The organism is Glycocaulis albus (genome assembly GCF_014639075.1).
Taxonomy (GTDB): domain Bacteria; phylum Pseudomonadota; class Alphaproteobacteria; order Caulobacterales; family Maricaulaceae; genus Glycocaulis; species Glycocaulis albus.
Genome location: NZ_BMFS01000011.1, coordinates 1 through 106,567 on the forward strand (window position 1 = coordinate 1; position 106,567 = coordinate 106,567).

Consider the following 106,567-nt stretch of genomic DNA (forward strand, 5'->3'; position numbering starts at 1 on the left):
TTCCTGGCCGCCATCGCACTCGCATCAGCAAGACTCTGGGTCAGAGCTTATGAGTCCACGCCCTAGCCCTAAACCCGCTTCAGCGCTTCCTCGACCACACGCTCAGCCGTGATGCCGAAATGCTCATAGAGGTCTTCGGCGGGCGCCGAGGCGCCAAAGCCCGTCATGCCGACAAAGCCGCCATCGCGCCCGATAATCGCATCCCAGCCCCAGCGGATCGCCGCTTCCACAGCGACGCAAGGGACGCCTTCGGACAGGACCGAGCTGCGATAGACCGCATCCTGCTTCAGGAAACGCTCGACGCACGGCATGGAAACCACACGCGCGGCAACGCCCTTTTCTTTCAGCATGTCACGCGCCTTCACGGCGAGTTCCACCTCGGTACCCGTGGCGATCAGCACGATCTGCGGCGCACCGCCTTCGGCCTCGCGCAGCACATAGGCGCCGCGCGCGGAGAGGTTTTGCGAGCCATCATCCTCGCGCAAATGCGGCACGCCCTGACGCGACAGGGCAAGAATGGCCGGGCCATCATTGCGCTCCAGCGCGCAGGCCCAGCTTTCGGCTGTCTCCAGCGCGTCGCAGGGCCGCCAGGTCTCGGCGCCCGGAATGGCACGCAAAGCGGAGAGATGTTCCACCGGCTGGTGGGTCGGCCCGTCTTCGCCCAGCCCGATGGAATCATGGGTCAGCACATAGATAACCCTCTGGTTCATCAGTGCAGACAGGCGGATGGCCGGGCGGCAATAATCAGAAAAGATCAGGAAGGTGCCGCCATAGGGCGTGACACCGCCATGCAGGCTCATCCCGTTCATGGCCGCGGCCATGCCATGCTCGCGCACGCCGTAATGGATATAGCCGCCGGAGAAATCGTCAGACCTGATGATGGCCTGCAAGCTCGCTTTGGTAAGGTTCGAGCCGGTAAGGTCTGCCGAGCCGCCAATAAGGGCCGGATAGTCCGCTGCAATCGCTTCGAGCACCTTGCCCGAAGCGGCGCGCGTGGCGAGCTTGGGCTTGTCCTCGACGACTTTGGCAATGTGCGCGTTCAGTGCGTCCTGCGCAGCCTTCGGCACACCGCCAGCCATGCGCGCCATGAAGGCTTCACGCACGCTTGATGCCGCGAGCCGTTCATTCCACGCCTTGCGGGCGGCCGCGCTGCGCTCCGCCATCTCCTGCCAGTCGGCATAGATATCGTCCGGCACTTCGAACGGGCCGTGCTCCCAGCCAAGCGCCTTCCTTGCGCCCTCGATCTCCTCAGCCCCCAGCGGCGAACCGTGGGAACCGGCAGTACCGGCCTTTTTCGGCGCACCGAAACCGATCGTGGTGCGGCAGGCGATCAGGACCGGCCGGTCACTGGCCTTTGCCCGTGTCAGCGCCGCATCGACAGCGGCCGCATCATGGCCGTCAACGCTGAGCGTCTCCCAGCCGGCCGCCTCGAACCGCCTCTTGTGGTCCACCGTGTCCGACAGCTCGGTCGAGCCATCAATGGAGATGGAATTGTCATCCCACAGCACGATGAGGCGGTTGAGTTTGAGATGGCCGGCGAGCGAGATCGCCTCCTGGCTGATACCCTCCTGCAGGTCGCCGTCAGAGGCGATCACCCAGGTATGGTGATCGACCAGTGCATCACCAAAATGCGCATTGAGGATGCGCTCGGCCAGCGCCATGCCGACGGCGGTAGAGATGCCCTGCCCCAGCGGGCCGGTCGTCGTCTCGACGCCAGGCGTGTGGCCAAACTCGGGGTGGCCAGGGGTTTTCGAGCCCAGCTGGCGGAAATTCTTCAGCTCGTCCATCGTCACGCCCTCCACACCGATCAGGTGGAGGATCGAATAGATGAGCATGGAGCCATGACCGGCCGACAGCACGAAACGATCCCGGTCCGGCCATTGCGGATCAGCCGGATCGAACTTCATGTGCTTGGCCCAGAGCACCGCCGCAGCATCGGCCATGCCCATCGGCATGCCCGGATGGCCGGATTTGGCCTTCTCGACGGCGTCCATGGCGAGGGCCCGGACCGCGTTGGCCATCGGACGGATACGGTCAAGATCGGGAGCGGTCATGGAACGGGCCTCTGGCGGGGTTCACGGATATGGCGGGGTCAAAGCCTGAATGCGCGGGCAAGGTCAAGACTGGCAGGGTCAAACCGGCTGTGATTGCCCTTCAGGAGGTCATTGGTCAGCAGCTTGCCGAGCTCGACCCCCCACTGGTCGAACGGGTTGAGCCCATAGACCAGCCCTTCGCAGAACACCTTGTGCTCGTGAACGGCAATCAGCGCGCCCAGCCCTTCAGGGTCCAGACGCTCAAGTGTGATGACCGAGCTGGCGCGCCCGCCGGGCAGCGTCTTGTGGGCGGCGAGCTCGCCCTCACCCTCATGGCCGTCGAGCAATGCGGCCGTCTGCGCAACCAGATTGGCGCCAAGCGCCTTCGCACGGTCATCGCCGCTGGCATAGAGCGCTTTTATGGCAATGAAATCGACCGGCACCTCGTCCACGCCCTGATGGAGCCACTGGAAGAAGGAGTGCTGGATGTCCGAGCCCTTGCCGCCCCAGACCAGCTGGCCGCCGGAATGCGCGGGGAGAGCGGAGCCATCAAGGCGTACCGGCTTGCCAAGGCTCTCCATCTCCAGCTGTTGCAGATAGGCGGGCAATAGCTCCAGCCGGGTGGAATAGGCAGCCACGCACCGTGCCAGCAGGCCCCGCCCGGCGCGATTCCATACATCAATCAGCGCCTTGGCGAGCGGCAGATTCTCGTGTGCCGGGGCGCTGGCAAAATGCGCATCGATCTGGCGCGCGCCCTCGAGAATGCGGGCAAAAACTTCCGGCCCCAGCGCGATCTCGAGGCACAGCCCGGCCGCTGACCAGAAGGAATAGCGGCCGCCAACCCCTTCCTCGAACGGGAAGATGCGCGCCGGCGCTATGCCAAAGCTTTCCGCCTTGTCCGGCGCAGCAGTGGCAGCGGCCATGCGCGCATTGGCGCCGTCCTCCCCCAGGCTTGCCGCCAGCCAGGCCTTGGCTGCGCGGGCATTCATCAGCGTTTCGGACGTGGTGAAGGATTTGGAGGTCACACAGACCAGCGTCGTTTCCGGGTCCGCACCCTCGATCGCGTCCTCCAGGTCAGCCGGGTCCAGATTCGACACGAAGCGCAGCTCCACGCCCTCGCGGCGGAAGGCCTTCAGCGCAGAATAGACCAGGCGCGGCCCCAGATCAGACCCGCCAATGCCGATATTGATGAGGCGCGTGACCGGCTTGCCGCCCGGAGCGCCTTCGCCCTGACAGGCACGGGCAAACGCCGCCGTGCGCGCGCGCGCATCCTCGATGCGCCGGGCAAGCTTACGATCCTTCAGTGCCGAGGCATCACGCAGCGCCGCATGCAGGGCAGGACGCGCTTCGGTCGGGTTGACGATGTCACCAGCCAGCAGAGCCTTGCGAGCCTTGTCGAACCCGGCCGCTTCGGCCAGCGCGAACAGCGCGTCCAGCGCCGGCGCATCAAGACGCTGATGGCGGGCGTCCAGTACCACCGGCCCGGCCCGCCATTGCAGTGCGTCGCGCTCCTTGCCGCCCTCGCGTACCAGCTCGCCGAGCGTCCGTCCGGCAAGGCGTTTCACATGCGGCTGAAGCGGCGATTCGTTATCCATCAGCTATCTCTCACTCCTTGATCGCGGCGCAAATCAGCACGGTCAGCCCGCCATTGCCCCTGCCTGCCTCAAGCGGCTCAATGCTCACGGCTCTGAGACCGGCGCCTTCCAGCCAGCCGCGCAGCGTCTCCGGCTCGAAGCCGAGATGTTCATGATGGTATTCCGCGCGGAAATCTTCAAAGTCGTGCGTCTGAAAGTCCGCCAGCAACAATAGCCCGCCCGGCGCGAGCACCCGCGCCCACTCAGTCAGCGCCCTTTGCGGCTGCGCAATATAGTGCAGGACCTGGTGGACCGTGATGAGGTCTGCCGCCCCGGTCTCTAGCGGCAGGGCGGTGGCATCGGCCTGACGCACCAGCCGGTTGGCAAGTCCGGCCTCGCTCATCTTGGAGCGGGCCACGGTGAGCATTTCGCGGCTGAGATCCACGCCGATGCCGTCTTCCGCCCGGTCGGCGAAAATTTCCAGCATGCGGCCTGTTCCGGTGCCCACATCCAGATGCAGGCGGAATTTCCGGTCACCGGCAGCCTTCAGCATGGCCGCCTCGACAGCCTCTTCGGAGAAGTGCAGGCCCCTTATGCGCGCCCATTGCTCCGCGGCCACCTCGAAATATTTCTGCGCCGTCTCGGCGCGCAGACGGCGCACCTCGTTCAGGCGCGCCAGATCCCGCGCAACTTCCGCATCATCGCTGCGCTCCATCTCTTTGAGCAGGGCGGCCAGGCGTTCGCCGACGCGTGATCGCGCCAGCCGGTAAAACACCCATCCCCCTTCCGGGTAGCGCTCGCAAAGCCCTGCATCGGCCAGCAGTTTGAGATGGCGGCTGACACGCGGCTGGCTCTGCCCCAGCACCTGCATGATTTCGCTGACCGTCAGCTCCCCGCGCAGCAGCAGGGTGACGATTCGCAGCCGGGTCGGTTCGCCCAGTGCCTTCAGCTTGGTCAGCAACTCTGCGTGCATCGGCACCCTGTCAGTTGGAAAGACTCATCCGTCCACCGGCCATAGCCAGTCTCGCATGAAAAGTCGATTCAGCCACCCGCGCCCAGGGCTGTCATGGCCGCGATATTGGCGGCCATGTGCTCTGAGCGGGTGGTGGTCATCACCACGCAGTCAGCCAGCCCGTCAAGGACAGGGTCAGCCAGCGCACCGGGCATGGCCACGCGCGGACTGTCCGCCGCACCCGCCCTCAGTCGACGGGCAAGCGTATAGAGATCGGATGGTTTGCGCGGCATTCGAAGCGGCGGCGGACCATTGCCGGCCGCCTCGATCCCCATCACGGCCATACCGCTGGCACGGGCCGCGCGCAGGCGCGCTTGCGCCGCATCACCGACAAAGGGATGGACGGGCGCCATCAGGATTGCGAACGCGCAGGTTTCCAGCGCCGCATCCAGCTCTGCGCCACGCCCTGCCACGCCGAGATGAAGGAAGGCTCCGGCTGCTCTCATATCTGACAGACGCGCAAGCAGGGCCGGGGTCAGCTCGGAAGGTGCCGGGCCATGCAGGATTAGCCCGTCCACGCCCTCCACACCAAGCCGGGCGAGGCTGCCGCGTAGCGAGCGCTCAATACCATCAGGTGAAAAATCACGGATGCGCCGCGCAAGACCGGTACTGGAGACGCCTGCCTTGGTGGTCACGAAGACGTCGCTGCGCGGCAGGCAAGCCAGCGCGCGGCCCAGCCGCTTTTCGGCTTTGCCCGCACCGTAGGCAGGGGCGGTATCGAAAACACGCACCCCGCCCTCGAATGCCTTCTCCACGAGCAGGCGTGTCGCGCGCGCGGGCATCAGCAAGGTGCCATGCGCACCGGACACGCCTAATGCCAGGGGGGAAGTAAACAGGGGTGGGGGCGCCTGGCTCATGGCAATTGGCTATAACGGCGCAAGCGCTCTGCCAACCGGAATTGACTAGCGCGCGCCTTCCACGATGGCGATAGCCGCCCGGATCGCCTCGCCCTCGTCCATATCGGTCGTATCGAGCTCGACAGCGTCCTCGGCCTTCATCAGCGGCGCGTCGGGGCGGGACGCGTCGCGGCCATCGCGTTCGGCCAGCTGGCTCATGATCTGCTCCAGCGTGACCGTCTCGCCCCGGCTGACCAGCTCGCTCCAGCGCCGCGAGGCACGCACCTCCGCGCTTGCTGTCACGAACAGTTTCACATCGGCGTGGGGGGCTATGACGGTGCCGATATCGCGCCCGTCCAGCACCGCGCCGCCCGGCGTGCGTGCAAAATCCTGCTGCACCGCCTTGAGGGCAGCGCGGACGCCGGGATGTGCCGATACGATGGAGGCGGCTGCGCCCGCCCCGGCAGTGCGGATCCTGGTCTCGTCAATGTGCGCCGGATCGAGCGAGCGCGCCGCCGCTTCGGCGGCCCCGGCATCGGCCGGATCATCCCCGGCTTCCAGCACGGCGACAGCAACTGCACGATACAGCGTGCCGGTATCGAGATGGGGAAGGCCGAAGCGCGCCGACAGCGCCCGCGCAATCGTGCCCTTGCCCGAGGCCAGAGGTCCATCAACGGCAATCAGCATGGAATGAAGACCTTCCTCGGGCGCACGGTCACGATGCGAGCTTGCTCATCTCATCGTCGGAAATGTCGAAATTGGCATAGACATTCGACACATCGTCCAGGTCTTCCAGCGCTTCCATCAGCTTCATCAGCGTCGCGGCCTTGTCGCCATCAACCTCGATCAGGTTTTGCGGCCGCCAGATGATATTGGCTGACTTCGCCTCGCCAAAGCGCGTCTGCAACGCCTCGCTTACTTCGGCCAGATCCTCGCGGGCGCAATAGATGACGTGTTCGCCCTCTTCGTCCTCATTGCCCTCTTCCTGCGTCACATCCTCGGCCCCGGCCTCGATGGCAGCTTCAAGCACGGCTTCCTCATCGCCAATGGACAACGGAAAGCGTATCTCGCCCACCTGATCGAACATGAAAGAGACCGAGCCGGTCTCGCCCATATTGCCGCCATTCTTGGAGAAAGCGGAACGCACGTCGGATGCGGCGCGGTTCTTGTTGTCAGTGGAGGCTTCGACGATCAGGCCGACACCAGCCGGGCCAAAGCCCTCATAGCGGATCTCGAAATACTCCTCGACATCCCCGCCCTGACCCTTCTTGATCGCCCGCTCGATATTGTCCTTGGGCATGGACTGGCCCTTGGCGTTGGCGACGGCCAGGCGCAGGCGCGGGTTCATGTCCGGGTCCGGGCCACCCATTTTCGACGCGATTGTGATTTCCTTGGACAGCTTGGAAAACAGCTTGGCGCGCGCCTTGTCCTGACGGCCCTTGCGGTGCTGGATATTGGCCCATTTGGAATGCCCGGCCATGGGGAACCTCCTGCAAACATATCTGCCCGCCAGAGCGGGGAGCGCGCCTTCTATCGCATAGGCTGGGCAGGAGCAAACCCGCTGCTGGCAGCGGGGCAAAAAAGCGTGGTTTAACTTGCCCGACGCCGCTTTCCCCGGCTATGCGTTTGTCGGGCTTATGAAAGGCTTTCCCATGCGCATCTGGTTGAAGCGCCTGCAATCCCGGCTGCAGGACCCCCGCCAGTTTTCCGTCCCCAAGATGAAACGCGAATGCCCTATCTGCGGGTATGAAGGCGTGTTCCTCGCGCTGGGTACACCCCCGCGCTGGGACGGGCGGTGCCCGAACTGCTCCTCGCGGGAACGCCACCGGCTGATCCATCTGTTTCTCGAACGCGAAAAGATTGATCTGAGCCAGCTGGGCACCATCCTGCATTTCGCGCCGGAAAAGCACGTCAAGCGCATGCTGTCTGGCCATGTCGGCTACAAGGCCGCCGATATCGTGCCCGGCAAGGCCGATCTGACCATGGATATTGCCGATATCACCCTGCCGGACGGCTCGGTGGACATGGTGGTCGCCAACCATGTGCTCGAGCATGTGCCCGACGACCGCAAGGCGATGGCCGGCATCGGCCGTTGCCTGGCACCGGGCGGCATGGCGATCATCACCGTGCCGCAGAACTGGGCGCGTGAAGAGACATTCGAGGCCGGAGCCGATATCAGCGAAGCCGAGCGCTTTGCCCATTACGACGATACCGGCCATGTGCGCTATTACGGGCGTGATTTCGCGCAGCGCTTTGCCGATGCCAGCGGGCTGGATGTCGAGGTGTGGCGTCTGCCGCCGGAGGAGGAACCGCGCTGGGGGCTCTATCGCGGCGATGTTCTTTACATCGGGCGCAAGCCACAGGCGTCCGCAGCCGCATGAGCGTGATCGCCGTCATACCGGCCCGCTTTGGCTCGACGCGCTTTCCCGGCAAGCCCCTGCACCCCATCGCAGGCGTCGCGATGGTGGAGCGGGTGCGCCGTCTGGCGCTGGCGGCAGATAGCGTGGACCGCGTTATCGTCGCGACCGATGACACGCGCATACTGGACGCGGTAACCGCAGCCGGCGGTGAGGCCGTGATGACGCCGGAAACCTGCCGCAACGGCACCGAGCGTGCCTATGAGGCCGTGAACGGCTTTGCCACCCCGGACGATGTCATCATCAATCTGCAAGGTGATGCGCCCCTGACGCCGCCCTGGGTGATCGAGGCTGTAGCCGCTCAAATGGCGGCAAACCGGGAGCTTGCCATGGCCACGCCCGCCGTGGCGTTGTCAGATGACGCCTACGCCAAAATGGCCGGGGCCAAGGCGAAGGGCGAGGTGGGCGGCACCACGGTCGTCTTCGACCGCAAGATGAACGCGCTGTATTTCTCCAAGGCGGTCATCCCCTTCCAGCGCGAAAAGAGCGCGGGCACGCCCGTCTACAAACATATCGGGCTTTATGCCTACCGCTTCGATACCCTTGCCCGGCTGGTTGCGCTGGAGCCCACGCCGCTGGAGAAAGCCGAAAGCCTGGAACAGTTGCGCGCGCTGGAAAACGGTATCCCGATCCGCATCGTGCTGACCGATTATCGCGGGCGTACGCCCTGGTCTGTCGACAGCCCGCGTGATGCCGAGATCGCCGCCGGGATTATCGAACGCGAAGGCGAGATTGTCTGATGCGCCTGATCCTCGCCCGCCACGGCAATACTTTCGGCCCCGGCGATACGCCGGTCTGGGTCGGCGCGCGCGAGGACCTTCCCCTGACAGACAAGGGACGGGTGCAGTCCATCCAGTTCGGCCTGGCCCTGAAAGAGGCTGGCATCACCCCGGCACGCATCATCGCCGGCCCCTTGCAGCGTACAGCCACCGGCGCGCAGCTCGCGGCAGCCGAGTGTGGCTTTGATGGCGGGATCGAGATCGACACCCGGCTGCGCGAGATCGACTATGGCAGCTGGGGCGGGCGCAGCGATGCGGAGATCACCGCCGAATGGGGCGAGAAGGCCATCGAGGACTGGCGCGAACGCTCCATCGTTCCACCGGGCGCTGGCTGGTCGCCCTCGCCGGAGACTATCGCGGCCAACGCTTCGGCGATCCTTCAGGACATCAACGCCGCCGCAAAGCCCGCAGACACGGTTCTGCTGATCTCGTCGAACGGTATTCTGCGCTATTTTCATGCCTTGCTGGGCGGTGACCCGCAGCGGCCTGAAGAATCCAAGATGCGCACCGGACACTGGAGTATCGCCATCGCCAGCCCCTCGGGCTGGCAGCTCCAGACATGGAATGTGCTGCCCCACCCGGACGCATTGGGAGGGGCAGGCTGATGCGCCCGGACATGCGCGCCGTTTTGAGCGAGGAAGGCCGCGCCTTGTGGGCGTGGCTTGGCGCGATGCTGCTGACGGCCCTCTTCGTCCCGGCTGGCGGGCTGGGACTGGCCGCGGCTGCGGGCCTGTTCGCCCTGTTTGCCCTTCCTGCGCGAACACTGGCGGCGCATCTGCGCGCGCCGGCGCTTACGACCATACTGGCAGGCATAACGCTCGCCTGGTTCACCGTGAGTTATGCATGGTCTCCCAACCGGGATCCGGAGGAAGTGCTGAAGCTGGCACTTCTGACGCCGCTTTTCATCATGGTGCCGGTTGCCGCAGCCCGGTTGTCAGGCTCAGGCCAGAAGCTTGCGCGCGCCGCCTTTATCGCAGCTTTAGCCTTCATCCTGTGTGTGATGGCCGTCGAGGCACTGACGGGCGGCGACATGTCGCGCAGCTACAAGCTGGCCGTCGAAGGATATGACGACGGCCGCACCGATCTGGCCATACGCGTCAATACCGTCCTCAGCCGCGGCGCGACACCGGCCATCATGCTAGCCGGTGTCGCCATCATCCTGCTCTGGATGCAGCCGAGCCGCGGCGCCCGCAGCCTTGCTGTCGGTGCCGGCCTCATCACCATTGCCATCGCGCTCGATTTCGGTGCGCAGGCAAACGCAATCGCGCTGGGCACGGCTCTTGCCGCCGCCGCCCTGGCATGGCGCTGGCCTGCCGGAACGCTCAGACTCCTCCTGACCGGACTGGCTGTTTTCATCCTTGCCGGTCCGCTTGTATTCCTCGCGCTGCTTGCCCTCATCAGCCCGGAGACGAGCGCGGCCATGCCCATGTCATGGGAGTGGCGGCTGGAGATCTGGCGCTTCGCACTGGAAAAGATCGGCGAGGCTCCGCTCGCAGGACACGGGATTGGCGCCGCGCGCGTGCTCGACGGTTCGATGGAGCTGCGCGGCTATGAGATAGACCTTTTGCCGCTGCACGCCCACAACGCCTCCCTGACCCTGTGGCTGGAAACCGGGCTGGTGGGCGCAGCGCTGTGCTCGGCGACCCTCATCGCCCTCGCCCGCGCGTTGCCGTCTGAAGACACCCTGACCCGGCCGGTAATCATGATGATCGTGTTTGCCGTCACGGTCTGGGCCGTGAATGTCGTCCTCAGCTATGGCATCTGGCAGGAATGGCATCACGGTGCACTGGCGCTGGCCATTGCGGCCGCCTTTGTCGCCCGCAACCGCCCTCATCCCTGACCGGCAGGATTCTTGCGTCTCCGCCTCTCTCATCCGGTGCAGAACGCGCCGGACCGCCCGGGAGGCCGTGATGGCGTATCAATATGGATCAGAAGGCACCTTGAACGCAGCCGGCGAGGTGCACGCGGGCAAGCTTCTGCGTCCCGTCCTGCGCCGCACCAACGTGCTGCGCGCCTTCGGTTTCAGCGACCTGCTGGCGTTTACCCTATGCCTGTGCATCACCATGCCGCTGGCCTCTCCCCAGCAAGACGATTTGCAGATGCTGCGCCATGCCGGGGCCAGCTTCGGCCTGTTTGGCGCGGTCATGCTCTGGTTGCGCTCGCGTGGTCATTACCGGGCCCGGCAGGGCCTCGCCAACCAGATCCGCCCGGTCCTTGCCGCATCCGCGCTCGCCCTTCTCGGCGCCGGGACGATCCACATGATGAGCGGCGAACCGGGCCTGAGAACGGCAACTCTCACATTGTGGGGCGCGCTTCCCGTCGCGATTATGGCCTTGCGCTTTGCTACCCGCGCTGCCCTTGAAGCATCCGGCGAGTGGGAACAGCCCGTGACCCTGCTGACCGCGGCCGCACAGCGCGCCGAACAGCTCAACATCCTGAAACGCAATGCCGATCACGGGCTTTGCGCCGCCACCGTGATACCCCTTGAAACCCTCAGCGGCCTCGATGATGGCGCGCTTGCGCGCTGGCTGGACACGCTGGACGGCATGCCGGTTTTCCTGGCGCCGGACGAGGCGGCCCAGGGCGTTGCGAACCGCATTGCGAGCCTTCTCAGCGCGCGCGGCGAATGCTTCTACTATCAGCCCGCGATTGGCCGCATCCCCACGCAGAATATCGACCTGATCGACTATCCTCCGGCGGACGGGTTCGTCTTCCGTATCGGCGACAGCCTCGACCGCCCGCTGGCCCAGCGCGCCAAACGCCTCTTCGACCTTGCCGCCAGTGCCGCGGCACTATTGCTGCTGGCTCCGTTCATGCTTGCCTTTGCGTGGGCCATACGCCGCGATGGCGGTCCGGCCCTGTTTGTGCAGCCGCGGGTCGGCAAGGACGGGCGCACCTTTGGCTGTTTGAAATTCCGCACCATGTGGGTGGACGCCGAGGACAAGCTCGCCAGCGTTCTGGCGCAGGACCCTGAGCGCGCCGCGCAATGGGAGACGTTCAAGAAGCTCGACGATGATCCGCGCATCACGCGGGTGGGACACTGGCTGCGCAAGTTCAGCCTGGACGAGCTGCCACAGCTCATCAACGTGCTGAAGGGTGATATGAGCCTCGTCGGACCGCGCCCGATGACGCTGGACCAGCAGGCCGATTACGGCCCGTCCTTGAGCGCCTATGTGCGCATGCGCCCTGGCATCACCGGGCTCTGGCAGGTCAATGGGCGCAATGCCACAAGCTTCGCCGAACGCGCGCGCCTCGACGACTGGTATGCCCGCAACTGGTCTCTCTGGCGCGATACCGTGATCCTGGTGCGCACATTGCGGGAAATCGTGATCCCCTCAGGGCGGTGACAAGGCGGACCGGCCATGCCAAAAGGACGCCAGCTGACCCCGCAACATTGACACCCAGCCCTGCCCGGGAGGCAGTTCCGGCAATATGATGTCCAGGCTCGCCACACTTGGCCGGATCAACATTCCAGACGGGGTGTTCTATCCGTCAGCCGCCGCCCTTGCGGCCTTGCTGGTTGCCATTGCCCTGCTGATGCAGCCGCGCAATGCCAGCGCGGTGATAACCGAACGCGAGCTGGTATTTCAGGGCGCAGCGCTGGCTGATCTCGTGAACGGTCCAGGCACCAATGTCCGCTTCGATCCGGGTCATGGCGATGGTCCGGTCGCGCGCGCCTCGTCGGTGGCAAGCTTCGAGATGGCCGGCAACATGTCTGCTGGCGTGGCCGCCTTTGTACCCGACGAGTTCGAAACCCGCATTTCGGGACGGCGCGTAAGGGTCGAATTTGAAGTGCGCGCTGCGGGCTCTGGCGGCCCGGACACGGTCCGGATCGGGTATTTCACGACCGGATACGGCGATAGCGGATGGCGCGAACTGCCGGTATCTCCGCAATACTCGACCATTTCCTTTGAATGGGATGCGCCGGTCTATGACGGTCAGGAATTTAACGAGGCCGTAGGCATCTGGCCGGACCCGCAAGGGGAGAACCGGGAAATCCTGATCCGGCGGATACGCGTCTTCCTTCTTCCTGACAACTCCTAGCTTTCCGGCACCGAACTCATGCAGCTTTTCCTCGATACCGCAGACATTTCGCAAATCACCGACCGCACGGGCAGCGGGCTGGTGGACGGCATCACGACCAATCCCTCGCTGATCGCGAAATCCGGCGCCGACATTTTCGAGCGCATTGCAGAGATTTGCGCCGTGGTGACCGGTCCGGTATCGGCCGAAGTGGTCGCCACCGATCTTGACGGGATGCTTGAGGAGGGCCGCCGGCTGCGCGCCATCGCGGACAATGTCGTGGTGAAATTGCCGCTGACAACCGATGGGCTGAAAGCCTGCCGGACCTTTGCCGATGAAGGCATACCCACGAATGTGACGCTGTGCTTCTCACTCAATCAGGCCCTGCTCGCGGCCAAGGCCGGCGCCACTTTCGTATCGCCCTTCGTCGGCAGGATCGACGATATGGGCGGGGACGGCCCGGGGCTTCTGGAGGCCATTCGCGAGGTCTATGACCGGTACGGTTTCGAAACGGGAATTCTTGCAGCCTCCCTGCGGTCTGTTACACATGTCGAGATGGCGGCCCGGATTGGCTGCGATGCGGCCACGCTGCCGCCGGGGATATTCGATTCATTGATTGCTCATCCGCTGACCGATAGCGGTTTGAAGGCATTTCTTGACGACTGGAAAAAGACAGGGCGCAACGGGTTGAGCCAGGGGTAGGCATCCATGATCAAACGGTATTTCGGCACAGACGGCGTCCGCGGCACGACCAACAAGTCGGTGATGACCGCCGAGACAGCCCTTCGCCTGGGCATGGCTGCCGCGCGTTATTTCAAGCGTGAGAACGGCCGCCGGCATACAGTCGTGATCGGCAAGGACACGCGCCTGTCGGGCTATATGATCGAGTCTGCACTGGTCGCAGGGTTCACCTCGGCCGGCATGGATGTCTACCAGTTCGGCCCCGTTCCCACCCCCGCCACTGCCATGCTGACCCGCTCCCTGCGGGCGGATATGGGCGTGATGATCACCGCCTCCCACAATCTCTACGAGGATAACGGCATCAAGCTGTTCGGGCCGGACGGCTACAAGCTGGACGATGCCGCCGAACTGGAAATCGAGCGCATGATGGACGCCGATACGGCAGACCATCTCGTGGCGCCGCGTCATATCGGCCGCGCCAAGCGCATTGATGATGCCGAGGCACGCTACATGGAAATCGCCAAGGCAACCCTGCCGCGTTCCATGCGCCTTGCCGGCCTTCGCATCGTGGTCGATTGTGCCAATGGCGCAGCCTACAAGGTGGCCCCCAAAGTCCTGTGGGAGCTGGGCGCGGACGTGATTCCGCTGCACAACAACCCCAACGGCTTCAACATCAACGAGGATTGCGGCGCCACCGCACCCCAGGATCTCGCCGAAAACGTGAAGCGTTACCGCGCCGATCTGGGTATTGCGCTCGATGGCGATGCCGACCGCGTCGTGCTGTGCGACGAGAAGGGCAAGCTCGTTGATGGCGACCAGATCATCGGGCTTCTGGCGACAGCCTGGAAAGCCAGCGGCAAGCTGGCCGGCGACACCGTCGTGACCACGCAGATGTCCAATCTCGGTCTGGAACAATATCTCGAGAAGCAGAAGATCAATCTTCAGCGCACACAGGTCGGCGACCGCTATGTGGTCGAGGCCATGCGGGCCTCGGGCGCCAATCTGGGCGGGGAGCAGTCCGGACACGTGGTCCTGAGTGACTTTGCCACCACAGGCGATGGCCTGATCGCGGCGCTTCAGATCCTCTCCCTGCTCATTGAATCGGGCAAGCCCGCCAGCCAGCTGCTGAAAGTCTTCACGCCCGCGCCGCAAATCCTGAAGAATGTCCGCTATACCAATGGCGCCCTGCCGCTGGAAAATGCGAGGGTGAAGGACGCCATCTCCGAAGGCGAGACGCGCCTTAACGGCAAGGGCCGCCTGCTGGTGCGCAAATCGGGTACCGAGCCGCTGATCCGCGTCATGGCCGAAGGCGACCGCAAGGTGATCGAAGCGGTGGTCACCGATATCTGCAACGCGCTGGAGAATACGAACGGGGCTTGAGGTTTCCGTATGCCGCAGCCCATCCGGGCTGCGATGTTCCGCGAAAAGTCGCGGGCGCGAAGGCCTGTCCCCGGCTTGATCGGGGATTGCCCGCAGCGACGCGCGGATGCGCGGAGCATCAAAAAAAGATGGCTCAAACCACCGGCATAGCTTCCGACAGCACGCCGCCAAAGCGGATAGGCTCCACGCGCACCGCAAGCCCGGTGCGGTCATCGGTTTCCACATAGACACCGCAGGCCGTGGCCGGGCCGCTGGCCGCCTGCATGCGCCCCGAGCGCATATGGGTGGTGAAGCGGCGCAGTGGCTCTTCCTTGTCCATGCCGATAACCGAGTCATAGCTGCCGCACATGCCCGCATCGGTCTGGTAGGCCGTACCGCCAGCCAGAATCTGGTGGTCAGCGGTCGGAATATGGGTGTGGGTGCCGACGACCAGACTTGCCCGCCCGTCGCAGAAATGGCCCATGGCGTGCTTTTCGCTCGTCGCCTCGCCATGCGCATCAACGATGATGGCATCGGCCACCTGCCCCAGCGGCGAGGCCGACAACGCCTCGTCCACGCAGGCAAACGGATCGTCCAGCGGCTGCATGTAGAGGCGCAGGAGCACATTCATCACCATGACACGCGCACCTGATTTCGTCTCGTATAGGCCAGTGCCCCGCCCCGGCGCGGTACCTGTGGGGTAGTTGGCCGGGCGGAGCAGGCGTGGCTCGCGTTCGATATAGGTCAGAGCTTCTGACTGGTCCCAGGAATGGTTGCCAAGGGTGAGCACATCCGCGCCCGCATCAAAGAGCTCGATCGCGCAGCGCTCGGTAATACCGAAACCGCCTGCCGCATTCTCCGCATTGACCACCACGAAATCGAGTTTCAGCCGGTCGCGGAAGGCGCCGAGTTCCTCCGCCAGCACATCACGGCCCGACTTGCCGACCACATCTCCGAAAAACGCCAGTCGCATTGAGATGTCCTAACCCACAAACGCCTTTTCGACCACAAATGCGCCGGGGCGGGCATTGGAGCCCTCCTCCAGCCCGGCCGCTTCCACGCGCGCCTTGCAGTCATTGATCATGTCGATCGAACCGCAGATCATCACCCGGTCGGTGGCGGGATCAAGCGGCCCGCCCGTCTCTGCCCATAGCTGGCCGGAATCCATCAGCGCGGTAATGCGGCCTGTGCGCGGATGGTCTTCGCGCGTCAGCGAGGTGTAGTGAATGAGCTTTCCGGCGTGTTCACCGACCAGCGGGTCGTCTTTCAGTGACGCCACCAGTTCCTCGCCATAGGCGAGGTCCGCTGCCTCCCGGCAAGTATGGGTCAGGATCACCTGTTCGAAGCGCTCATAGGTTTCCGGATCGCGGATAATGCTGGCGAAGGGCGCAATGCCGGTGCCCGTGGAAAGCAGGTAAAGCCGCCTTCCGGGCAGCAGAGCATCATGCACCAGCGTGCCGACGGACTTGGCCCCCAGCAGTATGGTGTCACCTTCCCTGATGGCTTGCAGGCGCGAGGTCAGCGGGCCGTCAGCCACCTTGATCGAGAAGAAATCGAGCCCGTCATCCCAGGCCGGGCTGGCGATGGAATAAGCGCGCAGAAGCGGTTTGCCATCCACTTTCAACCCCAGCATTACGAACTCGCCGGAGCGGAAGCGGAAGCTCGCCGGGCGCTCCACCCGGAAGGAGAAAAGACTGCCGGTCCAGTGGCGCACGGAAAGCACGCGCTGTTCGCTGAAAGCTGCCATGAAGGAAAACGTCTCGTATCAGAAATTGCCAATCCGGGCGGGATGTAGCGGCTCGGACCGGCTTCGCCAATGCCCCGCGGTGTGATCGGGCACGATCAGCTATCCGCGCGATAGCAACCCGCCTCGGTGACGACATAGTCCAGCGCCACGTCATGGCGCCCGGCCGGCACTTTCGAGATGCGCTGGCCTTCATAGGCAAGCCCGACAGTCACAACCGGGCGCTGGGCGCGCAACGCGCTCAAGCTGCGGTCATAGAAGCCCGCGCCATAGCCGATCCGGTGGCAGCGCGCGTCGAACGCAACCAGCGGCACCAGCAACAGCGAAGGCGTCAGCACGGGTCTCTTCTCACCGGGCACGTCGATACCGAACGCGCCCGGCTCCAGCGCGTCGTCCGGGTGCCAGGCCCGGAACTGCAAGGGCGCATCCTTCGCCACTACCACCGGCAGGGCGAGCTGTGCCTGTTCAAGCAGGAAGGTTTCCATCAGCGGACGTGGATCGATTTCCCCGCGCACCGGCCAGTAGCCCGCCACGACCGCGTTCACGGACGGCCAAGCCTCATCAGGAAAATGACCGGCCAGCAAGCGCCCGGCATCGGACTGCGTTTTTACCAGCGCCGTCCGGCGCGACAGTGCCTTGCGCCGCAGGCGGTTCTTTTGCCAGCCGCTCAGCATGGGCAGATTCCGGCAGGAGGAAGTGTGGCGGCACCAGACGGACCGTTGGCTATGTAACAACCCTGATGACCCGGACTACCAGGTGGGCGCCGCGTGATGGAGGCCACGGCCAGCATCAGAGGCAGCTCCCGTTCAGAGATGTAAGGTCGCCGGGATGTGAGAGCCTGACGAGAACTCCAGTCACCGCCACGAGGGTGAACATGGGCCTTCGCGGGGCTTTGCTCAAGCCTCACTGCCATCTGCTCCGGCAAGCGCCTCCAGGCGCTCGGCGGCCTTCACGATTGCGTCTGCGGCGCGCGCCCTGTCGGCGCGGCGCCGGGCCTCGCCCTGCGAGATGGTGCCCTTGGCATCCAGCAGCTGGGCTTCAAGCGCCTCCACCTTGCCTTGCGCCTCACGCATCTCGTCGGCAACGATGAGCGAGGCCATCAGAAGAAGGCGCAATTCACCAATCTGGCCAACCTTCTCGGCAAGATCGCGCACATGGGTGTCGAGATGTCCGGCTAGCTCTTTCAGATAGGCCTGCTGTCCGTCCTCGCATCCAATGGTGAACGGGCGCCCATTCAGCGAAATGGTGACCTTCGACATCAGCCCCGGTCCCCGGCAAGCAGATCATCCGGTCCGCCATCGGCAAGCCCTGCTCCGGCAATCGCCGCTTTCAGCTCGGTCATGGCGCCGGCCAGTGCAGCGCTGGCTTCCTGGGCAGCCTCCGCGAGTTCCGCCTCGCTGGACCGCGCCGCATCCAGCTGCTCGGCCAGGCGCGCGCGGTCCTCATCGGCATGGCGCGCGGCACGCGCATCACCCTCTGCTTCACCCATGCGGCTGGAGAGCTGGCCCAGCCGGGTCTCCACCGCGCTGATGGCCGCCAGCAACCGGGCCTCGGCCTCGTCTATCGGGTCAGCGCCCGGCGCATCGGAAGGAGGGGTGGTGCTCATGGACGTTAAAATCCGCTCTTAGGCATGAAAGTTCAAGTGTCAGATGAGGCGTGCGCGCGCTTCTATACACCGGGTTTGCAAGCGCGTCCCGGTCCACTAGACAGACACCGCACAGATATGGTCGCTTATTGAAGGGGTTGGGGCGTGAAACGCGAAAATGACGGGCTTGCACAGGCCTTTGCAGATATCTGCCTGAAAGCGGCCATAGAGGTCATGGATGTCTATGACAGCGGCTTTTGCGTTCAGTCCAAGGATGATCGCTCGCCCGTAACCGAGGCCGACACGCGCGCAGAAACCGTCATACTCGAAGCGCTCCAGCACACACTTCCCGGCGTGCCGGTGCTTGCCGAAGAAAGCTTTGCGGCGGGCGTGCGGCCCGACATCAATGGCGACTTTCTTCTGGTTGACCCTGTTGATGGCACCAAGGAGTTCATCAACCGCAATGGCGAGTTCACGATCAATATCGCCCTCATCTCCGGGCGGGTGCCGGTAGCGGGCTGCGTGTATGCGCCCGCGCTGAACCGCATCTTCATCGGCGGACGGTCTGGACTGACAGGCACCGCCGCGCCCGGCAGCCGGCTCGATAAAAGCGCGCTGTCGCCGATGATGGCCCGCGCCATGCCGCAATCGGGCCGCGTCGCGGTGATGAGCCGCTCGCACGCCGATGACAAGACCCGTGCTTTTGCCGCTGCTGAAGGGGTGAGCGAAACCGTCAGCGCAGGCTCATCGCTGAAATTCTGCCTCGTCGCGGAGGGCAGCGCCGACCTCTATCCGCGCTTTGGACCCACCATGGAATGGGATACGGCGGCCGGTCATGCCGTCGTTCTGGCGGCAGGTGGCGACGTCACCTGCCCGGACGGATCACCCTTCCTCTATGGCAAGACAGAGACCGGCTATCTCAATGGCGCGTTTGTCGTGCGCGGGCGTCAACCGGCCTGACCAGAGGCCGCCGGGTCAGAAGGTCAAGCGGGCTATAGGCCATCATGCGGGCAAAATCGGCTGCCGTGACCTTTCGGGCAGACTGGACCTCCCGCCGCTTGGCCCATAGGCCCGGCAGGCCCTTGAACGCATCTTTCAGCGCGCTGCCGAACAAGGTGAAATGCCCGAACCGGGCAGCCGACGCCCATAGCGCCAGCGTCATCGCCGCGTGCAGCGGCGCGGTCAGCACCAGCAGCGGGAAGGGCATGATTTTCAGCCAGGTCCACAACCGGTTGCGCGTGCCATGATACGTCGCAAACACCGAGCGCCGCCCGCTGGACCCGTAGCCGACATGATCGACTATCGCCGCCTGCACATGGATGGCGGTGTGTCCGGCAAGGCGCGCACGCGCGCCCAGGTCCACGTCCTCCACATAGCAGAAATAGTCCTCATCAAACCCGCTAAGGTCCTCGAACACATCGCGGCGGATCATCATGGCGGCAGCACACGGCGCGAATATCTCGCCATCGGCCGGGGAGGCCATCTCGCGGCCATAGGCTCCGCGATAGGGGATGCCGGCAATGTGCCAGACATCGCCCGCACCATCGAGCACGCTGTCATGCCCTGCTGCGCGCTGGGTGGAGCCAAACAGGCTGGCGTGACGATAACGTTCCGCCGCCGCCATCAGCTGTTCCAGCCAGTCCGGCGCGGGGAAGGCATCGGGATTGAGCAGGACCAGCCAGCGCGTATCGGCCATCGCCGCAAGCCGGTTATTGCCGCCCGCAAAGCCCAGATTGGTGTCGGACGTGACCAGCTCGATCCCGTCCGGCACGTCGCCCGGCGTCAGCTTGTGTGTCGGCGAGCCGTTTTCCAGCACAAGAATACGCGCCGGCCGCACGGTTTGAATGGCAAGGGCGGCTTTGAGCCTTTCCCAGTGCTGCGCGCTCTCATAGGCAACGATCAGGACCGTGACGTCCGCAACCATCCCGCTCGCCACCACTACCGCTAGCCCGCCGCCGGGCCGGGAAGCAGGCGCGCGCGTATCGTGCCGTCCAGCGCCCGTATCCGGTCCAGAAAATCTGCCGGCAGGTCGCCTTCAAGGTCCGCAAGCGCATAGCCGATCTCGGCATCGGTCTGAAGGAACTGGGCGGCCACATTCGCGCCCGCCTTTTCGGCTGCATCATTGAGACGGCGCAGGAAACCCGGCGCATTGATATGCGGCACGGCCACACGGGTGCGGCCCGGCTTGATCGGCCCCGGCTCGACCTGCGGGAAATTCACCGCATGGCCGGTAGAGCCCAGATAGAGATATTTCGCGAGCTTGATGGCGCTGTCCTGCCCGATAGCGGCCTGCGCCTCCAGCGTGGAACCACCGATATGCGGTGTCAGGATGACGTTTTTGAACCGCTGCAAGGGCGATTCAAAACGGTCCCCCTTGGCACTGGGCTCCACCGGGAAAACGTCAACCGCCGCGCCCGCTATATGCCCGCTCTCAAGCGCGGCGGCGAGCGCATCGATATCCACCAGATCGCCGCGCGCCTGGTTGATCAGGAAGCTGCCCGGCTTCATGGCACGGATACGCTGCGCATTCATCAGATTGCGGGTCTGCGGGCTGGACGGCACATGCAGCGTGACCACATCACACTCGGCCAGCAGCGCCTCCAGGCTCTCCATCGGCCGGGCATTGCCGTGCGCCAGCTTCGGCTCCACGTCGTAGAAATAGACATGCATGCCCAGCGCCGAGGCCAGAACTGACAACTGGGTGCCGATATTGCCGTAACCGACAATACCGAGCTTCTTCTTGCGCACCTCGTTGGAACCTTCCGCCGTTTTCAGCCAGCCGCCCTCATGGATGGAAAACATTTTTTCCGGTACGCGGCGCATCAGCATGATGATGGAGGCGAGCGTCAGCTCGGCTACCGAACGCGTATTGGCAAAGGGCGCATTGAAGACCGGAATGCCGCGGCGGGCAGCCTCTGCGAGGTCCACCTGGTTGGTCCCGATGCAGAAGCACCCCACAGCCTGAAGGTCCGGCGCCGCGTCGAGAATGCCCGCATCGATATGCGTACGCGAACGGATGCCGAGCACCGAATGGCCTTTCAGCGCATCCTTGAGATCGGCAGGCGCCGGCGAACCGGTCATGCGGGTGATGTCCACCGGGCCATGACCGGTCAGCGCGCTGTCGGCATCAGGGTGGACATTTTCGACGAGAAGGGCACGGAAAGGATGGGTGCTCACGGGAGGAACGGGCCTTCGAACTGAAGTTGCTGCACTGCGGCACGAAGCATGCGCCTGCTGCGCGCCCACTTGCAACACCCTTCGTGGAATTAAGCCGTCAATCCGGGGATACGAACCGTCACCGGCCTGCCGTCCACCGTCACCGGCCCGTCTGCCGCCTCCAGCCGGTCCACCCGGACCAGCGCCAGCGCGAAGCCCGGCCCGCCGGACAATACCTCACCCAGCGGCGTATCGCCCGCCGACACGCCAAGGCCGCTGCCGAACGCGCCGTCGCCGGTCAGATAGACCGTGCGTTTCCTGACGCCGCCCTTGCGGTGCATGCGGCTCGCCACCTCCTGCCCGACAAAGCAGCCTTTGCGGTAATCGATCATGTGCAGAAGATCGTGATTGGCATCGGTGGAGAACACCTCCGCCGGACCATAATCCAGCGGCATTTCGGTAATGAAGGCTGCCGCCTTCGCCGCCAGATAATCCTTCACGTCATCGCTGACATCGGCGCTGGCAGGCATGATTGCGCGAATGCCCAGCCCCGGCCCGCGCGGATCGGGCGCCGCAGCAAGCGCGGCCGCCTCCAGCGCTGCAACGCCGTCACCGCGTGCAGCAGCCACGGCGAGATCATCGCGCAGGGCCAGCGCGGCCTTTGCCCGCAACCGGTAGAGCGTGAAGCGCTTCAAGAGGCTTTCCGCCTCGCTTTGCGGCACATCGACAAACAGCCCGCCCTCGCCGTCATCGATGAAGATGAGATCGGCCAGCACCTTGCCTTGCGGGGTCAGCAATGCAGACGCGGCGGCCCTGCCGGGCACAACACCCTGCGGACCGTTTGTGACGACACGCTGCAGGAAATCGCGCGCATCCGCACCCGTAATATGGATCACGGCACGGTGGGCAAGGCGGGTGAGGAAAGAGGCGTCTGACATGGCTTGGATGTAACCCTGCCGCGCTAAAGCGCAAGGGCGTCACTGGCCTGTCATTTGTGCCCCGCCCGGTTATCGGTAATCATCCTGCTCCGGCATTGGAGGGAGGGGGCAATGTTTGGACGGGGCAAGAACCGCCTGCGCGGAGCGAAGGCCAGTTTTCAGGATGTATTGACAGCACTGCCATACCGGCAGCCGGTCCGGTTTGACCCCGGCCAGCCAGACATTCTCACGCACCAGCTCAAGCATGGCGACTATCTGGCAGGCGTCGGCACAGACAGCCTCGGCTCAGCCATCGCCATCATGAAGAAGTTCCGCGACTGGGCGAGCGTGCGCGCCAGCACCACCCTGCTTCGCAAGATCGAGGCGGTCTGTCCCGACATTCTGTTCGACCTCGAACAGAAGCTCTCTTTCACCAGCAATCTGGTGGAATATTCGCTCAGCTTCATGGATTGGGCACAAAAGGCCTTGCAGGCTGTCGAGGATGCGCAGGCCGCAGGCGACAATGAACGCACCGCCAAAGCGGTAGTGACCCTGATTTCCGGCTTCGCCAGCTATATCAGCCAGGTTGGCAGCTATTTTCATGATTTCCAGAGCTATTTCGGCAAGGGTATTTATGACCGCTACCGGGAGAATCTGAACACGCTGTCCAATGATGACCGGCGGGCCATCCACGCCTTCTACGCGCATTTCGAGGTCGCTGTTGCCAGCATGGCGCGCATCTACCAGCAGGAAATTCCCGCCATCGGCCGCACCGGCGAGATACCGGCACCCTTTGTGATCAAATGGGCCGTGTCGCTCGTCGGTTCGATCCAGAAGCTCTACACCAGCGCGCTCGACCTGCTGCAGCGCTAAGCCGACGCGGCGGCTTGATCTGGCGGGCAGGCCCGCTCTGCGCTAAGCCACGCGCCATGACGCGAATCCTGTTCATCACCGCAACGCGCATTGGCGACGCGATCCTCTCCAGCGGACTGCTGGACCATGTGCTCGGCTCTTACCCCGATCCGCGTGTGACGATTGCCTGCGGGCCGCTGGCTGCGCCACTTTTCCGCGCCGTGCCGGGGCTGGAACGCGTGATCGTGATGACCAAGCAGAAGGGCGGCGGCCACTGGTTTGATCTGTGGCGCAACACTGTCACGCATCGCTGGGACATGGTGATCGATCTGCGCGAAAGCGCGACGAGCTGGTTCCTGCTGGCAGGCAGGCGGCATGTGAAACGCAACTGGCCGGGCGATGGCACACCGGTGCACCGCGTAGAGGAAGCCGCCGCCTTTCTCGGCATAACGCCCCCGCCCTCACCTGTTCTGTGGCTGGATGATCTGGCGCGCGCGCGTGCTCGCGCACTGATGCCCGATGCGCCGGTTCTGGCGCTCGCCCCGGCGGCGGCTGCCCGTTTCAAGGAATGGGCGCCGGAGCGGTTTGCTGCGCTGGCTCTGGCCCTGACCGGGACGGGGGGCGCACTGGCCGGAGCGCATGTGGCGATTTTCGGCGGGCCGGGCGATGAAGCCACCGCGCGCGCCGTCACGGCCCGGCTGGACCGCGGGCGGACGCATGATTTCACCGGCCAGCTGGACCTGCTTGAAACCGGCGCCTGCCTGTCGCGCGCGGCCCTGTTCGTCGGCAATGATAGCGGGCTGATGCATATGGCGGCGGCCGCAGGAGCCCCCACGCTAGGTCTTTTTGGCCCTACCGATGAACGCGTTTATGGTCCGTGGGGCCGGCGCACGGCCTCGGTGAGGGCCGGGGAACAGGTCGATGAGCGCACGCGCGACAAGGTGAAGAGTTCGCGCACCAGCCTGCTGGCCGATCTGGAGCTTGCACCCGTTCTGGCAGCGGCAGACAATCTGATCAAAGCGGAGACAACGCCATGAGCGAAACATTCGACACCCTCATAAAGGGCGGCACGATTGTCAGCCATTCCGGGCGGATCAAGGCCGATGTCGGCATACGCAATGGCCGCTTTGCCGCCATGGGCGATCTCTCCGCCGCCAGCGCAGGCGAGGTGATCGATGCCAAGGGCCTGCATGTCCTGCCGGGCGTGATCGACACCCAGGTGCATTTCCGCGAACCGGGCCTTGAGTGGAAAGAGGATCTGGAGACCGGCAGCCGGGCGGCGGCGCTGGGCGGTGTGGTGTGCGTCTTTGAAATGCCCAATACCAATCCGGCGACCACCACGCCGGAGCTGATGGCCGACAAGGTGAAGCGCGGCCATCACCGCATGCACACCGATTTTGCCTTCTATGCCGGGGCCACCAAGGAAAACGTCCACCTCCTGCGGGAGATGGAGCTGATGGCCGGATGCTGCGGCGTGAAAGTCTTCATGGGCGCGTCAACCGGCGATCTGCTGGTCGATACCGATGAGGGCGTGGCCGCAGTGCTGAACGTGATTGAGCGGCGCGCCGCCTTCCATTCAGAAGACGAGTTCCGCCTGGCGGACCGGCGCGCGCTTGCGCGTCATGGCGACTGGACGAGCCATGTGGAGGTGCGTGACGACATCGCCGCCATGCAGAGCACGCAGCGCCTGGTCCGCCTTGCCCGCGCGGCGGGCAAGCGCATCCATGTGCTCCACATCTCGACCGCTGACGAGATCGACTATCTCCAGCACCACAAGGATATTGCCAGCGTGGAGGTGACGCCCCAGCACCTGACCCTGGCTGCGCCGGAATGCTATGAGCGCCTCGGCGCCTACGCCCAGATGAACCCGCCCATCCGCAATGCGAAACATCGCGAAGGCCTGTGGCGCGGCGTCGATCAGGGCATTGCCGATATTCTGGGCTCCGACCATGCGCCCCATACGGTGGAAGAAAAATCCAAGCCCTACCCGGCCTCGCCGTCGGGCATGCCGGGCGTGCAGACGCTGGTGCCCCTCATGCTCGATCACGTAAACAAGGGAAAGCTGACGCTGGAGCGCTTTGTCGACCTGACCAGCCACGGGCCGCAGCGCGTGTTCGGGCTCGCCAACAAGGGCCGCATCGCGGCCGGCTATGACGCCGATCTGACGCTGGTCGATCTGCACGCAGTGCGCGAGATCAAGGAAAACTGGCTCGCCTCGCGCTGTGGCTGGTCACCCTTTGCCGGCGATACCGTAACCGGCTGGCCGATGGCCACCATCGTGCGCGGCAAGGTCGTGATGCGCGATGACGAGCTGGTCACGCCCTCGGTTGGCGAAGCAGCACGCTTTGTGGAGACGCTGGGGGCGGTTTAGGGATTTCCCCTCGCCCTTAGAGACGCGCTTACGCGCTCCTCAGGGTAAGGGGAATGTGCTGTGGCCCTCAACCGGGTTCCCGGGCTTGACCCGGGATCCATACTTTCAACCGTTACAGGCTACCATGGATCCCGGCTCGGAGGCCGGGACCCCGGCGGAAAAGCCTATTGGCTCTGGGTCCCCCGCATGCGCGGGTGATGACAAGGATAGAGGCCCACAGCGTCAAACCAGCTCAATCACCGCATCGACCTCGACCGCCGCGCCGAGCGGCAGGACTGGACAGGCGACGGCGGAGCGGGCGTGACGGCCCGCATCGCCGAACACCTCCACCATCAGGTCTGAACAGCCATTGATGACTTTGGGAATGTCGGTGAAGGCGGGGTCTGCGGCGACGAAACCGCCAAGGCGCACCACGCGCTTTACCCGGTCCAGATCACCCTCACAGGCAGCGGCAAACTGGGCGACGAGGTTGAGCCCGCACAGGCGTGCAGCGGCCTGCCCTGCCGCCACGTCCATATCCTTGCCGAGCGTGCCCTTCACCAGCCCGTCCGGCCCGATGGAGACCTGCCCGGACACGAACACCAGATCGCCCGAGCGCACGAAAGGCACGTAATTGGCCACCGGCGCGACGGCCTGCGGCAGGGTGATGCCGAGCTCTGCAAGGCGTTTGGCGATCTGGGACATGGGGAGCTCCTTCATTTTCCCTCGTGCTTCGAGCACCACGTGGCCGAAGCATGAGGAGAAAACCAATCAGGCCCTCATCCTGAGGGGCTTCGCAAGAAGCCGTCTCGAAGGACGAGGGCCTGAATTCGTTAAAACCGCTCCACGGCCATCGCCGTGGCTTCGCCGCCACCGATGCAGAGCGATGCGACGCCGCGCTTCTGATCGTGCTTTCCCAGCGCCGAGAGCAGCGTGACGAGGATGCGTGCGCCGGATGCCCCAATCGGGTGGCCGAGCGCGCATGCGCCGCCATGCACGTTGATGACATCGTGTGAGAGGCTCAAGTCCTTCATCGCGATCATCGGCACGCTGGCAAACGCCTCATTGATCTCGAACAGGTCCACATCCTTGGTGGACCAGCCCGCACGCTCCATCACCTTGCGCATGGCCGGCACCGGCGCGGTCATGAAATAGGCCGGCTCATGCGCGTGGGCCGCTGTGGCCACGATTTTCGCAATCGGCTTGAGGCCCCGGCGTTCAGCTTCAGACAGGCGCATCATCACCAGCGCGGCCGCGCCATCGGAGATGGCCGAGGCGTTGGCCGCTGTCACCGTGCCGTCCTTGGTGAAGGCCGCGCGCAGCTCCGGGATTTTCTCAGGGCGTGCCTTGCCGGGCAGCTCGTCATGCTCGACCGTCACATCGCCCTTGCGGGTGGAGATGGTGACGGGGGCAATCTCGCGCTTGAAAGCGCCTTCCTCGGTCGCCTTCTTGGCGCGCGAGAGCGTCTCGATGGCGTAGGCGTCCTGGTCTTCGCGGGTGAACTGGTATTCCTGGGCCACCATATCGGCATAGACGCCCATCGCCTTGTGCTCATAGGCATCTTCGAGGCCATCGAGCGCCATATGGTCTTTCAGCGTGTCATGGCCGTATTTGAAGCCACCGCGATGGGTGGGCAGAAGGTGCGGCGCGTTGGTCATGGACTCCATGCCGCCCGCCACGATTACATCGGCTTCGCCCGACGCGATCATCGCGCGGCCATAGATCGCCGCCTGCATGCCCGAACCGCACACCTTGTTAAGCGTGGTCGCCTGCGCGGATTTCGGCAGGCCCGCCTTGATGGCGGCCTGGCGGGCCGGGGCCTGGCCCTGACCGGCGCTCAGCACATTGCCCATGAAGACCATGTTCACGTCGTCGCCGGCCACGCCGGCTTCGGCCAGAGCCGCCTTGATGGCGATGGAGCCAAGCTCGGGCGCGGCAACCGCCGCCAGATCGCCCAGAAGCCCGCCCATTGGGGTGCGCGCCATGCCCACAATGACGATGGGATCGTCTGCGCTCATGATTGTCTCTCCTGTGTCAGGATGAAAGGGGTATGCGTTTTGAAAACTGGCGCGCATGTGAAGGCCCCGCGCCGCGCCGCGTCAAGGCTTTTCGCAGGTGCAATGTCAGGTGCGGTCCAGCGCCAGCGCGTCTGCCAGTATCGCCGCCAGCCCGTCATCAAGATCATCGGCCCCGTAAATCTTCACATGGCGCATGGCCTTGCCACTGCCTTCCACGCGCACATGGGCGGCCAGCTCCGCGCCCCGGCTGAACTGCAGATTGATGTGCGCCTTGTGAGGCACGATCGCGCATACCAGCGCCCCGCCCTGATACCAGGGATAGCCCCACTTCATTATTTCGCTCAGATGCGGCGCGCGCGCCCTGACCCATTCACGCAGCTGCCGGGCCAGAGGCGCAATGGCCTTCTCCCGATCCAGCCGCTCGAAATAGGCGTCTGCGCTCATGCGGCTTGCACTTCAGACCGGGTGGCGCGAATCCAGCCCCCGCCGAGCACGCGCGAGTCCTCGTCCACGCTGTAGAAGACACACGCCTGACCGGGGGCCACACCTTCCTCACCCGCTGCCAGCGTGACGCTGACTGCGCCGTCTGCACTCACATGCAAAGTGGCCGGGCTGGGCGGGCGCGTGGAGCGCACTTTCACCGCGATCTCCATCCCGTCAGCATCGGCCAGCGCGCCATCCCCAATCCAGTTCACATCGGCAAGCTGGATGGTGCGCACGGCCAGCGCTTCGCGCGGGCCGACAATGACCTGCGCGCTCGCAGCATCCAGCCGGATCACATAGAGCGGCTCGCCGGTGGCAACGCCAAGCCCCCGGCGCTGGCCTACCGTGTAGTGGATCACGCCGTCATGGCGGCCCAGCACCCGGCCATCGGTGTGAACAATCTCGCCCGGCCGGGCGGCATCCGGGCGCAGACGCTTGACCACGCTGGCGTAATCGCCATCGGGCACAAAACAGATATCCTGGCTGTCGGGCTTGGCCGCCACTATGAGGCCGAGCGCCAGCGCCAGTTCGCGCGTCTGGTCCTTGGTTAGATGGCCAAGCGGGAAGCGTAAGTAATCCAGCTGCTCGCGCGTGGTCGCGAACAGGAAGTAGGACTGGTCCTTGCCATGATCTTCGGCACGCAGCAGCACCGGCCCGCCTGCACCTTCCTCGCGGCGGATATAATGCCCCGTCACCAGAGCCGCCGCGCCCAGTTGCTGCGCCGTGGCCAGCAGATCGGCAAACTTCACCGACTGGTTGCAGCGCACGCAGGGAATGGGCGTGGAACCGGCCAGATAGGTATCGGCGAAATCTTCCATCACCGCTTGCTTAAACCGGCTTTCATAGTCGAGCACGTAATGGGCAAAGCCCATGGCTTCGGCCACGCGGCGGGCATCATGAATGTCCTGCCCGGCGCAGCACGCGCCCTTGCGGTGGATGGCCGCGCCGTGATCGTAAAGCTGCAGCGTCATGCCGACGACCTGATAGCCGGCCCGGTGCAGGATCGCCCCGACAACGGATGAATCCACGCCGCCGGACATGGCCGCCACAACACGGTGATCTTGCGGATTACCGCCAAGCCCCAGAAACTCGCCGGTGAGGCCGAACTCGGCCATCAGCGCGTCAACGCGCGCACCGTCGGCAACCGGGCTGGCAGAAAGCGTGTCGCGCGGCCCCCCTGCAGGGCGCGCATCGAGCAGGGTCGTCATCTCTCTTTTCCTTTCCCGCCGGTTCAAGGCCGGTGGCAATGGATATCGAAGACGGCATATAGCGCATGGAGGCGGCGATTAGAAGGCATCACGGCGTGACGCCCCGCCATTAGTATGGCGTTTACGATTATTACGGGTTTCGATGGATTTGCGGACAGCACACGCGCATCCTCCTTTCATGAACGCTGCCTTCGCATCCGGTGTTTCTGGCTTTGCCTCTGCCACGGCTCTGATGAACCGCGCGGCAGACCGGGTGTCCGGCGTTCGTGACCTGACCATCCCCGACCGCCCCTCCCGCGCGGTCACCACTCCAGGCGCGCCTGCCGGCCCTTCCCCCCAACACCCCGCACCCGGCGGGCGCGCTACTCCTTCGCCAGACTACGCCGCAGCGGCCGTGGACATGATCCAGGCACAGAACCTCGCCGCCGCCTCCGGCGCCATTGTCAGAGCGGCAGACGACATGGTGGCCGCGCTGCTGGATGTGACAGCCTAGAGCGCCTGATCACCGCATTTCGGGGCTAGGCCCGATGGCCCGCAACGCCTAGTTTGCGGCCCATGAGCGAAGTTCACGTCGATCTTGTCCTCGATCCGGTCTGCCCGTGGTGCTGGCTTGGCCATCGCTACTGGATGGCGGCGCAGAACCTTGTGCCGGACATTCCGGTGGAGACCGTGCTACGCCCGTTCCAGCTTGATGCCTCGATCCCCAAAGCCGGCCTGCCCTATCAGGACTATGTGAAGAAGCGTTTCGGCGGCGATGATTCCGGCCGCTTCAAGGCCATGCGCGAACATCTCGAAGCCGCCGGACCGGAAGCGGGCATCGTCTTCAATTTCGACGAAATCCCCATGCGGCCCAACACGACCGACGCCCACCGGCTGATCCGCTGGGCGCAAGGCCAGGGCAAGGGAGCAGACGCCGCTGAAGGCCTGTTCAAGGCCTATTTCGAGGAGCGGCGCGATATCGGCGCGGCCTCAGAACTGACGGCGATTGCCGAAGCCATCGGCCTTGATGCCAATCTGGTCGCAGAGCTGCTGACCACCCATCGCGACAAGGACGTGCTGGAGCGCGAGGAGCGCTTCTACCGCTCGCTGGGCGTGGCGGGTGTTCCCTGCTTCATCTTCAACGGCGCATTCGCCGTCTCCGGGGCCGAGGCGCCGGAGGTACTGGCAGATGCGATCCGCAAGGCGGCCAGCCTGCCACCGGAGGAAGACGCGTGATGCGTGCACTAGCCCTGCTTCCCGCCGCTGTTGTGCTTGCCGCCTGCTCGCCTGGCCCGCGCACACCGCCGGACGGAGCTGAACAGGCCCGCTTCATTGCGGTGTGCACTGAACGGCTCGGCTATGGCGATGAAGCCTGCACCTGCCTGTCTGAGCGCGCCGCGCGCCGCTTTGACGCTGTGGCCTATTCGATCCTGATCGACTCCATGACCGGCGAGCCTGTCCGCGCGCGCATGGAGGCCGCCGGGCTCAATTCCAGCGTCCAGGGCGCGCTCAGCCGCTTCGTCGCAGAGACCGCCCTCACCTGCCAGCCATCGCCTGAAAGCTGATTGCACGCCGGCGCGGTGCACATGATAGTGCGCTTGAAAGGCTGAGCCAAAATCAGCCTCGCGGGAGGACAATCACCATGACACCAGTGGCCGTAGCCGGTCTCTATATCGGCATCAATCTGCTCATTCTGCTCGTTCTGGCGTGGAATGTGATTTCCGGGCGCCGGGCCAGCAAGGTGGGGTTCGGCGATGGCGGCGATGAATCGCTGGCGCGGCGCATCCGCGTGCATGCCAACGCTACCGAGTGGGTGCCGGGCATGCTGATCGGCCTGCTCACGCTGGCGCTTCTTGATGCCAATATCTATGTCCTGCACGCTCTGGGCATCGCGCTGACGCTCGCGCGCGTGCTGCACGCCTTCGGCCTGACGGGCAGCTCAGGTGTCAGCGTTGGCCGGTTCGGCGGCGCACTCATCTCGCTCCTCGTCTACCTGGCGGGCGGCATTGCCATTCTCTGGTACGCACTGACCTGATTGCGGGACGGGTGATTGCCCGGCGCGCAGCACACCGCTATAGCCGGTGACATGACCGATAAAGCCCGAAACACCAGCGCATCGCCCGCCAGCGGGCCGAGCACCGAAACCCTGCTGCCACTGGCGGAAAGCCTGCTCAAACGGGCCATGGCCGCCGGCGCGGATGCCGCCGAGGTAATCCTTGGCGAGGCCCGCTCGCTTGAAGTCTCGGTGCGTGAAGGCGCGCTGGAGGATGTGGAGCGTTCTGAAGGACGCAGCGCAGGCCTGCGTGTCTTCATTGGCAAACGCATGGCCGGCACCAGCTTTTCCGATCTGACCGACGAGGGCGCGGGCCTTGCGGTGGAGCGCGCCATCGCGATGGCACGTGTCGCCCCGGAAGACCCGTATTGCGGCCTTGTCGAGCCTGACCAGCTTGCCCGCACCATCCCCCATATCGACCTCTATGAGGACATGGACTGGGACGCGGCAAAGCTGGAAGCCGAAGCCCTGGAGATGGAGGCCGCCGGCCGCGCCGTCGACGGGGTGGCCATGGTCGCCAGCTCCGGCGCGAGCCTCTCTGCCAGCGCCGCCGTCATGCTCACCTCCACCGGATTTGTTGGCGCAAAGCGCGGCTCCATGGCCTCGCGCGGGATCGCGGCCATCGCAAAATCGGGCGAGCTGATGGAGCGCGATTACGATCAGCATTCCATGCGCCAGCGCGCCGCCCTGCGCGGCGCCGACGAGCTCGGCCGGTCGGCAGGCGAGCGCGCGGTCGCCCGCCTCGGCGCGGAAAAGATGAAATCCGGCAAGATGCCGGTCGTCTTCGACGAGCGCGTGGCGACCAGCTTTCTCGGCGCTCTGCTGGGCGCCATCTCCGGGCCTGCCATCGCGCGCGGCACCTCCTTCCTGCGTGACAGGAATGGCCAGCGCATTTTCGCCGAAGGCATCGACATTATCGAGGATCCGCTAAAGCCCTGGGGCCATGGCAGCCGCGCCTTTGACGGCGAGGGTGTCGCCACCCGCCCCCGCGCCATCATTGAGGATGGGGTGCTGACAGGCTGGCTCCTGAACGCCGCCAGCGCCCGCCAGCTGGGCCTGCCCCTGACCGGCCATGCCAGCGCCGATCCGGGCGGTCCTCCGGGGGTCAGCGTCTCCAATCTGCATCTGGTGCCGGGCGAACGCTCGCGCGCCGAACTCATCGCGGATGCGGGTAATGGCCTGTTGGTGACCGAGATGTTCGGCGCCTCGCTCAATTCCAACACCGGCGACTGGTCGGTCGGGGTGGCAGGCCACCGCATCGAGAACGGCAAGATCACCGGCGCGATCAGCGAGAGCACGGTCGCGGGCAACATGCTGGACATTTTCGCCCGGCTGCAGCCCGGCAATGACCTGGAGTTTTCCGGCCGGATCAATGCGCCGAGCGTGCTGGTGGATGCGCTTTCCGTTGGCGGACGCTAGCGCTGATCTCGATCTTCTGGCCGGGGCAGCGCGAGACGCTGGCCACCTCGTCATGGATTATTTCGGCGAAGGCGCGCGCCTGAAACACTGGGAAAAGCGCCCCGGCGATCCGGTCAGCGCGGCAGACATCGCCGCCGATGCCTTCCTGAAAGACACGCTGCTTAACGCACGGCCCGATTATGGCTGGCTGTCAGAGGAAAGCCGGGCAGAACCCGGCTCATCTGGCCGCATCTTCGTCGTCGATCCGATTGACGGTACCCGCGCCTTCATCAAGGGCCGCACCGATTTCTGTATCTCGCTGGCCATGGTGGAGAACGGCCAGCCGGTGGCCGCCGCCATCTGCGCCCCGGCCCGCGGTGAGCTCTACACGGGCGTACGGGGCGGCGGCTCCCGGCGCAATGGTGAGCGCCTGCAAGTCTCCGCTCAGGCGGCGATCGCCGGAGCAAAGCTGCTCGGCGATGCCGGGCGGCTGGGCGATCTGCGGGCCATCGGGGCTGAGACCATTCACATCAATTCGGTCGCGCTGAGGCTCGCCCTTACGGCCAGCGCCGATGCTGACGGGCTGGTGGCGGTACGGCCCAAGAATGACTGGGATCTGGCCGCAGGCGATCTCATCGTGACGGAGGCTGGCGGACGCCTCTCCTCCCCCGAAGGCACGAGCCTGCGCTATGCTGGCGCGGAACACCGCCAGCCAGCGCCCATCGCCGCTGGCCCGGCGCTTCATGCTTTGCTATTGCAGCAGCTTGCCGGACCGATAAAGGAATCACCATGAGCCAGCAGCTTCTCCATCTCGTGATCGGCGGCGAGCTGACCGAGGTTCGCCCCGATGTCCATGAATTCAAGGATCTCGGTGCGGTCGAGTTTGTCGGCGCGTTCCCGGACTATGAAAGCGCCCGTATGGCGTGGAAATCCGCCGCCCAGCGCACCGTGGACAACGCGCATATGCGCTTTTTCATCATCCACGCCCACAAGCTGCTGGACCCCGCCAATGGCGGGCCGCAGGGCTAGAGGATTGAAGCGCTGAGTGATCCCGCCCTTCCGGCACGGTCCGGCCCGCAATCGGCCGGAACGCTCGCGCTCGCCACGCGGCTGTTTTCCGGCTGGATCGCGCCGCGCTGGCCCCTGCTCGCACTGGGCCTGCTGCTGTCAGCGATAACCGCGGCCTCCGTCAGCGGATATGCGCTGGTCGTGCGCGAAATGACCGCGCTTATGGAACTGCGCGATGCGCGCGTCATATGGCTGGCCCCGGCCATCGTCCTGCCGCTGGTACTGGTCCGCAGCCTCAGCCTCTACTGGCAGACCCTGACCACCAACCGGCTGGCGCTCGGCGTGATGCGCGATCTGCAGACGGCCATGTATGCCCGCCTGATGGAGGCCGATTTCGCCCGCCTGCAGGGCGAAGGCCCTGGCTCGCTTGTCTCGCGTTTCACCAATGACATCACCACCTTGCGCGAAAGCCTGGTGCGCGCCGCCAACAACCTCACCCGCGACAGCTTGCAGGTTGTAGGCGGGGTGGCCGTAATGATCTGGTTGGACTGGGTGCTCGCCCTTTTGCTGCTGCTGATCCTGCCACTGGCCGGCGCGCCGGTATTGCGCATCGGGGCGATCATCCGCAAGCGTTCTCTCAACGTGATGAGCCAGATGGGCAATGTGACGAGCTTTCTGGAGGAAACCCTGAGCGGATCGCGGCTTATCAAGACGTTTTCGCTGGAGAACTATGCGCGCAACCGCTCGCGTACCGCCTTTCAGGAACGCTTCCAGCTCTTGCAGGCCATGGTACGCGACCGCTCCAAGATCGAGCCGCTCATGGAAGTGGCCGGCGGCGTGGCACTGGCCGGAATATTCGCCGTGGCAGGTTGGCGCATGGCCTCAGGCGACAGCGATGTCGGGCGCTTTCTCGGCGTGATCGCGGCGCTTCTCATCGTCAGTCCCGCCTTGCGCGCGCTCGGCTCGCTGGCCGGTGCGATACAGGAAGGCATGGGCGTGCTGGAGCGCGTCTTCAACCTGCTGGATGAAGACCCGCGCCTTGTGGAACGTTCGGGCGCAAAGCCGCTAAAGCTCAAGGGCGGCGCTCTGGCCCTCAAGGACGTGCATTTCGCCTACGGACCCGAGGCACCCGCGCTGAACGGGGTGACGCTTAACGTGCCTGCCGGAAAGACGGTGGCGCTGGTCGGGGCGTCGGGCTCGGGCAAGACCAGCGTGCTGAACCTCATTGCGCGCCTGTTTGATCCGCAATCTGGCCAAGTAGAGATCGACGGACAGGACATCGCCCGGGCGACGCTCGCCAGCGTGCGCGGCTCGCTGGCCCTTGTCAGTCAGGACACCACCCTGTTTGACGATACGATTGCCGCCAATATCGGTTTTGGCGCGCTTGATGCCGGTCCGGAGGCTATTGAGGCCGCAGCAAGGGCCGCCGACGCGCACGACTTCATCATGAGCCTGCCGGGCGGATATGAATTCCGCGCCGGGCCACGCGGCAATCTCCTGTCCGGTGGTCAGCGCCAGCGTATCGCCATTGCCCGCGCGCTCCTGAAGGATGCGCCGATACTGCTTCTGGATGAGGCCACTTCGGCGCTCGATGCCCGGTCGGAGGAACGCGTGCAGGCCGCCCTGGAACGCCTGAGCGCCGGGCGCACCACGCTGGTCATCGCCCACCGGCTGTTCACCGTGCGCAATGCGGACTGGATCTATGTGATGGACCAGGGCCGGGTCGTGGAGGAAGGCCGCCATGACGAACTTGTCGCAAACGACGGGCTTTATGCGCAATTGTGCCGCATCCAGTTCCGCGACGGGCAAGAGGCTCAGGCGACGTAGAGCGTGTCCTCGTCGGCTTCCGAACGAAGCCAGGCCTCCGCCGCGCCGACATGCTCGAACACGAACACCTCGTGGCCTGTTGAGGCCAGCGCCCGGCGCCAGATGCGGGCATAGGCGCAGTCCATCTCGCGCGCGACGATGGCAACGCGGCTCGCGGGCATCTCCTGTCCGCACGCCTCGGCCAGCTCGATAGCCGTGCCGCTTTCCATTGCGGCGCGGGCAAGCCTCGCATCAAACAGCACTTTGCGGGCAGGCTGGGCGAGATAGCGCATGAGGAAGTCCGGCGTGCCTTGCGCGTAGGTTGAGGTGTCACGCGCACCGGAAACGGCGACAATCACAATCGAGCGATCAGGGCTCAGTGATATGTGGTGACGGCCCATATGCCCTCCCAATGGAGAGCAATACTGCCATGGGAAAGGTTAATATCCCGTGGCCTTGGCCACCGGTATCATTCACGGCGCAGCAGGCGTTCCGTGAGGATGGACCCCCACCAGCTGGCCATGAAGCCATCATGGCAGGCCTGCCGGTCATATTCGGTCCTCACCCAGGTCAGGAAATCGATGGGCTCTTTCGCATTCCGGTCCAGATAAAGCTGGAAGAAATGATCCAGCATGCCCGTCTTGCCCTGCTTGACATGCCCATATTTCAGCGAGAGGTGGGCAAGCGCCGCTTCCACCGTCCAGCCCTCGTGCAGGATCAGATAGAGCACCGCGACAATTCCGGCCCGGTCAGAGCCTGACTTGCAGTGCATGAAGGCAGGGTATTCGATGGTGTTGAAAACCTCGATCAGGCGCTCGATCCGCTCCACATAGGGCGCCTCGCGCGATCCCCAGCCGAGATCGATCACGGTGATGCCGTGCTTCTTCGCAGCCCAGTGTTCAAGGTCGTAATAGGCCTTGCCGGGCTGCACGCCGCGCAGGTTCAGTATCGTCCTGAATCCCTGCCCGGCGAGCCAGGCAATGCGGTCCGGATCGGGCTGATTGCCACGCCACATCTGCCCGGCCACGTGGCGGTGATTGCGGAATGCCCGGCGCAACACGCCGTGATCATCCCACATCAGGCTGCTGCGGGCGCGTGCCAGAACGGCCGGATCGTCAAAATTCTCGCTCATGGAGGGCCGACTTAAGCGTTAAGGACAGGGCACGCAACAACACTTGATGCTTGACGTGAGGCGGCGCGCTGGCCAGCAACAGGACATGGCAAGGTCTGTCTTGAGCTTTACACCCGTCCAGATCGCGCTCGGCGCACTGATGGGCGGCTATATGTCCCTCGTCCAGCACACGACGCGCTGGGAGGTGCGGCGGAGCGACGCCATGCGCGAGATAGCCGCTCGCGGGGGCGGCGCCATCGGCGCTTTCTGGCACGGCCGGCTGCTGATGAGCATTGCGCTCTGGCCGCCGCGCACCCAGCAGCCCGCCATACTGGTTTCGCGTTCTGCCGATGGCGATGTCATTGCGCGCGCTGCCGCGCATCACAAGGTGCTCGGCATTCGCGGTTCGACGCGCAAGCGCCGCCGTGACGGCACCCATGATGACAAGGGCGCGATGAGCGCCTACCGCGCGATGGTCCGCCATATACAAGAAGGCGGTGTCATGGCCATCACGCCTGATGGCCCGAAAGGCCCGCGCATGCGGGTGACACCCGGCGCGCTGCGCCTTGCCGAAGCCACCGGCGCGCCCTTGCTTGCGGTGACATGGTCGATCCGCTGGCGCAAGGTGTTCAACTCCTGGGACCGGTTCGTCCTGCCCTTCCCCTTTTCGCGCGGTGTCATCATCTGGAGCGAGCCCTATCACCTGCCGGAAAACCCCACCGCCGAGGATCGCGAGGCGGCGCGTATCTGGCTGGAGAACACGCTTATAGACATGACCCGCGAGGCTGACCTGGCCTGCGGCGTGGAACCGGTTGAGCCCGCCCCGCCCGCCGGAGCGCGCGGCACATGACGCGCCTGCCTCCCGCCCTGTCATTTTACCGGTTCGCGTCGGGGCTGGCCGCGCCGCTGGCACCGGCAGTGCTGTCCTCACGCGCCCGCAAGGGCAAGGAAGATGAAAGCCGGATGGGTGAACGCCTCGGCCATGCTTCCGTGGCCCGGCCCGAAGGCAGCCTTGTCTGGATCCACGGCGCGAGTGTCGGCGAGAGCCGCGTCGCGCTTACCCTTGCCGGTGCGCTGATCGCCGCCCGGCCTGATCTCAATGTGCTCCTCACCTCCGGCACCGTCACATCTGCTGCCCTTGTGGGCCGTGAGGCGCCGCCCGGCGTGATCCACCAATACGTCCCCGCAGACACCCCGGAAGCCGCGCGCCGCTTCATGGCACACTGGAAACCCGATGTGGCCGCTTTCGTGGAAAGCGAACTCTGGCCGAACCTGATTGTCGAGGCATCCCGGTCCGGCGCACGGCTGGCCCTGGTCAATGCGCGCATGAACGCGGCGTCCCTGCGCCGCTGGCAACGCTGGCAGCGATCCGGCAAGACGCTTGTAGGCCTGTTTGACTGGATCAGCCCGGCAGACGGGCGCACCGCACGCGGACTGGGGCAATTGCTGGACCGCAAGCTCGCTGTTGCGGGCAATCTGAAGCTGGAAATCCTCCCCGCCATGCCGGCGGCCGACAAGCTGGCCGCTGCACGCACGATTGTGAACGGACGTCCCGTATGGGTCGCGGCAAGCACCCATGCCGGCGAGGAAGAGATCGTTTTGGACGCCCACCAGCACCTGCTGGCCACACATGAAGATGCACTGCTGATACTCGTGCCGCGCCACCCGGACCGGGCTGATGCGATTGCCGCGCTGCTGGACCAGCGCCAGCTAGCCTTCGCGCGCCGATCGAAGCGCGAGGCGCCAGGACAGGACGCGCCGGTCTGGCTGGCGGACACGTTGGGCGAGATGTCGCTCTGGTTCGAGCTGGCCCCCGTCGCGCTCATAGCGGGCAGCCTGAAACCCGGCATTGGCGGTCACAATCCGGTAGAGGCTACGAGACTGGGCTGTGCGGTCATTTCAGGGCCGTGGCGCGACAGCTTTTCCGACATTTATGACGCCTATGAGCAGCATGGCGCGGTCGCCACCGTCCAGGACACGGCCGGTCTCACCGGGGCTGTCATACGCAGCTGGGCTGGCGAGGACGCAAGCCTCAGTGCAGGCCAGGCTGCCCTCTCGGCACTGACCGGCAATGTACTGGCCACCACAACGGGCAAGCTCCTTTCCCTGCTCGGCACGCCTGCGGAGACACGCTGATGCGCCCGCCCGCCTTCTGGAACGACAAGGCCGGACGCTCATCGGGCGCCGTCACGCGCGCGCTTCTCTCACCGCTGGGCTGGGCCTACGCCGCCGCCGGCGCTGCGCGCATCGCCGGCACCACGCCCTTCAAGGCAGATGTGCCGGTGGTATGCGTGGGCAATCTCACGCTCGGCGGCACCGGCAAGACGCCGGTCAGCGCCGCCTTGCTCACCATGCTGCGAGACATGGGGGCCAGCCCGTTTGCCCTGTCGCGCGGCTGGGGCGGACGGCTGAAAGGCCCGGTACGGGTCGATCACGAGACCCATGGCGCAGACGATGTGGGTGACGAGCCCCTTCTGCTGGCACGTACCGCGCCTGCCATCATTTCGTCTGACCGCCCGGCTGGCGCACAGCTCGCCGTCAGGCAAGGCGCCAGCATCATCGTCATGGATGACGGCCATCAGAACCCCACCCTGCACAAGGACTTCTCCTTTGTCGTCGTCGATGGAGAAGCGGGATGGGGGCCGGGCACCATCTTCCCGGCGGGGCCATTGCGCGAGCCTGTCCGTGCTGGTCTGGCACGCGCCGGCGCGGTCATCGTGATGATGCCTGACGGCGATGCTCTGCCAGACCTTGCGCGCCTGCAACTCGATGAGCTGGAAAAGCCGGTTTTCCGCGCCTGGCTGGCACCGTCCGCGCCCGTACCGGAGGGCAGATTGCTGGCCTTTGCCGGTATTGGCCGTCCGCAGAAATTCTTTGATGGCCTCAAAGCCGCTGGCGGCGATCTGGCCGACGCCATCCAGTTTCCCGATCATCACCGCTTCAGCACAGGCGATCTCAAACGTCTGGCCGATCTCGCCGAAAGCTGGAATGCACAGCTAATCACCACCGAGAAGGATCATGTGCGCCTGCCCGCCGGCATGCGAGAGCAGGTACTGAGCTATCCTGTGCAGGCCGTGTTTGCCGACGCGGCCCGGATCAGGGATTGTCTGGCACAGATCATGGCGAGGACAGGAACGTCATAGTGTCGATTTTGCAAGCTATGGGCTGGCGCGCCGAGGCGCTGGGCTGGGACGGCTATCAGAGCCTGGTGCGCGCCATGAGCGTGGAGGCAGCCAGCGATTTCGGCGCCTCGGTGGGCGGCCGCCTGGGCCCGCTCCTGAGCCCGCACAAGGTGGCCCGGCGCAATATGGAGCTGGTCTTCCCCGATGCCGGCGCGCGCGAGATCGACGCGCTTCTGGTGGCCATGTGGGACAATATCGGCCGCCTGCTGGGGGAATTTCCCAACCTGCACCGCATGGATCTCAAGGCCACCGGCGAGAGCATCCGCCTTGAAGGGCGCGACGTGATCGACGAGCTGGCGGCCAAGGGCGATCCGGTGGTCTTTGTTGGCGGGCATTTCGCCAACTGGGAAGTGCTGGCTGCGGTACTGGCCAATGCCATGCCCAAATGCCGGATGACCTACCGCCATGCCAACAATCCGCTGATCGACCGGCGCATCGTCAACCAGCGCGCGGCCTATGGCGTGGAGATTTTCGCGCCCAAGGGCGAGGCAGGTGCCAAGGAAGCGCTAAAGGCGCTCCAGACAGGCCATTCGGTGGCGCTTATGAACGACCAGAAGATGAATGACGGGATCGAGGCGCCGTTTTTCGGCCTGCCCGCCATGACCGCTTCGGGCCCGGCGCGCATGGCGCTGAAGTATGATGCGCCTCTGGTGCCGATGTCGGTCGTGCGCCGCCACGGCGCGAACTTCACGGTAAAGGTCTATGAACCCCTGCCGCGCCCGCAGGCAGCTGACCGGACGCAGGCCATTCTGGAGATGGTGACAGCGGTGAACCGCTTCATCGAGGCGCGTATTCTCGAAACGCCGGCCCAGTGGTTCTGGGTGCACCGGCGTTTCGCCAAAAATGTCTACCGCAAGGCGGCCGGCTGAACGTCCAGCGTGGCGAACGGGTCAACATTGCGCCCATGCCAGCGGATACGCCAGCACAGGTGCGGCCCGGTGGACCGCCCCGTGGACCCTACACGCCCGATCAGCTGGCCCTGCTCGACGGTATCGCCTTCGGCCACGAGCACTTCAGAAAGATGCAGATAGGCCGAGTTAAAGCCCTGCCCGTGATCGATAAAAATCAGCCCGCCCTCGAAATACATGTCGCTGTCGGCCAGCCTGACAATGCCCCCGGCCGGTGCCAGCACTTCTGTGCCCGTCGGCGCAGCGATATCCACCCCGTAATGGGGTGTACGCGGTTCGCCATTATAGATGCGCTGACCGCCGAACCGGCTTGAGATCCGTCCCTGTGTGGGCTGGATGAAGCCGGACATGAACCCGTCGCCATCCCAGCGCGAGGCATGGGCCTGGCCTTTGCGCGCACCTTCGGCGCGAATGCGCTCCAGCACGTCTGGCGGCGGGCTGACCATGGCGGGCGGCAGGCCGTCAATGCGCTGGATATCGTATTCGGCCGCCGCCACCTCATAGCGCTCGTCGAATACCCATTCCCCGTTGATCCGTACGCGCAGCCGCGTCTCTTCAGGCGCATCCCTGTCATGGCCGAGAATGACCCAGCCCTCGTCATTGGCCCGCGTCTCCACCTCGTCGATCATGACGGTGGCACCGGGCGCCGTGCGGCAGACCAGAACGCCGCCCTGGCGGTGCTCGCCATCACACACAATCGCGCGATCAGCGCTGGCGACCGCCAGCGCAGCAGCAAGAAGCACGATCATGTCTGCATCCCCGGTTCGGAATGGATTTCCAGCCAGCGCTGTGTGGCCGCCTGCGCGTCCTTGAACGCTTCCTGCAATTCAGAGCTCCAGTAGCGCAGCTGGTTCAGCGGGATTTTCTCGCCCGTCACCGCGCACAGCACATAGGCGCCCGGCTCCAGTATCATGAAGTCGGCATCCCCATATTCCAGCTTGGCTTCGCCGGTGAAATCGCGCTCGAAGCGGTTCATGTGCACTCCCGGATTTTCCTTGTCCGCATTATCTATCACGGTCGCTGCGCTGCATCAAAGTGCGCGACAGTGGCTTGACCCTGACTACGGGCACGCCATCTGATACCGGTCACACCATCCCTCCCATCCTCCTTGCGGGACGTTTCCATGACCAATGCTGCTGCCCTGTTCCAGCCCTTCCAGCTGGGCTCGCTCTCCCTTGCCAACCGTATCGTGATGGCGCCGATGACGCGCTCCTTCTCGCCGGGCGGCGTACCGGGAGAGGACGTGGCGGCCTATTACCGCCGCCGGGCGGAAAATGCGGTTGGCCTGATCATCACCGAGGGCACGACCGTGGACCGTCCGGGCGCCAGCTTCGACGCCAACGTGCCGAACTTCCATGCGCCGGAATCGCTGGCGGGCTGGAAGAAGGTTGTCGATGCCGTCCATGCGGCGGGTGGCAAAATCGCGCCTCAGCTCTGGCATGTGGGCCTTGCCCGCCGTCCTGGAAGCGGACCGCATCCTGACGCCCCCTCTGACAGCCCGTCCGGCATCCTGCCCAATGGCAAGACAATCGGCGAGCCGATGAGTGAAGAGGACATCGCCGACACGGTTCACGCCTTTGCCAGGGCCGCAAAGGCCGCGGTGGAGACCGGCTTTGACGCCATCGAGCTGCACGGCGCGCACGGCTATCTGATCGACCAGTTCTTCTGGGACGGACTCAACAAGCGCACCGACCGTTTTGGCGGCGATCTGAAAGGCCGCCTCACCTTCGGCGAGGAGATTGTGCGGGCCGTGCGAGCGGAAATGCCGGCCGCCATGCCGCTTATCCTGCGCTACTCGCAATGGAAGCAGCAGGACTACACCGCGCGGCTGGCTGCAACACCGCAGGAACTGGAAACCTTCCTGACCCCGCTGGCCGGCGCCGGTGTGGACATGTTCCATGCCTCGACCCGCCGCTTCTGGATACCCGAATTTGAAGGTTCCGACCTCAATCTTGCCGGCTGGACGAAAAAGCTGACAGGCAAGCCGGTCATCACCGTCGGCTCGGTGGGTCTCAATTCCGATTTCCTCGGCGCCTTCATGGGCGAGGGTTCACCCGCGGCCTCGCTCGACGGCCTGCTGAAGCGCTTCGAGAACGGCGAGTTCGATCTCGTTGCCGTTGGCCGTGCGCTGCTGTCTGATCCGCAATGGGCCGCCAAGGTGCGTGATGGCCGGTTTGACGAGCTGGCTGATTTTTCGGCTGAAGCGCTAAAAGAGCTGGTGTAGGCATTGGCCGCGACAATAACAGGGGAGAGATGGCCATGAGCCTTCTGGAGCAATATGCCGCGCGTATCGGCGAGACGGTGACATCGGACTGGTTTGACGTCGATCAGGCGCGCGTGAACGCGTTTGCCGACGTGACGCTGGACCATCAGTTCATCCATGTGGACCCCGAGCGCGCAGCGAAGGAAACGCCCTTCGGCGGCCCGATTGCCCATGGTTTCCTGACGCTGTCGCTTCTCTCCCATTTTGCCGAATCCACCCTGCCGGCCTTTCCCGACAAGGTGATCGGTATCAATTACGGCTTCGACAAGGTGCGTTTCCTGTCACCGGTCCGCGTTGGCGCGCGCATTCGCGGCAAGTTCACGCTGGCAAGGGCGGAAGAGCGCAAGCCCGGCCAGATCCAGCTGGTGCAGAACTGCTCAGTCGAGATTGAAGGCTCCGATACGCCTGCTCTGGCCGCAGAATGGCTCAGCCTGATAGTCTACGGCTAGCGCACTTTCCGTAGCTGTCCCAACCCGATGATGCTAGGGTTCCGTTCGGGTAGGCTCGCGCATGGACGGTAGCGAGACGCGCCTTTTTCCTGTACGAAGCGAGCTGCTTCCAAATTCAGGTAAATATATGTTACGTCGGCTGAAAATTTCCCGCTTCAAATCGATTTATGAATCTGAAATCAGCTTCGGGAAAATAAACCTATTTATTGGCCCGAACGGCGCTGGAAAATCAAACCTTCTTGAAGCACTCGCAATTCTTTCATCCTGCCTAAAAAGAGGAGTAGAACCTCAAGACCTCGACTATAAGGGAGTGCGCCTATCTCGAGCCAACCTCTTTAAGTCTTCCTTTCGTGGAGTGGATCGACCCAAAACCTTTATGATCGAAGCGGATTTTGACACGTTCAAATACCGGGTCGTCTTGCGAAGCGGACAATATAGCGATTATTTAGAATTTTTTTCTGAGTCTTTTGAAATCGATGGCGTCCGGAGGCTCGGCCGGAGTCATGCGGGCGTACGCATACACCCTGAGAGCATAGAAATAGATTCATCGAGAAGTTTTAGCATTCCGAGCACTAGAGGACTTTGGGACAGTCTTTCACAAATCATCAAGATGCCCACGTCGGTCAGAAAAGAGATCGATGATTTTGCGGACTTCGCAATTTACACTCCCCAAACAGCCGTTATGCGCGGACTTGCAACAGATGGCCGCGTTGTCGAGCCCCTTGGCTTAACTGGCTCGCGCCTAGCTGCCGCTTTTACGGAAACGGTACGCCATGCCAGAAGCCAAGAGGGCATTGAGGCCGAGAAGCGCTTTCAGAAGCTGCTAGCAGTAATCTGGAGTCCGGGCTGGAGCGACTTGCTGAGAGTCGGGTCCAGAGACCCGGGAATAGTGCCCGAGCAGATGAAAACAGAATCAGAGGTAATATACTTCAGAGATAAGTATATGAAAACGAATGCGAATTTCCTAAGTCCATTTGATGCCAGTGAGGGGACATTATATCTACTTTTTTCTGCATTGTTGTTAGCGCATCCCAAATCACCACGGTCGTTCGCAGTAGATAATGTGGATGGCACGCTCAATCCAGGTCTGGTTTCTAAGCTGGTATCACACATCGTGTCGTCGATTGACGATGTTAGCAACAGTTCATCAAAGCAGGTATTTTTGACCTCTCACAACCCAACTGCCCTTGATGCTTTGGATATCTTTGATACCGACCACAAAATTTTTGTAATTTCGAGAAACGAATCTGTCTCACCTCAGAATAACAACAGCATCAGCGGGGAAACACTCATCCGCCCAATAGTGCCGCCGCCTAATGCGAAACCGGAAGATTGGCACAGGCGCGCGCGCGGTCGGAATTTGTCCGAGCTTCTTTTGGGAGGCGAAATCAAAGGTGCTCTCGGATGAGTGCCGTCGCCTTGGCCTGTGAGGGGCCTTACGACCTTGTCGCAATGCGGTCGTTAATCTGCGAGCTTGCGAGCGGTGTCGTTAGTTTCCGCGAAGTGTTTCCAGCCGCGGATGCCACTGGCAGTGAAGGCGGGTGGGCCAAACTCATTGAGCGATTAAAACGACTATTTAATGGCGACGCTAATGTTTTCTTTGAAATGCCTCTATTTGACGGTGACGACGCAATTTCGCATTTAATAATTCACTTCGATGCTGATATCGCCGAAGAAGCCGCGAACTACCAAGGCATTAAGTTCAAGAAAGCGAATACAGAACTTGAACGTATTGAGCTGATTATATTGATGATTCAGTCCATAATTGACGATTCTGGTGAAGATTTTGATATATCAAAAATAATTTATGCTATTCCAAGCCCCTGTACTGAGGGGTGGCTACTTTTATCTTGTAGCCCAGAAAATTACACTCCGCTGATGCCGTCAAAAGATGCCAAATCAGCACTCAAGCGAATTCACCCTGGGTGCCTAAACACTACCAAAAAATACGATCAAGCGTGCAAGGAAATCTGGAAAGGTGCCGAAAAGAACAAAGGCAAGTCCGTAGGACTCCAACGCTTTACTATAAACGTCGAAGAGTCAGGATTCTAACGCAGGAAGGGCAGGAGCGAAACCTGGCTCATGTCGGAGAATACCAGGGCTGACACCTGAACGGCGGCTTGCGCCTGCGCAAGGCGCGTGGCCGCCTCGGCCATATCGGCCTCCTCCATCCCGGCGATCATGGTAGTCAGATAATCGGAGCGCTGTGCATTGTTCGCTTGCGCGGTCTCAAGACGCGCCTGCATGGACCCGTTTCTGGCAACCGCAGTGGAGATGTTTTCGAACGCCGCGATCACATTGCTGATCTCGGTGGACAGGAAATTCTGCTGCGCCTCGGTAACCGTCCCGTCAAACGGACCGTCAGGACCGGCATTGAAATCGGCGATCCGCTCGAAAATGCCCATCAGGTCGCTGGCCAGGTCGCTGGCCAGAAAGCCTGTCTCCACCGTGGTGTTTTCCTCAATCCGGCCGGTCTGCGCCTGGGCAGAATTCTGGAAAAGATCGGCAATGTTCGCCGCGCCCTGCACATCGGCAATGGTGTTGGCTGTGAAGGGCGGCGTATCGGTACGCGTGCCGCCAAAGATGAACGAGCCGTTGAACTGGGTATTGAGCGCGCTGGTGAACCGGCTGAAAGCCGCCTGTACATCAGCCATCAGGAAGCTGCCGTCATTGGTGGTCAGCGCCAGACGCAGATCCTGCACCGCTTCCGACATTTCGTTCAGCGCCAGATCCTGCACATCCAGCCGGCTGGCAAGGCGCTTGCTGGCCTCGACAAAATTGTCCGAACGGGCCAGCGCGCCGCGCGCAAACAGGATCGTCTCGGCCTGATTGCCATACCCTTTCAGATCCGGCGCCTTCAGACCGGTCGATATCTGCTGGCCTGATTCATACAGCTCACGCTGCGCGCGCATCAGGTCCATCAGGGCGGACTGGGAAGCAGCCTGTGTCGATACACGCATGATGATCAAACCTCCCGGCGCTAGCGGCCCATATTCAGAATAATGTCAGTCATTTCCTTGGATGCCTGGATCATCCGCGCGGCCGCATTATAGGCCTGCTGGTAGAGGATCATGTTGGCCAGTTCCTCATCCATGTTGACGCCTTCGACATCCATGCGCTTGCGGTCCGCCGCTTCCTTCACCGACAGCGCGGAATCGGCCGCACGTTCAGCCCGTGCCGCGCGTGACCCGACATCCCCGGCCAGGCGCGCGCCATAGGCCTGCAGGCTGGCCGTGCCGCCTGCAAACCCGCCCGCACCGTCGAAACGGCGCGCGGTAGAGAACGCATCGTAGAGCGCCTGCCCCCCGCGGCCATCGCCTTCGGTCAGCACCAGATCGCCAGGCACTGTGGCGCCATTGATGTCGAGCCGCGAGAATGCAAGGGCAGAGGAATTGCTGCGCAGGTCATTTCTGACCGAGAAGGATTCGGCCCGCGACATCCGCGCCGCATCGCCAATGCCGAGAATCTGCGACAGGGCGAGGCCGGTATCGCCGCGCGTTGTCGTGTCGGCAATCAGGTCAAAATCGTAATTGGCATAAGCCGGAGATGGCGAGAAATTCAGCGCGCCATCGCCATTGAGCGACCAGGTGCCGTATCCGCCCATGCCTGTGGCGGGATTGTTCAGCGCGTTGACGAAATCGCCCATGCTCGCCTGATCGGCGGGAATGGTGATCTCGGTCGTGGAGCGCCCGTCGGGTGTCGAGATGCGGAAGGTCATTTCCTGCCCGGCGCCAGTGCCCAGCGGCGTGCCCGCATCCAGCCCGGTGTCGAAGAAGGACGGCCGCGCCGACGTGATGAGGTCATTCAGGCCGAAAAAGTGCGCAAAACCGCGCCCGCCCCCGATATCGGACGGGCTGGCCTCGTCCTGGACCGCCGCCAGGCCGGTGCCCGCTGCGCTCGCATTGATCACGAGGCGCCCCCCCGCAAAGCTGGCGGTACCGTCGCCGCCCAGCGCGGCATTGAGTTCGTTGACGAGATCATTGACGGTGGTTCCGGCATTACCGTTCACCGTGAAGCCGCCGGCAGTGAATTCCAGGTCGATCCGGTTCACCAGCTCGCCATCATTACGCACCACCGCCAGCGTGGCACGGCCGGTACCGTTCAGCAGGTCGTTGGCGATCAGGCCGGTATTGCGGCCCTCCATCGTGGAAGGCGGGGGATAGGATGAGGCGTTATTGTGCGCCGCGTTCAGCGCGTCGGATGTGCCGGACGTGAACTCGGCAAGCTGGGCGGCAATGGCTGGCAGCTCGATATCGCGCATGTCCATCAGCGCGCGCAGCTCTCCCGACCGGATTGAGCTCGTCAGGTCAACCGTGGCGCCGGACGATGATACAATCGCGCTGATGCGCCCGTAATCAGCGCCATAGGCACCCGTGCCCGACGGCACATAGCTCAGCTGCAGCCGGGAATTGTCGAGCAAGGCTGCCCCGTTTTCCGTGCGTACAAAGAGCCGGCCATCAGGCTGCACTTCCGAACGGATATCCATCAGGCCTGACAGCTCATCGAGGAGCTCGGACTGCCGGTTTGTCACGCCGGTGGAGTCCGATCCGGAGGCATTGAGGGTCTGGGCCTGTGTGTTGAGCGATTGCAGCTCTGTCAGTATCTCGTTGACCCGTTCAACCCCGCCGCCAATCCGCCGGTCGGCTTCGTCACGCAGCGCACGCACCTCGGCCGACAGGCGCCGCGCCTCGTCGAAGAAAGATTGCAGGTCGGACGCCGCCGACAGGCGCGCCACGCGCTCTGCCGGGTCAACCGCCGCCGACCCTATCGATTCAAAGGCCTGCACCAGCCTTCCGTAAAGCCCGCCTGCGTCATTGGTGCTGCCGAACTGCGTCTGCAGGCGGTCCAGAAGGGCGGCGCTAGCGGTAGCCCTGGACGCATCAGAGCCTGCACGAAGCGATGCAGCCTGCAGGAAGACATCAGCCACCCGCGTAATGCCGGCCACCTGCACACCCATGCCCATACCGCCGGCAGACCGGGCAATCAGATCCACCTTCGTGCGCGCATAGCCGGGCGTGTTGACATTGGCGATATTGTTGGAAACCGAGCGCATGCCAAGCTGGCTCGCCTGGATGCCCGACATCGCATTGCCGAGAATTCCGTTCAGCGCCATGTCTGGTCTCCTTCAACACCACCGGCCCGCACGCCCGCCTGCGTATAGGCAAAACCATCCCCCGCGCGGCAATTCCTGCCGGGGCAAAATACCTCCCGGCGCCAAGGCGCTGCGGATGTGATGGTTGCGCAAGCCATTGAAACTACGTGCCTAAGCCTTTCTTTACCGCCCGTCTGCGCATTGGCGCGGACCCTTGGCGTCATATGTAACCGGCAAGAGCCGGGCCAAACCGCCCCAGCCCCCGGATGAGGCCCGAACAGGCCGGTCACCCGGCAAGACTCGGCCCTGCCACAGGGGATTTTTTGCCGCCCGGCACGCTGGCGCAACACACCTAACCCAATTAGTATGTTGTTTTAATTCAACTATTTTAAAGTCTTTCAATGGCATGAAGCTTGAAAGCCCACTCCCGACCGGCTCATGTCTGCTCAGGCATGAAGGGCCGCCCGCCGCAAAATGCGCGCAACATCCCGATACGATTTTGTTCAAGGACCGCCGCGCCCATGCTGCCTGGCAATGCCATTGCTGACACTATTCCCTCCCTCCCCGCCGGTGGCCGGAGCGATGCTGCGCGCGCCGGCTCGGGCAAGGCAGGCGGCGCCAGCGATTTCGAGGCGCTGCTTCGCGGCAAGCCGGCCCGCAATGCCGAAGCCGGAAAGTCCACGGCACGCGAATCGGGCGGTGCCAGCCAGACTGCCAGCAATCAGACAAAGGCCGGCCGGCCGGCAGCAGACAGGCAGGCAGACCGGCCCGAACAGGCCGTTCGCGCGCCCCGCCCGCCAGCGGACAACACCGGGGACACTCAGGACGCGGTAGAAACCAGCCCGGCCGCCCGCGATGAGAACGCCGCCGACGAGGCCGTTGTGCAGCCGGAAGGCAGCACAGAGCCCGGCGAAGCCACCCCCGCCAGCGCGGGCACGGGCGGCAGCGCACCTGCCGGTGCCACAGGCAATATGAAAAGCGCGCCCGAAGTGGCCTCACCCGCGGCGCAGCCGGAAAACAGCGGTGAGAAGACGGGCGGCAGCGCTGCCGGTCCGGCTGACCCCGCGGAACCCGCTCCGGCAGATTCAGGCGCGCCGGACCCCGCCATCAGCGCGCCAGCAGACACATCCGGCGGCGAGAGCACGGCGGGCGGCGAAACTCCGCCCGGCAGCATGACGGCAGCCGCCGGCAACGCCAACGCTACGGGCACCGCACCGGCCATGCCCGCCGGTGATGCCGCACCCGCCGCCGGCAAGCCGGAGCCATCGAAGTCTGCCGAACCGGCAGTCAGCCAGACGGCCCAGGCTGCCCAGCCAAAGGGCTCGTCCGGTCAACAGACACTGGCGCAGCCTGCAGCTTCCGCGCCCGGTACCGGCACGTCTGCCAGCCAGTCCGACGCGCCGGATGCAGCGCAGGCCGCCGCCAGCAATGCCCAGCAGGCAAAGGCCGAGCTGGCTGTCCAGCCCGCAAGGGCCGACGGCGAGGTACCCAATGCCGCCGCCTTCAGACGCGAAATGGAGCGCGGCATGACGCGCGGTCAAGAGGGTCTTGAGCAGGCACGCGCCACGGCGGAGAAGGCAGAGGCCGGGGCGAAAGACGCGCCATCCCGGCCCCGAAGCGCAGGCGCCATGCCCGGCACGCCGGCCCCGGCGCCCGTCAGCACGGTCCCGGCAGCCGCCACCCCGCCCACCATGGCAGCGATGCTGACCGCCCTGCAGTCGGGCATCGCCCTGCCGGAAACCCTTGATGGCGGTGAGAGCAGCGAGGGTGGCGAACTGCGCCTTGAGAGCAGTTCCGCCCTGCTGGCCCGCAATGAAAGCGCCAGCCTGGCTGGCACGCGCACAACATCCGCCCTGCCGCACTTGCGCATGGCGTCAGGGCATGTGGCCGAGCTCGGCCAGATGATCGCCCGGCGCTTTGCTGACGGATCGCGCAGCTTTGACATCCGCCTTGACCCGCCAGAACTCGGCCGGGTGCAGGTGCGCCTCGAGATCGGGGCGGACCGCTCTGTCCAGGCCATGCTGACCGCCGAAAAACCCGAAGCACTCGCAGAGCTGCAGCGCAATGCGCGCGAACTGGAAAAGGCGCTGGCCGACGCCGGGCTTGATCTGGGCGAGAACGGGATCGGCTTCGCCTTGAGCGAGGGCGGCGATGATGACCAGCCAGCCCGCGACACCGATGGCCGCGCCGATGCACCGGCCATCACGAACACCCTGACAGTTTCCGACGCGTCCACGCCCCCCCCGGTGAGCCGGTACGGCTTTCTCATGGCCGGGCGGACAGGCGTGGATATGAGGATTTGATCCGATGACAGACCTGAACCCCATTGCCCAGGCTCAGCAGGCCGCAAGCGGCGTCAATCAGACGAACACGGCCTCGTCGGCGGCGAGCCTGACAGACAATTTCGATACCTTCCTGACACTGCTCACGTCCCAGCTGCAGAACCAGGATCCGCTCAGCCCGATGGACTCCCAGGAGTTCGTCCAGCAGCTGGTCCAGTTCTCCTCCGTGGAGCAGCAGATCCAGTCAACACAGGCCATTCAGGCGCTGCTCAACGTCCAGGCCGCGCTCGCCCAGCTCTCCAGCGTCGATTACATCGGCAAATACGCGCTGGTAGAGACCAGCGGTTCGCTGCTGAGCGAAGGCAGTGCAGAGTGGAGCTACCAGCTGCCGCAGGACGCTACCTCCACCCAGCTTGTCATTACCAATGAACAGGGCGCCACGGTCGGCACCATCAATGGCCAGACCGGCACCGGCGAGCACCGGCTGGTCTGGGATGGCAAGGACACGCAAGGCAACACCCTGCCCGACGGGGTCTACAATCTTGAAGTCGTCGCCTTCAATGCCGACGGCGAGCGCATTCAGGATGTCAGCGTACTGGTTGGCGGCCGCGTCACCGGCGTGGAGCTGAGCAACGGCCAGGCCATTGTCGAGGTAGGCGGCATGCAGGTACCGGCCTCGCGCATCGTGCGCCTGCGCGAAATACCCGCCGACCCGGTTGAACAGCCCGCCATAACCGATCCCGCCGACGAGGAAGAGGGCGAGCCTGAAGCCGTCGGATGATCCTCGACCGTCCAGCCAATGAAACCCGCAACAGATAACGTTCCAGAAAACGAAAAATAAGCAGGAGCAAGACAATGAGCCTCAATTCAGCCCTGGCAGCCGGCGCCTCCGGCCTGATCTCCAACTCCTCTGCGCTGGCGGGGATTTCGGACAATATCGCGAACGTGAACACGGTCGGCTACAAGCGCGTGAACACCAATTTCTTCCCTAACTACTCGCTCACTTCCGGCGCAGGCGATGTGCGCTATGCGGCCGGCGGCACCTCGACGCTCTCCAAGCTCGACGTGTCGACGAGCGGGCTCTTGAACCCGGCCAGCTCGTCCACCTCGCTGGCGATTGACGGCAATGGCTTCTTCGTCGTGCGGCCGAATTCCCAGAACGCGACCGGCTTTGATCCGGTGCTGTTCACCCGCTCGGGCAATTTCGAGACGGACTCGGCCGGTTTCCTGCGCAATGCCGCGGGCATGTATCTCTATGGCTGGCCGGTACAGGCCGACGGCACGGTCAATGCCAACCCGTCCAATCTGGACCAGCTTGAAGCCATCAACCTGTCCAATATCGGCGGCGCGGCAGAGGCAACCTCCTCGGTGCGCATCAACGCCAACCTGCAGGCCAGTCAGGACGTGTCGCCCGCAGCCGCCACCTACGACGCCACTGATCCGGCCAACAACATGGCCTCGGGCAATGTGACGCCGGACTTCCAGCGCACCATCCAGATCTATGACAGCCAGGGCGGTGTGCGCTCGGTGACGCTGTCGCTTCTGAAATCCACCAATGCCAATACGTGGAACGCCGAACTGCACATCGACCCGGCAACCGACATCACGACGGGCGCAGGCCTCAATTCCGGCCAGATCGCTGCCGGCGTGCTTGCGTTCAATACGGACGGCCAGATTGATGTGGCCAACACCACCCTTCCCTCCACGCTGAACTTCCTTGGATCGGACAACGCAGCCGCCCTCGGGGCCAATGACTTCCAGTGGGCGGCCGGTACCGGCATTGGCGCCCAGTCGATCCAGCTCGATCTCGGCGCGGCCGGCACACCCGGCGGCATCACCCAGTATGACAGCCCGTCCACCCTGAACTCCACGCGGGTCAACGGTGCCATTTTCGGCGCTTTCTCCAGCGTGGATGTCGACTCGCAGGGCTTTGTCTCGGCGCGGTTTACCAATGGCGTCGTACGCCAGATCTACCAGATCCCGGTTGCCACCGTGGCCAACCCGAACGGGCTGGCGACTGCTGGCGGTTCGGCCTTTTACGTCACCCCGGAATCCGGCGCCTTCACGCTGAACACCCCCGGCGCTGGCGCGTCTGGCCAGATCGCCCCCAAGGCGCTGGAAAACTCCAATGTCGATATCGCGACGGAGTTCTCCAATCTGATCATTACCCAGCGCGCCTATTCGGCTTCATCGCGGATCATTACCACAGCCGACGAGATGATGGCTGAAGCGATCCAGATGAAGCGGTAATTTTTCTCGCTCGCGCCGAGTGTGCCTGACGGCACACCGGCTCCGCGGGGGCGCTTGTTTCATTAGTGCTCCGCGCATCCGCGCGTCGCCCCTCGCACGAGCTCGGACGCCCGTTCGGGCTTGCGGCGGCCAGAGGCCGCCGAAAAGGGCGACCGCCCGCCCGCGACTTTTCGCGGAACCGGCCGAGCGGATGTGGGGGAGGACAGGAAAACGCCCCAGCCGGGGTGAATCATTTCTAAACCGCTGATTTATAGAAGATTTACCAAGGCGTTTAGGCCGCCGTTAAAACGTGTCGGCTATAACGGTCCCATCAAGAGCGCCATCAAGAGCGCCTTTATGGTGGAAGGACCGGGTTGGATGGAACGTCGTATCAAGAAAGAAAACTATGTGATCGGGCCCGATGGCAGCCCGCTCACGGTGGCCGATCTGCCGTCGGCCAACACCAAGCGCTGGGTGATCCGCCGCAAGGCCGAGGTTGTCGCAGCCGTCCGCGGCGGACTGATCAGCCTGGATGAAGCCTGCGAACGCTATCGCCTGACCGTCGAGGAATTCCTCGGCTGGCAGCGCGCGATCGAGCGTCATGGCCTTGCCGGCCTTCGCACGACCCGCATCCAGGATTACCGGCACTAGATACCTGTCCTCCCCCACATCCGTGGGGGAGGACAGAAAAAAGCTGGGTCTCCCGTCGGTGCGGGAGACCCCGGCTGCATTTCGGGTTCCGCAATATTTCCACGTCATTCCGGCCGCAGCGAAGCGCAGAGCCGGAACCCAGCTTTTATTAGCTCCGCAACGCAGCCCCGGCCCGCGCGGCACAGGCCGTCGCGTGCGGGTGTTTGACGCGTTTCACCGGCGCAAGCCGGTGCCCAGCCCATCTGGACCCCGACTTTCGTCGGGGAAACGCAAAGGATATTCCCTTCCCCCGTTGAAAACGCCCCTGCTGGCAATAGCGGCGCTTTTCCACAGGCATGGGCTGGGATTTGGTAACTCTCGTTAAACACTCGTTTACGCGGGCAGTGGGAAAAACTTGCCTACCAGTCCGGCAAATCGCCGCGCTGGCCAGAGGGGCAAGGCTTTTTCACCCGTGAACGCGCTATTTGAACAACTGGCAAAGTTTGGTGTCGGCCGCCTGACGGCCATTCTCGGCCTGACAATTGGCGCCGCAGCCGCGCTCGTCATCTTCACGATGAGCATGAATGGCTCCCGCGAGGCATTGCTCTATTCGGGCCTGCAGCCGCAGGACGCCGCCGCCGTCAGCGAACGCCTCGGCCAGGCCAATATCCCTTACACCCTGCGCGAGGGCGGCACCGCCGTGTTTGTCGACCGCCAGCGTGTGGACGAGGCCCGCCTGCGCGTCGCGCAAGGCGGCGCGCTCGGTTTTGGCTCGGTCGGTTACGAGATTTTCGACGAGACCGACGCGCTCGGCACGACCAGCTTTGTCCAGAACATCAACGCCAAGCGCGCGCTGGAAGGCGAGCTCGCCCGCACCATCAATACGCTCGGCGTGGTCAGTGGTGCCCGCGTGCACCTGGTACTGCCCGAGCGGCGCCTGTTTTCCCAGCAGGTGCAGGAGCCGTCCGCCTCCGTCATTGTCAATCTGCGCGGCCAGATAACGCCCGAGCAGATCGCCACCATACGTGATCTCGTCGCCACCGCCGTTCCCGGCCTCAGCGCAAACCGCATCACTATCGCCGATGACCGGGGCCGTCTGCTGGCCAGCCCGTCTGACGACGGCTCGGTGACCAGCGCCGCACTGGAGGGCCGCCGCTCCAGCCTGGAATCCGAACTGCGCGACCGTGTTCGCGATGTCGTGGAGGGCATTGTCGGTCCCGGCGCTGCCCGCGTGGTCGTTACCGCCGATCTCAGCCGTGAGAGTATCACCGAGAGCAGCCAGACCTATGACCCTGAAGGCCAGGTGCGTTCTGGCCGCGAGATGACCGAGGAATTCACGCGCGAGCCCGCCGGACGCAATAGCGGGGCGGTCTCGGTCGCCGAAAACCTGCCCGAAGGCGGCGAAGCCGGGCAAGCCGAGGGCGCCGTGATGGCCGAGACCGGCCGCAATTCGCGCGTGGAGAACTTCCTGAACTCGTCAACAACACGCACACGTGTTGTCGAGGCTGGCGCCATTGAACGCCTGTCGGTGTCGGTCGTGGTCGACGAGGTGATGACGCGCGGCGAGGACGGCTCGCCGGTCTTCACGCCGCGCAGCGAGGAAGAGATCGCCCGCATCCGCCAGCTTGCCGCCGTGGCAGCCGGTCTCAACGAGGATCGCGGCGACGTGATCGAGGTGGCGCAGCTGCGGTTCTCGCGTCCTGATCTCGATATCGGTACGCCGGCCAGCTCCGGCTTCTCGCTCAGCCGCGGCGATATCATGCGCATTGCCGAGATTGCGGTTCTGTTCATCACCGCGCTTCTGATCGTGTTCATGGTGGCCCGCCCGCTGATCAAGGGCGCGATTAGCGGCCCGGCCCCGGCACTGGCCGGCGCTGGTGCCGGCGGCGGCACGCAGGCTCTGCCCTCCCAGCCGAAACAGGCCGCCATCGCCCATTCCGGTGATGGCCAGTTCGCCCTGCCCGATTCCGGCGAACCCGAAGAGACCATCGATATCGCCCATATCGATGGCCAGGTGAAAAAATCGTCTGTGAAGAAGGTCTCCACGCTCGTCGAGAAACACCCCGACGAGTCGATGGCGATCCTGCGCAGCTGGATGCACGAGAGCTAGACGATGGTTGCACCAGCCGTAAAACGCAAACTGATCGACGACCCTTCCGCCCTGGAGGGGCCAGAAAAGGCCGCCGTTATCCTGATGGCGCTGGGCGAAGAACAGGCTGCGCTCTGGGAGATGATGGATGAGGAGGAAATCCGCATTGTCTCGCAGGCCATGGCCTCGCTGGGCAACGTGTCCTCCCAGGCGGTCGAAAAGCTGATCGTCGAATTTGTCGGCTCGATGTCGACCACCGGCTCGATCTCCGGCTCGGTGGAGCGCACTCAGCGCCTTCTGATGAGCTTCCTGCCCGAAGAGCGCGTCGAAGCCATCATGGAAGAACTGCGTGGCCCGGCCGGCCGCACCATGTGGGACAAGCTGGGCAATGTGAACGAGATGGTTCTGGCGAACTATCTCAAGAACGAATACCCCCAGACCGTGGCTGTGGTCCTGTCCAAGGTGCGCTCTGAACATGCCGCCCGTGTGCTCTCGGCCCTGCCGGAGGATTTTGCCCTGGAAGTCGTGCAGCGCATGCTGCGCATGGAGCCGGTCCAGCGCGAAATTCTCGACAAGATCGAGATGACCCTGCGCAACGAGTTCATGAGCAACCTGGCGCGCACGTCCAAGCAGGACAGCCACGAAATGATGGCTGACATCTTCAACAATTTCGACCGCCAGACCGAGAACCGCTTCCTGGCGGCACTCGAAGAACGCAACCGGGACAGTGCGGAAAAGATCCGCTCGCTCATGTTCGTGTTCGAAGATCTGGGCAAGCTGGACCCGCAAGGCATCCAGACCCTGCTGCGCGCGGTCAACAAGGACCAGCTGGGCCTGGCGCTGAAAGGCGCCTCGGACACGCTGCGCGATCTGTTCTTCTCCAACATGTCCGAACGCGCCGCAAAAATCCTGCGCGAGGACATGCAGACCATGGGGCCTGTGCGCCTGAAAGACGTCGATCAGGCCCAGCAGGCCATGGTCAACACCGCCAAGGACCTCGCCGCCAAGGGCGAAATACTCATCGCCGATGGCGGCGGTGATGACGAGCTGATCTACTAGGATGACCGCTTTGACCACGCGCCACACGCCTTTCAGCTTTGACCGGGTCTTCGCATCCGACGGCACGGTGCTGCGCGATGGCCAGCGCATCAAACGCATGCTCACCCTGTCCGAGGCGCAAGAGCAGGCCGATGCGGCCGCCGCGGAAGCGCTGAAAGCGGACAATGCCGAGGCTGCCCGCGCCGCCGCAGAGGCGCTGAAAGTCCTGACCGGGCGGATACAGGCCATCCTGACCCGCATGGAAGCGGAGTCAGAAGCGATGCGGGCGGATGCAGCGCGTCTGGCCGTCGCCGCCGCCCGTCAGATCGCCGGTGCTGCGCTCGCCGCCCATGGCGAGGAGACGGTTCTGGAATGTGCCCGCTCCATCATGGACGATCTGCGCGCCGAGCCGCGCATCGCGGTGCGTGTCACCCCGGCCCTTGCCGACACGATTGCCGAGCGGCTGCACGCCGAAGCTGACCATATGGGGCTTGAAGGCGCCGTCATCGTGCGCGCTGACGAGGAGGTGGCCACTGGCGATTGTGTGCTGGAATGGCGCTCCGGCTCCATCGAACGCACCGCATCAGACATCGAGACACGCATAGCCGAGCTGGTGGAGCGCTGGCTGGCCACGCCTGCCGAGACCCCCGCCACCCCCGACGAACTGGACGAAGCCGAGACGCTCAAGGAGCTCAAACATGGCTGATTCAACCGATCTCGACCTGCCCGACCTGAACAGGGGGCAAGGCGCAGCCGGGCCGGAGGATTCCGCTTCCACCGATCTGCCTGCCCAGTCACTGGTCGATGAAGCCGTGCGCACGGCCGTTGATCTGGCTCCGGTCTATGACGTGCCGGTCAATATCTCGGCCGTTCTCGGCAAGACCCATATCGACGTGAACTCGCTTCTGAAACTTACCTCCGGCTCGGTGCTGGAGCTGGACCGCAAGGTCGGCGAGGCCATCGACATCTACGTCAATAACCGCCTGGTGGCACGCGGCGAGGTGGTCGTCGTCGACGACCGGCTCGGCGTGACCATGACCGAAATCATCAAGGACGGGGACTCCGCATGACCTCCGCCATCCCCATCCCCGCTGCAAGGAGAATCTGAGCCATGCGTGTACTCATAGTCGGCTCGCTCGCAGGGCAATCAGGAACCGCCACCAAGATGGCGATGGACCGCGGCGCCAAGGTCTCCCAGGTGGACACGCCAGCGCAGGCAACCGCCTATTTGCGCGCCGGGCGCGGGGCCGATCTGGTCATGGTCGATGTCAGCCTGGATATTGGCGCCTTTATCGCCGCCAACGAGGCCGAGCGGATTACCGTTCCGGTGGTGGCGTGTGGCGTGAATGTCCGCCCCGACACTGCTGCCGGCGCGATACGGGCTGGCGCCAAGGAATTCATCCCCCTGCCGGCCGACCCGGAACTGATGGCGGCCGTGCTGGAAGCGGTCAGCGATGATGAGCGCCCGATGGTGGCGCGCGACAAGTCCATGCTGGCCGTGGTCGAGCTGGCCAACCGCATCGCAGGTTCCGATGCCTCCGTGCTGATCACTGGCGAAAGCGGCGTCGGCAAGGAGGTGATGGCACGCTATCTCCACCGCAAGTCAAAGCGCGCGGCCAGGCCCTTCGTCTCGGTGAACTGCGCCGCCATCCCGGAAAACCTGCTGGAGTCCGAACTGTTCGGTCACGAGAAGGGCGCGTTCACCGGCGCTGTGGCCCGCCGGGTCGGCAAGTTTGAAGAGGCTGATGGCGGTACGCTCCTGCTGGACGAAATCTCCGAGATGGACGCCCGTCTGCAGGCCAAGCTCTTGCGCGCCCTGCAGGAGCGCGAGATCGACCGGGTGGGCGGCTCCGGCCCTGTAAAGGTCAATATCCGCGTTATCGCCACCTCCAACCGCGATCTGCAAAAGGCCGTACGCGAGGGCGTTTTCCGCGAAGACCTGCTCTTCCGCCTCAATGTGGTGAACCTGGCCATTCCGCCCTTGCGTGAACGGCCCGAGGACGCCCTGGCGCTCGCCGAACACTTCCTGAAGAAATATGCCGCTGCGAACGGCCTGCCTCACCGGGCGCTCAATGAAGCCGCCAAGCTGCAGATCACGACCCGCAGCTGGGCAGGCAATGTGCGCGAGCTGGAGAACGCCATGCACCGGGCCGTGTTGCTGGCATCGGGTACCGAGATCGGGCCTGACGCCATCCGCGCGCCGGACGGTTCGGCCTTCCAGAGCGGTGGTGGCGGAGTTGCCCGTCAGGCTGCCGAGGCGGCCGATGCCGCCCACCACATGGTCGGCCGCACCGTGGCCGAGGTCGAACAGGATCTGATCCTGGACACGCTGGACCACTGCTTTGGCAACCGCACCCATGCCGCGAACATTCTCGGCATCTCGATCCGCACACTTCGCAACAAGCTGAAACTCTATACCGATCAGGGCATTCACGTCCCCGGACCCGGCGAGAGCCGCGCCGGGGCAGCGTAGGACCAAGGGCTGAGTTTCCCCGGCGAAAGCCGGGGCCCAGCCTGTTTTCTGGATCCCGGCTTGCGCCGGGAAGACGACTGAATTGAAGGACTGAAACGCCCTTGGCTGACACACCCGCATCCGGTTCCGCACCCGGCCTTGACTGGCAGAAGCTCGGTCAGAGGCTGGCGCGTGGTGATGTCGCCATGGCGGTGGGCGTGCTGGCGATCCTGGTCATGCTCATCCTGCCCATGCCGCGCGCACTGCTGGACATTTCGCTGGCGATCTCGATCTGCTTTTCGGTGCTGATCCTGATGACGGCGCTGTTCATCCGCACGCCGCTGGAATTTACCGCCTTCCCGGCAATTTTGCTGATCGCGACCATGCTGCGGCTGGGGCTTAACGTCGCCTCCACCCGCCTCATCCTGTCGGAAGGCCATGAGGGCACAGCCGCAGCAGGCGACATCATCCAGGCCTTCGGCGCCTTCGTGATGCAGGGCAATTTCGTCATCGGCATCATCGTTTTCATCATTCTGGTGATCGTGAACTTCGTCGTCATCACCAAGGGTTCGGGCCGTATCGCGGAAGTGGCCGCCCGCTTCACCCTTGATGCCATGCCCGGCAAGCAGATGGCGATTGATGCCGACCTGTCGGCGGGTCTCATCACCGAGGACGAGGCGCGCACGCGCCGCAAGGAGCTGGAAGACAAGTCCAACTTCTTCGGCGCCATGGACGGTGCCTCAAAGTTCGTGCGCGGCGACGCCGTGGCGGGCATCCTCATCACCTCGATCAATCTGATCGGCGGGATGATCATTGGCGTGGCCCAGTCCAACATGGCGTTTGGCGATGCGGCCTCCACCTATTCCACGCTGACAATCGGCGACGGGCTGGTCTCGCAGATTCCCGCCCTGATCGTGTCACTGGCCGCCGGTCTTCTGGTCTCCAAGGCGGGCGTTGATGGCGAGGCAGACAAGGCCGTGTTCGGCCAGCTCGCCGCCAACCCGACCGGCATGGCGGTGGTCTCGGCTGCGGCGATCTCCATTGGCCTTCTGCCGGGCATGCCGCTTTTCCCGTTCGCGGTACTGGCAGCAGCGGCGGGCGGTACAGCCTTCATCATGAACCGGCGAAAGGTGCAGACCGCCGAGCGCGAGGCCGCCAGTATCGAAACCGAAGCTGCCGCGGCAAAGCAGCAGACCGAAGCGCCGATTGAGGATTCGCTGCACATTGACGAGCTGAAGATCGAGCTCGGCTATGCGCTCCTGCCGCTCATCAATGATGTCGAAGGGCGGCGCCTGACCGATCAGATCAAGGCGCTGCGCCGCAATCTGGCGCAGGATACCGGCTTCATCCTGCCCAGCGTGCGCATCATCGACAACATGCAGCTGACGGCAGAAGACTATGTGATCCGCATCAAGGAGATGGAGGCGGGCGCAGGCCAGCTGAAAATGCGCCATCTCCTCGTCATGGACCCGTCCGGCCAGCAGGTCTCCATGCCCGGCACCCATGTGAAGGAACCCGCCTTCGGTCTGCCGGCCACCTGGATAGAGGAAGGCGCGCGCGAGGAGGCCACTTTCCGCGGCTACACAATCGTCGATCCGGCCGCGGTGCTCGTCACGCACCTGACCGAACTCTTGCGCGAGCATCTGGCCGACCTGCTCTCCTACTCCGAAGTGGAAAAGCTGATCGACGGCCTGTCCAAGGAGCATAAAAAGCTGGTCGACGACATCACGCCCGGCCAGATCACCCGCGCAGGCATTCAGCGCGTGCTGCAGAACCTGCTCAAAGAGCGCGTCTCGATCCGTGATCTTGCAGGGATTATCGAGGGCATCGCGGAAGCCTCCGGCGCGACGCAGAACCTCGATGCCATCACCGAGCATGTGCGCACGCGCCTTGCCCGCCAGCTCTGCTTTGCCAATCGCGGACCCGATGGCGCGCTTCCCGTCCTGAGCCTCTCACCGCAATGGGAGCAGGCCTTTGCCGAAGCCATGATCGGGGACGGCGAACGCCGCCAGCTCGCCCTTGCCCCGACACGCCTGCGCGAGTTTGTCGCCGCCGTGCGCGATGCCTTCGACCGGGCGGGCGCATCGGGCGATGTGCCGGTATTGCTGACCAGCCCTGCCATCCGCCCCTATGTGCGCTCGCTGACCGAGCGCTTCCGCCCGTCTACAGTGGTAATGAGCCAGAACGAGATCCACCCCAGCGCGCGGCTGAAAACCGTCGGCGCAGTCTAGGGAAGGTTTAAGCCATGCGCCTTCGCACCTTCACCGCCGCGTCGATCAGCGAGGCCATGGCACAGGTGCGCCGCGAGCTGGGGCCGGACGCCATCATCGTCGCCACGCAGGAACGCGCCGATGGCGGGGTGAGCGTGCGCGCGGCCGCCGAGGAAGGCGCGGTGCAGCCCTCCAAGGACTCGCCAAAGCTCGCCGCCAGGCGCCGCGAGGCCGAACGCACGCGCGGGCGCGGTGACAATGCAGACGGCATCACCCGTATCGCCCGCGCGCTCGCCTGGCATGACGTGCCGGACAGCGCCGCCGAAGCCATCATGGACGCGGCGATCAGCCTGGAAGATGCCGAGCCGACCGCCACCCTCGCCCATGCGCTGGACGCGCGCTACGCGGTGCATCCGGTCGAGATCATGCCGGCAAGGCCCATCCTCTTTGCCGGTGCGCCGGGGGCTGGCAAGTCCTCCGTCATGGCGCGCCTTGCCGCGCGTGCCGTCTCGCAAGGCGTGACCCCGCTTCTGGTCTCCTGCGATCAGCGCGCAGGCGCAGCCGCCCAGATGCAGACCTATGCAAAGGCGCTGCAGCTTGAATTCGAGGCCGCGCCCGGCGCACGCGAGCTGGATCTGGTGCTGGACGGCGCCAATGGCCGCCCGGTCTTCATTGATACCGGCGGGGTGAACCCGTTCGAACTGGAAGCGCTGGAAAGCCTCACTTACCTCGCCGCCACCGCCGATGCCGAGATCATCGCCGTGATGGAGGCCGGACAGATACCCGCCGACGCCGAGGATGCCGCCGCGCTGTTCAGCTCCATCGGCGCCGCAAGGGTGATCTTCACCCGGCTGGACATCGCAAGACGCATGGGCGCGCTGCTGGCCGCCGGAGAGGCGGGGCTTTCCTACGCCCATATCGCCGCCTCGCCCTTTATCGGGTCGGGCCTGGCCCCCGCGACGCCCTTGCGGCTGGCGCGCGCCCTGCTTGAAGACCCGCATGACGATTCTGGCGAAGACGGGCCTGAGGAGGCCGCACCATGAAGCAGTATTTCAGCACCACCGCCGATGACCAGCCGCGCAAAGCCGGCTCGCTTCTGGCCATAGCCTCCGGCAAGGGCGGGGTCGGGAAGACCGTGGTGGCAGGCGCGCTCGCCAGCGCCTTTGCCGCGCGCGAGGAACGCACGCTGCTGGTTGATGGTGATCTGGGCATGGCCAATATCGATGTGCAGCTGGGGCTGGACCCGCGCGGGGATCTCTCCGGCGTCATGTCCGGCCAGATATCACTCGCCGAGGCCGTCTCGTGCGTTTCGGGCGGGGCGGACATGACCGGCGGGTTTGACGTTATTGCCGGGCGCTCCGGCTCAGCCGCTTTGGCGGGGCTCGACAGTACAGGCGCGGCGCGCCTCGCCGCCGGAATTGCCGCCGCCTCCATGACCTATGACCGCACGCTGATCGATCTGGCCGCAGGCGCCGACCGCGCCACGATCCGCCTTGCCGCGGCGGCCGATGATGTGGTGCTGGTCATGTCCGACGAGCCGACCTCGCTGACCGATGCCTATGCGTTTGTGAAGCTCCTGCGCCTGAGGGATGAAGGGGCCGCCCCGTTCATCATCATCAACAACGCGCCCGACAAGGCGAGCGCGGACATGGCCTATGCCTCGTTTGCGCGCACGTGCGAGAGCTTCCTCGGTTTCCGCCCACCGCTCGCCGGGATCATCCGCCGGGACAGCAATGTGCCCAAGGCTATCCGCGCGCAGACAGCGCTGAAAACCCTCGCCCCCGGCACGCCCGCCATGCGCGACATCGAGGCCATTGCCGGGCTTCTTGCTGCGGGGGCCGAGAGCGCTTACGCTTGAGCTTTCCGGTGGGGGCCGGGCGATAAGCTTGGGGGGAACCATGATCGAAGAATTTGCCACCCGGCTGATCGCCGGGTTCACACCTGCAACGCTGATCCTGTTAACGCTGGTCTCTATCGTGGCCGCGCTTGTCATGCGCCGCTGGAGCCAGCTTTCGGCTGCCGCGCTGTTCGCCTTCGCGGTAGACTGCGTGGCACGCTACCTATTGGAGCTGGGCGCCGCCGATGGCGTGCCGGTCAATTTCGCCATGGAACTCGCCATGACGCGCCTCGACGCAGGCGCGATCAGCGCCATGGCCCGCCCCTTCCTCTATCTCGCCGTCATCGCCGCCCTGTTCTGGGTGAAGAAACGCTATGGGGGGAAGTAGGGGGCGCGGTTTCCTCCGTCCGGGCCATGGATCCCGGGTCAAGCCCGGGACCCCGGCGGAGAGGTCAGTGTCAAACTGGCAAGGCTATCGATACCGGCAACACAATCCGGGGCCCCGGCCCCCGAGCCGGGGTCCATATTCATACCGTGCAGGGTCTGACCGCCCTCGCCGAAAAAACTGCGGCGCGCGTCAGGGCAAACGCGCGCCGCAGCATCTAACCGTCCGATGTAAAGGGAGAATCCCTTCAGGGGAGGATATCGGCCGGTTGTCCGTTCGCCGTCACCCGCGTCTCGATGACCGCAGCGGCATTGGCAAAGGCTTCTTCGGTTTCACGCGCGCCCATGAACACGGCCTGCCCTTCGGAGAGGACCGGGCCATAGAGCAGCGTGCCTTCGGCGTCGTCTTCGGCGGTGAAGACATCGGCCAGCATGATCTCGTCCCACGCGGCGCGGACCTCGGCCCAATAGTCTGCCGTGGCGGCCCAGTAGCGGTGGGCGTTCTCAACGCCGGTCAGCTCGGTGCGGCGATAGGTGTTGATGCCGTGCTCGCGCACCAGCTCGCGGGGCTCACCATCGCGTAAGGCCAGCTTTGAATTGTCCTGCTCATGGGTCCAGCCCCAGGCGGTGATGGTGTGGCGGTTCACGGCTGCGATCGTATCATAATCATCGCGCGTAGTGGCATCGCGGCGCGGCAGCGGACGCCAGGAGACAGCCGGCGTCCAGGTGGACGCGCCTGGCCCATGTTCCCAGCGGGCGAGACCGGCATAGCGCGGGGAATCGTCCACCTGATAAACGGTCTGCGACCAGCTCCCTTGCGAGTCTTCCGCGCTCACATCTTCCATCTCCCATGTATTGAAGCCGCGATAGGCCATCAGGCGTTCCGGCTCATACTGCCAGTCCTGACGCCAGTGCTTGATGACCGTCGGGTCTTCACGGTCGCCCACCAGCAGGAGGTGTTGCAGCGAGATGAAGCCCGGCTCGTCGGCGATCACGATCACCACTTCGCGCGCCGGTGTCTCGGTAGACGGGCGCAGCTCATAGCCTTCGGCAATCGGCAGATATTCATTGAAGGCGAAGGTGACGGCGTATTCGCCCTGCATCGCCAGAATGGCCTGACGGTCGGCCTCGGCCGGCACGCCCGCCTGGTCTTGCGTCTGCACGCTTTCAGCTACCGCCCCACCGAGCGCGGCGGCCGGCCCTGCCAGCATCGCCAGCGCCAGAAAACTGCCCGTCAGCCCTGTTACGACTCGTTTCACCGTCACATCTCCATCTGTTGCGTAGCCCAGCCCTGCAAGGGCTGCAGCGATCTCTGCCTGCCTCAAGAACGCGTAGTTCAGTCCCTTGCGCATGGCCTACTCCGTCAATTGCAGTTTTGCAAACGATTCTGACTTGCATTCTGAAATCGTCACCGACATACATGCCGCAATTGAGACTTATTCGCAAGAAGGAAGCTGCACGATGTCCTCCCCGGTTCACACCCTTTCCACCTCTGTCCGCGCTGGCCTGCTGGCCAGCGCCGCCGCTCTGGCCCTGCTGCCTGCCACGGCGCTCGCCAACGATGCCGACACGGCGCAGGTCAATGAGGCGAGCGAGACGATCATCGTCACCGCCACGCGCACCCGTCTGCCCAATTTCGATTATCCGGGCATGGCCTCGGTGATTGATATGGAATGGCTGGAATCGCAGCGCCCTTCAGACCTGAACGACCTTCTGCGCGATACGCCCGGGCTTGAGGTTGCAGGCGGGCCGCGCCGGACGGGTCAAACTCTGTCGCTTCGCGGATTTGGCCGGGAGAATATCGCTCTTCTGGTCGATGGCGCGCGGCAGAATTTCTCCTCCGCCCATGACGGCGTCCTCTTCATAGATCCGGGCCTTCTGGGCCGCGTGGAGACCGTGCGCGGCGCAGCCTCTGCGCTTTATGGTTCGGGTGCATCGGGGGGTGTGATCGCGTTTGAAACCGCCAATGCCGATACCTTCCTGCAGGCTGGCGAGACGCGCGGCGCACGCGCGTCCATCGGCTACCGCTCCGGCAATGAGGAAACGCGCGGTTCGGCCGCCGCATTCGGACGCAATGATGTGGTCTCCGGCCTCGTCGCTCTGTCGGCGCGCTCCTCTGGCGATATCGCGCTGGGCTCCGGCAATGACCTGCCCGCAGACGATGAGGTGATCTCACTGCTCGCCAATGGCGAATGGCGTGTCAGCCCCGGCCTCACCCTGTCGGGCGGCGTGCTCTCCTTCCGCAATGAGGCGCGCGAGCCCAACAATGGTCAGGGCGCGCAAGTCGTGGCGGGCGGCAACCCGCTGATGGAGAAAGATGTCAGCGCCGATACCTACCGGGCGGGCCTGCGCTTTGCGCCCGAAGGCCAGTCCCTCATCGGACTGGAGATGACACTCTACCGCACCGAGGGCGGTGTGGATGAGCGCGATCCGCTGACCGGCCGCTTCATCACGCGCGATCTGACCACGAATGGCTTGCGCGCCGAGAATCGCTCCGAGTTCCAGCTGGGCACGCTGCCAGTCGCGCTGACCTTCGGCGGTGAGTGGTATGAGGATGAGCAGACCGGCACAGACAGCGACGTGCCCGCAGGCACGCGCGGCGGTGTGCCAAACGGCACCACGACCTTCTACGGCGCCTACGTGCAAGGTGAGACCGAGTTTTCCGCCGGTGCCCTGGGCCGCGTGATCCTGCTGCCGGGTGTGCGCTGGGACAGGTTCGAGAGCGATAGCGATATTGGCGGCGCCAATGAGGACGAGGCCGTATCCGCCCGCTTCGGTGCCACCTGGGCGCCGGTGGAGCCGGTGCGCATCTTCGCCAGCTGGTCAGAAGCCTTCCGCGCGCCCTCGCTGAACGAGCTTTACCTGGACGGCACGCACTTCTCCCTGCCGCACCCCGTCCTTGGCGCGCCGAACTTCATCACCAACGAGTTCATCCCCAACCCTGCCCTGCGCCCCGAAACCAGCGAAACCATCGAGGTCGGTGCAGGCTATACCCATACCGGCCTGTTCAGATCTGCAGACCGGCTGGAGGTGAAGGGCGCCTGGTTCCGCACCCGCGCTGATGACCTCATCAATCTCGCGGTGGATTTCGCCTTCTCGCCCACATGCTTTGCCCCGCCCTTCTTCGCGCCCTGCTCGGCGGGTACCTCCTTCTCCAGCAATGTGGCCAATGCCGAACTGACCGGGTTCGAGATCGCCGCTCTCTACCAGAACGGGCCGCTCACCCTGTCGGGCTCTGTCTACGAGGTTGATGGCGAGGACCGCTCCACCGGCGCGCCGCTGGGATCTTTACAACCCGTGCAGGGCTATGTGCGCGGCGTCTGGAGCTTTGATCGCGCAGACATCGGCGCGCGCCTCAGCTTTGCCGGTGATTTCGACAACACCACAGCGGGCAATGAGCGCGACGGCTTTGCGGTGCTCGACGTGTTCGGCAGCTGGCAGCCCTTCGAAAACCGCGCCGTGCGTATCAATGCGGGCGTGGAGAATGTGTTCGACGAAAACTACGAACGCGTGTTTGCGGGCGTCTCCGAAGCCGGCCGCACCTTCCGCATCGATCTCAGCTGGACCGGGGGTTGGTAAGCGCGATTCCCTCCGCTACCCAGGTCTTGGCCCCGGAAGTGACTGAATGCTTCAGTTTGCGTTTCACCGGCGCAAGCCGGTGCCCAGCCCTTCTGGACCCCGACTTTCGTCGGGGAAACGCGGGGATGGCGGAAACGCAGAGGGTTGGGTTTCCGGCGCGCAGTGCCGAAAAGCGCGAACGCGCGCCCGCGACTTTTCGCGGAACATCGCAGCCCGGATGGGCTGCGCAAACCAAGACGGCCGGTTGAGGGACCAGCCGGTACAAGACCCCCGCACCTGTCCAGAGGGTGCGGGGGTTTTTCGTGTGGTTGGACAGTGGCTACCTGACTTCTCCTCAACTCGTCATTCCAGAAAGCGCGAAGCGCTTATCTGGAACCCAGCCTCTCAAAAAAACTGGATTCCGGCTTTCGCCGGAATGACGAAGGGTAAGGGACAAATAGCGAAAATGGGTCCCCGCTCGGGGACGGGGACCTGAGGTGGAGAGGTACACGCTTCCAGTGGCAAGCAATCTGGATCGGTAAAACGCAGCACAACCGGGTTCCCGGGCTTGACCCGGGATCCATGTTTTCAGCTCTCGAAGCGTTCCATGGGTCCCGGCTCGGGGACCGGGACCGCGGTGGAGAGGTTGGAGCAATACCCGGGCGCGCAGCGCCGAAAAGGGCGAACGCGCGCGGCTTTCTATCTCCGCAACGCATCCGCGTTGCGATGTTCCGCGCACGAGCGCGGACGGGCTTTGCCCTCTTGGCGCGCAGCACCGAAAGCGCGAAAGCGCGCCCGAGCTAATGCGAGGAGCGACGGGGCGGAGGCCCCGGAGCATCACTAAAACTAGTGCGCAGCCCGGCGCATGCGTCCGGCGATCTCGTCCATCTCGGCCTGTTCGGCGGCGCGTACCGCGTCCTCGATGCGCGCCACGCGGCGCTCCTCGAGAAGCTCGTACTTCTTCAGCTCGCCGAATGCCGTCTCCAGCCGCTCGCGCAGCTCGCCGGCCTGAAGCTCCACCTCGCGTTCCGAGGCGCGCAGGTTTTCCTTGCGCTGGATTACCGAGCGCGCATAGGAACCATAGGCCAGATAGCCTTCCCGGCTCTCGGATGCCGCGGCCTGTTCGCCAGGTACGCTGGCCTCCAGCCGTTCGATCTGTTCGGCAATCGCCGCGCGGGCGCGGTCAATGTCAGCCATCTGCTTTTGCAGCTCTTCCACCTTGAACCGGGCCAGCCGGATCAGCGGGGCATGAGACCGTGTGCTCATGATCTACTCCTTTCCATCCACCACAATCTCCGACAGGGCCGCGAAACTCTCTTCGATCGAAGAGGTGTCGTCTTTTCCCTGTCCGAGGAACGCTTCCAGCGGGCCGTTGAGCGCAATCGCGCGGTCGACCTCTGTATTGGACCCGGCGGCATACGCCCCGAGCCGGATAAGCTCTTCCATGTCGGCATAGGCGCTCAAAATGCGCCGCGCCTCGACAACAATCGCCGCCTCGCCGGGGCCATAGACTTCCGGCGCGGTGCGCGAGATGGATTTGAGAACGTCGATGGCCGGGAAGCGGCCGCGCTCTGCAATCGCGCGCGTCATCACGACGTGGCCGTCCAGAATGCCGCGCACCGCGTCGGCGATCGGTTCATTATGATCGTCGCCATCGACCAGCACGGTGAACAGCGCGGTGATCGACCCGCGCCCGTTCTCGCCGGGACCTGCCCGCTCCAGAAGGCGCGGCAGTTCGGCAAAGACCGATGGCGTATAACCGCGCGTGGTCGGCGGCTCACCGGCGGCAAGGCCGATTTCGCGCTGGGCGAGCGCAAAGCGCGTAACTGAGTCCATCAGGCACAGCACGTTCAGGCCCTGATCGCGGAAGTACTCCGCGACAGTGAGGGTCATATAGGCGGCTTGCCGGCGCGACAGGGCGGGCGCATCGGAGGTCTCGGTGATCACGACCGCGCGGGCGCGGCCTTCCTCCCCCAGGACCTCGTCGACAAACTCGCGCGCCTCACGGCCCCGCTCGCCGATCAGCCCGATCACGATTACGTCCGCGCTGGTGCCGCGCGTGATCATGCTCATCAGCACAGACTTGCCGACACCGGATCCGGCGAACACGCCAAGACGCTGGCCGGTACGCATCGGGGTGAAGGTATTGAGCGCACGCACGCCCAGATCGAGGCGCGGCCCCAGCGCATCACGCTGATGAGCGCAAGGCGGGGAACCCTTTACGGGGTAGGCGCGATTTCCTTCCGCCATCGGACCCTTGCCATCGCGCGGCTCGCCGAACGCATTGATGACCCGTCCAAGCCACGCGCCATGCGGGCGGATCACCATGCCTTCCGGATCGATGCGGGCGGGAGCCCCGGCGCGAATGCCCGACAGATCGCCATGGGCCATCATCAGGGCTGTATCGCCCCGGAAGCCGACTACCTCGCAGCGCTGCGGGTTCTCGCCCGTCCCGACATAGGCGCTGGCGCCCAGCGTCAGGCCCGCGCGCGGACCTTCAGCCTCAATCAGCAGGCCATTGATCGCCTTCACGCGCCCCTTGAAGGTGCGCGTCTCGATGGTCTCGATGCGATCGATAAGGCCCTGCACCGCGCTTCCCGCTCCTCTGGAGACCCGGCGGCTTCTGCTGCCGGTCACGCAAGCATTTAACGCGAGCGCGGTTTCAACCGCGTAAACGACCCTGCAACGCCTTGCTCATACTTTCTCCACAGCCGATTGCAGCAAAGATCGAGCCCGCCCCGCCAGGCCGCAGCGTGTTTTATCAGTGTGTTAACCAGGGGTGTTGCTGGCAGGACTCGATTCCAGGCATCGAGTCAAACAGTCGTTAACTTTCCTGTAGGAATTGTCGCGTCATTCTGCGAAGCACGTTAACCATGGGGACGACGCGCCGGATCAGGTGATTCGCGCGAGCGGCTGCGGAGAGGGACCGATGCGGGTACTGCTCATCGAGGATGATCGCGCGACAGCGCAGGGCATCGAACTGATGCTGAAGTCCGACGGCTTCAATATGTACACGGCCGATCTGGGCGAAGAGGGTGTCGATCTCGGCAAGCTCTACGACTACGACATCATCCTTCTGGACCTGAACCTGCCGGACATGCCGGGTTTTGACGTCCTCAAGACCTTGCGCCTTGCCAAGGTGGATACGCCCATCCTCATCCTGTCGGGCAATGCCGATATCGATAACAAGGTGCGCGGCCTGGGCTCAGGCGCGGACGACTACATGACCAAGCCCTTCCACAAGGAAGAGCTGATTGCGCGCATCCACGCCATTGTGCGCCGCTCCAAGGGTCACAGCCAGTCGATCATCCGCACCGGCGACATCGCCGTGAACCTGGACGCCAAGACGGTGGAAGTGAACTCCCAGCGGGTTCACCTGACCGGCAAGGAGTACCAGATGCTCGAGCTGCTCTCCCTGCGCAAGGGGACGACGCTCACCAAGGAAATGTTCCTCAACCACCTTTATGGCGGCATGGACGAGCCGGAACTGAAGATTATCGACGTCTTCATCTGCAAGCTGCGCAAGAAGCTCGAAGCGGCCACCGGTTCCAAGGCGCCGATCGAGACCGTCTGGGGCCGCGGCTATGTGCTGCGCGATCCGGTCGAGGAAAAAGGCGCGGCGTAATCACGCGCCTCCATCGGGAACACAAAAAAACCCCGGCCCTCGCGCCGGGGTTTTTCGTTGCGCCGGGCCCGTCCTCCCGGCACCCCCGTTAACGCAGTTAACCAGACCCGGCGTCCGTGCTATGATGCCCGTGTTACAGGGCAGCCCCGGACGGGGGCTTTGCATCCCCTCACCTGCCCCCGGACGGCTGACACAATAAAGCGCTCGCCCCTTCGTAACAGGAGGTAGAGAGATGCGTTTTCTGATCAGTCTTGCAGCGCTCACCATCATGGTGCCGGCCAGCGCAGCCGCACAATCCACGGTCATTATTGGCACCAGCCAGGCACGCGGCTGCTACGAAGCAGCGCTGGGCGGCGCTAGCGGCGCGGCAACGGGTCTTGCCCGGTGCGAAGCGGCGCTCTCCGAGCGCATGATGTCACAGCGTGACCGGGCGGCGACGGAAGTGAATATGGGCATATTGCTGATGCAGGCGGGCCGCACTGACGAGGCGCTGGCGGCGTATGACCGGGCCATCAGGATACTGCCAGGCTTGGGAGAGGCCTGGCTCAATCGCGGCATTGCGCGCCTTGGCCAGCGTGAATATGCAGCCGCCGAGGCAGACTTCACCCGCTCGCTGGAGCTCAATGTCCGCGAAGCGCACAAGGCCTATTTCAATCGCGCCCTCAGCCTGGATGCGCGCGAACGCTATTCGGAAGCCTATGCGGATTTCCAGCAAGCGCTTGAGCTCGCACCCGGCTGGGCGCTGCCATTGCGCGAGCTGGAGCGCTATGAAGTCGTCCGCACGCCGGTGAACGGGTAGGCGCTTCTCAGGCCACGGCCCGCGCAGCGGCAGGTGCGCCCTGCGCGGCTGTCTGGTTGCGCACATAAAGCCCGCGCTGGCCCGGAACGGGTTTCAGGCTGTCAGTCAGTCCGACAACCGTTTCTGCCGCACCCAGCACCAGATAGCCGTCCGGCGCCAACTGGGCGGCCAGCCGGTCGAGTATCTTTGCCTTCGCCTCGACATCGAAATAGATCAGCACATTGCGGCAGAAAATGATGTCGAGCTGGCCGTAGCGGGAGAAATCCTCCAGCAGATTGCCGGTTTCAAACCGGATCATCTCGCGCAGTTCGGGCTTCACCCGCCAGCTATCACCGCTCTGGTCGAAGTGCTGAACGAGACGCTGGATAGCAAGGCCGCGCTGCACCTCGAACTGGCTGTAGAGCCCGGCCTTGGCCTTCTCCATTACATGCGCGCACATGTCGGTGGCGAGGATGGAAGCACTCATCCCGCTCATCTCCCGGATCAGCATGGCCAGCGAATAGGGTTCCTGACCCGTAGAGGCCGCGGCACACCAGATCTTGAAGGCGCGCCCGCCGCGCGCCTGGCGCAGGGCCGGTGCCATCACCTCGCTGAACAGGTCAAACGGAGTCTTGTCCCGGAAGAAGAAGGTTTCGTGGGTCGCCAGTGCCTCGGATGCAGCGGCGCACAGGCGCTGGTCGCCGCGCATCATGGCGTCGACTACCGCCTCTGGACCGGCCAGCCCCTCGGCACGCGCCAGCGGCGCCAGGCGGCTCTCGATCAGATAGCCCTTCTCCGGGCCCAGCACGAGACCGGAGCGCTTCTTCACCTCGGCAGCGAGGAATTTGTATTTGGTTTCGCTCAGCATTATCGCGCTCCTGTAAGCCGGCGGGCGAGGTCCGGTCCGATCTGGTTCAGCGGCAGGACAAGGTCTGCCAGACCGGCTTCCGCGACGGCGCCAGGCATGCCCCAGACCACGCTGGAAGCCTGGTCCTGCACAATCACACCACCGCCTGCCTCGCGCACATGACGCGCGCCATTGCGCCCGTCAGACCCCATGCCCGTGAGTACCAGCGCCAGAAGGTGCTTGCCCGCGGCCCGCGCGCAGCTTTCAAACAGCGGGTCTACCGACGGGCGGCAGAAATTGATCGGCGGGTTCTGGTCCAGCCGCGCCCGGAACTGGCCGGGCGTACCCTCGATCGTCATGTGATAATCACCCGGCGCCACATAGACATGGCCGGGTTTGAGCGCTTCCCCGTCACTGGCTTCGTGCGCGGGCAGTCCTTCGCGCGACAGATGCTCGGCCAGAATCGCAGTGAACACCTTGGGCATGTGCTGGGCGATGACGACCGGCATGCGGATCGATGACGGGATATTCTGGATCACCTGGCGCAGGGCCTGCGGTCCGCCCGTGGACGAACCGATGGCCAGAAGGTCCACGCGCGCCGGCAGTTCACGCCCTGATGCCGCCGGAGCGGCACCGGCGTCCGCCGGCTTTGCTGCGGGTGATGGCACTGCGGCCCCAACCGGACGATGGGGGGCGTAGCGCGGCGCCAGTACGGCGAGCTTGTCCAGCAGTTCGACGCGGTAGCTTTCCGCCCCGCCCATACGGCTGGTATCCGGCTTGGGCGCAAAATCTGCTGCCCCCAGCGAGAGCGCCTGCAAGGTCACCTGCGCGCCCTTCTGGGTCAGGGTAGAGGCCATGATGACGCGCGCCTTGGGTGCCGCCTTGAGGATCAGCGGCAGGGCGGTGAGCCCGTCCATGCGGGGCATCTCGATATCGAGAACCACCAGATCGGGCTGAAGCTCGCCCGCGCGTTTCACGCCCTGCTCGCCATCGGAACAGGTCGCCGCCAGCGCCAGGCGCGGATCGGCCTCGACCCAGCGCGCCACCAGTCCGCGCACCACCGCAGAATCGTCCACCACCATCACGCGCGGCAGGGTGCCAGGGCTGGCTCCGGGGGGAAGATTGGCGGCAGTGTTCATCACGATGACCGGCTCACACCAGCCCGGCTTCGGCGAATTTCGAGCCGATAATGTCGCCATCAAACGGCTTCATCACGTACTCGTCCGCACCTGCCCGAAGGGCTTGTGTGATATGCGACATGTCATTTTCGGTCGTGCAGAACACGACGACCGGGCGCTTGCCATTCTGTTCGGCGCGCAGCGTGACGAGGAAATCGATCCCGTTCATCACCGGCATGTTCCAGTCGAGCAGTATCGCGTCCGGCATGGATTTGCGGCACTGGTCGAGCGCCATTTTTCCGTCCTGTGCCTCTTCGCAGGCAAAGCCGAGATCTTCCACGATTTTCCGGGCCACCTTGCGGATCACCCGGCTATCATCGACTACCAGACAGGTTTTCATTGCCCTTTTGCCTTTCGCCCGTCAGGCCGCCATCGCCATGTCGGCGGCGATCAGCCTGTCCACGTCCAGTATGGCCAGCAATTCGGTTTCCAGACGATGAACGCCGCACAGCAGGGCCCGCCAGCGCGGGTCCAGATGCGCAGGCACCGGCTCGAACGTATCCTGTCCGAGGCGCAGCACCTCGCCGACCTCGTCCACCAGCACGCCAAACAGTTCCGCCCCGCGCTCCAGCCCCAGCGACATGCACGGCGCATCGGCCTCGCGTGCGGGCAGTCCGAGGCGGATACGCGCATCAATCACGGTCACGATGCGTCCGCGCAGATTGAGAAGGCCGGCAATCTCCGGCCGGGCCAGTGGCACCGGGGTGATCGCCTGCGGGGCAAACACCTCGCGGATTTCATTGACCGGCGCGCCGCAGAGCTGTCCTGCAATGCGCACCGTCACGAATTCCTGGCTGGTCTGATAATCGAGTGCCATGATTGTCTCCTAAGCCGCGCGTGTTTCGCCGGAGCGCGCCGCCCGGTCGAGCGCAGCAATCAGCCCGCCCCTGTCAGCCGGGCGCATCACCGCCACCATGCCTTCGCCATAGCCGCCTGTGGCACGGTCGCTGACCCCGAGACGGGGCACATCAGCCCAATGGCCTTCGCTGGCCAGCGTGTCGAGCGCAGCCGGATCACCCACCAGCGCGGCATATTGCGCGCCCATCTGGGCCGCATCGCGCGCCTCGTGCAGACCCCCGACAACCGTGACGTCATAGCCCGCCGCCGCCAGCAGCGGCGCCATCATGCGCCGCGCGAAGGCATCGGGCTCGACCAGCAGGATCGGATGGCGTCCGGCGCGCGCAGGACGCTGGGGCGAACCGGACCAGGCCCGCTCCATGTGCCAGGCAATATCGAGCACCTCGGTGGCCCGGCCCTTGATGATGGCCGAACCGATAACGCCGGGTCGTTCAGACCCCATTTGCAGGTCCAGTGTCTCTTCCACCACGTCGAGGATCTCGTCGACAGCCACACCGGCCGAACGGCCTTCCTCTGAGAAGACCAGTACCGGCTGGCGGCCCTCACGCCTGAACTCGTCCACGCCCGAGGCATGGGCCAGCGGCAGGAGCCGGCCGCGATACTGCACCACATGACGCGCATCGACGACTTCAATCGTCGAGCCGTCAAACTCTTCCAGGCGCGTAATCAGGCTGACCGGCACGGCCTTCACATCATCCTCGCCCGCGCGTACCAGAAGCAGACGCTGGCGGGACGGATCAACCGAGCTCGCGGCGAGCTCTTCGCTGGCCTGCGTTTCCTCGGTGGCGTGCGCCAGTTGCTGCGACAGGCCGTTGGGATCCAGGATGATGATGACGGAGCCATCGCCCAGCAAGGTCGCCCCGGAATAGACCTGAATGCCGCGCAGCTGGGCCGACAGCGGCTTGACCACGATCTCCTCGGTATCAAGCACATCATCAACGACCACGCCGAGCTTGCGCCCCGCAGCCTCGATCACCACCACATAGCCGTGGCTTGCCTCTCCGGACGCCTCCGGCAGGCCCAGTACCGTGTTCAGGCTGACCACCGGCAGGAGCCGGTTGCGCAGGCGGATCATCCGCGCGCCATTGAGCGATTCAATCGAGTGGGCGGAGCCCTCACCGGCCCGCACCAGCTCGCGCACGGCCAGTTGCGGCAGCGCGAAACGCGCATCACCCGCCTTCACGATCAGCGCCGAAACGATGGCCAGGGTCAGCGGAATCTTGATGGCGAAGCTGGTGCCCTTGCCCACTTCCGAGGTCAGATCGATCGAGCCGCCAATCTGTTCGATATTGGTGCGCACCACGTCCATGCCGACGCCGCGCCCGGACAGATTGGTCACCTTGGCGGCCGTCGAGAAACCGGCGGCAAAGATGAAGCGCTGGATCTGCGGCTCGCTCATCGAGCTCAGCTCTTCTGCGGTCGCCAGCCCTTTTTCCAGCGCCTTGGCGCGGATCTTTTCGGGGTCGAGCCCTGCGCCATCATCGGTGATCTTGATGATGATCGCCCCGCCCTCGTGATAGGCCGACAGGCGGATCGTCCCTTGCTCGGGCTTGCCCTTTGCGGCCCGCACCTCGGGCATCTCGATGCCGTGATCGGCCGAGTTGCGCACCATGTGGGTGAGCGGATCCTTGATCAGCTCGAGCACCTGGCGGTCGAGCTCGGTCTCCTCGCCTTCCATGATGAGGCGGATTTTCTTGCCGAGATCCTGCTGCGTATCGCGCACAATGCGCGGCAGCTTGCGCCATGCATCGCCAACCGGCTGCATGCGCGTCTTCATCACCCCGTCCTGCAGTTCCGCCGTCACCGAGGACAGGCGCTGCAGCGGGCCCTTCAGATCGGAATCCTCGTTCTCGCGCACGATCTGGTGCAGCTGATTGCGCGCCAGCACCAGCTCGGACACCGTCGTCATCAGTGTTTCGAGCACGTCCACATTCACGCGGATGGTGGACTGGGCGCGCACGCCTTCAGAGCGTGGGCCATCCGCCTCTGCTGCAGCGGCCTGCGCCGCAAGCTTGTCCGCCGCGGGCATGGCGGAGACGGGCGCAGCAGGCGCTTCCTCGTCCTCGTCAGCATCCTCTTCGGCGGCTGCGCTGGCCAGTTCAGGGCCTTCGGCCGCCAGGAAAGCCGCTTCCAGGTCTGCCAGGGACACTTCGCCCGGACGCAAGGGACGGCCCAGATCGGCATCGAAAGCCTCTTCCCCGCGAGCCGCTTCGATAACCGGCTCAGGCTCGGGTTCCGGTTCCGGCTCCGGAGCCGCCTCGACAGGCTCACCCATTGCCAGTGCTTCCAGCTTGGCGATCAGCTCGCTGTCATCGCCTTCCGGCTCGCTGCCTGTTTCTTCCAGACCGCCCAGCACCAGCTTGATGCGGTCAAGCGACTGCAGGACCAGCGTCACCGCCGCACTGTCAGCCACCAGCGTGCCGTCGCGGAACTTGCCCAGCAGGGTTTCGCCAGCATGGGCCACCGCCTCGAGGCGCGACAGGCCCAGAAAGCCGCACGTGCCCTTGATGGTGTGAAGAAGCCGGAAAATATTGTCGAGCGTCGCCCGGTCGGTCGGATCGGATTCGAACTTCACCAGCTCGACATCGATCGTATCAAGGCTTTCCGCCGTTTCGGCCAGAAACTCGCCAATCAGCTCATCCATGGTGAACCCGTCCCCTGACTGTCCGCCACGAGGCGGACCCGCGCACGCGGCGCGCATCTGTGATCAGGGACGAAAATCACACGCTCATGGTTAACGCATCGTTTGGCGGGCAGCCCGGATCCGAATAGTATTATTCAGGCCGCTTGTGCCTTGGCCTGCGGCGCAAGAAGGGCAATGTATTCAATGCGCTCTTCTTCGGCATGCGCCTCCACACGCCCGCCATGCTCGCGCGCCACCAGCCCGGCATAGTAAGGCTGGATGGAGCGGCCATCATAACCGTCCTCGCCGGCGCGCCCGGCCAGCGCCTCAATATAGGCCGGATCGATGCGTGCACGCGGCCCGGCAGCCACCACGCGAAGCCGGCTGTCACCGCCCTCGCTGGCGCTGGCCTCAACCGTCACCGTGCCGCCGCGCGGTACATTGTCCACCGCCAGCCAGACCAGATTCAGCAGCACGCGCGCCGCCGGCTTGTCGAGGCCGGCTGCCTGCACCTTCCACACCAGATCCGGCTTGGCGCTGGCAAACATGGCCTCTGCCAGCCGTTTCAGCTCGCTGGTATCGATACTGCCCGGCCGCGATCCGCCTGCCCCGAAGGCCAGCCGCACATATTCCAGCTTGGCATGAGCCTGATTGGCGCCGGTGCGGATCAGCTCGATGGCGTCATCGCGCATGTCGGCGGCATTTTCATCGTCCAGCACAGACAGGGCCGCACCAAGCGCGGAGACCGGGCTGACAAGATCATGGCAGAGCCGGGCGCACAAAAGCGCGGCAAGCTCACTGGCGGAGGGTGTGTTTTGCGTGCTCATGGGCGCAAGCATTAGCCGATTCTTGATCGCGAAAGGGTTAACGCGCGCAGGCAATTTCCGTCCCTAAGGCTCGCGGTCATCCTCGTCATAGCCGCGCCGCGAGGAGAAGAAGACCAGCGCCATCAGGCCTGCGCCGACCACGAATGTGAGCACCGCCCCGATCACCAGCGCGGCCCAGCCATGCCCGCCGACCGTATTGTCCATGCTCATCCACAGGCGCGCGGACAGCGCTATCGCGCCGATGAGCATGGCGCCGAGAACGCCAATCAGAAGCCAGGTTTTCATGATGGTCCTTTCGGCGCCGCGGACACAGGTGCATAACGCAGTTTATGGTTAAGGGAGACATTAACCCTGCCCGTGGCACACATCACCCCTTGGCAAGACGATTCGACCTTGCCACTGTGTGTGCCGCTCCGGCACGGTCCGGGGAAGATGACAGCATGTCACGGGGGGTGATGTTGGCCTGCATCTTGCCTTGCTGGACTGGCGGCTGATGAACAACCGCGCGGGAAGAGGGAAATAATACGCATGTCCGGTTTTGACGTCCGCCTCGCTGACGCCCACCGCTCTCGTGCGCTGGTTTTCTTTGCCACGCTGACCATGGCTCTGCTGCTCGTAGCCGCGATCCTGATCAGCCGGACCATGGCCGGCACATCGGCCTCCGCTGCCGCGCCCGAACATGACGCCCTTGATCCCGTCGGCAGCGCCCTGATGGCCGAGGCCGCCGAAGCCGCTCCGTCCCTCGACGACATGGTGATGGCCGAGCATGCGGTATTCGCCAATTGCATTGACTGCCCTGTCCTGATGGCCGCCGAGGTGACGGTGCGTTCGGGCCAGACCTTTGCCAGCGTGCTCGCCGAAGCCGGTGCCAGCCGCATCGATGCGGCCCGCGCCATTGCCGCGCTGGACCCGATCTACCCGGCCCGCTCGCTGCGCGCGGGACAGGCCCTGAACCTCTTTTTTGAACGCGACCCGCTGCAACGCGCCTCTGCCGATGAGGAAAGCGGGCTGACGCTGACCGGCATCTCCTTCCGCCCCGACCAGGAGCGCACCCTGACCGTGGCGCGCACTGCCGATGGCCAGTACCGCACGCGCGAAGCCGTGATGACGCTGGAGCGCGAAGTGGTACGCGCCCGCGGCGAGATTTCCTCCAGCCTCTACGCGGCCGCGCTCAATGCCGGCGCGACCGACCGTATCGTTACCGACATGGCGCTGGTGCTCGGCCACGCGGTCGACTTCCGCACCATCCGCTATGGCGACACGTTCGACATCGTGTTCGAGCGCTACACCAACCGCGCGGGCGAGGTGATCCGCACCGGCCGCATCCTCTACATGACCTTCGAGGGGCGCGGGCGTCCGCTGGAATATTTCCGCTACGAGGCCCCGGACGGCGATATCGGATACTACACCGCCGAGGGCGAAAGCGCCGCGCGCCTGCTGATGAAAATGCCGATCAACGGTGCACGCATTTCCAGCCAGTTCGGCATGCGCTTCCACCCGATCCGCCGCACCAACCGCCCTCATAACGGCACGGACTTTGCCGCCCCGACGGGGACGCCCATCTACGCTGCCGGCAATGGCACGGTGGAGCGTGCGGACTGGTTCGGCACGTTCGGCAACTATATCCGCATCCGCCACTCCAACGGCTATCAGACCGCCTATGCACACCTCAATTCCATCGCGCGCGGCGTGCGTGCGGGCACGCGGGTCACGCAAGGCCAGACCATCGGCTATGTCGGCACGACCGGCGCATCCACCGGTCCGCACCTGCACTATGAAGTCCATCTCAATGGCCGTCCGATGAACCCGATGAGCCTTGATCTGCCGACGGGCCGCCGCCTCGAAGCGGGTGAGCTCTCCATCTTCAATGCCGAGCGTGACCGCATCATCGCCCTGCGCGACCAGGCCATGCCTGCGGTGGAAGAGGAGCCCCGCGCCACGCTGGTTGCCGAGCGCCGCGAGGAGCGCCGTGCCAGCGCGGGGTCCGGAGCCAGCGCCCGTCCGTAAGGCGCGGCCGGCCTGCCCTATTTCGTGGCGGCCATCAGATAGTTCACGCCAGCGTCCGAGCTGATGAAGAAGCTGTCCTTGAGCGGATTATAGCTCACGCCGACCGGTGTTTCGGGCGTCAGGCCCGCCGCTTTCAGCGCGCCCTCCACCTCTTCGGGCTTTACCAGCTTTGCAAAGCGGTGCGTGCCGCGCGGCAGCCAGCCCAGCACGTATTCCACGCCGAATATCGCCGTCACGAAGGCGCGGCTGGTGCGGTTGATCGTGCCGACAATCATCACCCCGCCGGGCTTTACCAGCGCGGCGCAATCGGTGAGGAACTGCGCCGGATCGGCGACATGCTCGACCACTTCCAGATTGAGCACGACATCAAACCGGCCGGGCCCTTCGGCCTCCAGCAATTGCTCTGCCGTGCCGTGACGGTAATCGATCTTGAGGCCCGCCTCACGCGCATGCACAAGAGCGGTCTTGATATTGGGCTCGGCGGCATCAACGCCGGTAACCTTCGCGCCCAGACGCGCCATCGGTTCTGACACCAGCCCGCCGCCACAGCCAATATCAAGAAGCTCCAGCCCCTCCAGAGGCTCGCGCCCCTCCCGGCCGAAATGGGCGCTCAGCCGTTCGCGTATCCAGGAAAGGCGCGCCGGGTTGAACTTGTGCAACGGTGCAAATTTGGATTTGGGATCCCACCACTCGGCAGCCATGCGCGAAAACTTCTCCACCTCCGCCGGATCGATGGACGGGCTGGAGAGGGTTTCAGGCGAGCTTGACTGGGCCATGGAAAATCCTGCGGTACGGGAAAATGGATCGCGCAGGCCAATATACGGCGGCGAGCGCCCGCGTTAAGGGCGGTGAGTGAGGTAAATTGCCGCCGTCTGAAATCCCGGCCAAGCGTAGCGCAGAGCCGGGACCTCGGTCAGTTCGGGTCAGCTAGAGGCCCCGGATCGCTTCGCGTCCGGGGTTTCAGTAAGACCTACCGGCCTGCGCTGGCGCCGCTTGCTGATGCGCCTTCGGCACGCGCGGCGCGCCAGTTGCGTACGAAATTGTCCATGGCGAGCGATTCAAGGATCTGGCCGGAATTGCCCAGCACGCCGATATCCTGCGCGCCCGAGCGAACTCGCACCGCGCCGGCATCGGTGGCAGAGACTTCCAGCCCGGCCTCGTCCGGCGCCCGCCATGAGGCGCCAGCCTCCATCTCGCGCGCGAACAGCACCCGGCCAGACCCGTCGCGCACTTCCAGCGTCACGGGCGAGATTGCGGTGAAAACCAGTGCCTCGGGGGCGGTGGCGCTCGGCAGGCCTGCCCATATCTGGGCAGGGTCGGGCGCGCGGCTGGATTCCACGACCGGGCGCGGTGTTGCCAGCAGGGTGGCGGCATCGGGCGCCTCGGCAAAGGCGCCGGTGCGGGTGATGTGGACGCCATACCAGCTGGTGGCAGCCAGAACGCTGCCCAGAATGACAATTGCGCCGATCACGCCCTTGGGCAGCTTGAACTCGCGCTTTTTCTTCGGCGCCGTCGGCTGGGCACGGCCGGTATCGCACTCGACCTCCAGCTTGAACTGCTCCACCGTTTCGGTGACGTTCAGCTCCAGAAAGCCCGCATAGGCGCGCAGATAGCCGATCGTGTAGGCGCGCGAGGGCAGGCCGCGCGGGTCCATGGCTTCCAGGGCTTCGAGATAATCACGTTTGATGCGTGTGCGGGCGGCGGCAGAATCCAGCGTCCAGCCATGTTTCAGACGCGCCTGGCGCAAGGTGTCGCCTATGCTCGCGGGGCCGCACGGGGCCACCGGGGCATTGGCAAAGACGGCATCCATGGGCACGTACTGACTTCCTGCTACCTGACCGGCCAGCTTTTGCATCACAATCCAAACCGCCTTGCGACGGCTTCCCCTCACCACTCGCGCCGGTCCAGATCACTTGGTGTGACTTTTTGATCCCAGCGCAAGCAGATTAAATCAAAATGCAGCACGGTTATCAACAAGTCGTGAAGAAATTCCGGCTTCTTGTGCAGCGCCGATCAGCTTTTGTCTCAAGGATTTATCCGTATCGGGACGCTTTGTGGCCATTTCTCCTGCAAGCCAGGTGCCAAGGCGGCCTGCATCGCACTCGGCCAGCGCGGCCTTGACCGGCCCGACACTGCCCGCCGACATGGATAATCGCCGGTAACCAAGCCCCGCGAGAACACAGGCTTCCAGCGGCCTGCCGGCCATCTCCCCGCACACGGAAACCGGCTTGCCGGCCGCGTCGCAGGCCTCGCGCACTGATTTGAGCAGGGCAAGCGGTGCCGGGTTCAGCACGTCATAGCGCTGGGCGACCTGCGGGTTCTGCCGGTCGGCGGCGAAGAAATACTGCATCAGATCGTTCGCGCCGACGGCGGCAAAATCACACAAGTCCAGGAACGGTTCGGGCGCGAAGGCGACCGCGGGCGTCTCGATCATCAGCCCCGTTTCCACGCGCTCGGGCACACCGTGCCCGTGGCGCCGGGCCAGCTCCAGCTCGGTATGAAGCAGATCACGCGCGCGCTGCAGCTCGCCAATATCGGCCACCATGGGGAAGAGGACTTTCAGCACCTGACCGGCACTGGCTCTCACCAGCGCGCGCAGCTGGTAGCGGGTCAGCGCGGGCCGGTCGAGCCCCATGCGGAGCGCGCGCCACCCCAGTGCCGGGTTGGGCTCGCGCAGCTCCGGAATGAAGCGCGTTACCTTGTCTCCGCCCAGATCCAGCGTGCGGAACACGACCGGCTTGCCTCCGGCGGCCTTCAGCACCGCCCTGTACATCTCGATCTGCGCGGACACGCGCGGCAAGGTGTGCGAGATCATGAACTGAAACTCGGTGCGGAACAGGCCGACCCCGGCCGCACCCGTTTCCTCCAGACGCGGCAACTCGATCAGCAGGCCCGCATTCATCGACAATTCCATGGGCACGCCATCGGCCGTAACGGCCGGCTCGTCGCGCCGCGCGGCGTAGGCCTGGCTCGCCTTGGACAGGCCTTCCATGCGCTCGGCATAGGCGGTCAGCACCTCATCGCCCGGGCGCACGTGCAACACGCCGAACTCGCCATCAATGATCAGCGTGTCGCCGTCCTCAACCCGGTCGAGCGCACCTTCCACCTGCCCCACCATGGGTATGCCCAGCGCCTTGGCAACGATGGCGGCATGGCTGGTGGCGGAGCCTTCCTCGGTGGCAAGACCAGCCAGGCGCGAGCGGTCCAGCTCCATCAGCTCGGCTGGCCCTATCGAACGGGCGACCAGAATGGCATTGGGCGGCAGCTCGGCCAGCGCACGCACCGCATCCGGCCCCGCCAGATGCCGCAGCAGCCGGTTGGCGAGGTCTTCGAGATCATGCAGGCGTTCGCGGAAATGCGCCTCGCGGGCCTTCATCAGCCGGGCGCGGTGGGCGTTGCGCACCCGTTCCACGGCGGCCTCTGCCGTCAGGCCGGAGCGCACGGCCTCTCGCAGCTGGCCGGTCCAGCCCCGGTCATGGGCGAACATGCGGTAGGCGTCGAGCACATCGCGCGACGGCGTCCCGATGGGCGCGCGCCCCGATTCCAGCAATTCATCGAGCCCGCGCCGCAGATCGGCCACGGCCGCATCAAGGCGGACCTCCTCGGCCTCGGCATCCTCGGCGATCATGCGCGCGGGCGCGACATGCGGTTCGTGAATGACCGCCACACCCATCGCGATGCCGGGCGCCAGTGCTGCACCGGCATAGCGCTCAGGCCCCGATGCGCGCAGCTCGAGATCAGAGAAGGCTTCTGCCCGGATGAGCTCGCCCGACGCCACGATCTCTGCCAGCAGCATGGCGACCGTCTGCAGCGTCTCGATTTCCTCTTCCGTGCTGGGCCGCACAGCCATGGTCTGGGCGGTGAGAACGCCAACAAGGCGCCCCCCGCGCAGCACAGGCACACCGACAAAGCTCTTGAACGGCTCCTCGCCGGTTTCCGGCTTGTAGGCAAAGCGCGGATGGGCCGGCGCGTCTTCCACCGATACCGGCCGCGCGCGCTGGGCAACCAGGCCGACAAGCCCCTCATCGCGCGCCAGGCGCAAGGTGTGTACCGCCTCGGCCTTCAGCCCGTGTGTCGCCGACAGTTCCAGCGCGCCGCTGGGCAGGACCAGATAGATCGAGCACACATCAGAGCCGGTTTCCTCGGCGATGATGCGCGTCAGCCGGTCGAGGCGCGCCTGCGCCTGATCCTGCTCGGCCATGAGATCGCGGATGCGCTGCAAGAGGCGGCGCGGGCCGCGCAGGCCTGTCCTGTCCAGCATGGGCGTTTCGGGCGTCATTTTGCTAGCAATCCATCCCGTGGCTGCGGGCGGGCAATGTCAGATATCGCGCGGGGCAGTGACCCCTTTCGGCGGCGGCGTCAAGCCTCGTCCAGCCGATAGGCTGCATGAAGGGCGCGCACGGCCCGTTCCAGCGCATCTTCGTTCACGAGTGCTGAAATCTTGATCTCGGAGGTGGCCAGCATGCGCACGTCTATCGCCTCGGCTTCCAGCACACCATAAAGCGTGCGCGCCACGTCCGCACGGCCGCGAAGGCCCGTGCCGACGACCGACACCTTGGCCAGCCCCACTTCAGAGCTCAGCCCGTCACGCCCGGAAAGCGCGTGCAGCGCGGCACGCAGATCGCGGCCCTCGACGGAAAACTCCAGATTGGACCCGCCAGCGCGCGCCCGCCCCTGCACGATCATGTCGACATGCACGCCGGCCTCCGCCAGCGCCGCAAACACGCCGCCCGGGCCGCTGGCGCTGCTCTCTATGCCCGGCACGGCGATGCGTGCCTGGGCGCGTGCATAGGCTATGCCGGAGACGACGCGGCGCTCGGCCAGCGCATTCTCGCTCAGCACTTCGGTGCCGGCACTCTGCCCCGGCGCGGCAAAGCTGGATTTCACCCGCATCGCTACGCCCTTGGCCTTGGCATATTCCACCGAGCGGGTCTGCAGCACTTTTGCGCCCATCGCGGCCAGTTCCAGCATCTCGTCATGGGAGATTCGCTCCAGCCGCGTGGCCTTCGGCTCAATGCGCGGATCGGTGGTGAACACACCGTCGACATCGGTGTAGATGTCACAATCGGCGCCCAGCGCCGCCGCAATCGCCGCCGCCGAGAGGTCGGTGCCACCGCGCCCCAGCGTGACGAGGCGGCCTTGCGCATCCACGCCCTGATACCCGGCGACGACCGGGATGACCCCGCCGGTGAGCAGGCCTTCCAGTACCTCGCCATCAATCCCGGTAATACGCGCTGACCCCGGCACGCCGTCCACCTCTATCGGCAATTGCCAGGCGAGGACGGAGCGCGCCTTCAGGCCCAATTGTTTCAGCGCCAGCGCCATCAGCGCGGCTGCCGCCTGTTCGCCCGCGGCCAGCACCGTATCGGTCTCGATCTCGCCCAGCCCCCCGCCGAGCGCCTGCGCATGGGCGAGATAGCGGTCGGTCTCGCCCGCCATCGCGGAGACGACAACCGCGACCTGATGCCCCTTGGCGGCCTCAGCCGCCACGATAGAGGCCGAATGGGCAATCCGTTCGGGACTGCCCATCGAGGTGCCGCCAAATTTCAGGACCAGACGTGTCATCGCCCCTTCCTTTAGCAGGATTGGGGCGGCGGGGAAGCGGGGGAGTCCCCGACACCATCAGATTGTCATCACCCGCTTCATGCGGGTGATCCATGCCTCTTTTAGTTCCGCAACGCGGATGCGTTGCGATGTTCCGCGAACCCCCGCCTAAGCGGGGGCAGGCAGTCGCGGGCGCGCGTTCGCGCTTTTCAGGCCGCTACGCGGCCTGTCTGATATCCCGCTTGCCTTTTCCACCGGGTCCCCGGCCTCCGAGCCGGGGTCCATGGCGTCTCACCCAATCCGAATTTGCGTTTCACCGGCGAAAGCCGGTGCCCAGTCCTTCTGGATCCCGGCTTGCGCCGGGAAAACGCCTGGATTGTGCATCTGTCTCGAGACTTCCCATGGGTCCCCGATCAAGCCGGGGACCCCGGTCGAGAGGGCATCGGAAGAGCGTTGCCAGTCCGGGGATGGGCTGAGCATCAACAATATCCCCGCCTTCACCTCGTCACATCGCTCCTATATGTAGAGGCTGTACGCGAAGGAGTGGCATGTCATGGCGGTCGAGGATCACACCAAGGTCAGGCCCTGGCGGGCGATTGACCGGCGGGTCTCGCGCAAGATCCGCGTCGGCAATGTCGAGGTGGGCGGCGATGCGCCCATCTCCGTCCAGTCCATGACCAACACGCCCACATCCGATGCCCGCGCGACGATCGACCAGATACGCGGCCTCGAAGAGGCGGGCGCGGACATTGTGCGCGTCTCCTGCCCCGATGAAGACTCAACGGCCGCCTTCCGCACCATCGCGCGCGAGGCACGCGTGCCGCTCGTGGCCGACATTCACTTCCACTACAAGCGCGGCATTGAAGCGGCAGAGGCCGGCGCGGCCTGCCTGCGCATCAATCCGGGCAATATAGGCTCCATGGACCGCGTGAAAGACGTGGTGTCGGCGGCGCGCAATAATGGCTGCTCGATCCGTATCGGGGTGAATGCCGGTTCGCTGGAGCGTGAACTGCTGGAAAAGTATGGCGAGCCCTGCCCCGACGCGATGGTGGAAAGCGCCCTGAACCACGCCCGCATTCTCGATGATCTGGGCTTTCACGAATACAAGATTTCGGTGAAGGCCTCCGACCTCTTCCTCACCGTTGCCGCCTACCAGATGCTGGCCGAGGCCACCGACGCGCCCTTGCATCTGGGCGTCACTGAAGCGGGCGGGCTTCGCTCCGGCACCATCAAGTCGGCCATAGGCATGGGCTCGCTATTGTGGGCGGGGATTGGCGACACGATCCGCGTCTCGCTCTCGGCCGAACCTGTGGAGGAAATCCGCGCCGGCTATGACATGCTCAAAGCCCTGGGGCTGCGCACGCGCGGGGTGAACATCATTGCCTGCCCGTCCTGTGCCCGGCAGGGGTTTGACGTGATCCGCACGGTGGAAGCGCTGGAGGCGCGCCTCGCCCATATCTCCGAGCCGATTTCGCTTTCCATCATTGGCTGCGTGGTCAACGGCCCCGGCGAGGCGGCCTATACTGATCTCGGCTTCACCGGCGGCGGCAAGGGCGCGGGCATGCTCTATTTTGCCGGCCAGCAGACGGAAAAAGTCTCCAACGAGACCATGATCGAACGCATCGTTGCCGCGGTGGAAGACAAGGCCGCGAAAATGCGCGCGGATCGCGAAGCGCTGGCGGCGGCGGAATAGACGGGCTTGTTCTTTAGTTCCGCAACGCATCCGCGTTGCGATGTTCCGCCGGGATCCAAGGACAACTGGTTGTGCGTTTCACCGGCGGAAGCCGGTGCCCAGTCCTTTCTGGGTCCCGGCCTGCGCCGGTGAAACGCAATATGACGGATCAAGGCTTCGTTCTTCGTCCTTCCGGGCGGAGCAAAGCGCAGACCCGGAACCCAGCTTTTTCTATGAAGGACTGGTTTCCAGATAGCGGCTGACGCCGCTTCTGGAATGACGAATGGGGGGTGTCAGAGCAGATTTTCTGGGTCCCCCGTCGGGGCGGGGGACCCCGGTGGAGAGGTCAAGGCGCCCCCGGCGCGTAGCGCCGCAAGCGCGACCGCGCGCCGGGCACTTTTGCCCGCAGCGACGCGCGGATGCGCGGAGCATCGCTAAGGACACCCCCTACCCCTCCTGTTCCGCAATCCAGGCTTCCATCTTCGCCTCCAGATAGGAGAGCGGCAGCGGGCCTTCTTCAAGGATGGTGTCGTGGAAGTCGGCAAGGTCAAAATCCTCGCCCAGCCTCGCCTCGCCATCGGCGCGCAGGCGGCGGATGAGGATTTCCCCGGTCTTGTAGGCCAGCGCCTGACCCGGCCATGAGATATAGCGCGACACCTCATTGGTCACGTTCAAGGGCGCGAGGGCGGAATTGTCGAGGAAGCAGCTTTCCGCCTCTTCGCGTGTCCAGCCGAAATAATGGATGCCGGTATCGACCACGAGGCGGCAGGCGCGCCACATCTCGTAGGAGAGGCGGCCGAAATCCTCATAGGCGTCTTCATAGAAGCCCATATCGATGCCCAGAAACTCCGAATAGAGCCCCCAGCCTTCGGTGAAGGCGGTGATGGAGGCGCGCCGCCGGAAAGCGGGCATGTCCTCGATCTCCTGCGCCAGCGCGATCTGGTGGTGATGGCCGGGCACCGCCTCATGCAGGGTGAGGGCAGGCAGCTCGTAGAGCGGGCGCTGGTCGAGCGCATAGGTGTTGACCATATAGCCGCCGGCCCGGCCCGTTTCGGCATCGCCTGGCCAGTAGCGGCCCGTCGTGTAGTTCGGCGCGATGGCGGGCGGCACGGCCCGCACGCCATAGGGCAGGCGCGGCAGGCGGTTGAACACGCGCGGCATCGCGTCATCGGCCAGCTTGGAGAGATAGGAGGCGCGCATCATCAGCTCCATCTCGCTCTGGGCGTAAAAGCGCGGATCGGTGCGCAGATAGTGCGTGAACGCGTCAAAACTGCCCTCAAACCCGGTGCGGGCGATGACCTCGTCCATCTCCGCGCGGATGCGCGCCACTTCATCAAGCCCGGTCTGGTGCACCTCTTCAGGGCTGAGGTCCAGCGAGGTGTGATAGCGAACAAGGGCGCGGTAATATTCCCGCCCGCCGGGGATTTCCGAAATGCCAATGCTGTCGCGCGCGGCGGGCAGATAAGTGTTTTCAAAATAGTCCCGCAGTCCCGCAATCGCGGGCATCACCGTGCCGGCAATCACTGCCGCGCCGCGATCCTGCAGCGCCTCGCGCGTCTCGGCCGGAATGCTCGCAGGCAGATTGGCGAGCGGCATGTAGAGCGCGCTCTCGCGCGGATCTTCCACGATCTGGGCGGCGATCTGGTCGATCACGCCGGGGATGATCTCGCGCGGCTGGGTCCAGCCTGCCGCAATCGCCTCGTCCAGCCAGCCCGTCCAGGCATCCAGATGCGCCGGATAGGCTTCCAGCCGGTCGATCCAGGCTTCGGCTTCATCCGCATTGCGAAGGCGCGCGCTCATCGCGGCAAAATCGGCCGAGGTGTGAAAACCGGAATCATTGGTGAAAGGAAAATACATGCCTTGCGCCTGCGGCAGGGCGACGCCATGGCGCAGCATGTGCTCCAGCACGGCGTAGGAGGCGGTGCCGCTGCCCTCCAGAGCCGCCGGATCAATGGCACGCACCCGCTCATAAAACGCCGCCATCTGAGCGTCGCGCGCCTCCATGGCCTCACGCGAAATATCGCGCCATTCACGCATCGCATCGAGATCACCGGCACGGATGCGCGCCTGCACATTCTGTTCTTCGCTCCAGGCCTCGTAGTCGGCCACCAGGCTGGCGAAATCCTCGGCCGGATCGGCATGGACGGCGCTGGCGATCAGCACGCTGGCGGCAATACCGCAGATCAGATGGCGCATGGTGTGTTCCCCGTTCGTGTATGGTCCAAGGGCTTACCGCCCGCGTGTGTTGAGCGCCTCCGGCGTCAGGCCGAGACGCTTGGTGATGATCCTGTCTGCCATCCGGCGCGGCATGACGCCCAGTAACCACTGCGTGAACGGTTCGGGCGTGACGATGGTGTTGAGCTTCGGTTTGGGCGATGTCACCGCCGCCCACACCGCATCGGCCACGCGTGAGGGCGGCAGCCCGTTACGCCCCCGCTCGAGCATGTAATTGACCAGCCGCCTGATGGGCTTGATGTAATCGGTGTGGGCATACTGTTCAGGATCGACCGTCTCGGCCTTGTCCCAGATCGGCGTGGCGATGGGGCCCGGATTGATGGCGACGACATCAATACCATAGGGGGTGAGCTCGCGGCGAAGCCCTTGGGTAAACGCTTCCAGCGCAAATTTCGAGCAGGCATAGGGCACCACAAAGGGCGCGGCGCTAAAACCGGCGACGGACGAGATATTCACGATCCGCCCCGGCGCGCCGGAAAGGCTGCGGTCTGCGCCCAGCAGCGGCGCAAACGCCTGCACCACGCGCAGCTGGCCGGTCACGTTCACATCCATCTGCTTTTCCATCTCCGCGACGGGCAGATGAAGCAGCGGTCCGGCGACCGCGATGCCGGCATTATTGACCAGAGCGCCCAGCGTCGCGCCCATCAGCGCCTCGCGCACCTCATCGCTGGCCCGGGCAATGGCAGGTCCGTCCGTGACATCAAAGAGAAGCGGCACGACCGCCTCGCCAATCCCGGCTTTCAGCCGCTCGCCGTCTTCGGCCTTCCTCACGCTGGCAAAGACCTGCCAGCCCTCGGCCACGAATTTCTCCACGCAGGCCCGGCCAATGCCGGTTGATGCACCCGTCACCAGCGCGCTGCGCACCAGATCATTCATTTGCTTGGCCTCCCGCCCCTTGTCAGTACACACGGTGGCAAGCGGGGCGGGCGGGGTCAATTGCGGTGCGCCGCAGGCCGCGCGGCAAAACTACACGCAAAACGCGAGTTTTTTAATCAAAGTTACACTTTTGGGTTGCTCCCCCTACATTGCAGGGCTACTCTTTGCGAGCCTTGCAAGGTGCCTTTTCAGCAAATCAACTGAAGGAACCTGACATGAAACGCATTTTTGCGGCCTCGGCGGCCGCCATGATGGCTTTGGCCCTCGGCGGATTGGCTATAGCCTGTCCTCCGGACTATTGCGCCACCTATTGCTCAAACGCTTTTGGCGATGATGCTGGCGCCTATGCTTCCTGCATGGGCAGCTGCGGAGCTGCTTGCAGCCAATACCAGCAATAATCCAAGGCCGGTTCCCCGCTGGTGCCTGCATTGGCCGGGAACCGGCCACCATAACAGGTTACCGACCCATGATGACATTGGTCCTCGCCATGCTGAGCGGCGCAGTCGCGGCCTCTGACACCTGCCCCGCGTTCAGCCTTGATGAATTGCAACCCGAACTAGGAGAGGTGTTCGTTTACGACACATGGCTGGACGGAGTGCGGCAACCAGCCCGCCTGAAGTTCGAAGTCCGTCAATCGCAACCTGGCGAGATCCGCGCCGACCTGTCGGTTCTGGCAGCAGGCGAATGGACACCCGGCTTTCCACGCCGTCTCGTTGCTGGCCTGGTGATGCACGACGAAGCGAAATTCGGCTCGAGCACGGAGCAGAACGTGCGTATCGCGCCGGTAGACAGCGAAACCCTGTCGCGTGACCTCTTTGAAGGTGACGAGATACGCATCGCCGTCGCCGAGACCGCTATCCAGCCTTCGGGCGAGACGGTGCGTCATTCCGGCGACTATGTGATCCGTCATGCCGGTTGCGGTCACTTGCTGCATGAAGGCACGCTCGTGCAGACCCGGCAGATCAGTGTACGCTCCTTCCAGTTCAGACGGCGGCCTGGCGAACCTTGGCAATTGGGCGAGGGAACCTGGGTGTACGACATACCTGTCGGCGCCACGTTCTGGTACTCTCAGTCGCGCGAGGGGGTCAGCCCCATGGAGCAGGGGACGTTGAGGGAAGGCTATACGGTGCCGTGAGAGGCCGCGTTCAGGTGAGGGGAAATTGATGAAAGCGGATTTGCGCGGCCTTTCGCTCCAAACGCTGGCGGTACTGGCAGCAGGGTGGCTTACGGCCTGCGATTTTCCGCATGGCGCAGGCGGGCCGGGCAACCCATCAGGTTATGCCACGGCGGCAGCCGAGATTGGCGATATCCGCGAGGTGATTCCCGCCGTCGGCCCGGTGCGCGCCGCCACCGAGGTGGAGATCGGCGCCGAAGTTACCGGCCGCATTCTCGAAATTCACGCCGACTTCAATGATCCGGTATCAGCGGGCGATTTGCTGGCGCAGATCGACCCGGCCCCGTTTGAGAGCGCCGTTGCACAAGCCCGGGCAACCCTTGCGGCACGCGAGGCTGCGGCCCGGTCCGCTGCCGCCAATCTGGACGATGCGCGCGCGCAGGCCGCACGGCTGGAGCGGTTGGCTGCCAGCTCCGCCGGGCGTCAGGCCGATCTGGAAACGGCGCAGTTCCGGGTCCGGGTACTGGAGGCCGACCTGCAAAGCGCGCAGGCCAATACCAATCTCTCCCGCGAGGCTCTGCGGCGCGCGGAAATCGATCTGGAGCGGACCGAAATCCGCTCCCCGGTTGATGGCTTTGTGCTGGACCGGCGTGTCGAACAAGGCCAGGCGGTCAACGCCCTTCAAAGCGCGCCGACCGTCTTTGTGGTTGCCAGCAGCCTTGACCGGATGCTGATCGAGGCCAACGTGCCGGAGGCCGATATCAACCGCATCGCGCCGGACATGAATGTGCGCGCGACGGTCGATGCCAATCCCGGTCGGCCTTTTCCCGGCACCATTCGCGCCATTCGGCGCGCGCCCGTCACACAAGGCCGCTTTGTCAGTTATGTTGTCATCATCGAAGCCGATAACCGTATGGGAACGCTCCTGCCGGGGATGACCGCCTCAGTGGAGTTCGTCCGCGCCGAGGCAAGATCGGTTCTGCGCATTCCGATCGAGGCGCTCTATTTCGAGCCGCCCGGATTTACGCCGGACCTGCCGGCTGACGCGATTGAGCGCTTCGAGCGTTCCACCGGGCAGGTACTGCCCAATGATCCCCATTTGCGCCGTGCCACCTTGCGCGGGCTCGACATGGGAATCCTTGCCAGCAATGGCCTGCGCCGCGTTTTTGTACCCGGCGACGATGGCAGCCCTGAAGCGCGTGAAATCCGGGTGGGTGGCGAGGACCAGACCCATATCGAAGTCGTTGAAGGGCTGGAAGAGGGCGAAGAAGTGATCACCGGCCATGGCGGGTGATCGCGCACCGGCAGAAATCCTCAAGGCCGAGAAAGCCGGACGGACCTACCGCTCCGGCAAGGAGGAGGTCGCGGCGCTAACCGGGACAGAGCTGTCCTTCCACGGCGGAGAGCTGACCGTGCTGCGCGGGCGCTCAGGCTCGGGCAAAACCACCTTGCTGAACCTTGCAGGCCTGCTCGACCGGCCGACAGAGGGCCGCATCATCTTTCTCGGCAAGGACACACGCCGGCTGAGCGATCGTAAGCTGGCCCTGATGCGCCGGGGCAATCTGGGTTATGTCCTGCAGGATTCCGGCGTGGTGGAGCGGATGACTGCGCTGGCCAATGCCGCCCTGCCTGGCTTTTATGCAGGCCTGTCGCCGGGAAGATCGCGCAAGCTGGCCCGCGCCGCGCTCGAAGCGGTGGAGCTGGGAGCCAAGCTGCATCGCCCGGTGGGCCAGCTCTCCGGCGGTGAGCGCATGCGTGTCGGACTTGCTCGCACGCTGGTCCTGTCGCCGCGCCTTGTGATCTGCGATGAACCGACAGCCTCGCTGGACGCCGAAACTGCCAATCTGGTCATCACCCGCCTGCGTGAGGCAGCCGTAGGGGGATCCTGTATTCTGTGCGCCAGCCACGACCCCATCGTGATCGAACGCGCCGACCGGCTGATCACGCTGACCGGCGGGAAGATCACCGGCGATGAGCGCGCCCGCGACGGGGGCGCGCCATGATGCGCCTCGTCGCCCTTGTCCATCTAGCCTTCTGGTCCGCCTTCAGCCGGCCCATGCGCACGGCCTTGATGATAGCCACGCTGGCGGGCGGGGCGGCCGGGGTGACGCTCACTGCCGGGGTGCTGCAGGGCTATGCGCGCGCCATGGAGGCACTGACCTTCGGTGCCTACTCGCGATCGTTGGTCATCACCGAGAACAGCTTTGTGGAGGACCGTTTCGGGCCGCCCCGCCTGTCCGATATCACCCACATCCGCGAGGCGCTCGGCGAGCGCGTCGAGGCACATGCCGCCTGGCGGCGTTCAGGCGGCGATGTGCGCGTGGGGCGCTATCAGGCCAGCCTGCAGGTCTATGGCGTGACCGGCGCCTTCCAGCATGAGGCCGACATGCCTGTCGCGCGCGGGCGCACCCTTACAGACGGAGAAACGCGCAGCGCCCTGCGCCTGTGCATGCTCGGTCCGGGCGCTTACCGCCTGCTCTTTCCGGATGGCGGGGATGCCGAAAGCATCCGCATCAATGGCGTGAATTGCGAGGTTGTGGGGGTGTTCGGTGAACCGCGCTCCCAGCTTGCCGAACGCTATCGTAACGCTGTCATCGCGCCCTTCACGGCAACCGCCCGCTATTTTGAGACGCCAGACCGTTTCGGATTCCAGCCCGGGGCGCATGAGGCCGAGCGGCTGACCATTGTGCTTCTGCGCGGCGTCAATCGCGATGCCGCACTTATAGATGCCGACCGGGCCTTGCGGCGCGCCCACGGTGCCTCACAGGCCAATGTTTCGCCGTTTTTATTTGCCGATCCTGCCGCCCCGGCAGAAGCGCTCGCGCGCCAGCGTGATCTCATCGCCCGCCTTCTTATCTCGATTGCGATTGTCTCCGTGTTGGTCGCCGTCACCGGCTATGCTGCAGCCTCCATGGCCGCAGTCGAGATGCAAAGGCGCGATATCGCGCTGATGATGATGAGCGGCGCCAGCGGGCGCAGCATTCTCGGCCAGGTCCTTGCCGAGGGCATTATTCTGGGCATTGCTGGCGGCGTGACAGGCATTATCATTGTCGGCGCAGCGGCAATTCTGGCCCGCACCGTATTCGACTTTCCCTTCCAGCTTGATGGCACAGTCATCGCGCTGGTTCTGGCAGGCGGCGCGCTGACCGGCCTTGTCGCCAGCCTTGGCCCGGCCCGCCGGGCGGCGGCGGGGTCACCGGCGCTCAACGCGCGGGCGTGATCTTAGCCCCTTAGCACCCGCCGCATTGACCTTGCGGCTTGCCGGATTATTGTCTGGCCGCGAGCAGGCAAGGGGCGGCCTCAGCTGGCATGACTGACACCGGGATCGCCCGGTTAAGGCACTGTCAAGGAAAGCACCGTCCTTTCCCGTTTCAGAGACTTCTGACACGGTTCTATCGAAGGCGGAAAGCTACGCCCATGGCGACCAATTCAACACGGCCCCTCTCGCCCCATCTGCAAAACTGGCGCTGGCACGCCACCATGGCCTCTTCCATCCTGCACCGCGCGACAGGCGTCGCGAACTATATCGGCGCGGTACTGGTCTCGGTCTGGCTGGTCCTGCTGGCCGCCGGGCCGGAAACCTATGCGGTCTGGGAAGAGCTTAACGCCGGACCCGTCGGCATTCTCATCACGCTCGCCCTTGTCGGCTTCACCTTTTCGGTGAGCTTCCACCTGCTCAACGGCATCCGCCACCTCGTCTGGGATGCGGGGATCGGGTTTGACGCGAAGGGCTCGAACCTGCGCTCCATCCTCATCATGGCCGGCGCGGTGATCATCACGGCCGGTATCTGGATCGCGGGAGGGCTTCTGTAATGAGTGATTTCCGCACCCCTCTGGCGCGCGTGCGCGGCCTCGGCTCGGCCAAATCCGGCACCGGCCATTTCATTGCCCAGCGCGTCAGCGCGATTGCGCTGGTCGTGCTGATGCCGCTCTTCCTCATTAAGCTCGCGAAGAATGCAGGCGCAGGTTACGCGGAGGCCGCCGCCTGGGTGGGCTCACCGCTCGGCGCCATTCTCACCCTGCTGGCCATGACTGCGGCGCTTTACCACATGCGCCTGGGTCTCCAGGTCGTGATCGAGGACTACATCTATCGTCCGGCAACCAAGGCGGCCCTCCTGATCCTCAACACCTTCGTGGCGGCTGGGCTGTGGATCGCTGTCCTCTATTCCGTACTTGCGCTGGCGCGCTAGGAGCAGGTTTCGATGTCTGAATACAAATGGATCGACCACTCGTTTGACGTTGTCGTTGTGGGCGCGGGCGGTTCGGGCCTGCGCGCAGCGCTCGGCGCGGCGCAAGCCGGTCTGAAAACGGCCTGCATCACCAAGGTCTTCCCCACGCGCTCCCACACGGTTGCAGCCCAGGGCGGTATCTCGGCCAGCCTCGGCAATATGGGCGAGGATGACTGGCGCTGGCACATGTATGACACCGTCAAGGGGTCTGACTGGCTGGGCGATCAGGACGCGATCGAATATCTCTGCCGTGAGGCCCCGGCCGCCGTGTACGAGCTGGAGCACTGGGGCGTGCCCTTCTCGCGCACCGAAGAGGGCAAGATCTACCAGCGCGCCTTTGGCGGCATGACACGCAATTACGGCGAAGGCCCGGTGCAGCGCACCTGCGCGGCGGCTGACCGTACCGGGCACGCCATCCTTCACACGCTCTATGGCCAGTCGCTTCGCCACTCGACCGAGTTCTTCATCGAGTATTTCGCGCTCGACCTCATCATGGATGAGGACGGCGCCTGCCGGGGCGTCACCGCCTGGAAGCTCGATGACGGCACGCTGCACCGCTTCCGTGCGCAGAAAGTCATTCTGGCAACCGGCGGCTATGGCCGGGCCTATTTCTCCGCCACCAGCGCCCACACCTGCACCGGCGATGGCAATGCCATGGTGCTGCGCGCAGGGCTTCCCTTGCAGGATATGGAGTTTGTCCAGTTCCACCCGACCGGCATTTATGGCGCGGGCTGCCTCATCACCGAGGGCGCGCGCGGCGAAGGCGGGTATCTGACCAATTCCGAAGGCGAGCGCTTCATGGAGCGCTATGCCCCGTCGGCAAAAGACCTCGCCAGCCGCGATGTGGTCTCACGTTCGATGACGATCGAGATCCGTGAAGGGCGCGGCGTCGGCCCGAACAAGGACCATATCTTCCTGCACCTCGATCACCTTGATCCCAAAGTGCTGCACGAGCGCCTGCCGGGCATTTCGGAAAGCGCGAAAATCTTCGCCGGTGTCGATGTGACGCGCGAGCCGATCCCGGTCCTGCCGACCGTCCACTATAATATGGGCGGCATCCCGACCAATTATCACGGCGAAGTCCTCACCAAAGTCGGCGGCGATCCGGACCATGTCGTGCCCGGCCTGATGGCCGTCGGCGAAGCGGCGTGCGTGTCGGTACACGGCGCGAACCGGCTCGGTTCCAACTCGCTGATCGATCTGGTGGTGTTCGGCCGGGCGGCCGGCCTGCGCTGCGCGGAAACCACTCAGAGCGGCGCCAACCAGCCCGAACTGCCAAAAGATGCAGGCGATGCGACGCTTGCCCGCCTCGACCGCTTCCGCAACGCCAATGGCGGCACGCCGACGGCGAAGCTGCGCCTCGACATGCAGCGGGCCATGCAGGAAAACTGCGCCGTCTTCCGCACGCAGGACGTGCTGGATGAGGGCGTGGAGCGTATCGCCAAGGTTGTCTCCGGCTCTGGCGACATTGCGATCAAAGACCGCTCCATGATCTGGAATACGGATCTGGTTGAAGCCCTCGAGTTCGACAATCTCATCGCGCAGGCTGCCGTCACCGTGAACTCGGCAGCGGCCCGCACCGAGAGCCGCGGCGCCCATGCGCGCGAGGACTTCCCCGAGCGCGATGACAAGCAATGGATGAAGCACACGCTTGCCTGGTATGAGGAAAAGACCGGCAAGGTCACGCTTGGCGACCGCCCGGTGCACGAATACACGCTCTCCAACGACATCGCCTATATCGAGCCCAAGGCTCGGGTCTACTAGACCGCTCGCAAACGGGACACGAAACGCATGGTCCAGCTGACGCTGCCGAAAAACTCGCAAGTCAAAAAAGGCAAGGCCTGGCCGAAGCCGGAGGGCGCGGAAAACACCCGCACCTTCAAGGTCTACCGCTATGACCCCGATACGGGCGAGAACCCGCGTTGGGACACCTATCAGGTGGACATGGACCGGTGCGGCCCGATGGTGCTGGACGCGCTCTTCTTCATCAAGAACGAGATCGACTCAACGCTGGCCTTCCGCCGTTCCTGCCGCGAGGGGATTTGCGGTTCATGCTCGATGAATATTGGCGGGCGCAACACCATCGCCTGTACCGCCGCCATCGATGACTATAAGGGCAGCGTCACCATTTCGCCCCTGCCCCACCAGCCGGTCATCAAGGACCTCATTCCCGACCTGACCAATTTCTACGCCCAGCTGACGAGCATCAAACCCTATCTCCAGACCACGACCCCGACCCCGCAAGGGGAATGGCGCCAGTCTATCGAGGACCGGGAAAAGCTGGACGGGCTCTACGAGTGCATTTTGTGCGCCTCATGTTCGACCGCCTGCCCGTCCTACTGGTGGAATTCCGACAAGTATCTGGGACCGGCCGCGCTCCTGCAGGCCTATCGCTGGATCGCCGACAGCCGCGATGAGGCCACCGGCGAGCGCCTCGATGATCTGGAAGACCCGTTCAAGCTCTATCGCTGCCACACCATTATGAATTGCACCAATGTGTGCCCGAAGGGGCTGAACCCCGCCAAGGCCATCGGCCATATCAAGGAATTGCTGGTGGAGAGGCAGGGTTAGTTTCCTCTCCCCGCGTTTCCACTGTCCCACCTTGCGTTTTCCCGACGAAAGTCGGGATCCAGAGGATCCGTTCGACTGGGCACCGGCTTTCGCCGGTGAAACGCATTAGATGGGCAAGAGGGATGCGTTGCAGACCCAAAAAGAGACTGGGCACCGGCTTTCGCCGGTGAAACGCGTAATAGGGAAACGCAAATAGGGAAGATCAAAACCAGTCCTGATACAGATCCCGCCAGTCAGGATTGCCCGCCTCGATCAGTTCCAGCTTCCAGCGGCGCTTCCATTCCTTGATCTGCAGTTCACGCTTGATGGCGGCAGCCATGAGATCATGGAACTCGTACCAGACCAGCAGTGTCACCCCATACTTGCGGGTGAAGACAGAGCCGGCACCCTCCTTATGGTCCCAGATGCGCTTGATCGGCGAGGACGTGGAGCCGCAATAGAGCGTCCCATTGCGCTGACTCGCCATCAGGTACACGCACGGCTGAAACGGCTCATCGCGCATGACTTTGAGCTTATGCGCGCAAGGTTAGCATGAAAACCACTAGCTCGCGTTTCCCTCTCTCCTGCGTTTTCCCGACGAAAGTCGGGACCCAGAGGAACCGTTCGACTGGGCACCGGCTTTCGCCGGTGAAACGCATGAGATGGCCAAAAGGGGATGCGTTGCGGACCTAAAAGAGACTGGACCCCGACTTGCGTCGGCGAAACGCAAAGAGAGGTGAACCCCGGTGGAGAAGGCCAATCCCCCTTCCCCGAATCTCCGCCTGCCGCTACACACCTGCCCATGAAATCGATCTGTGTGTATTGCGGGGCGAGCCCGGGCGGTCATCCCGCCTATGCCGAAACGGCGCAGGCTGTGGGCTTTCATCTCGCCAGTGAAGGCTACCGCCTCGTCTATGGCGGCGGGCAGGTAGGCCTGATGGGCGTGCTAGCCGATGCGGCCGTGGATGCCGGCGGCGGCGTCACCGGCGTGATCCCCGATTTTCTCCATCATCGCGAGATCGCCCATCCGCGCGTGGCCGACATGCGCATCGTGTCGTCCATGCATGAGCGCAAGCATGTGATGGCCGAGGAGTCTGACGCCTTCATCGCCCTGCCCGGTGGCATCGGCACGATGGAAGAGCTGTTCGAAATCTGGACCTGGAGCGCGCTCGGCCGTCACACAAAGCCGGTCGGGCTTATCAATGTGAACGGCTATTATGATGGCCTGCTGGCCTTTCTCGACCGGATGCAGGCCGATGGTTTTGTACAAGCCCGCCACCGCGCCATGCTGTTTTCAGGCGATGATATCGCCGCTCTGCTCGCGAGCATGGCCGATTACAATCATCCCGGCATGATTCCCTCGCTTGAACGCGCGCGCATGTAGGGTGTATCGCCAGTCCCATGCGCTTGCCCGACCAGAAACTTGAACAGATTCTCGACCGCTTCGACCAGATCGAGGCGCGCCTTGGCGCGGCCAGTGATGGCGAGGAGATCGTGCGCCTGTCGCGCGAGCACTCCGAACTGAAAGAGGTGACCGAAAAGGCCCGTGAGCTGAAAGCCGCGCGCGTCAGCCTTGCCGAAGCCGAAACCATCATCGCCGAGGGCGGTGACAAGGACATGGCCGAGCTGGCTCAGGAAGAGCGAGCGGAGCTCAAAGAGCGCATCCCGGCGCTGGAGCGCGCTCTGCAGCTCCTCCTGCTGCCCAAAGACAAGGATGACGAGGCGAGCGTGATCCTTGAAATCCGCGCCGGCACGGGCGGAGACGAGGCCGCGCTCTTTGCCGGCGATCTTTTCCGCATGTATGAGCGCCACGCCTCCAAGCAGGGCTGGAAAGTGGAGGTGCTGTCGGCCAGTGACTCCGAGGTCGGCGGCTACAAGGAAATTATCGCCTCGGTCAATGGGCGCGGCGTGTTCGGCAAGCTGAAGTTTGAATCCGGCGTGCACCGCGTGCAGCGCGTGCCGGAAACCGAAGCCGGCGGGCGTATTCACACCTCTGCTGCCACGGTCGCAGTGCTGCCCGAACCGGAAGATGTCGACATCCAGATCCGCGACGAGGATATCCGCATCGACACGATGCGCGCCTCCGGCGCAGGCGGCCAGCACGTCAACAAGACGGACTCGGCGGTGCGAATGACCCACTTGCCAACCGGCATTGTGGTCATCAGCCAGGAAAAATCCCAGCACCAGAACCGTGCCATCGCCATGCAGGTGCTCAAGACCAAGCTTTACGAGAAAGAGCGCGCCGAGAAGGACGCGGCGCGTGCGGCAGAGCGTAAAGGCCAGGTCGGCTCCGGCGACCGGTCAGAGCGCATCCGCACCTATAATTATCCGCAAGGCCGGGTGACCGATCACCGCATCAATCTGACGCTCTACAAGCTGCCCGAGATCGTGTCGGGCGAGGCGCTGGGCGAGGTGATCGATGCGCTGCTGGCCGAAGATCAGGCCGCGCGCCTTGCCGCCATGGATGAGGGATAGGGGTTTTTCTCTCTCACGGTGTTTCCGGTGTCTCCCCCCGTTTACGGGGGGAGTGGCCCGAAGGGCCGAGGGGGGGAAGGATTATCGAAACAAGCTCCCCCCTACGTCAGCTTCGCTGCCGTTCGTCGCTTCGCGTCTCACCCCGCCGTAAACGGGGGAGGACAGGGCCTGACCAATCGCGTTTCACCGGCGTAAGCCGGTGCCCAGTCTTATTTCTGGATCCCGGCTTGCGCCGGGAAAACGAAAAAGAGAAAACGGTTCATGATCCCCACCCCGCTCAACGCTGCCACACAGCGCCTCGCTGCCGCCGGCATAGAGGATGCGCGCGAGGATGCGCGCGCGCTTCTGCGCCATGCGCTCGGGCTGGATGCGGCCGGTATGATCGCGCGGGGACAGGCAATCTTGAGCGAGGAGGAGACTGCCCGCTTCGAGGCATTGATCGCCCGGCGCGCCGCCCGCGAACCCCTCTCCCAGATCATCGGTTCGGTGGGTTTCTGGACGCTGGACCTCATCGTCACCCGCGATGTCCTCTCCCCGCGCAGCGACACAGAAACACTGGTGCGCGCGGCGCTGGCGCGAATCACGGACCGCAGCGAACAGCTGAAAATCCTCGACATCGCCACCGGCTCCGGCGCGATTGCGCTGGCGCTGCTATCGGAATTGCCGGACGCCGGCGCCATCGCCACCGATATTTCGGCCGCCGCACTGGAAATCGCAGAAGCCAATGCGGCACGCAGCGGGCTTTCCGGGCGCATCAGCTTCTGCCAGACCAGCTGGGCGGACGGGGTGAACGGCCCGTTCGATCTTCTGGTCTGCAATCCGCCCTATATCGACCCTGAGGTGATCGCCACGCTGGAGCCGGAAGTGCGTGATTTTGAACCTGTTCTGGCGCTCGATGGCGGGCCGGGCGGGCTGGCCCCCTACCCGCACCTGCTACGCGAGGCCCGCCGCCTGCTCAATCCCGGCGGCCATGCCCTGTTCGAGATCGGCCATGATCAGGGCGCGCCGGTGCTGGAACTGGCACGCGCAGCCGGGTTTGAAAACGCCCTTATACTTGCCGACCTTGGCGGCAATGACCGGGTACTGGCCGTTCGCAACTGAAAAAGACTTGGAATTGATGCGCAGATGAGTCTAGGTTGCCCTTGATACAGCGATTGTGGCGCGCCGGAACGGGGCTGTTACAACTGAAAAGTGGCATGCGCCTCCCGCTGTAATACCGGCTCTCATCTTGCAGAGACATGTGGCACCGCCAGTCTGGTGCGTCATGGCTTGGCGCAACGCGACCCCCGGCACGGGCCCGCAGGATAAGGCCAGATACGGACAGGTATCCGACAAGATGACGGTCACCAGATGAGGACCCAGCACGACATGAAGCGTCAACGCGGCCGCGGGCGTAAGCCCAATCATAATCAGGGCAATCGCAATTTCGAAAGCAATGGGCCGGACGTGAAGATCCGGGGCAATGCTGCCCATATCTACGAAAAATACCTCCAGCTCGCGCGCGACGCCTCCTCCTCCGGCGACCGGGTCATGGCGGAGAATTACTACCAGCACGCCGAGCATTATCTGCGCATTCTACAGGTCATCCAGCCGCGCCGCGAAGAACGCGACAACAGCCATAATGATGATGACAGCGATGACGGGGATGATGGCGACAGCCGCAACACCCATCAGTCGCGGAACAATTCCGGCGACGGCGATCATGCAGACCGCAATGACGGCCAGAACAATCAGCGCCAGGGCGGCAACCAGCAGGGTGGTGAGCGCCAGCCGCGCGGCCGCCGGCCCAGCCGGCGCAACGAGAATGCCGGCCAGCAGGCCGCCTCTGACGGTCAGAGCCGCAAGGATGACGGCGACGGCCAGCCCGATCCGCTGCGCATGGTCGATCCCGGTTCTGCGGAGAACGCGCCCGTGACCTCCAACGGCGAGGAGCAGTCTGGCGGCGACGCCCCGCGCCCCGCCCGCACACGGCGTCCGCGCCGTTCGCGCGCCGATGCCGAGGCCGAAGCGGCCCTGAAATCCGCCTCCGGCGATGATGCCGACGCGGCGGCTTAGACCTGACGTCAGCCCGCCCGGGTTTCATCCCATCGCGTTTCACCGGCGTAAGCCGGTGCCCAGCCTTGTTCTGGATCCCGGCGTCCGCCGGGAAAACGCGGGTGGTTGGTGAGAACCGCCGGTTCACGGCCTGGCTGGACCCACCCCCCACGATTTTATCTCCCTCCAGCTTGTGTGGTCTCGATGCCACACCTACATGCATGTCATCAGGGATGGCGGGCTGTGCCTCGAAGAGGGCGGTTCCACCCAACCCCTTGTCTCGCTGCCCTTTTTCAGGAGACCTGAAGGCATGAATTTCGACACCTATACCGACCGTGCGCGCACTGTGATCCAGACCGCACAGGGCCTCGCCATGAAGGCGAAGAACCAGCAATTCTCCCCCGAGCACGTCTTTCGCGCGCTGATGGAGGAGGAAGGCGGGCTCGCCCCCAATCTCATCAATGCCGCGGGCGGGCGCGCAGAGCTGGCGGCCGATCTCGCCAAACGCGCCGTCGATGCCCTGCCCAAGGTGGAAGGCGGGTCCGGCCAGCTTTATCTCGCACCGAAGGCCGCCGAAATCCTCTCCGCTGCCGAAGAGGCCGCGAAGAAGGCTGGAGACCAGTATGTGACGGCCGAGCGCCTTCTGCTGGCCATGGCGATCACACCCGGCACCGCGCCGTTCGATATATTGAAGCAGGCGGGCGTTACCCCGCAGACGCTCAACACCGCGATCAATGCGCTGCGTCAGGGCCGCACTGCCGACAGCGCCTCGTCTGAAGACAGCTATGAGGCGCTGAAGAAATACGCGCGCGATCTCACCGAAGTCGCCCGCAAGGGCAAGCTCGACCCGGTCATTGGCCGGGATGAGGAGATCCGGCGCACCATTCAGGTGCTCTCCCGGCGCACCAAGAACAATCCGGTCCTCATTGGCGAACCCGGCGTCGGCAAGACGGCGATCGCAGAGGGCCTGGCGCTGCGCATCGTCAATGGCGATGTGCCCGAAAGCCTTAAAGACAAGCGCCTGCTCGCCCTCGACATGGGCGCGCTGATCGCGGGCGCGAAATATCGCGGCGAGTTCGAGGAGCGGCTCAAAGCCGTTCTCTCTGAGGTCACCAGCGCGGATGGGAAAATCATCCTTTTCATCGACGAGATGCACACCCTTGTCGGCGCCGGCAAGACCGATGGCGCGATGGATGCGTCAAACCTCCTCAAACCCGCCCTGGCGCGCGGTGAGTTGCACTGCGTCGGCGCCACCACGCTCGATGAATACCGCAAGCATGTGGAGAAGGACGCGGCACTCGCCCGCCGCTTCCAGCCTGTCTTCGTCGACGAGCCGAGCGTGGAGGACACGATCTCCATCCTGCGCGGCCTCAAGGAGAAGTATGAGGTGCATCACGGTGTGCGCATCGCCGATGGCGCCATCGTGGCGGCTGCCACTCTCTCCAACCGCTACATCACCGACCGCTTCCTGCCCGACAAGGCCATCGATCTGATGGACGAGGCCTCGGCGCGCCTGCGCATGCAGGTGGATTCCAAGCCCGAAGAGCTCGACGAGCTCGACCGGCGCATCATCCAGCTCAAGATCGAGGGCGAGGCGCTCAAAAAGGAATCCGATGCTGCCTCGAAAGCGCGCCTTGAAGCGCTCACGAAAGAACTCTCAGACCTCGAACAGCGCTCTGCCGAGATGACGGCGGCCTGGCGCGCGGAGAAAGACAAGCTCGCCTCCTCCACCCAGCTGAAGGAACAGCTCGACCAGCTTCGCGCCGAGCTCGCCAATGCCGAGCGGCGGGGCGATCTGGGGCGGGCCTCCGAGATCAAATATGGCCGCATCCCCGATCTTGAGCGCCAGCTCGCCGAGGCCGAAAAGGCGGGCGAGGCCAATGGCAAGGGCGCTCTGGTGCAGGAAGTCGTCGACGAGGAGCAGATTGCCGCGGTCGTCTCGCGCTGGACCGGCGTGCCGGTCGACAAGATGCTCGAAGGCGAACGGGCAAAACTCCTGAAGATGGAAGAGGGCCTGCATGCCCGCGTGGTCGGTCAGGACGAGGCGGTCGCCGCCGTGTCCGACGCGGTGCGCCGCGCGCGGGCGGGCCTGAAAGACCCAAGCCGCCCTATCGGCAGCTTCCTCTTCCTCGGGCCCACCGGGGTCGGCAAGACCGAACTGACCAAAGCCTTGGCCGAGTTTCTCTTCGATGACGAAAGCGCCATCACCCGGCTCGACATGAGCGAATACATGGAGAAGCACTCGGTTGCCCGCATGATCGGCGCGCCTCCGGGTTATGTCGGCTATGATGAGGGCGGGGCGCTGACCGAAGCCGTTCGCCGCCGCCCCTATCAGGTGATCCTGTTTGACGAGGTGGAAAAGGCCCACCCGGACGTGTTCAACGTGCTCCTGCAGGTGCTTGATGATGGCCGCCTCACCGATGGCCAGGGCCGTACGGTCGATTTCCGTAACACGCTCATCATCATGACCTCCAATCTCGGTTCGGAATATCTCCTCTCCGGCTCGGTGGAGGCCGCAAGGCCGCAGGTGATGGAGGCGGTACGGGCGAGCTTCCGGCCTGAATTCATCAACCGGATCGACGAGACGATATTGTTCCAGCGGCTGGAGCCGCAGCACATGGGGGCGATTGTCTCGATCCAGCTGAAACGGCTTGAAAATCTCCTGAAAGACCGCCGCATGACGGTTTCTCTGGATGAGCAGGCAAGGCAATGGCTCGCCGAGAAGGGCTATGACCCGGCCTATGGCGCAAGGCCCTTGAAGCGCGTGATCCAGAAGGAGCTGCAGGACCCGCTCGCCCGCCTGATCCTGGAAGGCACAATCAATGATGGCGACGAGGTGAAGGTCTCTGCCGAGGCCGGATCGCTGACCATCAATGGCCGCGCGGTTAGCCGCTCTGCCCTGCCGCCGGCAGAGGCCGTGATCCAGTAGGGGTTCCCCGAAACCCCCGTGCTTCGAGACGGCTTCTGACGAAGCCCCTCAGCATGAGGGCGTGTGCTGCTTTTCCCTCATCCTGAGGGTGAGCGAAGTGAGCGTCTCGAAGGACGAGGGAAAAGCACCCACCTCAAATCCCTTCCCGTTTGCGCAGAGTCGCGCTTATCTCTCCTGACCAGAGGGCGCCAGACGCCCCGGACGGGAGGAGACGAGACCATGTATCAATCCATGATGGTGCCCTTGCTGGCCCTTGTGTGCTGGACGCTGGTGATGTGGCTGTGGATGTATGCCACGCGCATTCCGGCCATGCAGAAAGCCAAAATCAACCCGGCGCGCATGAAGGAAAAGTCCGAAATGGACGTGCTGCCGCGCAGCGTCCGTCAGATTGCGGACAACCATAACCATCTGCACGAACAGCCGGTCATTTTCTACGCGCTTGTCACCTACAGTCATCTCGTCGGCGTTGGTGATGCGATCAATATCGGCTTTGCCTGGACCTATGTGATCCTGCGCGTCATCCACTCGCTGGTGCAGGGCACGATCAACTTCATTCCGTTGCGCTTTGGCATCTACGCGCTCGCCACGATCTGCCTGTTTGTGATCGCCATCCGCAATCTGATAGCATTGCCGGTATGAGCATAACCGTATACGGACTGAAAAACTGCGAGACCTGCCGCAAGGCCATGACCGCACTTGAAGAAGGCGGGCGCAGGCCCGCCTTCGTGGATATTCGCGCCGAACCGTCTGTGAGCGGACTCATCCCCGGCTGGATCAAGGCGGTGGGCGAGGCAAAAATCATCAACCGCGCTTCCATGACCTGGCGCAAGCTCTCCGATGCCGACAAGGCGCGGGCCGATGATGCGGGCAAGCTCGCTGCCCTGCTCGACGAACACCGCACACTGATCAAGCGCCCGGTCATCGCGACGGCTGATACCGTCCATGTCGGCTGGACCAAGGATGTGAAAGAGGTGTTGGGGGGCTGATCTCAAGGCGCTGGAAATCCGGCCAACACCCCCTCCACCGGGGTCGCGGCCCCGACGGCGGACCCAGATTCCAGGTATCAGGCGGGGCTTTCTGGGCCCCGGCTCGGGGACCGGGGCCCCGGCTTGGTTGCCGTGTCGAAATATCTGCCAGTTTGCCGCTGCCCTCTCCACCGGGGCCCCGGTCCCCGAGCCGGG

Annotated in this window: 103 protein-coding genes and 1 other RNA gene; 62 read left to right on the forward strand and 42 right to left on the reverse strand. The window is 64.4% G+C overall.

Annotation, left to right across the window (positions count from 1 at the left end; genetic code table 11):
* Positions 1-68: 68 nt before the first annotated feature.
* The 6 genes from tkt to IEV75_RS11250 all read right to left on the reverse strand — a co-directional run bounded on the left by tkt (position 69) and on the right by IEV75_RS11250 (position 6,935).
* A complete protein-coding gene (tkt, locus tag IEV75_RS11225; protein ID WP_188452670.1) occupies positions 69-2,054 on the reverse strand; it encodes a transketolase in 1,986 nt (661 codons plus the stop codon).
* 38 nt (positions 2,055-2,092) lie between these two features.
* Positions 2,093-3,628, reverse strand: a complete 1,536-nt coding sequence (pgi, locus tag IEV75_RS11230) for a glucose-6-phosphate isomerase (RefSeq protein ID WP_188452671.1) — start codon at positions 3,626-3,628, stop codon at positions 2,093-2,095.
* A gap of 10 nt (positions 3,629-3,638) precedes the next feature.
* Positions 3,639-4,580, reverse strand: coding sequence for an ArsR/SmtB family transcription factor (locus tag IEV75_RS11235; RefSeq protein WP_188452672.1), 942 nt, complete (start codon positions 4,578-4,580; stop codon positions 3,639-3,641).
* 68 nt (positions 4,581-4,648) lie between these two features.
* Positions 4,649-5,428 carry an aldo/keto reductase gene (locus tag IEV75_RS11240; protein WP_188452673.1) on the reverse strand — a complete coding sequence of 260 codons (780 nt, stop codon included), beginning with the start codon at positions 5,426-5,428 and terminating at the stop codon, positions 4,649-4,651.
* A 93-nt stretch (positions 5,429-5,521) separates the two neighbouring features.
* Complete coding sequence (gene cmk / locus IEV75_RS11245; RefSeq protein WP_188452674.1) at positions 5,522-6,142, reverse strand: (d)CMP kinase; 621 nt, start codon at positions 6,140-6,142, stop codon at positions 5,522-5,524.
* Between the two features lie 28 nt (positions 6,143-6,170).
* Positions 6,171-6,935: a YebC/PmpR family DNA-binding transcriptional regulator gene (locus tag IEV75_RS11250; RefSeq protein WP_188452675.1), complete on the reverse strand. Its 765-nt coding sequence runs from the start codon at positions 6,933-6,935 to the stop codon at positions 6,171-6,173.
* Between the two features lie 172 nt (positions 6,936-7,107).
* Here IEV75_RS11250 and IEV75_RS11255 point away from each other — a divergent pair, with 172 nt between their 5' ends.
* From IEV75_RS11255 to glmM, 8 genes are all read left to right on the forward strand, one after another.
* On the forward strand, positions 7,108-7,836 hold the full coding sequence (locus IEV75_RS11255) for a class I SAM-dependent methyltransferase (protein ID WP_188452676.1): 729 nt from the start codon (positions 7,108-7,110) through the stop codon (positions 7,834-7,836).
* Positions 7,833-8,612 (forward strand): 3-deoxy-manno-octulosonate cytidylyltransferase, encoded by a 780-nt coding sequence (gene kdsB / locus IEV75_RS11260; protein ID WP_188452677.1) that lies wholly within the window; start codon positions 7,833-7,835, stop codon positions 8,610-8,612. The genes IEV75_RS11255 and kdsB overlap by 4 nt, the downstream gene beginning before the upstream one ends.
* Positions 8,612-9,256, forward strand: a complete 645-nt coding sequence (locus tag IEV75_RS11265) for a histidine phosphatase family protein (RefSeq protein ID WP_188452678.1) — start codon at positions 8,612-8,614, stop codon at positions 9,254-9,256. Before kdsB ends, IEV75_RS11265 begins: the two co-directional genes overlap by 1 nt.
* The gene (locus IEV75_RS11270; RefSeq protein WP_188452679.1) at positions 9,256-10,491 is read left to right on the forward strand and encodes an O-antigen ligase family protein; all 1,236 of its coding nucleotides are present in this window, start codon (positions 9,256-9,258) and stop codon (positions 10,489-10,491) included. The genes IEV75_RS11265 and IEV75_RS11270 overlap by 1 nt, the downstream gene beginning before the upstream one ends.
* A gap of 70 nt (positions 10,492-10,561) precedes the next feature.
* Entirely contained in the window at positions 10,562-11,998 is a 1,437-nt protein-coding gene (locus tag IEV75_RS11275) for an exopolysaccharide biosynthesis polyprenyl glycosylphosphotransferase (RefSeq protein ID WP_188452680.1), read from the forward strand.
* 85 nt (positions 11,999-12,083) lie between these two features.
* Positions 12,084-12,695 (forward strand): hypothetical protein, encoded by a 612-nt coding sequence (locus tag IEV75_RS11280; protein WP_188452681.1) that lies wholly within the window; start codon positions 12,084-12,086, stop codon positions 12,693-12,695.
* A gap of 18 nt (positions 12,696-12,713) precedes the next feature.
* Complete coding sequence (gene fsa, locus IEV75_RS11285; protein WP_188452682.1) at positions 12,714-13,376, forward strand: fructose-6-phosphate aldolase; 663 nt, start codon at positions 12,714-12,716, stop codon at positions 13,374-13,376.
* Between the two features lie 6 nt (positions 13,377-13,382).
* A complete protein-coding gene (gene glmM, locus IEV75_RS11290) occupies positions 13,383-14,735 on the forward strand; it encodes a phosphoglucosamine mutase (protein ID WP_188452683.1) in 1,353 nt (450 codons plus the stop codon).
* A gap of 133 nt (positions 14,736-14,868) precedes the next feature.
* Here the strand turns inward: glmM and IEV75_RS11295 are convergent, their stop codons facing one another.
* The 6 genes from IEV75_RS11295 to IEV75_RS11320 all read right to left on the reverse strand — a co-directional run bounded on the left by IEV75_RS11295 (position 14,869) and on the right by IEV75_RS11320 (position 18,064).
* Complete coding sequence (locus IEV75_RS11295) at positions 14,869-15,687, reverse strand: TIGR00282 family metallophosphoesterase (RefSeq protein WP_188452684.1); 819 nt, start codon at positions 15,685-15,687, stop codon at positions 14,869-14,871.
* 9 nt (positions 15,688-15,696) lie between these two features.
* Positions 15,697-16,461, reverse strand: a complete 765-nt coding sequence (locus tag IEV75_RS11300; protein ID WP_188452685.1) for a ferredoxin--NADP reductase — start codon at positions 16,459-16,461, stop codon at positions 15,697-15,699.
* Between the two features lie 95 nt (positions 16,462-16,556).
* Positions 16,557-17,132, reverse strand: a complete 576-nt coding sequence (locus IEV75_RS11305; RefSeq protein ID WP_188452686.1) for a 5-formyltetrahydrofolate cyclo-ligase — start codon at positions 17,130-17,132, stop codon at positions 16,557-16,559.
* A 26-nt stretch (positions 17,133-17,158) separates the two neighbouring features.
* Positions 17,159-17,318, reverse strand: a non-coding RNA gene (gene ssrS / locus IEV75_RS11310) — 6S RNA.
* A 36-nt stretch (positions 17,319-17,354) separates the two neighbouring features.
* Positions 17,355-17,717, reverse strand: coding sequence for a cell division protein ZapA (locus tag IEV75_RS11315; protein WP_188452687.1), 363 nt, complete (start codon positions 17,715-17,717; stop codon positions 17,355-17,357).
* Positions 17,717-18,064 (reverse strand): DUF4164 family protein, encoded by a 348-nt coding sequence (locus tag IEV75_RS11320; protein WP_188452688.1) that lies wholly within the window; start codon positions 18,062-18,064, stop codon positions 17,717-17,719. Before IEV75_RS11320 ends, IEV75_RS11315 begins: the two co-directional genes overlap by 1 nt.
* A gap of 144 nt (positions 18,065-18,208) precedes the next feature.
* Between IEV75_RS11320 and cysQ the strand changes: the two genes are divergently transcribed.
* Positions 18,209-19,003: a 3'(2'),5'-bisphosphate nucleotidase CysQ gene (gene cysQ, locus IEV75_RS11325; RefSeq protein WP_217980339.1), complete on the forward strand. Its 795-nt coding sequence runs from the start codon at positions 18,209-18,211 to the stop codon at positions 19,001-19,003.
* Here the strand turns inward: cysQ and IEV75_RS11330 are convergent.
* From IEV75_RS11330 to ygfZ, 3 genes are all read right to left on the reverse strand, one after another.
* A complete protein-coding gene (locus tag IEV75_RS11330; protein WP_188452689.1) occupies positions 18,963-19,967 on the reverse strand; it encodes a glycosyltransferase family 2 protein in 1,005 nt (334 codons plus the stop codon). The two genes, cysQ and IEV75_RS11330, sit on opposite strands and share 41 nt — an antisense overlap.
* Positions 19,968-19,987: 20 nt before the next feature.
* Positions 19,988-21,220, reverse strand: a complete 1,233-nt coding sequence (serA, locus tag IEV75_RS11335; protein ID WP_188452690.1) for a phosphoglycerate dehydrogenase — start codon at positions 21,218-21,220, stop codon at positions 19,988-19,990.
* 89 nt (positions 21,221-21,309) lie between these two features.
* On the reverse strand, positions 21,310-22,137 hold the full coding sequence (gene ygfZ, locus IEV75_RS11340) for a CAF17-like 4Fe-4S cluster assembly/insertion protein YgfZ (RefSeq protein WP_188452691.1): 828 nt from the start codon (positions 22,135-22,137) through the stop codon (positions 21,310-21,312).
* A gap of 111 nt (positions 22,138-22,248) precedes the next feature.
* On the opposite strand from ygfZ, the gene IEV75_RS11345 reads away from it, so the two are divergent.
* The 3 genes from IEV75_RS11345 to IEV75_RS11355 are packed head-to-tail and all read left to right on the forward strand — an operon-like array spanning position 22,249 to position 25,339.
* Positions 22,249-22,989, forward strand: coding sequence for a hypothetical protein (locus IEV75_RS11345; protein ID WP_188452692.1), 741 nt, complete (start codon positions 22,249-22,251; stop codon positions 22,987-22,989).
* 56 nt (positions 22,990-23,045) lie between these two features.
* Positions 23,046-24,005 carry a glycosyltransferase family 9 protein gene (locus tag IEV75_RS11350; protein ID WP_188452693.1) on the forward strand — a complete coding sequence of 320 codons (960 nt, stop codon included), beginning with the start codon at positions 23,046-23,048 and terminating at the stop codon, positions 24,003-24,005.
* Complete coding sequence (locus IEV75_RS11355; protein ID WP_188452694.1) at positions 24,002-25,339, forward strand: dihydroorotase; 1,338 nt, start codon at positions 24,002-24,004, stop codon at positions 25,337-25,339. Before IEV75_RS11350 ends, IEV75_RS11355 begins: the two co-directional genes overlap by 4 nt.
* Positions 25,340-25,561: 222 nt before the next feature.
* On the opposite strand, the gene IEV75_RS11360 is transcribed toward IEV75_RS11355, so the two are convergent.
* The 4 genes from IEV75_RS11360 to mnmA form a co-directional block, all read right to left on the reverse strand.
* A complete protein-coding gene (locus IEV75_RS11360) occupies positions 25,562-26,023 on the reverse strand; it encodes a RidA family protein (RefSeq protein ID WP_188452695.1) in 462 nt (153 codons plus the stop codon).
* Positions 26,024-26,151: 128 nt separating this feature from the next.
* Complete coding sequence (locus IEV75_RS11365; protein ID WP_188452696.1) at positions 26,152-27,336, reverse strand: thiolase family protein; 1,185 nt, start codon at positions 27,334-27,336, stop codon at positions 26,152-26,154.
* Positions 27,337-27,441: 105 nt separating this feature from the next.
* Positions 27,442-27,780, reverse strand: a complete 339-nt coding sequence (locus IEV75_RS11370) for a DUF1801 domain-containing protein (RefSeq protein WP_188452697.1) — start codon at positions 27,778-27,780, stop codon at positions 27,442-27,444.
* Positions 27,777-28,934 carry a tRNA 2-thiouridine(34) synthase MnmA gene (gene mnmA / locus IEV75_RS11375; RefSeq protein WP_188452763.1) on the reverse strand — a complete coding sequence of 386 codons (1,158 nt, stop codon included), beginning with the start codon at positions 28,932-28,934 and terminating at the stop codon, positions 27,777-27,779. Before mnmA ends, IEV75_RS11370 begins: the two co-directional genes overlap by 4 nt.
* 271 nt (positions 28,935-29,205) lie before the next feature.
* Between mnmA and IEV75_RS11380 the strand changes: the two genes are divergently transcribed.
* The 8 genes from IEV75_RS11380 (at position 29,206) to IEV75_RS11415 (ending at position 35,292) form a co-directional block, all read left to right on the forward strand.
* Entirely contained in the window at positions 29,206-29,520 is a 315-nt protein-coding gene (locus IEV75_RS11380; protein WP_188452698.1) for a hypothetical protein, read from the forward strand.
* Between the two features lie 62 nt (positions 29,521-29,582).
* Positions 29,583-30,242 carry a DsbA family oxidoreductase gene (locus IEV75_RS11385; protein WP_188452699.1) on the forward strand — a complete coding sequence of 220 codons (660 nt, stop codon included), beginning with the start codon at positions 29,583-29,585 and terminating at the stop codon, positions 30,240-30,242.
* Positions 30,242-30,571 carry a hypothetical protein gene (locus tag IEV75_RS11390; protein WP_188452700.1) on the forward strand — a complete coding sequence of 110 codons (330 nt, stop codon included), beginning with the start codon at positions 30,242-30,244 and terminating at the stop codon, positions 30,569-30,571. Before IEV75_RS11385 ends, IEV75_RS11390 begins: the two co-directional genes overlap by 1 nt.
* A gap of 77 nt (positions 30,572-30,648) precedes the next feature.
* Positions 30,649-31,041 carry an MAPEG family protein gene (locus tag IEV75_RS11395; protein ID WP_188452701.1) on the forward strand — a complete coding sequence of 131 codons (393 nt, stop codon included), beginning with the start codon at positions 30,649-30,651 and terminating at the stop codon, positions 31,039-31,041.
* Positions 31,042-31,092: 51 nt separating this feature from the next.
* Positions 31,093-32,478 carry a TldD/PmbA family protein gene (locus tag IEV75_RS11400; protein ID WP_188452702.1) on the forward strand — a complete coding sequence of 462 codons (1,386 nt, stop codon included), beginning with the start codon at positions 31,093-31,095 and terminating at the stop codon, positions 32,476-32,478.
* The gene (locus IEV75_RS11405) at positions 32,453-33,250 is read left to right on the forward strand and encodes a 3'(2'),5'-bisphosphate nucleotidase CysQ (RefSeq protein ID WP_233351845.1); all 798 of its coding nucleotides are present in this window, start codon (positions 32,453-32,455) and stop codon (positions 33,248-33,250) included. The genes IEV75_RS11400 and IEV75_RS11405 overlap by 26 nt, the downstream gene beginning before the upstream one ends.
* Positions 33,247-33,486, forward strand: a complete 240-nt coding sequence (locus IEV75_RS11410; protein WP_188452703.1) for a DUF4170 domain-containing protein — start codon at positions 33,247-33,249, stop codon at positions 33,484-33,486. Before IEV75_RS11405 ends, IEV75_RS11410 begins: the two co-directional genes overlap by 4 nt.
* 189 nt (positions 33,487-33,675) lie before the next feature.
* A complete protein-coding gene (locus tag IEV75_RS11415; protein ID WP_373290533.1) occupies positions 33,676-35,292 on the forward strand; it encodes an ABC transporter ATP-binding protein in 1,617 nt (538 codons plus the stop codon).
* Here the strand turns inward: IEV75_RS11415 and IEV75_RS11420 are convergent.
* Together IEV75_RS11420 and IEV75_RS11425 are read right to left on the reverse strand one after the other, a co-directional pair.
* On the reverse strand, positions 35,280-35,672 hold the full coding sequence (locus IEV75_RS11420) for a hypothetical protein (RefSeq protein WP_188452704.1): 393 nt from the start codon (positions 35,670-35,672) through the stop codon (positions 35,280-35,282). The genes IEV75_RS11415 and IEV75_RS11420 overlap by 13 nt on opposite strands.
* A 68-nt stretch (positions 35,673-35,740) precedes the next feature.
* Entirely contained in the window at positions 35,741-36,403 is a 663-nt protein-coding gene (locus IEV75_RS11425) for a protein tyrosine phosphatase family protein (RefSeq protein WP_188452705.1), read from the reverse strand.
* A gap of 85 nt (positions 36,404-36,488) precedes the next feature.
* Between IEV75_RS11425 and IEV75_RS11430 the strand changes: the two genes are divergently transcribed.
* From IEV75_RS11430 to IEV75_RS11445, 4 genes are read left to right on the forward strand one after another with little or no spacing between them, the layout of a single operon-like run.
* Positions 36,489-37,232 (forward strand): lysophospholipid acyltransferase family protein, encoded by a 744-nt coding sequence (locus IEV75_RS11430; protein ID WP_188452706.1) that lies wholly within the window; start codon positions 36,489-36,491, stop codon positions 37,230-37,232.
* The gene (locus IEV75_RS11435) at positions 37,229-38,518 is read left to right on the forward strand and encodes a 3-deoxy-D-manno-octulosonic acid transferase (RefSeq protein WP_188452707.1); all 1,290 of its coding nucleotides are present in this window, start codon (positions 37,229-37,231) and stop codon (positions 38,516-38,518) included. Before IEV75_RS11430 ends, IEV75_RS11435 begins: the two co-directional genes overlap by 4 nt.
* On the forward strand, positions 38,518-39,525 hold the full coding sequence (lpxK, locus tag IEV75_RS11440) for a tetraacyldisaccharide 4'-kinase (RefSeq protein ID WP_188452708.1): 1,008 nt from the start codon (positions 38,518-38,520) through the stop codon (positions 39,523-39,525). The genes IEV75_RS11435 and lpxK overlap by 1 nt, the downstream gene beginning before the upstream one ends.
* Positions 39,525-40,433 (forward strand): lysophospholipid acyltransferase family protein, encoded by a 909-nt coding sequence (locus IEV75_RS11445; protein WP_233351846.1) that lies wholly within the window; start codon positions 39,525-39,527, stop codon positions 40,431-40,433. The genes lpxK and IEV75_RS11445 overlap by 1 nt, the downstream gene beginning before the upstream one ends.
* Here IEV75_RS11445 and IEV75_RS14015 read toward each other — a convergent pair.
* A complete protein-coding gene (locus IEV75_RS14015) occupies positions 40,412-41,221 on the reverse strand; it encodes a M23 family metallopeptidase (RefSeq protein ID WP_308418876.1) in 810 nt (269 codons plus the stop codon). The genes IEV75_RS11445 and IEV75_RS14015 overlap by 22 nt on opposite strands.
* Positions 41,218-41,448 carry a DUF2093 domain-containing protein gene (locus tag IEV75_RS11455; RefSeq protein WP_188452709.1) on the reverse strand — a complete coding sequence of 77 codons (231 nt, stop codon included), beginning with the start codon at positions 41,446-41,448 and terminating at the stop codon, positions 41,218-41,220. Before IEV75_RS11455 ends, IEV75_RS14015 begins: the two co-directional genes overlap by 4 nt.
* A gap of 147 nt (positions 41,449-41,595) precedes the next feature.
* On the opposite strand from IEV75_RS11455, the gene IEV75_RS11460 reads away from it, so the two are divergent.
* From IEV75_RS11460 to IEV75_RS11475, 4 genes are all read left to right on the forward strand, one after another.
* On the forward strand, positions 41,596-42,696 hold the full coding sequence (locus IEV75_RS11460; protein ID WP_188452710.1) for an NADH:flavin oxidoreductase: 1,101 nt from the start codon (positions 41,596-41,598) through the stop codon (positions 42,694-42,696).
* Positions 42,697-42,731: 35 nt separating this feature from the next.
* The gene (locus IEV75_RS11465) at positions 42,732-43,184 is read left to right on the forward strand and encodes a MaoC family dehydratase (protein WP_188452711.1); all 453 of its coding nucleotides are present in this window, start codon (positions 42,732-42,734) and stop codon (positions 43,182-43,184) included.
* A gap of 61 nt (positions 43,185-43,245) precedes the next feature.
* Positions 43,246-44,592 (forward strand): AAA family ATPase, encoded by a 1,347-nt coding sequence (locus IEV75_RS11470; protein WP_188452712.1) that lies wholly within the window; start codon positions 43,246-43,248, stop codon positions 44,590-44,592.
* Entirely contained in the window at positions 44,589-45,236 is a 648-nt protein-coding gene (locus IEV75_RS11475; protein WP_188452713.1) for a hypothetical protein, read from the forward strand. Before IEV75_RS11470 ends, IEV75_RS11475 begins: the two co-directional genes overlap by 4 nt.
* Here IEV75_RS11475 and IEV75_RS11480 read toward each other — a convergent pair.
* Together IEV75_RS11480 and flgK are read right to left on the reverse strand one after the other, a co-directional pair.
* Positions 45,233-46,144 (reverse strand): flagellin N-terminal helical domain-containing protein, encoded by a 912-nt coding sequence (locus IEV75_RS11480; protein WP_188452714.1) that lies wholly within the window; start codon positions 46,142-46,144, stop codon positions 45,233-45,235. The two genes, IEV75_RS11475 and IEV75_RS11480, sit on opposite strands and share 4 nt — an antisense overlap.
* 20 nt (positions 46,145-46,164) lie before the next feature.
* Positions 46,165-48,297 carry a flagellar hook-associated protein FlgK gene (gene flgK / locus IEV75_RS11485; RefSeq protein WP_188452715.1) on the reverse strand — a complete coding sequence of 711 codons (2,133 nt, stop codon included), beginning with the start codon at positions 48,295-48,297 and terminating at the stop codon, positions 46,165-46,167.
* A gap of 500 nt (positions 48,298-48,797) precedes the next feature.
* On the opposite strand from flgK, the gene IEV75_RS11490 reads away from it, so the two are divergent.
* From IEV75_RS11490 to IEV75_RS11550, 13 genes are all read left to right on the forward strand, one after another.
* Positions 48,798-50,579, forward strand: coding sequence for a flagellar hook-length control protein FliK (locus IEV75_RS11490; RefSeq protein ID WP_188452716.1), 1,782 nt, complete (start codon positions 48,798-48,800; stop codon positions 50,577-50,579).
* Between the two features lie 4 nt (positions 50,580-50,583).
* Positions 50,584-51,339 carry a flagellar hook assembly protein FlgD gene (locus IEV75_RS11495; RefSeq protein WP_188452717.1) on the forward strand — a complete coding sequence of 252 codons (756 nt, stop codon included), beginning with the start codon at positions 50,584-50,586 and terminating at the stop codon, positions 51,337-51,339.
* Between the two features lie 74 nt (positions 51,340-51,413).
* Positions 51,414-52,808, forward strand: coding sequence for a flagellar hook protein FlgE (locus IEV75_RS11500; RefSeq protein WP_188452718.1), 1,395 nt, complete (start codon positions 51,414-51,416; stop codon positions 52,806-52,808).
* Between the two features lie 357 nt (positions 52,809-53,165).
* Complete coding sequence (gene sciP, locus IEV75_RS11505; protein WP_127568256.1) at positions 53,166-53,438, forward strand: CtrA inhibitor SciP; 273 nt, start codon at positions 53,166-53,168, stop codon at positions 53,436-53,438.
* Between the two features lie 451 nt (positions 53,439-53,889).
* Positions 53,890-55,527: a flagellar basal-body MS-ring/collar protein FliF gene (gene fliF, locus IEV75_RS11510; protein ID WP_188452719.1), complete on the forward strand. Its 1,638-nt coding sequence runs from the start codon at positions 53,890-53,892 to the stop codon at positions 55,525-55,527.
* 3 nt (positions 55,528-55,530) lie between these two features.
* Entirely contained in the window at positions 55,531-56,565 is a 1,035-nt protein-coding gene (fliG, locus tag IEV75_RS11515; RefSeq protein ID WP_188452720.1) for a flagellar motor switch protein FliG, read from the forward strand.
* A 1-nt stretch (position 56,566) separates the two neighbouring features.
* Positions 56,567-57,250, forward strand: coding sequence for a FliH/SctL family protein (locus IEV75_RS11520; protein ID WP_188452721.1), 684 nt, complete (start codon positions 56,567-56,569; stop codon positions 57,248-57,250).
* Entirely contained in the window at positions 57,243-57,614 is a 372-nt protein-coding gene (gene fliN, locus IEV75_RS11525; protein ID WP_188452722.1) for a flagellar motor switch protein FliN, read from the forward strand. Before IEV75_RS11520 ends, fliN begins: the two co-directional genes overlap by 8 nt.
* 41 nt (positions 57,615-57,655) lie before the next feature.
* Positions 57,656-59,017 (forward strand): sigma-54-dependent transcriptional regulator FlbD, encoded by a 1,362-nt coding sequence (gene flbD, locus IEV75_RS11530; protein WP_188452723.1) that lies wholly within the window; start codon positions 57,656-57,658, stop codon positions 59,015-59,017.
* Between the two features lie 101 nt (positions 59,018-59,118).
* On the forward strand, positions 59,119-61,227 hold the full coding sequence (flhA, locus tag IEV75_RS11535; protein ID WP_188452724.1) for a flagellar biosynthesis protein FlhA: 2,109 nt from the start codon (positions 59,119-59,121) through the stop codon (positions 61,225-61,227).
* 14 nt (positions 61,228-61,241) lie between these two features.
* Entirely contained in the window at positions 61,242-62,249 is a 1,008-nt protein-coding gene (locus IEV75_RS11540; RefSeq protein ID WP_188452725.1) for a flagellar biosynthesis protein FlhF, read from the forward strand.
* The gene (locus IEV75_RS11545) at positions 62,246-63,064 is read left to right on the forward strand and encodes a nucleotide-binding protein (protein ID WP_188452726.1); all 819 of its coding nucleotides are present in this window, start codon (positions 62,246-62,248) and stop codon (positions 63,062-63,064) included. The genes IEV75_RS11540 and IEV75_RS11545 overlap by 4 nt, the downstream gene beginning before the upstream one ends.
* Positions 63,065-63,104: 40 nt before the next feature.
* Positions 63,105-63,431: a hypothetical protein gene (locus tag IEV75_RS11550; protein WP_188452727.1), complete on the forward strand. Its 327-nt coding sequence runs from the start codon at positions 63,105-63,107 to the stop codon at positions 63,429-63,431.
* Positions 63,432-63,675: 244 nt separating this feature from the next.
* On the opposite strand, the gene IEV75_RS11555 is transcribed toward IEV75_RS11550, so the two are convergent.
* Positions 63,676-64,779 (reverse strand): DUF6607 family protein, encoded by a 1,104-nt coding sequence (locus IEV75_RS11555; RefSeq protein ID WP_188452728.1) that lies wholly within the window; start codon positions 64,777-64,779, stop codon positions 63,676-63,678.
* 109 nt (positions 64,780-64,888) lie between these two features.
* Here IEV75_RS11555 and IEV75_RS11560 point away from each other — a divergent pair, with 109 nt between their 5' ends.
* Positions 64,889-67,006: a TonB-dependent receptor domain-containing protein gene (locus tag IEV75_RS11560; protein ID WP_233351847.1), complete on the forward strand. Its 2,118-nt coding sequence runs from the start codon at positions 64,889-64,891 to the stop codon at positions 67,004-67,006.
* Between the two features lie 825 nt (positions 67,007-67,831).
* Here the strand turns inward: IEV75_RS11560 and IEV75_RS11565 are convergent.
* Together IEV75_RS11565 and fliI are read right to left on the reverse strand one after the other, a co-directional pair.
* The gene (locus IEV75_RS11565; RefSeq protein WP_188452729.1) at positions 67,832-68,251 is read right to left on the reverse strand and encodes a flagellar FliJ family protein; all 420 of its coding nucleotides are present in this window, start codon (positions 68,249-68,251) and stop codon (positions 67,832-67,834) included.
* 3 nt (positions 68,252-68,254) lie between these two features.
* Positions 68,255-69,574, reverse strand: a complete 1,320-nt coding sequence (gene fliI / locus IEV75_RS11570; protein ID WP_188452730.1) for a flagellar protein export ATPase FliI — start codon at positions 69,572-69,574, stop codon at positions 68,255-68,257.
* A 340-nt stretch (positions 69,575-69,914) separates the two neighbouring features.
* Here fliI and ctrA point away from each other — a divergent pair, with 340 nt between their 5' ends.
* The gene (gene ctrA, locus IEV75_RS11575) at positions 69,915-70,610 is read left to right on the forward strand and encodes a response regulator transcription factor CtrA (RefSeq protein WP_127568283.1); all 696 of its coding nucleotides are present in this window, start codon (positions 69,915-69,917) and stop codon (positions 70,608-70,610) included.
* A gap of 232 nt (positions 70,611-70,842) precedes the next feature.
* On the forward strand, positions 70,843-71,409 hold the full coding sequence (locus tag IEV75_RS11580) for a tetratricopeptide repeat protein (RefSeq protein ID WP_188452731.1): 567 nt from the start codon (positions 70,843-70,845) through the stop codon (positions 71,407-71,409).
* Positions 71,410-71,416: 7 nt separating this feature from the next.
* Here the strand turns inward: IEV75_RS11580 and IEV75_RS11585 are convergent, their stop codons facing one another.
* The 7 genes from IEV75_RS11585 to IEV75_RS11615 all read right to left on the reverse strand — a co-directional run bounded on the left by IEV75_RS11585 (position 71,417) and on the right by IEV75_RS11615 (position 78,006).
* Entirely contained in the window at positions 71,417-72,256 is an 840-nt protein-coding gene (locus IEV75_RS11585; protein WP_188452732.1) for a CheR family methyltransferase, read from the reverse strand.
* Positions 72,256-73,317, reverse strand: coding sequence for a protein-glutamate methylesterase/protein-glutamine glutaminase (locus IEV75_RS11590; protein WP_188452769.1), 1,062 nt, complete (start codon positions 73,315-73,317; stop codon positions 72,256-72,258). The genes IEV75_RS11585 and IEV75_RS11590 overlap by 1 nt, the downstream gene beginning before the upstream one ends.
* A 70-nt stretch (positions 73,318-73,387) precedes the next feature.
* Positions 73,388-73,753 carry a response regulator gene (locus tag IEV75_RS11595; protein WP_188452733.1) on the reverse strand — a complete coding sequence of 122 codons (366 nt, stop codon included), beginning with the start codon at positions 73,751-73,753 and terminating at the stop codon, positions 73,388-73,390.
* Between the two features lie 21 nt (positions 73,754-73,774).
* Positions 73,775-74,230: a chemotaxis protein CheW gene (locus tag IEV75_RS11600; protein WP_188452734.1), complete on the reverse strand. Its 456-nt coding sequence runs from the start codon at positions 74,228-74,230 to the stop codon at positions 73,775-73,777.
* A 9-nt stretch (positions 74,231-74,239) separates the two neighbouring features.
* Positions 74,240-76,915 carry a chemotaxis protein CheA gene (locus tag IEV75_RS11605; RefSeq protein ID WP_188452735.1) on the reverse strand — a complete coding sequence of 892 codons (2,676 nt, stop codon included), beginning with the start codon at positions 76,913-76,915 and terminating at the stop codon, positions 74,240-74,242.
* Positions 76,916-77,049: 134 nt separating this feature from the next.
* Entirely contained in the window at positions 77,050-77,721 is a 672-nt protein-coding gene (chpT, locus tag IEV75_RS11610) for a histidine phosphotransferase ChpT (RefSeq protein WP_188452736.1), read from the reverse strand.
* A gap of 63 nt (positions 77,722-77,784) precedes the next feature.
* Positions 77,785-78,006 (reverse strand): hypothetical protein, encoded by a 222-nt coding sequence (locus IEV75_RS11615; protein ID WP_217980306.1) that lies wholly within the window; start codon positions 78,004-78,006, stop codon positions 77,785-77,787.
* Positions 78,007-78,249: 243 nt separating this feature from the next.
* On the opposite strand from IEV75_RS11615, the gene IEV75_RS11620 reads away from it, so the two are divergent.
* Complete coding sequence (locus tag IEV75_RS11620; protein ID WP_188452737.1) at positions 78,250-79,728, forward strand: M23 family metallopeptidase; 1,479 nt, start codon at positions 78,250-78,252, stop codon at positions 79,726-79,728.
* 17 nt (positions 79,729-79,745) lie between these two features.
* Here IEV75_RS11620 and ubiG read toward each other — a convergent pair whose 3' ends face one another.
* The 4 genes from ubiG to IEV75_RS11640 form a co-directional block, all read right to left on the reverse strand.
* Positions 79,746-80,504, reverse strand: coding sequence for a bifunctional 2-polyprenyl-6-hydroxyphenol methylase/3-demethylubiquinol 3-O-methyltransferase UbiG (gene ubiG, locus IEV75_RS11625; protein ID WP_188452738.1), 759 nt, complete (start codon positions 80,502-80,504; stop codon positions 79,746-79,748).
* Between the two features lie 194 nt (positions 80,505-80,698).
* A complete protein-coding gene (locus IEV75_RS11630) occupies positions 80,699-81,583 on the reverse strand; it encodes a helix-turn-helix domain-containing protein (RefSeq protein ID WP_188452739.1) in 885 nt (294 codons plus the stop codon).
* Between the two features lie 96 nt (positions 81,584-81,679).
* Positions 81,680-84,007, reverse strand: a complete 2,328-nt coding sequence (gene ptsP, locus IEV75_RS11635; protein ID WP_188452740.1) for a phosphoenolpyruvate--protein phosphotransferase — start codon at positions 84,005-84,007, stop codon at positions 81,680-81,682.
* 80 nt (positions 84,008-84,087) lie between these two features.
* On the reverse strand, positions 84,088-85,293 hold the full coding sequence (locus IEV75_RS11640) for an aspartate kinase (protein ID WP_188452741.1): 1,206 nt from the start codon (positions 85,291-85,293) through the stop codon (positions 84,088-84,090).
* A gap of 532 nt (positions 85,294-85,825) precedes the next feature.
* Between IEV75_RS11640 and ispG the strand changes: the two genes are divergently transcribed.
* Positions 85,826-86,965 (forward strand): flavodoxin-dependent (E)-4-hydroxy-3-methylbut-2-enyl-diphosphate synthase, encoded by a 1,140-nt coding sequence (ispG, locus tag IEV75_RS11645; protein ID WP_188452742.1) that lies wholly within the window; start codon positions 85,826-85,828, stop codon positions 86,963-86,965.
* A gap of 426 nt (positions 86,966-87,391) precedes the next feature.
* On the opposite strand, the gene IEV75_RS11650 is transcribed toward ispG, so the two are convergent.
* A complete protein-coding gene (locus tag IEV75_RS11650; protein ID WP_188452743.1) occupies positions 87,392-89,140 on the reverse strand; it encodes a DUF885 domain-containing protein in 1,749 nt (582 codons plus the stop codon).
* A gap of 33 nt (positions 89,141-89,173) precedes the next feature.
* Complete coding sequence (locus tag IEV75_RS11655) at positions 89,174-90,055, reverse strand: SDR family oxidoreductase (protein ID WP_188452744.1); 882 nt, start codon at positions 90,053-90,055, stop codon at positions 89,174-89,176.
* 215 nt (positions 90,056-90,270) lie between these two features.
* Here IEV75_RS11655 and IEV75_RS11660 point away from each other — a divergent pair, with 215 nt between their 5' ends.
* From IEV75_RS11660 to IEV75_RS11700, 9 genes are all read left to right on the forward strand, one after another.
* Positions 90,271-90,453 (forward strand): hypothetical protein, encoded by a 183-nt coding sequence (locus tag IEV75_RS11660; RefSeq protein WP_188452745.1) that lies wholly within the window; start codon positions 90,271-90,273, stop codon positions 90,451-90,453.
* Between the two features lie 68 nt (positions 90,454-90,521).
* Positions 90,522-91,190: a hypothetical protein gene (locus IEV75_RS11665; protein WP_188452746.1), complete on the forward strand. Its 669-nt coding sequence runs from the start codon at positions 90,522-90,524 to the stop codon at positions 91,188-91,190.
* Positions 91,191-91,218: 28 nt separating this feature from the next.
* Positions 91,219-92,463, forward strand: a complete 1,245-nt coding sequence (locus tag IEV75_RS11670; RefSeq protein WP_188452747.1) for an efflux RND transporter periplasmic adaptor subunit — start codon at positions 91,219-91,221, stop codon at positions 92,461-92,463.
* On the forward strand, positions 92,453-93,172 hold the full coding sequence (locus IEV75_RS11675) for an ABC transporter ATP-binding protein (protein ID WP_188452748.1): 720 nt from the start codon (positions 92,453-92,455) through the stop codon (positions 93,170-93,172). The genes IEV75_RS11670 and IEV75_RS11675 overlap by 11 nt, the downstream gene beginning before the upstream one ends.
* On the forward strand, positions 93,169-94,389 hold the full coding sequence (locus tag IEV75_RS11680; RefSeq protein ID WP_188452749.1) for an ABC transporter permease: 1,221 nt from the start codon (positions 93,169-93,171) through the stop codon (positions 94,387-94,389). The genes IEV75_RS11675 and IEV75_RS11680 overlap by 4 nt, the downstream gene beginning before the upstream one ends.
* A gap of 197 nt (positions 94,390-94,586) precedes the next feature.
* On the forward strand, positions 94,587-94,982 hold the full coding sequence (gene sdhC / locus IEV75_RS11685) for a succinate dehydrogenase, cytochrome b556 subunit (protein WP_188452750.1): 396 nt from the start codon (positions 94,587-94,589) through the stop codon (positions 94,980-94,982).
* The gene (gene sdhD, locus IEV75_RS11690; protein WP_188452751.1) at positions 94,982-95,359 is read left to right on the forward strand and encodes a succinate dehydrogenase, hydrophobic membrane anchor protein; all 378 of its coding nucleotides are present in this window, start codon (positions 94,982-94,984) and stop codon (positions 95,357-95,359) included. Before sdhC ends, sdhD begins: the two co-directional genes overlap by 1 nt.
* A 12-nt stretch (positions 95,360-95,371) precedes the next feature.
* Positions 95,372-97,162 carry a succinate dehydrogenase flavoprotein subunit gene (sdhA, locus tag IEV75_RS11695; RefSeq protein ID WP_188452752.1) on the forward strand — a complete coding sequence of 597 codons (1,791 nt, stop codon included), beginning with the start codon at positions 95,372-95,374 and terminating at the stop codon, positions 97,160-97,162.
* 27 nt (positions 97,163-97,189) lie between these two features.
* Positions 97,190-97,969 (forward strand): succinate dehydrogenase iron-sulfur subunit, encoded by a 780-nt coding sequence (locus IEV75_RS11700; RefSeq protein WP_188452753.1) that lies wholly within the window; start codon positions 97,190-97,192, stop codon positions 97,967-97,969.
* A gap of 202 nt (positions 97,970-98,171) precedes the next feature.
* Here IEV75_RS11700 and IEV75_RS11705 read toward each other — a convergent pair whose 3' ends face one another.
* Positions 98,172-98,471, reverse strand: a complete 300-nt coding sequence (locus tag IEV75_RS11705; protein WP_188452754.1) for a GIY-YIG nuclease family protein — start codon at positions 98,469-98,471, stop codon at positions 98,172-98,174.
* Between the two features lie 279 nt (positions 98,472-98,750).
* Here IEV75_RS11705 and IEV75_RS11710 point away from each other — a divergent pair, with 279 nt between their 5' ends.
* From IEV75_RS11710 to IEV75_RS11740, 7 genes are all read left to right on the forward strand, one after another.
* Positions 98,751-99,332, forward strand: coding sequence for an LOG family protein (locus tag IEV75_RS11710; RefSeq protein WP_188452755.1), 582 nt, complete (start codon positions 98,751-98,753; stop codon positions 99,330-99,332).
* Between the two features lie 17 nt (positions 99,333-99,349).
* A complete protein-coding gene (gene prfA, locus IEV75_RS11715; protein ID WP_188452756.1) occupies positions 99,350-100,423 on the forward strand; it encodes a peptide chain release factor 1 in 1,074 nt (357 codons plus the stop codon).
* Positions 100,424-100,684: 261 nt separating this feature from the next.
* On the forward strand, positions 100,685-101,524 hold the full coding sequence (gene prmC, locus IEV75_RS11720; protein WP_188452757.1) for a peptide chain release factor N(5)-glutamine methyltransferase: 840 nt from the start codon (positions 100,685-100,687) through the stop codon (positions 101,522-101,524).
* Between the two features lie 267 nt (positions 101,525-101,791).
* Entirely contained in the window at positions 101,792-102,478 is a 687-nt protein-coding gene (locus IEV75_RS11725; RefSeq protein ID WP_233351849.1) for a DUF4167 domain-containing protein, read from the forward strand.
* Between the two features lie 289 nt (positions 102,479-102,767).
* The gene (gene clpB / locus IEV75_RS11730; RefSeq protein ID WP_188452759.1) at positions 102,768-105,386 is read left to right on the forward strand and encodes an ATP-dependent chaperone ClpB; all 2,619 of its coding nucleotides are present in this window, start codon (positions 102,768-102,770) and stop codon (positions 105,384-105,386) included.
* A gap of 219 nt (positions 105,387-105,605) precedes the next feature.
* Positions 105,606-106,025: an MAPEG family protein gene (locus IEV75_RS11735; RefSeq protein WP_188452760.1), complete on the forward strand. Its 420-nt coding sequence runs from the start codon at positions 105,606-105,608 to the stop codon at positions 106,023-106,025.
* Entirely contained in the window at positions 106,022-106,372 is a 351-nt protein-coding gene (locus tag IEV75_RS11740; protein ID WP_188452761.1) for an ArsC/Spx/MgsR family protein, read from the forward strand. The genes IEV75_RS11735 and IEV75_RS11740 overlap by 4 nt, the downstream gene beginning before the upstream one ends.
* The last annotated feature ends 195 nt before the right edge of the window (positions 106,373-106,567 follow it).

Excerpts from the sequence above, each read along its gene's own strand:
- IEV75_RS11320 (WP_188452688.1), bottom strand. The coding sequence starts at position 18,064 with ATGAGCACCACCCCTCCTTCCGATGCGCCGGGCGCTGACCCGATAGAC.
- IEV75_RS11275 (WP_188452680.1), top strand. The coding sequence starts at position 10,562 with ATGGCGTATCAATATGGATCAGAAGGCACCTTGAACGCAGCCGGCGAG.
- IEV75_RS11395 (WP_188452701.1), top strand. The coding sequence starts at position 30,649 with ATGACACCAGTGGCCGTAGCCGGTCTCTATATCGGCATCAATCTGCTC.
- IEV75_RS11280 (WP_188452681.1), top strand. The coding sequence starts at position 12,084 with ATGATGTCCAGGCTCGCCACACTTGGCCGGATCAACATTCCAGACGGG.
- IEV75_RS11735 (WP_188452760.1), top strand. The coding sequence starts at position 105,606 with ATGTATCAATCCATGATGGTGCCCTTGCTGGCCCTTGTGTGCTGGACG.
- IEV75_RS11740 (WP_188452761.1), top strand. The coding sequence starts at position 106,022 with ATGAGCATAACCGTATACGGACTGAAAAACTGCGAGACCTGCCGCAAG.
- IEV75_RS11270 (WP_188452679.1), top strand. The coding sequence starts at position 9,256 with ATGCGCCCGGACATGCGCGCCGTTTTGAGCGAGGAAGGCCGCGCCTTG.
- ispG (WP_188452742.1), top strand. The coding sequence starts at position 85,826 with ATGGCGGTCGAGGATCACACCAAGGTCAGGCCCTGGCGGGCGATTGAC.
- IEV75_RS11460 (WP_188452710.1), top strand. The coding sequence starts at position 41,596 with ATGACCAATGCTGCTGCCCTGTTCCAGCCCTTCCAGCTGGGCTCGCTC.
- IEV75_RS11350 (WP_188452693.1), top strand. The coding sequence starts at position 23,046 with ATGACGCGAATCCTGTTCATCACCGCAACGCGCATTGGCGACGCGATC.
- kdsB (WP_188452677.1), top strand. The coding sequence starts at position 7,833 with ATGAGCGTGATCGCCGTCATACCGGCCCGCTTTGGCTCGACGCGCTTT.
- IEV75_RS11565 (WP_188452729.1), bottom strand. The coding sequence starts at position 68,251 with ATGAGCACACGGTCTCATGCCCCGCTGATCCGGCTGGCCCGGTTCAAG.
- fliG (WP_188452720.1), top strand. The coding sequence starts at position 55,531 with ATGGTTGCACCAGCCGTAAAACGCAAACTGATCGACGACCCTTCCGCC.
- IEV75_RS11500 (WP_188452718.1), top strand. The coding sequence starts at position 51,414 with ATGAGCCTCAATTCAGCCCTGGCAGCCGGCGCCTCCGGCCTGATCTCC.
- IEV75_RS11360 (WP_188452695.1), bottom strand. The coding sequence starts at position 26,023 with ATGTCCCAGATCGCCAAACGCCTTGCAGAGCTCGGCATCACCCTGCCG.
- ctrA (WP_127568283.1), top strand. The coding sequence starts at position 69,915 with ATGCGGGTACTGCTCATCGAGGATGATCGCGCGACAGCGCAGGGCATC.
- IEV75_RS11705 (WP_188452754.1), bottom strand. The coding sequence starts at position 98,471 with ATGCGCGATGAGCCGTTTCAGCCGTGCGTGTACCTGATGGCGAGTCAG.
- IEV75_RS11710 (WP_188452755.1), top strand. The coding sequence starts at position 98,751 with ATGAAATCGATCTGTGTGTATTGCGGGGCGAGCCCGGGCGGTCATCCC.
- IEV75_RS11725 (WP_233351849.1), top strand. The coding sequence starts at position 101,792 with ATGAAGCGTCAACGCGGCCGCGGGCGTAAGCCCAATCATAATCAGGGC.
- IEV75_RS11380 (WP_188452698.1), top strand. The coding sequence starts at position 29,206 with ATGAACGCTGCCTTCGCATCCGGTGTTTCTGGCTTTGCCTCTGCCACG.
- IEV75_RS11670 (WP_188452747.1), top strand. The coding sequence starts at position 91,219 with ATGAAAGCGGATTTGCGCGGCCTTTCGCTCCAAACGCTGGCGGTACTG.
- mnmA (WP_188452763.1), bottom strand. The coding sequence starts at position 28,934 with ATGGCCGAGTTCGGCCTCACCGGCGAGTTTCTGGGGCTTGGCGGTAAT.
- IEV75_RS11655 (WP_188452744.1), bottom strand. The coding sequence starts at position 90,055 with ATGAATGATCTGGTGCGCAGCGCGCTGGTGACGGGTGCATCAACCGGC.
- IEV75_RS11660 (WP_188452745.1), top strand. The coding sequence starts at position 90,271 with ATGAAACGCATTTTTGCGGCCTCGGCGGCCGCCATGATGGCTTTGGCC.
- IEV75_RS11300 (WP_188452685.1), bottom strand. The coding sequence starts at position 16,461 with ATGGCAGCTTTCAGCGAACAGCGCGTGCTTTCCGTGCGCCACTGGACC.
- IEV75_RS11665 (WP_188452746.1), top strand. The coding sequence starts at position 90,522 with ATGATGACATTGGTCCTCGCCATGCTGAGCGGCGCAGTCGCGGCCTCT.
- IEV75_RS11615 (WP_217980306.1), bottom strand. The coding sequence starts at position 78,006 with ATGAAAACCTGGCTTCTGATTGGCGTTCTCGGCGCCATGCTCATCGGC.
- IEV75_RS14015 (WP_308418876.1), bottom strand. The coding sequence starts at position 41,221 with ATGATCGTGCTTCTTGCTGCTGCGCTGGCGGTCGCCAGCGCTGATCGC.
- IEV75_RS11265 (WP_188452678.1), top strand. The coding sequence starts at position 8,612 with ATGCGCCTGATCCTCGCCCGCCACGGCAATACTTTCGGCCCCGGCGAT.
- IEV75_RS11470 (WP_188452712.1), top strand. The coding sequence starts at position 43,246 with ATGGACGGTAGCGAGACGCGCCTTTTTCCTGTACGAAGCGAGCTGCTT.
- IEV75_RS11590 (WP_188452769.1), bottom strand. The coding sequence starts at position 73,317 with ATGGTGGTGGACGATTCTGCGGTGGTGCGCGGACTGGTGGCGCGCTGG.
- IEV75_RS11675 (WP_188452748.1), top strand. The coding sequence starts at position 92,453 with ATGGCGGGTGATCGCGCACCGGCAGAAATCCTCAAGGCCGAGAAAGCC.
- IEV75_RS11595 (WP_188452733.1), bottom strand. The coding sequence starts at position 73,753 with ATGAAAACCTGTCTGGTAGTCGATGATAGCCGGGTGATCCGCAAGGTG.
- IEV75_RS11420 (WP_188452704.1), bottom strand. The coding sequence starts at position 35,672 with ATGGGCCGTCACCACATATCACTGAGCCCTGATCGCTCGATTGTGATT.
- clpB (WP_188452759.1), top strand. The coding sequence starts at position 102,768 with ATGAATTTCGACACCTATACCGACCGTGCGCGCACTGTGATCCAGACC.
- chpT (WP_188452736.1), bottom strand. The coding sequence starts at position 77,721 with ATGAGCACGCAAAACACACCCTCCGCCAGTGAGCTTGCCGCGCTTTTG.
- sdhD (WP_188452751.1), top strand. The coding sequence starts at position 94,982 with ATGAGTGATTTCCGCACCCCTCTGGCGCGCGTGCGCGGCCTCGGCTCG.
- IEV75_RS11490 (WP_188452716.1), top strand. The coding sequence starts at position 48,798 with ATGCTGCCTGGCAATGCCATTGCTGACACTATTCCCTCCCTCCCCGCC.
- IEV75_RS11295 (WP_188452684.1), bottom strand. The coding sequence starts at position 15,687 with ATGCGACTGGCGTTTTTCGGAGATGTGGTCGGCAAGTCGGGCCGTGAT.
- IEV75_RS11560 (WP_233351847.1), top strand. The coding sequence starts at position 64,889 with ATGTCCTCCCCGGTTCACACCCTTTCCACCTCTGTCCGCGCTGGCCTG.
- IEV75_RS11385 (WP_188452699.1), top strand. The coding sequence starts at position 29,583 with ATGAGCGAAGTTCACGTCGATCTTGTCCTCGATCCGGTCTGCCCGTGG.
- IEV75_RS11365 (WP_188452696.1), bottom strand. The coding sequence starts at position 27,336 with ATGAGCGCAGACGATCCCATCGTCATTGTGGGCATGGCGCGCACCCCA.
- IEV75_RS11255 (WP_188452676.1), top strand. The coding sequence starts at position 7,108 with ATGCGCATCTGGTTGAAGCGCCTGCAATCCCGGCTGCAGGACCCCCGC.
- IEV75_RS11540 (WP_188452725.1), top strand. The coding sequence starts at position 61,242 with ATGCGCCTTCGCACCTTCACCGCCGCGTCGATCAGCGAGGCCATGGCA.
- IEV75_RS11465 (WP_188452711.1), top strand. The coding sequence starts at position 42,732 with ATGAGCCTTCTGGAGCAATATGCCGCGCGTATCGGCGAGACGGTGACA.
- IEV75_RS11580 (WP_188452731.1), top strand. The coding sequence starts at position 70,843 with ATGCGTTTTCTGATCAGTCTTGCAGCGCTCACCATCATGGTGCCGGCC.
- tkt (WP_188452670.1), bottom strand. The coding sequence starts at position 2,054 with ATGACCGCTCCCGATCTTGACCGTATCCGTCCGATGGCCAACGCGGTC.
- ubiG (WP_188452738.1), bottom strand. The coding sequence starts at position 80,504 with ATGGCCCAGTCAAGCTCGCCTGAAACCCTCTCCAGCCCGTCCATCGAT.
- prfA (WP_188452756.1), top strand. The coding sequence starts at position 99,350 with ATGCGCTTGCCCGACCAGAAACTTGAACAGATTCTCGACCGCTTCGAC.
- IEV75_RS11345 (WP_188452692.1), top strand. The coding sequence starts at position 22,249 with ATGTTTGGACGGGGCAAGAACCGCCTGCGCGGAGCGAAGGCCAGTTTT.
- sciP (WP_127568256.1), top strand. The coding sequence starts at position 53,166 with ATGGAACGTCGTATCAAGAAAGAAAACTATGTGATCGGGCCCGATGGC.
- IEV75_RS11425 (WP_188452705.1), bottom strand. The coding sequence starts at position 36,403 with ATGAGCGAGAATTTTGACGATCCGGCCGTTCTGGCACGCGCCCGCAGC.
- IEV75_RS11410 (WP_188452703.1), top strand. The coding sequence starts at position 33,247 with ATGAGCCAGCAGCTTCTCCATCTCGTGATCGGCGGCGAGCTGACCGAG.
- IEV75_RS11330 (WP_188452689.1), bottom strand. The coding sequence starts at position 19,967 with ATGGTTGCGGACGTCACGGTCCTGATCGTTGCCTATGAGAGCGCGCAG.
- IEV75_RS11435 (WP_188452707.1), top strand. The coding sequence starts at position 37,229 with ATGACGCGCCTGCCTCCCGCCCTGTCATTTTACCGGTTCGCGTCGGGG.
- IEV75_RS11680 (WP_188452749.1), top strand. The coding sequence starts at position 93,169 with ATGATGCGCCTCGTCGCCCTTGTCCATCTAGCCTTCTGGTCCGCCTTC.
- IEV75_RS11405 (WP_233351845.1), top strand. The coding sequence starts at position 32,453 with ATGCGCTTTCCGTTGGCGGACGCTAGCGCTGATCTCGATCTTCTGGCC.
- fliN (WP_188452722.1), top strand. The coding sequence starts at position 57,243 with ATGGCTGATTCAACCGATCTCGACCTGCCCGACCTGAACAGGGGGCAA.
- IEV75_RS11555 (WP_188452728.1), bottom strand. The coding sequence starts at position 64,779 with ATGCGCAAGGGACTGAACTACGCGTTCTTGAGGCAGGCAGAGATCGCT.
- IEV75_RS11630 (WP_188452739.1), bottom strand. The coding sequence starts at position 81,583 with ATGCAAAAGCTGGCCGGTCAGGTAGCAGGAAGTCAGTACGTGCCCATG.
- IEV75_RS11430 (WP_188452706.1), top strand. The coding sequence starts at position 36,489 with ATGGCAAGGTCTGTCTTGAGCTTTACACCCGTCCAGATCGCGCTCGGC.
- IEV75_RS11355 (WP_188452694.1), top strand. The coding sequence starts at position 24,002 with ATGAGCGAAACATTCGACACCCTCATAAAGGGCGGCACGATTGTCAGC.
- IEV75_RS11605 (WP_188452735.1), bottom strand. The coding sequence starts at position 76,915 with ATGGATGAGCTGATTGGCGAGTTTCTGGCCGAAACGGCGGAAAGCCTT.
- fsa (WP_188452682.1), top strand. The coding sequence starts at position 12,714 with ATGCAGCTTTTCCTCGATACCGCAGACATTTCGCAAATCACCGACCGC.
- IEV75_RS11370 (WP_188452697.1), bottom strand. The coding sequence starts at position 27,780 with ATGAGCGCAGACGCCTATTTCGAGCGGCTGGATCGGGAGAAGGCCATT.
- IEV75_RS11545 (WP_188452726.1), top strand. The coding sequence starts at position 62,246 with ATGAAGCAGTATTTCAGCACCACCGCCGATGACCAGCCGCGCAAAGCC.
- IEV75_RS11650 (WP_188452743.1), bottom strand. The coding sequence starts at position 89,140 with ATGCGCCATCTGATCTGCGGTATTGCCGCCAGCGTGCTGATCGCCAGC.
- flgK (WP_188452715.1), bottom strand. The coding sequence starts at position 48,297 with ATGGCGCTGAACGGAATTCTCGGCAATGCGATGTCGGGCATCCAGGCG.
- IEV75_RS11305 (WP_188452686.1), bottom strand. The coding sequence starts at position 17,132 with ATGCTGAGCGGCTGGCAAAAGAACCGCCTGCGGCGCAAGGCACTGTCG.
- IEV75_RS11480 (WP_188452714.1), bottom strand. The coding sequence starts at position 46,144 with ATGCGTGTATCGACACAGGCTGCTTCCCAGTCCGCCCTGATGGACCTG.
- IEV75_RS11475 (WP_188452713.1), top strand. The coding sequence starts at position 44,589 with ATGAGTGCCGTCGCCTTGGCCTGTGAGGGGCCTTACGACCTTGTCGCA.
- IEV75_RS11640 (WP_188452741.1), bottom strand. The coding sequence starts at position 85,293 with ATGACACGTCTGGTCCTGAAATTTGGCGGCACCTCGATGGGCAGTCCC.
- IEV75_RS11250 (WP_188452675.1), bottom strand. The coding sequence starts at position 6,935 with ATGGCCGGGCATTCCAAATGGGCCAATATCCAGCACCGCAAGGGCCGT.
- IEV75_RS11700 (WP_188452753.1), top strand. The coding sequence starts at position 97,190 with ATGGTCCAGCTGACGCTGCCGAAAAACTCGCAAGTCAAAAAAGGCAAG.
- flbD (WP_188452723.1), top strand. The coding sequence starts at position 57,656 with ATGCGTGTACTCATAGTCGGCTCGCTCGCAGGGCAATCAGGAACCGCC.
- cmk (WP_188452674.1), bottom strand. The coding sequence starts at position 6,142 with ATGCTGATTGCCGTTGATGGACCTCTGGCCTCGGGCAAGGGCACGATT.
- IEV75_RS11315 (WP_188452687.1), bottom strand. The coding sequence starts at position 17,717 with ATGTCGAAGGTCACCATTTCGCTGAATGGGCGCCCGTTCACCATTGGA.
- IEV75_RS11400 (WP_188452702.1), top strand. The coding sequence starts at position 31,093 with ATGACCGATAAAGCCCGAAACACCAGCGCATCGCCCGCCAGCGGGCCG.
- IEV75_RS11620 (WP_188452737.1), top strand. The coding sequence starts at position 78,250 with ATGTCCGGTTTTGACGTCCGCCTCGCTGACGCCCACCGCTCTCGTGCG.
- IEV75_RS11415 (WP_373290533.1), top strand. The coding sequence starts at position 33,676 with ATGACCGCGCTTATGGAACTGCGCGATGCGCGCGTCATATGGCTGGCC.
- lpxK (WP_188452708.1), top strand. The coding sequence starts at position 38,518 with ATGCGCCCGCCCGCCTTCTGGAACGACAAGGCCGGACGCTCATCGGGC.
- sdhA (WP_188452752.1), top strand. The coding sequence starts at position 95,372 with ATGTCTGAATACAAATGGATCGACCACTCGTTTGACGTTGTCGTTGTG.
- IEV75_RS11550 (WP_188452727.1), top strand. The coding sequence starts at position 63,105 with ATGATCGAAGAATTTGCCACCCGGCTGATCGCCGGGTTCACACCTGCA.
- prmC (WP_188452757.1), top strand. The coding sequence starts at position 100,685 with ATGATCCCCACCCCGCTCAACGCTGCCACACAGCGCCTCGCTGCCGCC.
- pgi (WP_188452671.1), bottom strand. The coding sequence starts at position 3,628 with ATGGATAACGAATCGCCGCTTCAGCCGCATGTGAAACGCCTTGCCGGA.
- IEV75_RS11520 (WP_188452721.1), top strand. The coding sequence starts at position 56,567 with ATGACCGCTTTGACCACGCGCCACACGCCTTTCAGCTTTGACCGGGTC.
- IEV75_RS11600 (WP_188452734.1), bottom strand. The coding sequence starts at position 74,230 with ATGGCACTCGATTATCAGACCAGCCAGGAATTCGTGACGGTGCGCATT.
- IEV75_RS11235 (WP_188452672.1), bottom strand. The coding sequence starts at position 4,580 with ATGCACGCAGAGTTGCTGACCAAGCTGAAGGCACTGGGCGAACCGACC.
- glmM (WP_188452683.1), top strand. The coding sequence starts at position 13,383 with ATGATCAAACGGTATTTCGGCACAGACGGCGTCCGCGGCACGACCAAC.
- IEV75_RS11390 (WP_188452700.1), top strand. The coding sequence starts at position 30,242 with ATGCGTGCACTAGCCCTGCTTCCCGCCGCTGTTGTGCTTGCCGCCTGC.
- ptsP (WP_188452740.1), bottom strand. The coding sequence starts at position 84,007 with ATGACGCCCGAAACGCCCATGCTGGACAGGACAGGCCTGCGCGGCCCG.
- sdhC (WP_188452750.1), top strand. The coding sequence starts at position 94,587 with ATGGCGACCAATTCAACACGGCCCCTCTCGCCCCATCTGCAAAACTGG.
- IEV75_RS11495 (WP_188452717.1), top strand. The coding sequence starts at position 50,584 with ATGACAGACCTGAACCCCATTGCCCAGGCTCAGCAGGCCGCAAGCGGC.
- IEV75_RS11585 (WP_188452732.1), bottom strand. The coding sequence starts at position 72,256 with ATGCTGAGCGAAACCAAATACAAATTCCTCGCTGCCGAGGTGAAGAAG.
- IEV75_RS11455 (WP_188452709.1), bottom strand. The coding sequence starts at position 41,448 with ATGAACCGCTTCGAGCGCGATTTCACCGGCGAAGCCAAGCTGGAATAT.
- ygfZ (WP_188452691.1), bottom strand. The coding sequence starts at position 22,137 with ATGTCAGACGCCTCTTTCCTCACCCGCCTTGCCCACCGTGCCGTGATC.